This window comes from Arthrobacter sp. AG258, assembly GCF_004364695.1.
In the GTDB taxonomy this organism is placed as follows: Bacteria; Actinomycetota; Actinomycetes; order Actinomycetales; family Micrococcaceae; genus Arthrobacter.
In genome coordinates this window covers 111,748-223,553 of record NZ_SOBI01000003.1, presented here as the reverse complement: position 1 = coordinate 223,553, position 111,806 = coordinate 111,748, and the positions used below count along the sequence as shown (strand labels likewise).

Genomic DNA, 111,806 nt, shown 5'->3' with positions numbered 1-111,806 from the left:
GGGCACCCCCTTGTCCTGGTGGCCCGCAACGCCTCCCGTCTGGAGGAAACCGCGGCGGACCTGCACCGGCGGTACGGAATCACGGCTGAGGTCCTGCCCGCTGACCTCACGGTGGACGCCGACGTCGCCGCCGTCGTCGAACGTCTCAAGGACCCCGCGCGGCCGGTGGGCATCCTGGTGAACAATGCCGGTATCGGGCTGCTGCACAACTTCGAGGACAACCCGATCGGGGCGGAAAAAGACCACCTGAAGCTGCACGTGGAAACGGCCATGGTGCTCACCCACGCGGCGCTCGGCGGAATGCTCGAACGCGGGGAGGGCAGGATCATCAATGTGGCCAGCGTGGCCGCCTTCCTACCCCGCGGCACCTACTCGGCAGCGAAAGCATGGCTGGTCAGTTTCAGCCGGTGGGCCAACCTGGCGTACCGCCGGCGCGGGATCAAGGTCACCGCGGTATGTCCGGGGTTTACGCATACCGAGTTCCACGACCGGATGGGCATGGACAAGTCCGTGGCCCCGTCCTGGACGTGGCTGCGTGCGGAGCGGGTGGTGCGGGAAGGCCTGGCGGACAACGAGCGCGGCAAGGCGGTGTCCGTACCTTCCAGGGGCTATAAGGTGGTGGCCGCCGTGGCCAAGCTGGCGCCGGCGCGGCTAATGGCGGGACCGGCGCGCAAACCCAAGCCGGAGCGCAACCCCGGGTAGCTGTAGCGGGCCTTCGAAGCCGGTGCCTGCTTGCGGCCCGGAGCGGCGGACGGCCACCACTACCAGGATGCCCAGCAGCGCGCCCACCAACGTTTCCACGGCCCGCTCCAGGATCAGGACCCCTGGTTCGGCCGGCGAGGCCAGTTGGGTCATGAGCAGGATCACCGGGGTGAACCAGACCATCGCCAAGCCGTAGTGCCTGGTCATGAACAGCTCGGTGGCGAACTGGAACAGGATCACCAGGAGGGCCAGCACCTGGGCATGGCGCGCAGGCTCCTGGAACGCGGGGTACAGCCCGGCCAGTGTCCAGGGTGCCGGAAGGAGGACGACGGCGGTCACGGCCAGGCCCAGGAAGGTCCCCACGATGCGGTGGATGCCGCGCCGGACACGGCTGGGAAGGTCCGCCCCGGCGAGCGGCACTGCCGCGGCGGCCATGGCCCAGTGCGGGTGGCCGCTGCCGCTGAGGACGCCCACTGTTCCGGCGGCGCCCACGGCCAGCACATACCGTGCGGCGTGGACCAGCAGCTCACGCCGGCCCGCCGGGGTGGGGGAGGGCACGGCCCTGGTGGCGCCGGGTTCCCAGGACCTGCGCCGTATCCAGCCGCTGAAGCCCACCGCCATGGAGAACACAGCCGATCCGCCGGCGATGAGCATCGCCACATACCAAGGGACCGCGACAGGAACGGAAGCGCAGGCTCCGAGGGCCAGGATGCCGAAGAAGGGTCCGTTGGGTTTCAGCCGCACCCGGTCCGAGTAGGCGGAGCCCACCCCGGCAAGGGTGGCTTCCACGGCCACCAGCCACCAGGAATGGAGGTGGTTGATGGACAGCGTGATCCCCACGGCCACTCCGCAGAGCAGTACCAAGGCGGCCTGGCCTTGGTGCCGAAGCCGCAACTGGTGGGGCTCCGAGCGGCCGTACATCCCGGTAAGGGCACCGAACACGGCGTAGATGATCAGGTCAGTCCTGCCCAAGGCCAACAGGATCAGGGAGGGGGCTGCGACGCTCAGGGCAACCCGGAGCGCCGCAAGATGGTCGTTGGTGGCCGGTTCCAGCCGGTGCAGCGCGCGCACCTGGTCCACTACGCGCTTCATATCCCGAATCCATTCCCTGTTACTGCGGTGCCGGCGCCTGATAGGGCCTTTGGGAACGTATCACCAGGCATCCCGCAGAGTCATATGTTGCCGGCTGGGCTCCTGACACACCAGGACATCCGGCGGGCACGCGAAGGCCCGCTTCCGTACTTCCCGCAGGAAGCACAGGAGCGGGCCTGTGAGCGTGGGCTACAAGAATGCCCGGGCGGCAGGCGGGAGCTTACGCTCCTGCCGGAACACCGCGGTGTGCATGCGGATCCGTGCCGTCCTGGGTGTCGAACGGCAGTTCGTCCAGGTTGATCAGCGGGTTCTGGTCCTGGGTCTCCACCAGTTCCTTGGCTTCCGCCTGGGTATCAACGCTGGGCATCGATCCCGGGAGGGGGCGGTTGGCGGATTCCTTCAGGAAGTAAATGGCCACGGCGCCAACCAAAGAGGTTGCCATCAGGTAGTACGCCGGCATCATGTCGTTGCCGGTCGATTTGATCAGCAGTTCCACGATGAAGGGTGTGGTTCCGCCGAAGATCGCCACCGCGAAGTTGTAGGCAATGCCCATGGCTCCGTAGCGGCTCGACGTGGGGAACTGGGCCGGCAGGGCCGAGGCGAGGTTGGCCACGTAGAAGGTCACGGGGAAGGCAACCAGGGCCAGGCCTGCCAGGGTGGACCAAACGGCACCGATACCGATCAACAGGAACGCCGGAACGGCCAGGACGATGGTGCTCACCGCACCGATCCACAGCACGGGGCGGCGGCCGATCCGGTCAGACAGCCTGCCGGTCAGTGGGATGCAAAGGCTCATGACTACCAGCACCGGGATGGTCAACAGCGTGCCGTGGAGCTCGTCGTAACCCTTGGCGTCGGTCAGGTAGGTGGGCATGTAGGAGGTCAGGGCGTAACCAGCCGTGTTGGCGGCCGCAACCACAACCATGGCCACGATGATCGGACGCCAGTAGGCCTTGACGATACCGACAGGTCCCTTGGCCGTAGGGGTGCCTTCGGAGGCGTTCTTGGCGTTTGCCTCCTGGGCGTCCAGGGTGGCCTGGAACTGTGGCGACTCCTCGATCTTGCTCCGGAAGTACACTGCGATCAGGCCCAGCGGGCCCGCAATCAGGAACGGGATACGCCAGCCCCAGTCCTCCATGGTGGCCTGGCCCAGGGTCAACTGCAGGACCGAGACCAAGGCCGCGCCGATAGCGAAGCCCATGTAGCTGCCCAGGTCCAGGAAGCTGGCAAAGAAGCCACGGCGCTTGTCGGCGGCATACTCGCTGACGAAGGTGGTGGCACCGGCATATTCACCGCCGGTGGAGAAACCCTGGATGACTTTAAGGAGCACCAGCAATGCTGCCGCCCACAATCCAATCTGGGCGTATCCGGGCAGCAGGCCGACGGCGAACGTGCTGGCCGCCATGATCATCAGCGTGGTTGCCAGGATCTTTTGCCGGCCCACTTTGTCGCCGAGCCAGCCGAAGATGACGCCACCGAGGGGGCGGGCGATAAAGGTCGCCGCAAACGTGCCCAGCAGGAAGAGGTTCTGCGTCGTGGGATCGGATTCCGGCAGGAACACGGGCCCCATGGTGGTGATGAGGTAGCCGAAAACGCCGACGTCGTACCATTCCATCGTGTTTCCAACGATGGTGCCGCCCAGTGCTTTTTTGAGCATGGGCTGGTCAACTACGTTGACGTCGGATTCCTTGAGCCGGCGGCGTGGCAGGAGCCTGGGCTTCTTGGCAGCCGTGGGGGCCGCAGGGTCGGTTCCGCGGGCGCTCTTGGCGCCTGCTGGAGAGTGGTTACTGCTTCGGTCTGTGGGCATTTGGGCAACTCCTGTGGAGGTCATTTGCTTGCGACTTGTAGCTGCCCCGCTCCGGGCAGGCCTTCAATTTTACGGGATGTCTATGGCGTTTGCTCGGCTCAATGGCGTAGCATGCTCCCTTTTCTACCCCTGAAGCGCCGCATTTGGTACCTTTTTTCGCCGTGGATTCCCGCGCTACTACTGGGAAGCAGGCTGATCAACGGCGCCGTTACCAAAAATTTTTCTCGGGAACCGTTTCAAGCCGTTTATTTGGGTAATTGCGGGCGCGGAAGTGAGCACGGTCACGGCCTCAGGAGGGGTTCACAGGAGCCTTCGGGGTGCCTATGGTAGAGCGATGAACACACTTCTTTTCGGCTGACTGCCCGCGCACGCCCGGGCGCCCGGCCGGCGCCTCGTTTCAACGAAGAACGATGGAAGGAAGGGAAAAAGACATGGGTGAAGAGTCCAACCAGTTCCACATCAGGCCAGAGGTGGCGGACCATCTTGCCGCAGCCATGGACGCCCCGGTCACACCCGGGCCCGCAGTAAGCGGGGCTGTCCCCCTGGCCCGGCAGAATGCATGGCCGGATGGCGGCGGCAAACGCCGGCATCCGAAGGACCGGGCTGCCGGATACGGCCGCATGGGCCACGAGGCGGCAGTAACCGCCGTCCACCGGACCGGCCGGCCGCAGATGCCGCACTCCTCCTAGCCGCCTGGCAAAGGCCACTGCACCGATCGAAACGCAAATTACCTGGCACCCCGGAAATGTCGCGGGCGCCGGGTAATTTCCGTCTTGCCGCGCGCACTGTACGCCGCAAACCGGGGCCTCATTCCCGGACCACCTCCGCCGGGTCCTTGTCAACGCGCCAGCCCCGCCACCGCGGGTGCCGCAGCCTGCCCGGACCGGTCCATTCGCTGTAGGTCACCTCTCCCACCAGTTCCGGGGCCACCCAATGGGCGTCCGCTGCGTCCAAACGGGGGACATCGTGGAACGGGGATGCCTTCCGGCCCAGCCGTTCCACGGTTTGCCGCAGTTCCGTGAGCTCGCGCATGCTGAAACCACTGCCCACCCGGCCCACGTACTGCAGCTTGTCGCCATCGGGAATCCCCACCAGCAGTGAGCCCACCGTCTCTTCCCGGCCGCCCTTCCCCGGCCGCCAACCGCCCACCACCACTTCCTGGGTTTGCTCAAGCTTGAGTTTGATCCAGGTCCGGGTCCGTTGGCCGCTGACGTACCGGCTGTCCGTCCGTTTGGCCATGATTCCTTCCAGGCCCAGCTCCCTGGCGCTGTCCAGCAGGAGCCCCACCGGTTCCTCGAGCACCATGGACAGGTCCACCGGACAGGCCGACGGCCTGAAGAACTCCTCGAGCCTCCGCCGCCGGGTGCTGAGCGGCTGGCGCCGCAGGTCTTTCCCGTCGTCGAAAAGCAGGTCGAACAGCATCAGTTGCACCGGGATGGCGGTGCGGGCTTTGGCGACGTCGGCGGCCCGGGTGAGTTTCATCCTGCCCTGAAGGAGCCCAAAGTCGGGCCTGCCGCCGGGGCCGACGGCGATGATCTCGCCATCGGCCACGAACGGCTGCTCCGGCCAGCAGGCGCGGTCCGTAAGCTCCGGGTAGGTCTTGGTCACGTCGTTGCCGTTGCGGCTCAATATCCGGATCTTTTCCCTGTCGGCCACCAGGATTGCCCGGACCCCGTCCCATTTGAGTTCGAATTGCCACGTGCTGCCGCGCAGGTCGGCTTCGGTGCCCGCCGTGGCCATCATGGGCCGGTATTCGGCAGGGTCCGGGGACGGATCCGGTGCGGTGGGCGCGGTCCGGGCAGGCTCCGCAGCAGGCGCCGTGCCACCTGCGCTGGCTTCGCCCCGTTGCGGCGACGGCTCTGCTGCTCCCGTCGGCGCGTGCCGTGGTCTCCCGCCCGCGTGTTCCGGGTCCATGAGGTGGATGAGCCACTGCTTCTCCCCGTCCTTGTCCCGGCCGCGGCCGGTGTGGATGAGCGCCAGTTTCGTGGGCCCTCCCAGGCCACCACCCTCCGATCCGGTCAGGGTGACGATGACTTCCTTGCCATTGATCCACTTGTGCAGTTCGTAGGTGCCGGTGTCCCAAATGGTCATCTCACCCGCCCCGTATTGTCCCTTGGGGATGGTCCCGTGGAAGGTGAGGTAGTCCATGGGATGGTCCTCGGTCTGGACGGCCAGGTGGTTCTTGCCGCCGGATTGGGGGAGCCCCTTGGGCAACGCCCAGGACACCATGACGCCCTCGTGCTCCAGGCGCAGGTCCCAGTGCAGCCGGCTGGCGTGGTGTTCCTGGATGACGAACGCGTTCCCGCTCGTCGGGATGCCCGCGAAAGGCTCGGGCGTTGCCTTGGGGTCACGCATGGAGCGGTACGCGCCCAGGCGGGGGTCGCCGTCGTGCCCGTCCTCCGGTTCCTCCGCGCGGGCCGCAGCATTGACGACGACGGCGAACGGGTCTTTGCCGTCCCGCACCCGGCGCAGCACTTCCCGGTAGTCCAGGTGCTTCAGGCGGGGAGACCCGATTTCCCGCCACGTCCGCGGGGCTGCCACCATAGGCGTGGGCCGGCCGCGCAGCGAGTAGGGGACCACCGTGGTTTTCGCCGCGTTGTTCTGGCTCCAGTCCACCAGCACCTTGCCCCTGCGGAGCGTCTTCTTCATATCGCTGACGGCGAGGTCCGGGTGGTCCGCCTCGAGCGCCCGGGCCAGTTCGCGGGCGAAAGCGGAGATCTGCTCGGACGTCTGGCTCCCGTCCAGCGCGGCGTAGAGATGGATGCCCTTGCTGCCGCTGGTCACCGGCACCGGTTCCAGGCCCACGTCCTCCAGGATGGACCGCGCGAGCAGTGCCACCTCGCGGCATTCCGGCAGGCCCGCGCCCTCACCCGGGTCAAGGTCCAGTACCAGCCGGTCCGGGTTCAACTGGTTGCCGTGTGCATCCACCCGCCACTGCGGCACGTGGATTTCGAGTGAGTTGATCTGCCCGAACCAGGCCAGCGTGGCGGCGTCATTGACCAGGGGGTAGTGGATGGTCCGGTCCTTGTGGGTGATCGCGGCCCGGGGCAGCCAGCCGGGGGCCGAGTCCTCCAGGTCCTTTTGGAAGAACACCTCACCGGGCTTGCCTGCCGTGCCCACGCCGTTGACCCACCGCTTGCGGGTGGCCGGCCGGTTGGCCGCGGCGGGGATCAGGACGTGGGCCACTGCGGCGTAGTAAGCCAGCACGTCAGCCTTGGTGGTGCCGGTCTCCGGATAGATGATTTTGTCCAGGTTGGTGAGCGTCAATTCGCGTCCCGCCACCCGGACACGTTCCCTAGTGCCGGCCACAGGTCTTCACCTCCGGCCCGCTCTGATGTTGACTGTATGAATGAGAGCCATCTGGAAGGGTGCCATCGCGTTCGGGCTGGTCAACGTGCCCGTGAAGGTCTACAGCGCCACTGAGGATCATGACATCAGTCTGCACCAGGTGCACAACGCCGACGGCGGAAGGATCCGCTACCAGCGCCGGTGCGAGGTCTGCGGCGAGGTGGTGGACTACTCGGACATTGAGAAGGCGTTCGAGGAGGACGGCCGGACCGTGGTGCTGTCCAAGGAGGAACTCAAGTCCATTCCGGCCGAGAACAGCCACGAGATCGAAGTGGTGCAGTTCGTGCCGTCCGAGCAGCTTGAACCCATGATGTTCGAGAAGAGCTACTACCTGGAACCGGATTCCAAGTCGCCCAAGGCGTACGTCCTGCTGCGGCGGGCCCTGGAGGACACGGACCGGGTGGCGGTGGTCCAATTCGCGCTGCGGGAGAAGACCCGGCTGGGGGCCCTGCGGATCAAGGACGACGTGCTGGTGCTGCAGTCCCTCCTCTGGCCGGACGAGGTGCGGGAGGCCAGCTTCCCCTCCCTCGAAGCAGACATCCGGATTTCGGCGCAGGAACGGGACATGTCCGCGGCCCTGGTGGAGTCCATGGCAGCTGATTTCGACCCCACCTCCTTTACCGACGAGTACCAGGTGCAACTCCGCCAGCTCATTGAGGCGAAACTCGAACAGGGTGAATCGCTGGATACGGAGGAGACTTTCGGCGTCGAGTCCGGTGAGGGCGGCAAGGGCGAGGTCATCGACCTGATGGAAGCCCTGAAGCGGAGCCTGGACCGGAAGCGCGGAGGTGCCGCCTCGGGCGGGGATTCCGACGGCGGCGAGGACGCGGCGGACGGGGAACCTGCCAAGCCAGCACGCAAGGCCGCCGGCACCAAAGCGTCCGGCGCCAGGACAGCCGCTGCCAAGACAGGTGCCGATGAGGCAAAGCCGGCCACCACGAGGCAGGCAGGCAAGGCCACTGCCACGAAGGCTGCCGCGAAGCCGGCGGCCAAAACCGCCGCCAAGACCTCGGGCACTAAGTCCGCCGGCACCAAGTCCACCGGCGCAGCTGATGGCAAACCGGCCGCGAAGACCAGCACCAGGACCCGCAAGCCTGCCTGATCCTGTCCGGCCGGGACAGTTGCTGCGCCTTTACAGGGGCTGCCATCGCGTCCACAATGAGTCGCATCGCAGCCTCCGCTGTGCCAACAGCGTGCTGTCACCCATTCGGAAACGGACCCGTGGGAACGGGCACGTAAAGGGGCGCGGACATGAACGACCAGGCAGCAGCGGAGGCGGACCGGCAACTCAAGGCAAAGCACCGGGCCATGTGGGCGTCGGGGGACTACCCGGCGCTCGCGGACGAACTGCTCCTGGAACTGGGTGCCGTGCTGGTGGAGGCGTGCGGCATCAAACCGCGGCAGCGTGTCCTCGACGTTGCGGCAGGGACCGGCAACGCAGCCATCCCCGCTGCCATGATGGGCGCCAAAGTAGTGGCCAGCGACCTCACCCCAGAGCTGTTCGACGCAGGCCGGAAAGAGGCGGCCAACCGGGGCGTCACCCTCGACTGGAAGGAGGCTGACGCCGAAGCCCTGCCCTTTGGCGATGAGGAGTTCGACGCCGTCATGAGCTGCATCGGGGTGATGTTCGCGCCGCGCCACCAGGCCGCCGCCGATGAACTGCTCCGCGTCTGCAAACGGGGTGGCACCATCGGGCTGCTCTGCTGGACGCCGGAAGGCTTCATCGGGGAATTGTTTGCCGCCCTGGGACCGTTCGCGCCCCCACCCCCGGCGGGTGCCCAGCCCGCCACGCTGTGGGGGAGCGAGGAACACCTCCGCGAACTCCTGGGGGACAGGGCGGCCGGGATCCGCACCCGGAAGCAGAACCTGGCCGTCCGGAGCTTCCACCAGCCGGCGGACTTCGTCAGGTACTTCAAATCGCATTATGGCCCGATGATCTCCGTGTACAAATCACTGGCCGATGACCCGGACAAGGTCAAAGCCCTGGACCGGGCGCTCACGGACCTGGCGGACTCCTACGGGGACGCGCACGGCGACATCCCGTTCCAGATGGAATGGGAATACCTGGTCTTCACCGCGAGGAAGGATTGAGCATGACCGGAAACCACGTGGCAACGTCAGTCACCACCATCGATGCCCCGCCGGACCGTGTGTGGGAGGTGATCACCGACCCCGCGGCGGTGAAGGAGTTCATGTTCGGAGCCACCCTGCAGACGGACTGGAAGGTTGGCAGCCCCATCATCTGGCTGGGCGAATGGGAAGGGAAACCGTACCAGGACAAGGGCGAGATCCTGGCCGTGGAACCTGGACGAAAATTGGTCCACACCCACTTCAGTCCGCTCTCCGGCCAGCCTGACGAGCCCGGAAACTACCACACGCTCGAATGGACCCTGGAGGACCAGGACGGCACCACCCGGCTGTCCCTGGCCCAGGACAACAACCCCAGCGAGGAAGCCGCCGCCCACTCCCAGGCGATGTGGGACAAGCTGGTGGCGGACGTAAAGGCCATCGCCGAACGCGGCTGATCCCCGCCTCCCAACTGGGTCGCACATGTTGTCGTTTTGGGCGTTCAAAACGACAACAACTGCGAGTTGCTTGGGTGGCGTGGCGCTTAAAGCCAAGCGGCCGCCGTCGGGCACCCCTCCTTGAGGGAAGCCCGACGGCGGCCGCCGGCTGTGTGCTGCCAGGCAGCGTGGCTGCTACTCGGCGTCGTGATCCGTTTCCAGGATCTGCACCAGGCGTTCCAAGGCGTCGTCCGCACCCGCGCCCTCGGCGCGGAGGACCACCACGTCGCCGTGCGAGGCGCCCAGGCTCATGAGGGACAGGATGCTGGCGGCATCCATTGCCTCGTCTGCCGGCTCCCCTTCGCGGGCGATGGTGATCTCCAGGTCGAACTCGCCTGCCGCCTCAGCGAAGATGGCGGCGGGGCGTGCGTGCAGGCCCACTCGGCTGGCGACGGTTGCGGTGCGTTCTGGCATTGTTGCTCCTTAGTCGTTCGGCGTGCTGATGGTTCAGCGCCGGGAGGATAGGTGGGTCGGGGCCGGCTTAGACGGTTACGGGAACCGGTTCAACCGTATCAACGGTCTTCTTGACTGCCCAGCGTTTGAGGGCGATCACGGACAGGGCCGTAACTACCGTACCGACCACGATCGAGACGACGAACATCAGGAAGTTGTCGATGGCGAAGAAGACGAAGATGCCGCCGTGCGGTGCCTTGGATCCGACGCCCGCCGCCATCGAGATGGCGCCGGTCACCGCGCCGCCGAGCATGCTGGCGGGGATGACGCGCAGGGGGTCTGCAGCGGCGAACGGGATGGCGCCTTCGGAGATGAAGGACGCCCCCAGCAGCCAGGCGGCCTTGCCGTTTTCCTGCTCTGCGAGGCTGAACAGCTTCTTGTTCAGGACGGTGGAGGCCAACGCCATGGCCAGCGGGGGAACCATGCCGGAGGCCATGACCGCGGCCATGATCTGCCAGGGTGCCTGGTTGTCGATGGTTGCTGCCCCCAGGCCGGCGACGGCGAAGGAGTAGGCAACCTTGTTGACGGGACCGCCGAGGTCGAAGCACATCATCAGGCCCAGGATCACGCCGAGCGCGATGGCGCCGGCACCGGTCAGGCCGGACAGCCAGGCATTCAGGCCCTTGGTGATGGCCACGATCGGGCCGCCCAGGATCAGGAACATCAGGCCGGACGCCACCAGCGATGCAAGCAGCGGGATGATCACCACGGGCATCAGGCCACGCAGCCAGCGGGCTACCTGCAGGCGGCCCACCACGTGGGCGATGTAACCGGCGAGCAGGCCGCCGACGATGCCGCCGAGGAAGCCGGCTCCCATGAATCCGGCCACGGCACCGGCGACGAAGCCGGGGGCGATGCCCGGACGGTCGGCGATCGCGTAGGCGATGTAGCCGGCCAGCGCCGGGACCAGGAAGCCCAGCGAGAGCGCGCCGATCTTGAAGAGCACCGCACCCAGGTAGGCGCCCAGCGGACCCCACGCGTTGTCAGGGAACTCGGTGGGCAGGTTGAACAGGCTGTTCTGGACAACGATGTTGTCCGCGTACTTGGTGATCAGGTAGCCGCCCATGAGGAAGCCGAGGGCGATCAGGAGGCCGCCACCTGCCACGAACGGAATCATGTAGCTGACACCGGTGAGCAGGGCCTTCTTCAGCTTCTGCCCGATGTGTTCGCCCTTCTCCTCAGCCTCGTGCTCGGCCTGCTCCTCGGCACCGAAGTGCGGGACGCGGCGGGCGTGGGGGTTGTCGGCTGCGGCGAGTGCTTCCTGGACCATCTTGTCCGGCTCGTCGATGCCGCGCTTCACGGGGGCGTTGATCACGGGCTTGCCGGCAAAGCGCTCCTTGCCGCGCACATCCACGTCCACCGCGAAGATGACGGCGTCCGCGGCGGCGATGACGGCGGGGTCCAGTGCCTTGGCACCGGACGAGCCTTGGGTTTCCACCTGGAGGTCCACGCCCATTTCCCGGGCGGCTGCCACGAGGGAATCGGCCGCCATGTAGGTGTGCGCGATCCCGGTGGGGCAGGCCGTGACGGCTACCAGGCGCTTGGGGCCGCGCCCGCCGGACCCGGCCGCGCCGGCGGCGGGGGCACCGGCGGCGGGGGCACCGGCGGCGGAGCCGGCGGCACCTGCGCCAACGCTGGCACCAACCGGTACCGCGTCCGCGGGGGCGGTGGCAGCGTGCGCGGCGGGCTTGTCCGCCAGGGCCCCTTCAACGAGTTCCACGATCTCGGCCTCGGAGGAGGCGTTGCGCAGCGCTGCGGTGAAGTCCTTCTTGATCAGGGAGCGGGCCAGTTTGGAGAGCAGCTTCAGGTGTTCCTGGTCCGCGCCGTCCGGGGCGGCGATGAAGAAGACCAGGTCCGCCGGGCCGTCCTTGGCGCCGAAGTCCACCTTGGGGTTCAGGCGGGCCATGGCCAGGGTGGGTACCGTGACGGCGGCCGAGCGGCAGTGCGGGATGGCGATGCCGCCGGGGATGCCGGTGGCGGTCTTCTGCTCGCGGGCAAAGGCGTCGGCGAAGAGGCCCTCGACTTCTGAGGCACGTCCGGTGGCAGCTACCTTGCTTGCCAGATGCCGGATCACCGCTTCGGGCGCGTTACCCAGGTTCTGGTCGAGCTCGACCAGTTCCGTGGTGATGAGCTGAGTCACTGTCAATCCTTTCGAAGGGCCGTGATGGTTACGGCATCCGGGGTTGTTTGGTGTACTGCCGGAACAGTGGAACCCGGCAGGGAGGCGGCGGCGGCACCGTGGGCCACCGCCTGACGAAGGCAGTCGGCCGGGGCGGATCCCCGGCCGTGGGCGAGCAGGTAGCCGGCCAGCGCGGAGTCGCCCGCACCCACCGTGCTCACTGCGGCGACCGGCGGGTGCGTGGCCAGCCACGCGCCGTCGGCCGTTACAAGGACAGCTCCCTTGGAACCGAGAGTTGCCAGCACAGCACCCACACCGGAACGAACGACGGCGGCCGCGGCGGCTGCGGCTGCAGCCGGGTCCGCTTCCAGCTCGTCTCCGGTGGCCGGGGCAAAACCGGCGGCTGCGGCCAGCTCAGCCAGTTCTTCGGCGTTGGGTTTGAGGAGGTCCGGTTTCCCGGAACCTGGGGTTGTTGCGCCGCTGCCCGTACCGTCGTCGGAGCTTCCGGCGTCGGTCAGGGAAGCGGCCAGGGGCGCCCCGGAGGAGTCGACGGCGATCAGCGGCGCTGTGCCATTGCCCGCCTCCCGGATCCGCCGGGCCACCATGGCGTAAAAGTTGTCCGGGAACCCGGGTGGCAGCGAGCCGGCCAGGACCACCCAGTTGGCGCCGCGTGAGCTTTCCAGCAGCAACTTGATGAGCGCTTCCTGCTGGTCTGCGGCCAGGACCGGCCCGGGTTCGTTGATCTTCGTGGTGACGCCGCCGGGTTCGGTGAGCGCCACATTGGTCCGCAGCGGCTCGTCGATGGGCAGGGAGACGAAAGGCACCCCCTGCTCGCGCAGTCCGGCCAGGACGGGATCGCCGTCCGCTCCGGGCAGGACCGCCAGGGAATCGAGGCCGGACGCCACCAGGGCGCGGGAGACGTTGACTCCCTTGCCGCCGGACTCCTGGCGGACGGAGACGGCACGCTGCACCTCACCGCGGGCCAGCGGGCCGGGCAGGGCAACGGTCCGGTCAAGGCTGGGGTTGGCCGTGAAGGTGACGATCATGCGATCACCACGTCGACGCCGGCGTCTTCCAGGGCGGCCGCGAGTTCGGGCCCGGGTTCACTGTCTGTGATCAAGGTGTCCAGGTCTTTCAGGGAGGCGAACTGGACCAGGGTTTCCGTGTCCAGCTTGGAGGAGTCGGCCAACACCACAATGCGGCGTGCCGACTGGACGAAGGCTGCCTTGACGGCCGCTTCTTCAGGATCGGGAGTGCTGACGCCGAAGGTGGCGTGGATGCCGTTGGTGCCGATGAACGCTATGTCCGGGCGGATGCGGGCGGCGGCGTCCACCGTCGCCTGCCCCACGGCCACCTGGGTAATGCCGCGGACGCGCCCGCCCAGGATCTGCAGGGCTACGCCGGGAACGTTGGAGAGCTTGCTGGCGATAGGGACGGCGTGGGTAATGACCACCAGTTCGTGGTGCGGCCCGGTTCCGTCGGTCGGTTCGATGGCGGTACGGCGCGCCAGCAGGTCCGCCAGGACCTCGGTGGTGGTGCCGCCGTCCATGAGGACGCTGGCCGGCGAGTTCCGTGGAATGAGCGCGAGTGCGGCCTCCGCGATGCGGATCTTCTGGTCCGGCCGCTGGATGGCACGCTCGGTGACGCTTTCTTCGGTGGTGCTGAAGCGGTCGGGAGCCACGGCGCCGCCGTGGACCCGGCGGACGGTACCCGCGTTCTCCAGGGCGGCAAGGTCCCTGCGCACGGTTTCGGTGGTGATGCGGAAGCGCTCTGCCAGCAGGGTCACGCTGACCCGGCCGTTGCCGGCGACAAGCTCGGCAATCTTTTGCTGGCGCTCTTCGGCGAACACGTACCCTCCGTTGCGTAGGTTCCTGCGTGACTGGCATCACATTGATGTTGAGTTACTTGACTTTATCTTTGCTTATGTTGGTTTGTCAATGGAAACCCACACGAAACAAAATCGGTTGGGGAGGGGCCCTTGTTGACGCAGGAAAGCCGGGCCGGACCTGGGATGGTCCAGCCCGGCTCTCCGGGTTCATGGCTTACTCCGGACTCTCGTTCCGGGATTCGCTGTGGCTAGATGCCGCCGTCGCGGGTTTCGTGCCGGGTGATGCGCTCGCCCGTGTTGGGATCGATGACCGAACGGGACTCGCTGACGCGGCGGCTCCGGCCGGGGGAGGCCAGGATCAGCGAGGCGATCAACCCAATCACGCCCACGGCGATCAGGATGTAGCCCACCAGCTGCTGGTCCACGAACGGGATCAGCCCTGGAGCCACGGCCCAGGCAAGGATGGCGCCGAGGGCGATGAGGAAGATAGACGAGCCAATTCTCATGACGTGCTCCTTATAGCCGCGTCCTGCGCGGCGCTGGTAGGGCATTGCGGTGATGGTGGTGCGTATGGTGCCACTGCTAAGCATGCTGTCTGTCAGGCGACACGCTACCTCCCGGCGATTCCGGATTCAATCACCGCGCCGGGGCGGCGTGCACGCCTCGCTAGGCTGGTCCGGTGGAAACAGTTGTGTGGTCCAAGCCGGAAGAGTTGCGCGCCGGCACCCCCTTGCTGGTGATGATGCACGGCTACGGCACGGACGAGTCCCGGATGGTGCGCCTCTTCGAGTACCTGCCCCAGGAGTTCACGTTCGCCGCGCTGCGTGCTCCCATGCCCGTCGGGGACCACTGGGGATGGTTCCTGCTGGACTACTTCCTGGCCAACGACTTTGCGGACGTTATCTCCGCGGCCACCTCCGTGCGGGCCTGGATCGGATCGGTCAAGGACCAGCACAGCAGCGTCACCCTGATGGGGTACTCCCAGGGGATGGCGATGGCAAGCACCCTCATGCGGCTGCACCCCGATGACTACAAGGCCGTGGTGGGACTGTCCGGCTTCGTGCTCAACAACGAACTCCTGTCCACGATGGACTCCTTCGACACCAAACCGCCGTTCTTCTGGGGGCGGGACAAGGCGGACCTGGTGATCAATGAGGACGCCACTGCCTACACCGCCGAGTGGCTGGCTGCCAACACGTTGCTGACGGCCCGGACCTACCCGGGCATGGGGCACGCCATGTCCAAAGCCGAGATGGTGGACATCAGCGCATTCCTGCGCCACTACGTGCTGCGCTGAACTCCGCCCGGTGCTGCCGGGCCGGGAAAAAACAGTTGCCAGTCAAATTTGCAAGCGCTTACACTCGTCTGTGGCCATGATCGGTCCTGCAGTGGGCGGACACGGAGATGCTGCTGTGCGCGTGCGCACGGGAGCCTCCTGTGGCCGCACCGGCGGGGCCGGCTGTCCGCAGACTGAAAGGACACCGCACCGCTGATGACACACCTCACGTCACCCGGGACTACCGACTGGACCGGCGCCGCCGCAATCCTGTTCGACCTCGACGGAGTACTGACGCCCACAGCCACAGTGCATGAGCGCGCGTGGCAGGAACTCTTCGACGGCTACCTGGCCTCGCATCCGGACGTTCCCGGGTACCGCGAAAGCGACTACTTCGACCATATTGACGGCAAACCCCGCTTCGACGGGGTGCGGGACTTCCTTTCGTCCCGCGGTATCACCCTGCCCGAAGGCCCGCTCGACGACGACCCCGCCCACGAAACGGTCCAGGGCCTGGGCAACCGGAAGAACGGGATCTTCAACGACATCGTCAGCGCCGGCGTCGAACCTTTCGACGGCTCGGTGCGGTTCCTCGAAGCGGTGCTGGCGCAGGGACTCAAAGTCGCCGTCGTCTCGTCCTCCCGGAACGCGCCCGCCGTCCTGCAGGCGGCCGGGCTCAGCCACCACTTCCCGGTCGTGGTGGACGGGGTGGTTGCCGCGGAACAGGGCCTGCCCGGCAAGCCGAGCCCTGCCACCTACGAATACGCCGCGAAACTGCTGGACCTCTCCAGCGCCGAGTGCGTGGTGGTTGAAGACGCCGTGTCCGGGGTGCAGGCCGGACGGGCCGGGTCGTTCCACTCCGTCATTGGGGTGGACCGGGGCGCCGGCCGGCAGACGCTCCTGGACGCCGGTGCCACCTTGGTGGTCAATGACCTTCAGGAACTCATCCCCTAAGCCGGTGATGCCCGTTCCCCCCGGGCTACCGGTGCCGCTACCCCCCAAGTGGCACCCATCCGAGCAGCGCATTCTCCCCGAATACCTCGTGCCCGCCCCCCGGCGGCACCCAGCAAGGCCAAAAGGATCCCCACCATGGCAGTCATTACCGCGGACCGCGAACGGTTCCCCGACACCCCCTGGCAACTCGTCGAAACCCGCCACGAGGCTGGTGGCGCAGGCACCCTCGAAACACTCTTTGCCCTGGGAAACGGGCACCTGGGTATCCGCGGCGCCCACTGGGCGGCGGCGGATGGCGGCCTGCCCGGCAGCTTCATCAACGGGCTGCATGAAATTTGGGACATCAAGCACGCGGAAAACGCCTTTGGCTTTGCCCGGACCGGGCAACGCATCATCTACGTTCCGGATGCCAACAACTTCGCGGTGGTGGTGGACGGCGAAAGCCTCAGCCTCGCCGAGTCCGAGGTCCTGGAATACCGGCGCGCCGTGGACTTTTCCACCGGAATCTACGAATGCCGCATCACCTGGCAGTGCCGGTCCGGGGCCGCCGTGACCACCACTGAACGGCGCGCCGTCGGCTTCGAGTCCCGCGGCTGCCTCGGCATCTCGCTGGAAGTGGCCACGGACCGGCTGGTTTCGCTGGACGTCACCTCCCAGGTGATCAACCGCCAGGACCAGCCGGTGGAGGACCACTCCGTGCACGATCCGCGCCGGTCCGGCCGCCACGCCGGACGGGTACTGCTGCCCGTAAACCTTGACGGCGGCGACGGTTCGCTGCGCCTCTCGTGGGAGGCCGCAGAATCAAAGCAACGGGTGGGCCTGGCCGTGGACCACTGGACCTCTGCGGGGCACCAGCCTTTCGAAACCCTGGTGGACCAGGATGACAGCAGCGTCCGGTATGTCCTGGCAGTGGAGCCGGACGAACCCTTCCGGCTGGAAAAGAGCGTCAGCTACGCCGCCGGCCGCCGCGTCCAGGACCCGAACGTCGATGCAGCCGCGGTGGCCGAGGAAGCCCTTCGCCCGGTGAACGAAATCTTCGCCGAGAGCATGGCCCACTACCGCGGCTACTGGGCCACGTCCGACATTGTGGTGGGCGGCGGCAGCCCGGGGCTTCAGCAGGCCATCCGGTGGAACCTCTTCCAGCTGGCCCAGGCGACGGCCCGCGCCGATGTTGCCGGCATTCCCGCCAAGGGAGTAACCGGCTCCGGCTACGAGGGGCACTACTTCTGGGACCAGGAGGTATACCTGCTGCCCTACCTCACCTACACCAACCCCGACGGCGCGCGGCAGGTCCTGGAGTTCCGCCACGGCATGCTGCCAGAGGCCAAGATCCGCGCCAAGGAACTGAGCGTTGACGGTGCACTCTTCCCGTGGCGCACCATCAACGGACTCGAAGCAAGTGCCTATTACGCTGCCGGAACGGCCCAGTTCCACATCGCGGCCGCGATCGCCTTCGCCACCAACAGGTACCTCTGGGCCACCGGCGATGCCGCCTTCCGGGACGGAATGGGTGCCCAACTGCTCATCGAGACGGCCCGGATGTGGATCTCCCTGGGCTTCTTCGGCAAGGACGGCCTTTTCCACATCCATGGCGTCACCGGGCCCGACGAATACACGGCCGTGGTGAACGACAACCTCTATACGAACGTGATGGCCCGTTTCAACCTGCGGGTCGCCGCGGCGCTGGACCACCCCGGGATCGACGACGCCGAGCGGGAGCTCTGGGAGCAGGCCGCCAACCGGATGCAGCTGCCCTTCGATGAGGACCTGCAGGTGCACTCCCAGGACAACGACTTCATGACCCTGGAAGCCTGGGACTGGACCACCCCGCGGTCCAAGTACCCCCTGCTGCTGCACTTCCACCCGCTGGTGATCTACCGCCACCAGGTCCTCAAGCAGGCGGACACGGTCCTGGCCATGTTCCTCCAGTGGCAGGACTTCACGGCACGGGAGAAGCAGCGGGCCTTCGACTTCTACGATCCCATCACCACCGGCGACTCCACCCTGTCCGCCTGCGTGCAGGGGATCATGGCGGCCGAGGTGGGGTATTCAAAGGAAGCCCTGGACCACTTCACCAGTGCCGCGTTCATCGACCTGGACGACACCCACGGCAATACGATCGACGGCGTCCACATCGCCTCCACGGGCGGCGTGTGGTCCTCCCTGGTGTGCGGCTTCGCAGGCTTGCGGGACCAAGGGCCGGTCCCGTTCTTCGATCCGCGCCTGCCCGCGGAGTGGGATTCGCTGGCCTTCCACCTGAAGGTCAGAGGCCGGCTGTTGCTGGTCCAGCTCGCGTCCGGTTCCATCACTCTCACCGTGCAGGAAGGTGAACCCCTGGAAATTGACGTCCGGGGCCAGCGGGTCCTCGCAGCGGCGCAGGGCGTGCAGGTCCCGCTGGAGCCGGTGGCCATTCCTGAACCGACGGTCTTCCCCAGCGGCCTTCCGACGGCGAGCATCCCGGTGGTCCGCGGCCACAGCTAGGCCCCTGCCGGGCACCCGGGTGGGTCCGACGGCGGGAGGAGACGGTGGTGCGCCCGCCGCCCTAGTCTCCTGCCGTCGTCGCCCCTTCCACCTGGAGTGCCGCGTCCAGCGGGTGCGCGCGTTCATCGCGGGACATGTCGGCGGCTGCCATGGCCACCACCGCCACGACGGGGCACACGCCGCCGGCCACGAGGAAGATCAGCCAGATGGGCAGTACCTCCGCCGCCGGTCCTGCCAGCGCCATGGAGACCGGCATCAGGGCCAGCGACACAAAAAAGTCCAGGCTGGAAATCCTTCCCAGCAGGTGCGGCGGCACGCGTCTCTGGAGCAGGGTGCCCCAGATGACCATGCCGACGCTGCCGGTGGCACCGAACACGAAGAGGGCCGCGCCGACCGCCCAGAAGTTGTCCATCACGCCGATCGCGGCCAGGGGAAGGCTGCCGGCACCCCAGGACACCATCATGACCGTGAGGTACCGCCGCGGCAGCCGGAAGGACGCGGTGAGCAGCGAGCCCAAGGCAGCGCCGACGCCCATGATGGCGAGCAGGAACCCGAACGCGCTTGAATCCCCGCCGAGCTGGTCGCGGACCACAAACGGGAGCAGCACCTCGATGGGGCCGATCAGGAACAGCACCGAGATGCAGGCCCACAGGAGTGTCCACAGGAGCCAAGGGGTGCGCACGGTGTAGCTGACGCCCTCACGCAAGTCCCGGATGAAGGATTGCCGACGGCGTTCCGCGCCTTCCGCCGCTTCCCCGCCTTCGCCGCGGGTGTCCGGGCGTTCCTGGGGGCGCAGGAAGTTCAGGATGACGAAAGCCGCGAAGTGGCAACCGGCAACCGCGGTTACTGCGTGCGACGGCGAGAGCGCTGCCACCAGGACGCCGGCCGCCGCGGGCCCGGCCGCCTGTTGCAAAACCGGCCGCATGGACCCTTCCATGCCGTTGGCCGCCAGCAGGTCCTCCGGTGGCAGGATGCGCGGCAGGATGGCTGAGTACGCCGGGAAGAAGAACGCCGCACCCACCCCCAGCACGAACGCGCCCACCGCCACGTGCCACAATTCCAGCCAACCGGCGATCGCCAGCCCGCTGATGGCGGCGATCACTGCAAGGTTGGCGCCTTCCACGGCGATGATGAGGCGGCGCTGGGGGACCCGGTCGGCCGCGATCCCGCCGGCCAGGACGAAGGCCACCAGGCCAACGCTGCCCGCCGCTGCCACCAGGGAGAGGTCCAATGGGCCGCCACCCAGGTGGATCACCTGGTAGACCATGGCCACGGCCCACATCCCGGACCCGAAAATCGAGATGGCCAGGGCCGCAATCAGCACACGGTACTCGCGATGGGCAAACGGCCGCAAAGCTTTGGGCGTGGGCATAGGCCAAGTCTAGGGGCGTTCCGGCCGGGACAACCACCCTGGGCAGGGCCGGCCGGAACCCCGTCCTGGATTACCCGGCCAGGAGGGTGCTGGCTTCCTGGCGGGTGGTGCCGGAGTCTTGGATGCCGTCGGCGATGTGGGCGAGTTCGGCGGGGATGTCGCGGCCTTTTTTGCGCATGGCGGTGGCCCAGAGGCGGCCGGCGCGGTAGGAGGAGCGGACCAGGGGGCCGGACATGACGCCGAGGAAGCCGATGTCCTGGGCTTCGTGCTGGAGGTCCACGAATTCCTGGGGTTTGACCCAGCGGTCCACGGGGAGGTGGCGTTCGGAGGGGCGGAGGTATTGGGTGATGGTGATCAGGTCGCAGCCGGCTTCGTGGAGGTCGCGGAGGGCTTCGGAGATTTCCTCGCGGGTTTCGCCCATGCCCAGGATGAGGTTGGATTTGGTGACCATGCCCATGTTGCGGCCTTGGGTGATGACGTCCAGGGAGCGGTCGTAGCGGAACGCGGGGCGGATGCGTTTGAAGATCCGGGGCACGGTTTCGACGTTGTGGGCGAAGACTTCGGGGGCGGAGTCGCAGATCGCTTTGATGTGGTCGGGGTTGCCGGAGAAGTCGGGGATGAGCAGTTCCACGCCGGTGCCGGGGTTCAGTTCGTGGATCTTGCGGACGGTTTCGGCGTAGAGCCAGACGCCTTCGTCTTCGAGGTCGTCGCGGGCCACACCGGTGACGGTGGCGTAGCGCAGTTGCATGGACTGGACGGAGCGGGCCACCTTGGTGGGTTCGAACATGTCCACGGGGGAGGGTTTGCCGGTGTCGATCTGGCAGAAGTCGCAGCGGCGGGTGCATTCGGACCCGCCGATCAGGAAGGTCGCTTCCTTGTCTTCCCAGCATTCGAAGATGTTCGGGCAGCCGGCCTCTTCACAGACGGTGTGCAGGCCTTCCTTTTTGACCAGGTTCTTCAGCCCGACGAACTCCGGGCCCATCTGGACCTTGGCTTTGATCCATTCCGGCTTCCGCTCCACCGGAACGGCAGCATTGCGCTGCTCGATCCGCAGCATCTTCCGGCCTTCAGGTGCCAATGTCATGGTAGTTTCCTTTGTTTGCTCGAAAGGCGCTCCGACAGGCTCAACGACTGTACGTTGAGCCTGTCGGAACCAGGGTCAGGACAGGGGCGCGATGCCTGGGTAAAGCGGGTGGGCTGTGGCGAGGGCCTCGACGCGGTGACGGAGCCCGGAAAGGTCCGCGCCGGCGTCGGCCGTCAATGCCTCGGCGATGATGTCCGCAACCTCCCGGAAGGCGTCCTCGCCGAAGCCGCGGGTGGCCAGCGCCGGGGTGCCGATGCGCAGGCCTGAGGTGACCATGGGCGGGCGCGGGTCGAAGGGCACGGCATTGCGGTTGACGGTGATGTCGATCGCGGCGAGCCGGTCCTCGGCCTGCTGTCCGTCAAGTTCGCAGTTGCGCAGGTCGACAAGGACCAGGTGCACGTCGGTGCCGCCGGAGACCACACTGATGCCCTTTGCCACAACGTCCGGCTGGACCAGGCGTTCTGCCAGCAGGCGCGCGCCGGCGAGCACACGTTCCTGGCGTTCGCGGAACTCTTCGGTGGCGGCGATCTTGAAGGCCACCGCCTTGCCGGCGATGACGTGTTCCAGCGGGCCGCCCTGCTGTCCCGGGAACACTGCCGAGTTGATCTTCTTGGCGATGTCGGCGTCGTTGCTCAGGATGATCCCGCCGCGCGGACCGGCGAGGGTCTTGTGCGTGGTGGAGGTGGTGACGTGCGCGTGCGGCACCGGGCTCGGGTGCAGGCCTGCTGCGACCAGCCCGGCGAAGTGCGCCATGTCCACCATCAGGTACGCGCCCACGGAATCGGCGATCCGGCGGAACTCGGCGAAATCCAGCTGGCGGGCGTAGGCGGACCAGCCGGCCACGATGAGCTGCGGCTTGTGCTCCTGGGCCAGGCGTTCCACCTCGGCCATGTCGATGGTGTGGGTGTCCTCCCGGACCTGGTACGGCACCACGTTGTAGAGCTTGCCGGAGAAGTTGATGCGCATGCCGTGCGTGAGGTGGCCGCCGTGCGCCAGGTTCAGGCCCATGATGGTGTCGCCGGGCTTGATCAGGGCGTGCATCACGGAGGCGTTGGCCTGCGCTCCGGAGTGCGGCTGGACGTTGGCGTACTCCGCGCCGAACAGGGCCTTCACCCGGTCGATCGCCAGTTGCTCGATCACGTCGACGTGTTCGCAGCCGCCGTAGTAGCGCTTGCCCGGGTAGCCCTCGGCGTACTTGTTGGTCAGGACTGAGCCTTGGGCCTGCATGACGGCGGCGGCCGTGTGGTTCTCGGAGGCGATCATTTCCAGGCCGTCGCGCTGGCGGCCAAGCTCGTCGTCGATCCTGGCGGCAACCTCAGGGTCCAGGACGGACAGGTCGGCGTTCAGGCTGGGGGAGGCCACCTGATCGAAGGCGCCCACTTCTGCCGGGGCGCTCACAGCTCGCCGCCGTTTGCTGCGGCGTATTCCTCGGCGGACATGAGCGGGCCTTCCTCGGTGACGGACACCTTGAAGAGCCAGCCTGCACCGTAGGGATCGCTGTTGATCAGGGCGGGGTCCGAGACCACGCCGTCGTTGATCTCGGTGACCTCGCCGGTGACCGGGGCGTAGAGGTCGGAGACGGACTTGGTGGATTCCACCTCGCCGCAGGTTTCGCCGGCCGTGACGATGGAGCCGACCTCGGGCAGATCCACGTAGACGATGTCGCCCAACGCGTCGGCAGCCACGGCGGAAATCCCGATCCCCGCAGGCCCGGATCCGTCCACAGCAACCCATTCGTGCTCGGCAGAGTATTTCAGTTCAGCTACAACTTTTGCCATGTGTGTTTCCTTGGGTTCGTGTTGAGAAAGTGAGAAAGCGTTGGGTTGATTCCCGCAACAAGTGAGCGGGCGTTGGGTTGATTCCCGCAAGAAGTGAGCGGGCGTTGGGTTGATGCCCGCAAGAAGTGAGCGGGCGTTGGGTCCTGCGGGTGCGGCCCCCTGGCCGAACCCAGCCCCGGAAGCTACTTCTGGCGCCTGTAAAACGGGAGGGGGACCACTTCGAAGCGCTCGGGCTTTCCGCGGAGGTCAATGTCAAGGACGGTGCCGACTTCAGCAAATTCGACCTCGACGTAGGCCATGGCGATGGGGTATCCGAGGGTGGGGGAGGGCTGGCCGGAGGTTACTTCGCCCACCAGGGTTCCGTCCTTAAGGACGGGGTAATGGGCGCGGCCGGCGCGGCGTCCGGCACCCCTGAGGCCCACCAGCTTCTGCCCGATGGTTGATCCGACTCCGGCGGCCTTGATGGCTGCCAGGGCGTCCTTGCCCACGAAGTCGCCTTCCTTGGCCAGCGACACCACGGGGCCCAGGCCTGCCGCGTAAGCGTTGACGTAGCGGGAGAGTTCGTTGCCGTAGAGCGGCATCCCGGCTTCGAGGCGGAGCGAGTCGCGGGCGGCGAGGCCGGCGGGCACCAGGCCGGAGCCTTCGCCGGCCTGGAGCAGTGCCTCCCACAGCGCGGGCGCGTCCAGGTTGGGAACATAGATCTCGAACCCGTCCTCGCCGGTGTAGCCGGTCCGGGCCACGAGCAGGTCTTGGACCGTGCCGTTGACGGCGATGCCCACCTCCACGGCGGCGTAGTACTTGAGCCCGGTGAGCAGTGCGTGCTGTTCGGCCGGGACCAGCGTCAGGAGGATCGCTTCGGAATTCGGTCCCTGGACGGCGATCAGCGAGGTGTTGGCGGAGGCGTCCTCCACAGTGACGTCGAAGGCGGCGGAGCGTTCCAGGAGTTCCTTGGCCACCACTGCGGCGTTGCCCGCGTTGGGCACCACCAGGTACCTGTCAACGCCCTCTTCGGGGGATGGCCGGCGGTAGGTGATGAGGTCGTCGATGATGCCGCCGTCTTCGTTGCAGATCAGCGAGTACTTTGCCTTGCCGATGGCGACCGCGGAGATCTTGCCCACCAGGGCGTAGTCCAGGAACGCGGCGGCGTCGGGGCCGGTGACCCAGACTTCTCCCATGTGGGAGAGGTCGAACAGCCCGGCGGCCTTGCGGACGGCGTGGTGTTCCGCGAGTTCAGACTCGTACTTGAGCGGCATCTGCCAGCCGCCGAAGTCCGTGAACGAGGCCCCGGCCTTCTTGTGCTGCTCGAAAAGAGCGGTGTAGTTCTCGGTCATGGGAATCAGTCTTCCAATCCGGTGATTGAGCTTGTCGAAGTCTCGAACGCTTCGAGGGGCGGGCAGGAGCAGACCAGGTTCCGGTCGCCGGCGGCGCCGTCGATCCGGCCGACGGGCGGGAAATACTTGTCCTGGCGGAGCGAGGCAACGGGGAAGGCCGCCTGCTCCCGCGGGTAGGCGCGGTCCCAGTCAGAGCTGACGACGGCGGCCGCAGTGTGGGGTGCGTTGCGCACCGGGGATGCCTCCAGGGTGATGTCGCCGTTGGCCACCTGGTCGATTTCCTGGCGGATGGTGATCATGGCCTCGATGAAGCGGTCGATCTCGGCGAGGTCCTCGGACTCGGTGGGTTCCACCATGAGGGTGCCCGCGACGGGGAAGGACAGGGTGGGGGCGTGGAACCCGAAGTCGATCAGCCGCTTGGCCACGTCCTCGGCCGTCACGCCGGTCTTCGCGGTGAGTTCGCGCAGGTCCAGGATGCACTCGTGCGCCACCAGGCCGCCTTCGCCGGTGTAGAGGACCGGGAAGTACTCGTTCAGGCGGGACGCGACATAGTTCGCGGCCAGCAGCGCGGACTTGGTGGCCTCGGTCAGGCCCTGCCCGCCCATCAGCTTCACGTACGCCCACGAGATCGGCAGCACACCGGCCGAACCGAACCGGGACGCCGAGATCGCCACCCCGTGCCCGGGTTCGTGCGCGGCCTTGTTCGCATCGCCCGGCATGAACGGTGCCAGGTGCGCCTTGGCGGCAACGGGCCCGACGCCGGGTCCCCCGCCGCCGTGCGGGATGCAGAAGGTCTTGTGCAGGTTCAGGTGGGACACGTCCCCGCCGAACCGGCCCGGCTGGGCCAGCCCCACCAGGGCGTTCAGGTTGGCCCCGTCGATGTAGACCTGGCCGCCGGCGGCGTGGACGGCTTCGCAGACTTCGCGGACGTCCCCGTCGAAGACGCCGTGGGTGGAGGGGTAGGTGATCATGATGGCCGACAGGACGTCCTTGTTGGCCTCGATCTTGGCCGTCAGGTCCTCGTGGTCGATCGTGCCGTCAGCGGCGGTGGCCACGACGACGACCTTCATGCCGGCGAGGACGGCGGAGGCGGCGTTGGTGCCGTGCGCCGAGGCCGGGATCAGGCAGACGGTGCGCTGCTGCTCGCCGCGGGAGTGGTGGTAGCCGCGAATCGCGAGCAACCCTGCGAGCTCGCCCTGGGAGCCCGCGTTGGGCTGGATGGAGACCTGGTCATACCCGGTGATCGTGGCCAGGTCCGCTTCCAGGCCGGTGATGAGTTCGCGCCAGCCCTCGGTCTGGGAGTCCGGGGCGAACGGGTGGATCGAGGCGAACTCCGGCCAGGAGATGGCCTCCATCTCGGCCGTCGCGTTCAACTTCATGGTGCACGAACCCAACGGAATCATCGTCCGGTCCAGCGCCAGGTCACGGTCCGAGAGCTTCCGGATGTAACGCAGCAACTGGGTTTCAGACCGGTGCGTATTGAACACCGGGTGCTGCAGATAGGCCGAGGTGCGCAAAATAGTGTCGGGCAGTTCGAATCCCTGAGCGTCACCCACCGGACCGGCGCCAAAGGCGACGGCGACGGCGGAAAGTGTTGCCGCCGTCGTCGTCTCATCAACGGAGACGCCTACCGTGTCCGGATCGATGAAGCGCAGGTTGATGCCGCGGGCTTCAGCGGCGGTGACCACCTTGGCGGCCTTGCCCGGAACGCGGACGGTGAGGGTGTCGAAGAAGGAGTCCGTGACCAGTTCGCGGCCCAGTGACGTGAGTGCTGTTGCCAGGACCCTGGCCTTGTTGTGGACGGTCTCTGCGATCGCCTTCAGGCCGTCGGGGCCGTGGTAAACGGCGTAGAAGGAGGACACGATGGCCAGCAGCGCCTGGGCGGTGCAGATGTTGGACGTGGCCTTCTCGCGGCGGATGTGCTGCTCGCGGGTCTGCAGGGCCAACCGGTAGGCAGGCGTGCCGGCGTTGTCCTTGGAGACGCCGACGATCCTGCCCGGGACGGTACGTTCCATCCCCTTTTGGACGGCCATGTAGGCGGCGTGCGGCCCCCCAAAGAACAGCGGCACGCCAAAACGCTGGGTGGAGCCGACGGCAATGTCCGCGCCCTGCTCGCCCGGAGGTGTGATCAGTGTCAGGGCCAGCAGGTCCGCAGCCACGGTGACCAGCGCGCCGCGGTCCTTGGCAGCGGTGATGACGGCGGACTGGTCCCATACGCGGCCGGAGGCGCCGGGCTGCTGCAGCACGATGCCGTTGATGGCACCCTCGGGCAGGCCCTTGGACAGGTCCGCGACCTCCACCTCGAAGCCCAGCGCCTCCGCACGGCCCCTGACAATAGCGATGGTCTGCGGAAGTACGTCGATGTCCAGGACAGTCTTGCCGTCCTTGGCTGCCGCGGACTTGTTGGCGCGGCGCATCAGCAGCACGGCCTCGGCCACGGCGGTGGCTTCATCCAGCAAGGAAGCGTTGGCTATCGGGAGCGCCGTCAGGTCCTGCACCATGGTCTGGAAGTTCAGCAGCGCCTCAAGCCGGCCCTGCGAGATTTCCGGCTGGTAGGGCGTGTAGGCGGTGTACCAGGCCGGGGATTCCAGGATGTTGCGGCGGATCACCGGCGGCGTCACGGTGTCGTAGTAACCCTGGCCGATCATCTGGACTGCCGTCTTGTTCTTGGCGGCAAGCTTCCGCAGTTCCGTGAGGACTTCAACCTCGCTGAGGGCGCCGGTCAGCTTGAGCGCAGTTTCCTGGCGGATGGGCGCGGGGACGGCCACGTCAACCAGGCCATCCAGGCTGTCGTAGCCGATGGCCTTGAGCATGGTGTCGATGTCGGCCTGGCGGCGCGCGCCGATATGGCGGTCCACGAAGGATGTTGGATGCGAATGAATCGTCATGAGGAACTCCAGGTCTGGCCGGCCAGGGTGGCACGGCGTGGGATGGGTTCCTCCCCGCTCTGTATTGGACCTGAGAGATTCCGCGTTGCCTGCTGTTGGCAGGGGACCGCTTGCACCGTCGGTGAACCAGGCCGGAGCCTGGTTGCTTTCCAGAGTCGCCTCGCCGTGACGGTACGGGGGCCTGAGAGATTCCTGGGGAGGATTTGCTCCTACGGCGCCTGACCGGTGTTTCGCCGGGAGGACTCTCCCGTCACAGCTCGAAAGGCTTATTCAAATGTGGGTGATTCGGCTCACAAGGTACCGGGATAGACCCGTCCGTGGCAAATCGGGCAGGTTCGGTGAGGGGCTTGACTGGGCGCGTGATGCCTTCGTTCCCCGCTTGTGTCGAAAGGGGTTTGACATTCGATCGTGACGGACACCACACTGAACCCGGGATTGGCGCCGCCGGTGGCTGGCTCAGCGTATCCGGAGCGGCCTACCAGTCGGCGCCTGTCCCGTGCATGCCCGGCGGCGGCCCAAAAAGCCGCCGACCTCCAACTGAATACGCCTTCGACCTGCGGCGGGAGAGTCCTGCCGGGTACACCCAGCAGGCGCCGTAGGAGCAAACCCTCCCCAGGAAACTCCCAGGCCCACGTACCGCCGCGGACAGGCAACTCTGGAAAGCAGCCGGGCATGACCTTGGCTCACCGACGGTGCAAGCGGCTTTGGCTGCGGAAACTCTCAGGTCCACAACAGAGCGGGGAGGAACCAAATCTTTGCGGCTCCAAAAGCCGCTTTATCGATGGAGTTCCTCATGGCGATTCATCCCCCCACGTCCAACAGCGAACCAGCCCGCGGCCAGGGTGCTGCCACGGCGGCCCGCAGCGGGCCTCCCCACCTGGAACGGCAACTCACCAACCGGCATATCCAGCTCATCGCCATTGGTGGCGCGATCGGCACAGGCCTGTTCATGGGTTCCGGCAAGACCATTTCCGCCGCCGGACCTTCCGTGATCTTCGTGTACATGATCATCGGCTTCATGCTTTTCTTCGTCATGCGGGCCATGGGCGAGTTGCTGCTGAGCAACCTGAACTACAAGTCCTTCAGTGATTTCGCCGCCGACCTCCTGGGTCCGTGGGCAGGCTTCTTCACCGGGTGGACGTACTGGTTCTGCTGGGTGATCACCGGAATCGCGGACGTCATCGCCATCGCCGGGTACTCAAAAGAACTTTGGCCGGCGCTGCCGCTTTGGATCCCGGGCCTGGCCACGGTGGGCATCCTGCTGCTGCTGAACCTCGCCACGGTCAAGGCGTTCGGCGAGACAGAGTTCTGGTTCGCCCTCATCAAGATCGTCGCCATCGCGGCCCTGATCATCGTGGGACTTTTCATGATCTTCACCGGTTTCCAGAGCGACGCAGGCACGGCTAGCTTCACCAACCTGTGGAGCCATGGCGGGTTCTTCCCCAATGAGTTCATGGGCTTCGTGGCCGGATTCCAGATTGCAGTATTCGCCTTCGTGGGCATCGAACTGGTGGGCACCACCGCCGCCGAGGCCAAGAATCCCGAGCGCACGCTGCCCAGGGCCATCAACGCCATCCCCGTCCGCGTGCTGCTCTTCTATGTCGGCGCGCTGGTCATCCTCATGGCAGTCACCCCGTGGACCCAGTTCGCCGCCGGCCACAGCCCCTTCATCGGGATGTTCTCCCTGGCCGGCCTCGGCGCCGCGGCCACGGTGGTCAACCTGGTGGTCCTCACTTCGGCGATGTCCTCTGCGAACTCCGGCATCTACTCCACGTCCCGCATGGTCTTCGGCCTGGCCCAGGAAGGCGACGCCCCCGGTGTCTTCAGCCGGCTCTCCACGAGGAAGGTGCCCAGCAACGCGCTGTTCCTGTCCTGCGTCCTGCTGCTGTCCGGCGTCGTACTCATGTATGCGGGCCAGGATGTTGGCATGGCCTTTGAAATGGTGACCACCGTGTCGGCCGTCTGCTTCGTCTTTGTCTGGTCGATCATCCTCGCGAGCTACATCTCTTTCCGGCGTCGCCGCCCGCACCTGCACGCGGCCTCGAAGTTCAAGATGCCCGGTGGCATCCCCGCCGTGTGGGTGGTGTACGCGTTCTTCGCCTTCGTTCTCTGGGCCCTGACCACCCAGCCCGACACGCTCGCTGCCCTGCTGGTGACTCCCGTCTGGTTCGTCATCCTCGGCGTGGCGTGGGCCATTCTCCGGCGCCGTCCCGCGCACCTGGCCCGCTTCGAGGTCTTCCGGGCCGAGCTTCGGGCCGACGAGGCCGCCGGTCGCCGCGGCGAACGCGCGGACGCAGAAGAGCCGGCCCAAAAAGTGTAAGCATGCTTAGTGTTTATCCACTTAGGATGGGATGACACGGCAGCCACGCGCTGCAGGTCGATTTGAATGAAGGTGACCATGGCCCGGCGCAGCAACCCCGCACTCCGTATCGCACAGGAAACCGCCCATAACGCGATGTTTGACGCCCAGGGCAAGCCCAAGCCCGGCGTTCACAACATGCTCCTGAAGGCCGTGCAGATCCAGCGGCCATTGGTGGTGGGCTACATCCGGAGGCTCCAGAAGAAGCATCCGCGGGCAACAGCCGCGCAGTTGGCAGACATCGCGGAACGCGACTACCTCCGGGCTGTAGCCGGAGGAGGCGCCCTGGTGGGTGCCACCGCCGTCGTCCCCGGCGTTGGAACCGTGGCGTCGCTGGGACTTTCCGCGGCCGCCACCGTTGGCTTCCTGGAAGCCACGGCCCTTTACGCAACGTCGCTGGCTGAACTGCACGGCATCAGGCTGACCAACCCGGAGAAAGCCGGCACCATGGTCATGGCCATCATGCTCGGCGAAGAGGGCACTGCGCTGCTGGGGACCCTCAGCGGCCAGGCAGCCGGCAACAGCGCAGGCAATGCCTGGGGGAGCGTTCTGTCCAAGTCGATGGTGGTGCCGGGATTCGGGAGCGTCCGTAAGCGGATCCAGTCGGCCTTCCTGAAGAACCTCCTGAAGCGGCAGGGCACTGCGTTATTTGGCCGCGCCCTTCCCTTCGGGATAGGGGCTGTTGTGGGTGGAGCCGGTAACCTCATGATGGGCCGCGCAGTGGCCAGGAACGCCCGCGAGGCTTTTGGGCCGATGCCGGACACCATTCCCGGCGAGCTGACCGCCGCTGCCGCGCCGGACAACCTGACGCTGGAAGGCAACACACTTGGATCTCAACGCTGACGTAGGGCAATCATTCGGCTCCTGGACGGCAGGAGGCGATCCGGCGATGTTCCAGGTGGCCACCAGCGTAAACGTGGCGTGCGGCCTCCACGCCGGTGACCCCATCACCATGCTGGACAGCTGCAGGGCCGCCTACGAACTGGATGTCACCGTCGGGGCCCACCTCGGCTACCGCGATCTGGCCGGCTACGGCCGCCGCGCGCTGGACATGAGTTTTGATGAGCTCTTCGGTGACGTGCTGTACCAACTGGGGGCGCTCGACGGCGTAGCGCATGCGGTGGGTGCCTCTGTGGACTACGTCAAGCCGCACGGAGCCCTGTATGAAGCGGTGATCCATGACGCCGAGCAAGCCTCCGCCGTGGTGGCGGCCGTCAACGCCTACGATCCCGGCCTGCCCATCCTGGGCTTCCCCGGCTCGGAGCTGCTCAAGCAGGCCAAGGAAGCGGGGCACCCGGTGTTCGTCGAGGCCTTCGCCGACCGTGCCTACCGCGCCGATGGCAGCCTGGTGCCGCTTTCCGAGGACGATGCCGTCCTGTACGACGTTGATGCGGTTGTCGAACGGGCTGTTCGCCTGGCTACGCGAGGCGAAGTGGCGGCCGCGGACGGAACTGTCATTGCGGTCCGGCCGGACTCCCTGTGCATTCACGGTGGGACTCCTGACGCCGTAGAGATGGCGGTCCGGATCAGGGCAGGGCTTGAGGCAGCCGGCGTCGGGCTGGAGTCCTTCGCCTAGGAGCCTGCAGCCGTAGGGCATGCCGGCTTAGCTGCTCCAGCGGCACCGCAGCTGACCGGAATCGCCTCAGCGTCACGTCCGGCTGTACCGGAGTCACTCTGACCGGGCCTGGGTTACTTCGGCTGAACCGGGGTCGCCCCAGCGTCACATCCGGCTGAACCGAAGTCGCCCCAGCTTCACCTCCGGCTGATCCGGAGTCACTCCGACAGGGCGAACGGCGTCTCGAAGAACTCTACCCACAGGGGGTCTTCCGGTGACAGGTCGTTGAGGTCTATGAGGTTGGCGTCGTCCGGTTCCCATGGCGGGAGGTCTTCAATGCCTGCCTGTTCGCCGTGGAATTGGACGGGCATTGCTTTAGTTCTGGCCGGCAGGGTTCCTGGTGGCCAGTGGGTTGGTTGGGGGTCGTGTTGTTCGGGTTTGTAGTGTCGGCCGGTGGGTGAGGTCCAGCCGGGTGGTTCGTTTTTGGTGGCTGGGTCGGGGGTCCAGGTGGTGTGGTGTTTGAGGCGGTGGTGTCGGGGGCAGAGTTGGGCCAGGTTGTGGGTTCCGGTGGTGCCGCCGTGGTGCCAGGGGTTGAGGTGGTCGGTGTCGTTGTCGGGGGTGTGGTTGGTGCAGCCGGGGAAGGTGCATGTGCGGTCCCGTAGCCGGATCCATTGTTTGATGGTCTCGGGGAGCCGGTAGCGGGTGCGGCCTATTTCCAGGGGTGCCCCGTCGCGGGGGTCGACCAGGACCCGGTAGAACGATTCCGCGCCGCCGGCGACGAGCTTTCGTGCCATGGATGCCGGGATCGGCCCGATCCCGTCCAGCACGGCCGGCTCATCGGTGAGGCCCAGCAGCGAGAACACCGGGACCGTGACCAGGACATCAGCCCGCGGCGTGGGGATCTTGCCGATAGCACCGGCATCTGCGGCAGCTTCGCCCGGGGCTGTCGCGTTTCCGGCGCCGAGGAGCAGGGACGCGGTGACGTCGGCGCGGAGCTGGGTGAGGGTGCGGGGCTCGTCGGGGGTTTGGAGGCCGCGGGCGGTGGCGGTGCTGCGGTTCCAGATCGCGCACGCGGTGTCCCCGGGCAGGTAGAGCGAGAGCCAGGCCATCCCGTCGTGGTCCGGGGCGTAATCCATCCGCCGGTCCGCCACCCCCTTGGCATGGCGTTTTTCCAGGGTTTCGGGGTGGTGGCGTTCCCGCCAGGCCCGGACCTTCGCCCGGAACCGGGACGGGACAAGGTCACCGGGCGCCGCGCCCCGGGCCGGGTTGGGCGCGTCAGGGTCGAAGAAGTGCGCCACCAGGCCGGCGGCAGAGTCGGGGGTGAGTCCTTCGGTTTCGTCGGCAACGATCCGGGCGTGCTGCCACGACACCGCACCCGTGGACAGGGCCTCGACCACAGGCGGCAGGGAGCAGACCCGGCGGGACTGCTCCACCAGCGCCCCGGAAACCCCCGAACTGATGGTCAGGACCCCAGCGATCTCCTCCACCACCGACATCTCCGCGAACGTGCGCTCCTCCACCGGAGCGTCCGGCGGACGCAGAGCATGCTGGATCTCAACCGCATCCGCCACATCCCGCGCCTTCACCGCCGCCAGCTGCGCCTCCAACCGGGCCACCACCTCCAGCCGCCCCAGACATAACTCATACCGCCGCTGCAACACATCCACATCAGCGCCAGTGCCGGTACCTGAAGCGAAGGAACCATCCACCCGAACCAGCCCGCTGAGCGCAGCAACAGAGGCAGAAACACCCTCCATCACCACCGCCAAATCAGAACCGATTCCCATAAACACATGATCCAACGAGGCACTGACATTTAGGCCTGCCGCCCAGTCCCTCCCCAGCAGCTGCCGGTGCCCCAACGTCGTGGCGCAACCAAGGTGCCGTGAGCGTGCGAGCCTCATCCCGCCGTCGTACGCGCCAAACGCACCCGGGACCTGCGGGAGCGAAAGCTACCCGAAGATGAGCTGCGCCACTGTGAAGATCGCAAGCCCCGCCAGGGAGCCCACCACCGTGCCGTTGATGCGGATGAACTGCAGGTCCTTGCCCACCTGCAGTTCGATCTTCTGCGAGGTCTCCTCGGCATCCCAACGGGCCACCGTGTCCGTGATGACCCCGGCGATGTCCGAGCGGTAAGTCTTCACCAGGTAGGCCGCGGCGTCTCCGATCCAGGCGTTGACCTTTCCCGCCAGTTCGGGGTCGCCCACCAGCCTGGTCCCGAAATCCCGCACGGCTGCCTTGAATTTGATGGTGAGTTCGCTGTCGGGATCGTCCACGGCACCGAGCAGCGCATTCTTGACGGTGCCCCACGTGCGGGACGCGAGTTCGCGCACCTCGGGATCACCCAGGACCTGGGCCTTGATGTCCTCGGCCCGGGCGATCATGGCCGGGTCGTGCTGAAGGTCCTGCGCGAGGTCGTTCAGGTACTTGTCGATCGACTGCCGCACCTGGTGGTTGGGGTCGGCCTGGACGGCCCGGACGAACTTCAGAATCTCTACGTACACCTTGTCGCCCACCAGCCCGTCCACGAACTGCGGCACCCAGGTGGGGGAGCGGTCGGACACCAGGCGGCTGACGGTCTCGTGGTTGTCGTCCACCCAGTCCGCGGCGCGGTCCACCATCAGGTCCACCAGGGTGTGGTGGTGACCGTCATGGAAGATCCGCTCGGCGAGCCTGCCCACCGGCGGGCCCCACGGCGGGGTGAGCAGGTGCTTGCGCACCATGCCCTCGATGACGGCTTGGACGTCGTCGTCATTCAAAACCTTAAAGGCGCCGCGGATCACGGCGGCACCTTCCTTGGCCACCCGCTCCGCACCACCCGGCGCGGCCAGCCACTGGCCGGCACGGCCGGCGATGTTGACGCTTGCCAGCTTGTCCTGGACCACCTGTTCGGAGAGAAAATTCGTCTCCACGAATTCGCCCAGGGAAGCGCCGATCTGGTCTTTCCGGCGGGGGATGATCGCGGTGTGCGGAATCTTGATGCCCATGGGGTATTTGAACAGGGCAGTGACGGCAAACCAGTCGGCGAGCGCGCCCACCATGCCCCCCTCGGCGGCTGCGCGCACGTACTGCAACCACGGGTAGTCCTTCTGGAGGGCAAACGCGAAGACAAAGATCACGGCCATGGCAATGAGCAGGCTCAGCGCCAGCAGCTTCATTTTCCGCAGCGCTGCCGCCTTTTCGGCGTCACCGGCGCCAGGATCGCGGGCGACGACGGCACCTGCCGCCAAGGTGCCCTGCCGCACCTGCCGCGTCGCCTCCGCTGGTGCATCCTGCGCGGCGTGCCCGGTAGTTGCCTCAGAGTTCACCTGCATGTGCCAAGCCTAGCCCCGAAGGCGGAAGCCGGTCCGCTACCGTGTGAGCATGACAACTGACGAGTCTGTGCCGCAACGGCCGTTGGTCTACGCCCACCGGGGCTCCAGCGGCACCTACGCTGAACATACCCGCGCCGCCTACCTGCAGGCCTTGGCTGACGGGGCCGACGGGGTGGAGTGCGATGTCCACCTGACCCGGGACCAGCACGTGGTACTGCTCCACGACGCCAACCTGGACCGTACCTCGGACGGCACGGGGCCGGTGGCGGACCGGACCCTGCACGAACTGCGGCAGCTGGACTTTTCGTCCTGGAAGGGGGCGCGGATTCCCGAAGCCTACGGCGCCCGTTCCGAGCAGTTCCTCACCCTTCCGGAGCTCCTGGACATCCTTCGCGGTGCGGGGCGGCCCGTGGGCCTGGCCATCGAGCTCAAGCATCCAAGCCCTTACCAGCTCAAGCTGGAGGACCGGGTACTGGAAGTGCTCCGCAGCGAAGGCTGGGATCCGGAAAGCTCCACGCTGGACAACGTGGCCGTGACCTTCATGAGTTTCAGCCCCGATTCAGTCCGCCACCTCCTGGAATCCGTCCCGCCCCGCTACATTTGCCAGCTCGTGGACGATCTCACCGTCCACGAGATACGCGGCGGACTGGGCGTGGGCCCGATTACCGGCGGAGCGATCGCCAACCTGATGAAGGCCACCCAACTTGAGGGCGAACAAATCCTGGACGACTGCCTGGTGGGCATGGCGGGTCCCGGCATCGACTATGTCCGCGAACGCCGGGACACCGTCCGCCGCTGGCTGGACTCCGGCCGGCGCTTCAGGGTCTGGACGGTCGACGCGCCGGAGGACGTTGACCTGTGCCAGGACCTGGGCATCCAGGAGATCACCACCAATGTGCCGGCCCGGGTCCTGGGCCAGCTCCGCGTGGCGTCACCGCAGGCGAAGTAGGACGGCCGTGGCGGAGGGCGGCGTCGGCGGATCCTTCCCGCGCAGGTGGTGGGCCGGTCCGCTGGACGTGGAGGGTCTGGCCCTGCAGTCGGTGGGGGCAGCGGCGGAGGCGCTGAACCGGTACACGGGTGACGCGGGCCGGTTCAGCACCTCCGCTGCCTTGACGGCGGCAGCCTTCGACTCCTTCGGGCACCTGCGGATCGAGGGGCGCCAGCTGCAGGGCTTTGCGCCGCTGTCGGGCTTCCGGCGCACCGCGGACGGCTGGATCCGGCTGCACGCCAACTACCCGCACCATGAGCAGCGGCTGCTGCAGGCGCTGGGGGCGTCCTCCGCCGATGACGCGGACCAGGCACTCCGCGCCATGCCGTCGCTGCAGGCGGAAGCTGCCATCCAAGGCAACGGCGGGATCGCTGCGGCCGTAAGGACCCGCACCGAATGGCTGGCGACGGACATGGGCCGGGCCGCCGGCCAAGGACCCTGGGCCGCTGTGGAGTTTGCCGATGGTGCGACGGCGGGCCTGGGCCTGGCTGACGTCGCCGCAACAACCCCGGGTCGTCGGCACACTGTTGGCCGGCCCCTGGGTGGCGTCCGCGTCCTGGACCTGACCCGGGTTATCGCAGGGCCCGTCGCCACCCGTTTGCTGGCCGCGCTCGGAGCGGATGTCCTCCGGATCGACCCGCCGGCTTTCCCCGAGATCGCGGACCAGTTCGTGGACACGGCATTCGGCAAGCGCAGCGCGGAAGCCGATCTTGGCCTCCCGGCAAACCAGCACAGCCTGCGGCAGCTCCTGGCCGGCGCGGATGTAGTGGTCACCGGCTACCGGCACGCCGCCCTGGACCGTTTTGGGCTCAACCCCCGGGAATTGCTGGCCGCACACCCGGGCCTGGTGGTGGTTACCCTCAACAGTTGGGGCACGACCGGGCACTGGAGCGGCCTGCGCGGCTTCGACAGCATTGTCCAGGCCGCCTGCGGGATTGCCCGCGCGTACGGGAGGAACGACGACGACGGCTGGCGCCCGGGTGCCCTCCCGGTCCAGGCGCTGGACCACGCCACAGGGTACGGCGTGGCGGCGGCGGTGATCCACCTGCTGGACAGCCGCAGGCAGGCGGGGGTGGGCGCCGCTGCGCACCTGTCTCTGGCCCGGACGGCGGAGGAACTGTTTGCGTTGCCGGACACCGAGGCAGGCCGCGGGGAGCTGGCAGCACCGGAGTGCCGCACCATGGACAGCCCCTACGGCGTGCTCCGCTACGTTGGGCCGCCGCTGCTTTCCGGCGGCCGGCCCCTGGACTATCCGTCTCCGCCCCCGGGCTACGGCAGTTCCACGCTGACCTGGGCCTGAAGGAAAGGCCCCGCGTCGCCTCTTTTCCGCCCCGCCGCGGCCGGGCCAGCCGGGTTTCGAGCGCCGGCTCCTGCTGTGGTTGAGTGGTTCCATGTCTTTTCCCCGGTCCGGCCCCGCTGTCCAGGGCCTGCCCTTGCACGTCCTGCCCTTGCACGTCCTGCCCTTGCACTGCCTTCCACTCCAAGGCTTGTCCGCCGCTGCCATGGGTGCCCTCCTGCTGGCCAGTGCCGGCAAGCATTTCCGGGACCCTGGTTTCTTCCGTGACGTTGTTCCGGAATACCTCTGCCGCGTGGATCCGCAACCCGGTCTGCCTCAGGTGCCCCAGCACCCGCTGGCGCTCCTTTCCCGGGACGAATGGATCGCGGTGAGCGGGCTGCTGGAACTGGCTGCCGCCGTCGGCGTCCTCCTCCCGCCTACCCGGAAGCTGACTGCCACCGCCCTCACCGGAATGTTAACCGCATTCCTGGCAGGGCACGTCGACGCCCTGGTGCGGGCGTACGGTCCGGAGGGTTCGCCCCGCCGCCGGAAGATCCACTCGCTGCGGCTCCCGCTGCAGGCGCCACTGATCCTGTGGGCCTGGAGCCTGCGGAAGCCGGCCTCGCCAGGGTGCCCGCCGGGACGCCGGCCGTGAAACTGACGGGCTCGCCCGCGGTGAAGGTGGGAATCTCCATCAGCATCGCTACCGGCCTGTATGGAATCTCCTTTGGGGCGTTGTCAGTGACGTCCGGCCTCAACCTGTGGCAGACCATGGCGCTGAGCCTGCTCCTGTTCAGCGGCGGCTCGCAGTTCGCGTTCATCGGTGTCGTTGCCGGAGGAGGCTCGGGTATCGCGGCCATGAGCGCCGCCACCTTGTTGGGCATGCGCAACGGCATCTACGGCATGCAGTTGAACGCGCTGCTGAGGCCCAGCGGCTGGCGCAAGTACGTGGGTGCGCAGCTGACCATCGACGAGTCCACCGCCACCAGCACCGGACAGACGGATCCGGCCGAGCAGCGCCGCGGATTCTGGACCGCCGGGATTGGCATTTATGTGCTGTGGAACATCTTCACGCTCGTAGGCGCCCTGGCCGGGAGCGGCCTGGGCGATCCCAAGAAGTGGGGACTCGATGGCGCCGCCGTGGCAGCGTTCCTCGCACTGCTCTGGCCGCGGCTAAAGGGCCGGGAGCCCGTTGCGATCGCGGTGGCGTGCGCCGTAGCCACCGTGATTGCCGTGCCGTTCGTGCCGCCGGGGGTCCCTATCCTGGTGGCAGCTGTGGTGGCGGCGCTGGCGGGATGGCTAGGCCACGGCCGGCGTGACGAAGGCCTCGAACCGGACATCGAGCCATACGGGCACCCGGCCGGCCGCCACGCTCGCGGGAGTGCACCGCAGGCAGGCGCGGAGCGCGGCGACACCACTGGCCGGGCGGCCGCCCCATGAGCCTGTGGATCTGGCTGCTGATCGCGTGTGCCCTTGCCTACGCGTGGAAACTCGTGGGGTATTTCGTTCCTGCCAAGCTCCTGGCGGACCCTCGTGCCTCGCGTATTGCCGGCACCATGACCATCGGGCTGCTCGCCTCGCTGACCGTGGTCAACGCCGTGGCCTCCGGACAGGCGCTGGCCGCCGACGCGCGGCTGGGTGCGCTGGCCGCGGCCGCGGTGGCCCTGGCGTTCCGGGCGCCTTTCCTGGTGGTGGTTATCGCCGGGGCAGGAACCGCGGCGCTGCTGAGGCTGCTGGGCTGGAACTGACCACCAGCATCACAGAGTGATATAGATCACGCCCTGCGTGGTTTGCCGGTTGTATCATGAAATCGGCTTATGCAGCTGGCCACGGCATTCGCGATGAACGGCACCCATGGAAAACAAGCTGCAGGTGGCAAGGGACTTGGCGGGCGGTCCCCGGCAAAAAAATGCTCGACGCCGGGCGGGACTTCCCGCCAAACGTTTCTTCAAGCGCTTTGCAGGCCTGTCGGACGTGCCGCCGGAGGACCTGGAAATCCTGTCGCAGAGGCTGCAGGCGGCACTCGACCTGGACCCGTCGTCGTCCGCCCCTGCCTTGCAAGCCCTGGTGCGCCGGGAGGTCCGCAAGCGGGCTGAGGGCGGCAGGGCCTAACGCCCCCAGCCTTCCGGGTGCCGCGTATGGTGCACTGGAACAGAGGCGGCCCTCACGGGCGCTGCCACAAAGGAGGAACCGAAATGGACGAACAGTCACGGCCCGCCGGGCCGGAAGACGGCCAGGGCACCGAGGACGCCGGGAAAGACAGGCCGGAAGATTACTCCGCCGGGAGTTCGCCAGCGGAGCAGCCTGCGAAGCAGCGGTCCGCCTATCTTGATCCCCGCGGCTCGGAAGGAACCCGGGAACTGCGGGACACTGCCAGGCGACGCCGGGATGCGGAAGAAAAGCTGCAGCAGCACCTGATGGAAGCGAAAGAACACGTCCCCAACGAGTTCCACGAACACCACCCGCACGCCCACGACGCCGAACCGGGCCGGCCCGAGGGCAAAGGCGATGCTGCAGAAAAGGCCCCGGAAGAATCCTGACTGCCGTGCCCGGCATCGAGCAGGGGCGGGTTGCATTTCCGTGCTGTCCGGGATGAGCCCCGGGCGGGGGCTCGCTGGCTAAGCCAGTCTTTGGCTGGCTCCATCTGGCGAAGCGGCCCTGCGGCAGCTTTCCTCGACTGCCATCTCGTACCACGCCTCGGCGCCAAACTCGGGCTCTGGCGTATCAAGGTTCTGGTAGAGGGCGTCCAGCAGCTCCGCGAGTTCCGCAGGCTCCAGCACCGGGAGAACTTCCTCGGGGCCACGGGGGTCCGTGAGGTAGCGGACAAGGTGTGAACTGTTCATTGCAGTGCTGCCATTGCGCGGCGGAAGGGCGCAAAATTGCTCATGGGTCGCCTCCAGCTGAAATTCCCGCGGCTGGCTGCTTAACCTCTCCAGATTCTATGGCACTGGACAAGGCCCCCACAATGTAGCCGCCCCCACAATGTAGCCGCCCCCACAATGTATCCCGCCCGGCAATGGACCCCACCCGGCAATGGACCTGGCGCGGCGGCTCCGCGGCGGATGGCCAGTGGGCCAGGGCCGGTTCAGGCCGTGGGGGCCGGGACAGGCACGTGCGCGGGAAGCGGACGCGCCGGCCGGTCGGCGCGGATGGCATCCTCCACCAGCGCCAGGGGCCGCCGCCACGCATCGGAGCCGGGCTCCATGGTGTCCACCACGCCGATCAGCATGGCAAGCAGCCGGAACATGTCGGTCATGGAAATGTCGGCACGCAGCGTGCCCTGTCCTTGTCCCCGGACCAGCAGCACACTGATGGACTCCATGAGCGAACCGGTGATCCCGGTGAGGAGTTCCCGCCGTCCGGCGACGGCGCACAGCAGGTTGGCGTCGGCGCTGGCGGCCGCCATCAGTGCTTCGAGTACGCGCAGCAACCCCGCTGTGGCGTCGATATCGGCCAGGGCGCCGTCCATGACGGGGTCCACGGTAAGGCGGAGTTGCCGGTTGAGCGCAGCGAGGACCAGTTCTTCCTTGTCCGCGAAGTTCCGGAACAGGGTAGCCGGGCCCACTCCGGCCGTTGTTGCGATGGTTTGGAGCGGCACTTCGGGACCGAATTCCCGGAAACACTGGCGCGCCGCCGTGATGATCTTGTCCACGTTCCGCGCTGCGTCCGCACGGAGGGGCTTTCGGGCGACTGCGAGGCTCATGGCCAACAGGTTAGCAACGGAGGCTCCGGCCGGCATGGTTACCGCAGGGTAGGCGCTTATGTGACGGCCGCTGCCGGTGGTCCAGCCTGCGGCGGGCGGGATCCGCGTGGGACACTGGGGGCATGTTGCTTGCATTTTCCGTGGCTCCCTCAGGTGTTCCCAGCGAGGGCGCCAGGCCCGACGACGCTTCAGTGCACGACGCCGTTGCCGCCGCGGTGAAGATCGTCCGGGAGTCGGGTCTGCCCAACCGGACGGATTCGATGTTCACCACCATCGAGGGTGAATGGGACGAGGTGTTCGACGTCGTCAAGCGTGCCACCGAGGCTGTGGGACGTTACGGCAGCCGGGTGTCGTTGGTGATCAAGGCTGATATCCGGCCGGGTTACTCGGGCGAACTCACCGCGAAAGTGGACCGCCTGGAAGGCGCACTGGCCCAGGAATCCTGAGCCCGCGGGAGGACCGGACGCATCTGGACCCCCACGGCGCCCCGTGCCAAACTGTGCCCATGTTCGAGCACAAGCCCCGTCCGGAGTGGATAGCCACCGAAGAGTTCCTGTCCCGAACCGTGGTGCATCCGGATGCGGCCCTCCAGCAGGCCATCCGGGCGGCGGCGGATGCCGGGATGCCCGCCATCGAGGTGGCACCCAACGCCGGGAAGCTGCTGAAGCTGCTGGTCCAGATGTCCGGGGCCCGCCGCATCCTGGAAATCGGGACACTGGCCGGCTACAGCACCATCTGGCTGGGCCGGGGCCTTCCGCCCAGTGGCACGCTGGTCACGTGCGAATACCTGCCCCAGCACGCCGAGGTGGCGTGGGCGAACATTGACGGCGCCGGCCTGGGGGAGAAAGTGGAGATCCGGCTGGGGCCGGCGCTCGACACCCTTGCCGCCCTTGAGGAAGAGGACCGGGAACCGTTCGACTTCATCTTCATTGACGCCGACAAGCAGAACAACAGCCACTACCTTGAGTGGGCCGTCAGGCTGGGCAGGCCGGGTGCCACCGTGGTGGTGGACAACACCATCTGGGAGGGGGCAGTCCTGGACCCGGGCATGGATCCGGTCAATGCGCCCGGAATCATTGACGCACTCACGCTCCTGGGCAACCACCCGCGCCTGGACGCCACCGTAATCCAGACCGTGGGCTCCAAAGGCTGGGACGGATTCGCCGTTGCCCGCATCCTCCCGCCAAATAGTAAGTAAGCTGTGTAGATGCGTCCCGGGGGCCGGGCGCCCCCAGCGTCGATGGAGGAACGTTTGCAAGCGGTAACCACTTCTGTCTTCTTTGATTCCACCGACGCCGGCATCTCCCCGTGGAGCTCATTCCTGCGCGCAGTTCCGGACGCTGCAGGCGACGTCACTGCCCTGCTGGCCCTGGCCGTGGAAGCGGGCGAAACCTGGCCGCGTCCCGGAGAAGGCCGGACGCAGCTGTTATGGGAGCTCCTGGCCTCTGTCGCCGCCATTGACGTGGCGGCAGCCCGGGTATTAGAGCCGCATATGGACGCCATTGCCATTCTTTCCCAAGCTGCCGGCACGGATACCGCTGACCAGCCGCCCGGGGAAGGCGTCGGAGCGTCATGGGGCGTCTTCGCGGCAGAGGCCCCCGGCGTCAGCCTGCGGGCCAGCCGCGACGGCGGCACGGTGGTCCTGGACGGGGCCAAACCGTGGTGCTCCTTGGCTGCAAGCCTGGACCGTGCCGTCATCACCGCCCATACGGACGACGGCGGCAGGGCGGCTTTCGCCGTCGACCTCCGCCACCCCGGGGTACGGTGCGAAGAGCCCGCCTGGGTGGCGCGCGGCCTCCGGGAGATCCCCAGTGGAACCGTGCACTTCGACCACGTTCCGGCAGTGGCCCTGGGTGGAACCGGCTGGTATCACAGCCGCCCCGGCTTCGCCTGGGGAGGCGTGGGCGTTGCCGCCTGTTGGCTGGGCGGCGCGGTGGGAGTGGCCCGCGATTTCCGCGCCGGCCTGCTAGCCGGCGCCGACGCCGGGAGGGAACCGGACCAAGTGGCGCTCGCCGCCCTCGGCGAGGTGGACCGCACCCTCACTGCCGCCATGCAATACCTCGTCCGAACCGCGGCACGCATCGATGACGGCAGCCTGGGCGCCCACGGCCAAAGTTCCTGGAGCGAAGCCCAGCGTGTCCGCGGAACCGTTGCTTCCGCCGTCGAACGCGTCCTGCACCTGGTGCTTTCCAACCGGGGCCCCGCCCCACTTGCCTTCGACGAACGCTATGCCAAACGGACGGCGGACCTGGGACTGTACGTGCGCCAGCATCACGGGTCACGGGACGACGCCCAGCTGGGCCGCCTCACGCTCAAGGGTGACTGCCCGTGGTGACCTTCTCGCACGCGGACCAAGGCACCGCCGAAGCAGCCTGGGCCGGAAGCGAACTGTCGGTCGCGCCGGAACTGCCGCTCGGCCCCGATGAACTCGCTGCGCTGCGCTTCGTGGTCCTGGCCGCCCATCCTGACGATGAAACCCTCGGCGCTGGCGGACTCATGGCGCGGCTGGCCGCGCTGGGCGCGCAAGTGGAAGTCCTCCTGTGCACGGCGGGGGAGGGATCCCACCCGGATTCCCCCACCACATCACCCGAGGAGTTGGCGCAGGCCCGGTTGGCGGAATTCGCCGCGGCACTGACCGTCCTGGGACTGGGGGACCGGTGGCGCTTCCTCGGTTTTCCGGACCGCGGCCTCGGCTCCCACGCGGACGCCATCGCCGCTGCCGTCAGGGATGCAGCGGCGCGGCTGCCCGGGCGGGCCGACCAGCTGGTCCTGGTTGCGCCCTACCGTTCCGACGGCCACTCCGACCACGACGCACTCGGTGCCGTGGCAGCGGAAACCGCCCGGAAGGAAGGCCACGCACTGCTGGAGTACCCCATCTGGTACTGGCATTGGGCCACGCCCGGTGACCAGCAATGGCGGGCGTGGCTCCGGTTCCCGCTGGACGGCGAGTCCGGCGCGGCCAAAGAACGTGCCATGGCTGCCCACGCCACCCAAGTCATGCCGCTGTCCCCGGCCCAGGGGGACGAAACCCTGCTGAGCCGGGACTTCCTTGGCCATTTCGCCCGCGGCTACGAAGTGTTTGCCTGGACACCGCCCCGGGACGCGTCCGGCCCGGCACACTCCAGTCAGGACGCCGAGGAGGTCTTCGACGTCGTCCATAACGGCTCCGCCGACCCCTGGAACTACGCCTCGAGCTGGTATGAGCGGCGCAAGCGGGCGATCACCCTCGCGGCCCTCCCGGATGAGACCTATGAGCGCGGCCTGGAAGTGGGCTGCTCCATCGGTACCCTCACGGAGGACCTCGCGGGCCGCTGCCGCAGCCTGCTGGCCGTTGATGCCAGTGGGGCCGCGGTTCGCCGAGCCACGCGACGGCTCGACGGCAACCACGGAGTCCGCGTCGAGCAGCGCGTGGTCCCCGGCTCCTGGCCCCGCGGAACATTCGACCTGCTGGTGGTGTCCGAGGTCGGCTACTACCTGGCCCCCGGCGAGCTCGCTGACCTGTGGGACCGGGTGGAGGCCTCACTGGAACCGGGCGGGGTCTTGGTCCTGTGCCACTGGCGGCACCCGATCGACGGCTGGCAGCTCGACGGCGACACCGTCCACGCGCTCGCCCGCCAACGGTTGCGCTGGCCAACCACGGGGCTGTACCGGGAGCGCGACTTCGTCCTGGAAATCCTGGTGTGCCCGGCCCGCGGGACGGGCGTGGCATGACGTTGGCGGCTCCGGGGGGACCAGCCGCAGGGTTTCGGCACGGCATGGGAGCAACGCAGATCGACAAAGTGGCCGTCGTGATCCCGGCGCACAACGAGGAACAGGCCCTGGAGCGGGCGCTCACTTCAGCCGGAACCGCCGCGGACCGGCTGGCCGTGGACAGTCCCGGAACTGAGGCGGAGGTTGTTATTGTCCTCGACGCCTGCACGGACCGGTCGCTGGAGGTAGCCGCCGGCTTCGCAGCCCGTGACCTCCGCTTCCGCGTCCTGCCCGTCGGTTTCCACAGTGTGGGAAAGAGCCGCCGGGCAGGTTGCGGGGCGGTGCTGGAAAGCCTGGGCGGGTCCGGAGCGGCGGGTATTCCGGCACGTCGCCTGTGGTTGGCCAACACCGACGCCGATTCACAGGTACCGGAAGACTGGCTGCTCCGTCAGCTGGAACTGGCAACAGCCGGAGCCGACCTTGTCCTTGGCTCCGTGGAGCCCGATGCCCATGGGACACACCACGAGCTGCTGGCCCGCTGGCACGCCCGGCATGCCTTGGCCGAGGACCACCCGCACGTCCATGGGGCCAACCTGGGTGTCCGCGCTTCGGCCTATCTCGCGGCCGGGGGCTTCCCTGGGATTGACCGCGACGAAGACAGGATCCTGGTGGAGCGGCTTCGCGCGGGCGGGGCAGCAATCGTTTCCACTGACACCACGCGCGTCCTTACCTCGGGGCGGACCAGCGGCCGCGCGCCCGGCGGGTTCGCCGCTTACCTCTTGGCGCTGGCACAACCCTGACGGCGCGTGCGTCCGGCGGTCACACGAGGTCCGGAGCGCTCGCCACGATGTAGTCCGCCGCCGCCGGTCCGGTCATGGAAAGGTTGTTGCTGTCGGGATCGATGCCTGCCTGCTGCAACGCCTCCCACAGGGAGGACGGGGTGTGGGGCTCGGCCTTATTCAGGAGGCACCAGCTGGTGTAAAGGCCATAGAGCTCGTCCCGTCCAAGGCCCAGTCCGGGCTCCCTGTCCGGGACAACTGCCTCGGCTAGGAACTGGTCAAAATGTGTAGCAGTCATGTTCGCTCATTTGTTTGGAGCTTGTATCCGCCGTCTGCTTCAGCGGCCACGCCGGTTCCCAAACGGCCCCGGCAAGGTATTCACGAAACTATTGCAGGAGGCGCGGCTTGTCCAGTCACGCCGAAAGGGGGCAGGCCCCTGGGGGGCCGACGGCGACTGGGGGGACTGGCCTCGGTCTCAGAAGAGGCCATCTCACCGCCGGCCCCGCTTCACCCCGGACCCCACAGCCCGGGAAACTTCGACAGGACCTCCACCATGAATTTTCCTCTTTCTCGAAGGTCCTGCCTAGTCCCTTCCTCCCTGGCCGGCCCGGACCGTTACATGTTGCTGCCCGGCCGGCCCCCGCCGTCGGACTCTCCCTCTTCGGCGCGGGCCCGGACCTTCTCGCGAACCTTGTCCCGGTGCCGTTCGCCCTGGTTCTGCACGCCGTTGCCCTCCTGGCCGTGCTTCTCCCGGAGTTCCCTGCCGTGCCTGACGTCTTCCTCGATCTGCTGCTGAAGTTTCTCGCTCTTTTTGGTGTCCCGGGGCGGTAGCTGAATGGTTTCCTCCGCCTTGATGCCGGCTTGAAGTTCGCGGCCGCGCTCCACTTCGGCGTCGAACTCTGCGCCGAACAACAGGGACATGTTCAGGATCCACAGCCAGAGCAGCGCGACGATGACACCGCCAATGGCGCCGTAGGTCTTGTTGTAGCTGTTGGAGTACGCCACGTAGAAGCCGAAGGCCAGCGAAGCCAGCAGGAACACCACCAGGGCGATGGCCGAACCCATGCTCATCCACCGGAATTTCGGCTGTTTCACGTTTGGTGTGGCGTAGTAGAGGATGGCGATCGCCACGGTGATCAGCACCAGCATGACCGGCCACTTGGCGATGTTCCACACCGTCAGGAAGGCTCCTCCAAGCCCGATCAGGTTCCCGACGGATTCTGCCACGGGGCCGCTCAGCACGAGCATCGCCGCGATGACGACGACGATCAGCAGGTTCACGACGGTGACGCCGAGCATGGTGCCCCGCAGCTTCATGAAGGCACGGCCTTCATCGACTTCGTAGACACGGTTCATGGCCCTGCCGAAGGCCCCGACGTAGCCGGACGCGGACCAGAGTGCCGTGATGAGGCCCAGGACAAGGGTGAATCCGGCGGCGGAGGAACTCGCGAGGTCCTGGACCACCGGCCGGATCGTCTCCACGGTCTGCCCGGGGGCGAAACCTTGGACGATGTCCAGCAGGGCGGAGGTGGTCTTCTGCGGGTCGCCGAAGATTCCCAGGAGGGATACCAGCGCCAGCAGCGCCGGAAAGATCGAAAGTACGGAGTAGTAGGTCAGGGCCGCTGCCAGGTCCGGGCACTGGTCTTTGCTGAATTCCCGCAACGTCTTCCTGGCGATGTACTTCCAGGAGGGCTTCTCCAGGTCCCGGGGGCTCCCGGGTTTTCGCGAATCGTTCGGATCGGGGGCCTGGCCCGCCTTCGCGGTACTGGTCTCGGACGTGTTGTGAGTGGCCATTGGGGGAGTCCTCTCGATCTTGGGGCCAAGAGGACAGGCCGACCCCGCGGGTGGCGGTGCCGGCCTGTCGTCTTAGGTGTTGCCTTTAGGGAGCCGCGGTAAGCGGAGCGTCAGCTGCTTTGGACGGTGTCCTTCGCATCTGCGGCACGGTCTTTGACGTCGTCGGCTGCGTGCTGGCCCTCAGCTTTGACGTTCTGGGCGGCGTCGGTTGCCGTGGCCTTGACGTTTTCCATGGCTTCCTGTGCCGGCTCCTTGAGGTCCTGGGCCATGTTTTTAGCGGCGTCAGTAAGTTCGGCGGCCAGTGGCTGGGCTGCCGTCTTGAGCTGATCGGCCGCTTCCCGCTCTTTCTGGCTTGGCGCAATCAGCGACGAGACCAGGAGTCCGGCCCCGAACGCGATGAGGCCTGCAGCCAGCGGGTTGCCAGCGGTCTTTGACTTCATCTGGCCCGGGGTTTGGGAGACAGCGTGGCCGGCATCGGAAAGCTTCGCCGAGACGGCGTCGCCAGCCTGGTGCAGGCTGTCCGCCGCTGAGTGCGCACCTGCGCCCGTGGTGTTGTGGACGTTGGTGGTGGCGGTGTCTGCTGCACCCATGATTTTCTCCTTCATCCCGGTGGCCGCATCCTTGAGCTTGTCGGTCTGCCGGTGGACGATGTTGGACGGCGTGACTTTGTCGGCCACGGCGTCCACGTTTGTTCCCAGGCGTGCCCGGGTGGCTTCGATGTCTGCGCGGATGACGTCAGGGTTTTCGCTCATCGGTTTACCTCACCTGGTTTAAGGGTTGGGGGTATCTCAGAAAGGGTTTCGCCGGTCTGGGGCATGCCCTTGATTTGCTTCAGTTCCTTGCGGCCCATGGAGGCCAGGACAGCTGCAATGATGGCCCAGACCACGGCAGTGATCAGGGCGGACCAGCCCAGCGGCATGACGGCGCCGAGGGCGAACATCAGGGCCAAGGACAGGAACAGCAGGACGAAGTGTCCGCCAACCCCAGCGCCGGCCAGCATGCCGGATCCTTTGCCTGCGCGGGTGGCGGTCTGCTTCAGTTCAGCCTTGGCCAGATCGACTTCCTGGCGCATGAGGGTGGACAAGTCCCGCGTTACGTCGCCGAGCAACTCCCCCAGTGAGGCGTTGTCCGCTTTCACGTGCGCCGCGCTTGGCGGCGGCTCAGGTATGTGGCTGCTCATCAGAGTCCGCCAGCCTGGCCGCCCCTGACGCGGTCCCGGGTGAAGGGGTCAGCCGCCATTGGGTCATCGGCCAACTCGCGGTCGCGCAGGGGGTCGTCGGAAACCTGGTTTCCGGACCACGGTTCCTCCACCAATTGCGGGCTGTCGAGGCCGCTGGCAGTCGACGTGGACTCGGGGTAGCTGCTGCCCGGCGCGCCGCCGTCGTATCCGGCCGTGGTGGTGGCCGGACCGGGCAGCTGGACGGGCGGCGGAGGCACTACACCACCGGCGGCCGGCGGCTGGCCGTATTGGTCCGGGTATGCCGTGCCTGCGTGCTGGCCGGAAAGGCCTGCGGCAGCTGGTGCGGTTGAGCCGGTAGACTCCGGGGCGCCTGCCGTAAGGCCACGGGTCAAGCGTCCGGCGAGGACACCGGCTCCGGCGGCGAGGAGCAGGAACGTTCCGGGCCGGTTGCGGGCAAACCGCTGGACCTCGTTCAGGAGGTCTCCGGGTTCCCGGTTCTCCAACCAGGTGGCGATCGAGGATGTCCGCTCGGCCGCCTGCCGGACCAGGTCGCTGGCCATGCCGTGCTGGTCCGGGGCGCTGGCCATGCTGTGCAGTTGGCCGGAAATGTTGCGGATGCCTTCTGCAGCCTTCTGCTGCTGCGTTGCGGCCTCGCTCGTGAGGCCTGACTTGGCCTGGTGCAGCAGGTCCTGCGCGTTGGACTTTGCCTCCGAGGCTACGTTGGCTGCCTCTTCCTTGGCCGTCTGTGCCACGTTCTGTGCGGAACCCGCTGCTGTCCTGGCTACGCCTGCTGCCTCGTCCTTGGCAGCTTCGGTGCGTGAGGACGCAGAACCGGTGCCGGCACTCTCCGGCATGGTTTGGGTTTGTTCGTAATCGGCGGGTGCGTACCCGTTTCCGCTCTCAGCGCCATAGCTGGCTGCCGGAGACGGAAAGTTTGCGGGCCGGCGCTCGCCGGGGATTCCTGTATGTGCCTGAGGGGCCGTGTTTGCGGTGTCCTCGGGCCATTGGTTCTCTGTCATCTTCGCTCTTCCTTTCAGAAAGAAGGCTGGTTGCTGATCAAGAACCAGCGGTACTGGCCGTAAAATAGTAAGCATGTTTACTAATGAAAGGTAAGTACCCTTGCTAATTGGGTTCTAACCGTTCGAGTAAAAATGTCAGCCGGAATGGCTCTGGCCTGCCCGGTCACAACGAAGTGGGAAGTGGTGGGAAACATGGATACAGCTCCATGGGTATGGGTAGTGGTTGCGGTTGTCGTCGTGGCACTGATTGTTGTGCTGCTCCTCTCCGGCGGACGGCGCCGCAAGGCGATGCAGGAGAAGCGGGACCAGGAGAATCGGGAAAAAGCGGCCGAGATCCGCCGCAAGGCTGAAAACATGGAACTCGACGCCCGCGAACGGGAAGCCAAGGCCATCCGTGCACGCGCCGACGCCGAGCAGGCCCAAGTGGACGCGGCCCGGCTGCGGCAGGAAGCCGAGGAACGCAGCCGGGAAGCGCAGTCCCTCCGCAGCGACGTTGCCGGCCATGCCCGCGAGGCGGACGAGTTGGATCCCGACGTCGGTCGTGACGGCACCCGCCGCGACGTACACGGGGCGGCCCGGGACGGGCAGTCGCAGGCCGAGGCTTCCAACCATGGCGGCAATGCGGCCGACGTCGGGCACGACCCGGCTGTGCATCACCCGGCTGTGCAACGCGAAACCGGGCGCCATGGCATCGCGGGCAACGATCTGCCGCAGGCTGAGGCTGGGCACCGTGACGCTGTGGGCACCGACCTGCCGCACTCTGATACTCGGCACCATGACTCTGTGGGCAGCGACGCTGCGGGCGGTGACGCGGAGTCCAGTGATGCGCGGCCCATCGACGCAGAGCGCCCTGATTCTCCGGCTGCGGATCCGCGGACTGAGGCCGGTCGGCGGATCAATATCAGCGACGCGGAGCGCGATGTGCGCGACGTGAAGAACCCGCACGCGGGCCTCTAGGCTGGATTGCTCCGGGTGGGGGCGGAGGGCGGTTCCTTCTTCCGTTCCCACGCCCGCGCGGGCGGACAAGGATTGTTTTATAAGCAGCCTTATGATTTCCTGCTTCTAAGTCTTGCCGCAGGCTTTCGGAACCAGACCGAGGGAAAACAGCACCCATGCCCGAATCCTTTGCCGCCTTGGCCGCTAACACCGTCCCGGCCCATCAACAGGCCGAAACATCTGATCCGCCATCTCCGCGGGCCGCCTCGGAGCGTTCGCAGGGGGCATTCGAAAATGACATGGTTTTGAGGTACCTGGATCTTGCCGAGGCCTTGGCCGCACGGTTTGAAGCACGCGGCAGGGAACGGGCGGACCTGAACCAGGTCGCCTACCTGGGACTGGTGAAAGCCGCCCGCGGATTCAACGAGGCCAAGGGTGACAGTTTCCCTGCCTATGCCGCGCCTACCATCACCGGTGAGCTCAAGAGGTACCTCCGCGACCGGACATGGGTGGTCCGCCCGCCACGCCAGGTCCAGGACTTGAGGACCCGCCTGTTCAGGGCGGAACCGGAACTCACCCAGTCCTTGGGCCGGATCCCCAGTGTGGCCGAATTGGCCGGAGAGCTGGGTGCGGATCCCGTGGACGTGTTGGAAGCCATGTCGGCCTCCAGCAGCATGCACCCCGATTCCCTCGACGCAGTGAGTCCCCACTCGGATGCCCCCTCCATTGGTGAGATGCTGGCCAGTCCTGAAACACCTCTGGAGAGGCTTGAGGAGCTCGCTGGCCTGCGGGCCGCCATGAAGGACCTGGCTGACGTGGATCGGGAACTGCTGTACCGCCGCTATTTCTGCGAGGAAACGCAGGTGCAGTTAGGCAAGCGGCTCGGTATGTCCCAAATGCAGGTTTCCCGACGCCTGGCGAAGGTGCTGACGGAATTGCAGCGCCGGCTGGAAGAAGGCGCCGGCGTGGACGGTCCGGTCGGGGACCCGCAAGGCGAGGACGGAACGGGAAGCGCGGACGGCCCAGCCGGCCAACCAGGTGGTGCCGTTCCGGCGGCCCAGGAAGACCGGCCGTCCAGGCGTCGCGGGCAGGGGCCGCCTCGACTGCACAGGCACCAGTTGAACGGATCCGGCGTGGCCACGGGACAGCGTTCACGCCATGAGGCCCGCTGACCGGGGGTTCGATGGCTTCAACTAGGGTTGAACCATGAGTGAAGGCGGGCCCCAATAATGGCCAAACGCGGAAAGTCGGGAGGCCGGGGCCGGTCCGCAGGCGTGGTGGAGGTGCCCAAGGGCACGGCGCCGGACGGTCCGGTGGAGGGTGTCTACTACATTGACACCGGCGACTGCGAGCTGGTGGCGGACCAGGACAACTCCACGGGCTGGCTCCTGAAGATCAACGGCGTCATGAGCTCGCATATCGACCTCGCCGACCCCTTGTTCCTGGACTTTGAGTACATGCGGTGGATGGCGGCGCTCATTGAGTCCCGCTGGCCGCCGTCGGACGCATCGTCGGCTAAGCTCCGCGGCCTGCACCTGGGCGGCGGTGCGTGCTCCATGGCACGCTACTTCGCCGCCGCCTACCCCGATGCACGGCAAGTGGTGGTGGAACTGGACGGCAAGCTCGCTGAATACGTGCGCGGCTGGTTCGACCTCCCGAAGGCGCCGCTGCTCCGCATCCGCGTGGGGGAGGCCCGGGCGGTGACCGAAACCCTCACGGAGCACACCAGGGACTTCATTATCCGCGATGTCTTTGCCGGGGCCTTCACCCCGCGGCCGCTTACCACCGCCGAATTCACCACCCACGCCAAGCGGGTCCTGGCGCCGGGCGGCTTGTTCGTGGCCAACTCGGGGGACGCCCCGGACCTCAAGAACGCGCGTGAGGACGCCGCCACCATCGCCGCTGCCTTCAAGCACACGGTGATCATCGCCGACCCCGCCATGCTGAAGGGCAGGCGCTACGGCAACATGGTGATGGCCGGCAGCGACGTCCCGTTCGGCGACGATCCCCAACTTCGGCGCCGGCTCCTTGGCGGCGCCGTCCCCGCCCATCTTTGGGACGATGCCCAGGTCCGGGCCTTCGCGGCCGGTGCGCTGGTCCGGCATGACGAGCCGGTTGAGCCAATCATCCGGTGACTTACCCGCGGCCCAGGAGCGCGCCGCGGTGCTCGGCCATCCGTTCCCGCAGGGCCTGCACGACGGCGGCCACCGCGGGGCGGCGGAGCGAGTCCGGGCGCAGCACCATCCAGTAGGGGAGCAGCTCACCGATTTCGCCGGGCAGCAACCGGACCAGGTCGTCATGGAGATCGCCCATGAAGCATGGCAGGAAGCCGACCCCGGCACCTGCCCGGGTGGCCTCCACATGGACGAACACATTGGTTGACGTCAGGCCCTCGCGCATGGCCGGCACCAGCCGCCGCGGCGCATCGAGATCGTCCACCTGGAGCATCGAATCCACGAAGTAGACCAAGGGATGCTCATTGAGTTCGGCCACGGTGGCCGGAGTTCCGTGCTCGGCGAGGTAGGTGCGGGAGGCGTACATTCCCAGCCGGTATTCGCCCAGCCGGATGGCCTCCGCACGGTGCACCTGCGGCTCGCCCACCACCACCTCGATGTCCAGCCCGGAGCGCTGCTGCAGTGCCCGCCGGGTCATGGTCACCACCTCAACACTCAGGCCGGGATGGTGCCGGCGCAGCCGCGCCACGGCGGGGGCTGCGATGTAGGCGCTGAAGCCGTCGGTCGCCGTCATGCGTACGACGCCGGTAATCGGGTCGGGTGCCTGGCCGGCCGGTCCCAGCGTGCCCAGCACCGCTTCGACCTGTTCGGCCACCTGCACGGCACGCTCGCCCAGCTCCGTGAGTTCCCAGCCGCCGGCGGCCCGGGACAGTACCCGGCCACCAAGCGCCTTCTCGAGCGCGGCGATCCTGCGCGAGACGGTGGTGTGGTTCAAGCCCAGGGCTTGGGCCGCCGTCGTGAATTTTGCCGAGCGGGACACCGCCAGGAGGACCAGCAGGTCGTCAGGATTGGCGTTCATATCTGCAATTGTGCACATGCCAGGTGCCTCTTTGGGCATTGAACTGCAAAGTTTGTGCAGCAATACTCATCTGAGTCACTTGTGCTGGAGATCACAGCACGTGTCAATGTGGACACTGAGGAGAACCATGAGCGTTGAGCACAGCCAGGCAAACGAAGCCAGGTATGCACCCAAAGGAACCGGACTGAAGAAGATCGTTGCCGCCTCCATGGTGGGCACGGTGGTGGAATGGTACGAGTTCTTCTTGTACGCCACCGCCGCCACCCTGGTCTTTGGCAAGTACTTCTTTCCGTCCACCGGCAATGACCTGGACGGAATCATCCAAGCCTTCCTGACCTACGCGGTGGGCTTCATTGCCCGGCCGTTGGGTGGCATCGTCTTCGGCCAGATCGGCGACAAGCTCGGCCGCAAGCCCACGCTGCAGTTGACCATCGTCATCATCGGCGTGTCCACCTTCCTGATGGGCTGCCTCCCCGGCTTCGCCGACATCGGATATTTGGCTCCAGCCCTGCTGGTGGCGCTGCGGTTCATCCAGGGCTTCGCGCTCGGCGGTGAATGGGGCGGCGCCGTCCTGCTGGTGGCTGAACACAGCCCGAACAACACCCGCGCCTTCTGGTCCAGCTGGCCCCAGGCGGCCGTCCCCGTGGGCAACCTGCTGGCCACCCTGGTCCTCTACATCATGTCCACCACCCTCAGCAGCGAGGCATTCCTCGGCTGGGGCTGGCGCGTGGCCTTCTGGCTCTCCGCGGTGATCGTGTTCGTGGGCTACTACATCCGCACCAACGTCAGCGAATCACCCATCTTCCTCGAAGCCAAGGAACTGGTGGAGAAGGAACAGGCCGTCAGCTACGGCGTGTTCGAGGTTGTCCGCAAGTACCCCAAGGGCATCTTCCAGGCCATGGGCCTGCGGTTCGCCGAAAACATCATGTACTACCTGGTGGTCAGCTTCGCGATCGTCTACCTCAAGAGCGTGCACAAGTACGACACCTCTTCGCTGCTGCTGGCACTGCTGATCGCACACGTCATCCACTTCGCGATCATCCCGCAGTACGGCCGCCTGGCGGACCGGATCGGACGCAAACCCGTGTACCTGGCCGGCGCCATCCTCGGTGCCACCTGGCCGTTCTTCGCTTTCCCCATGTTCGATACCCGCAACGCCGTGGTCATCGTCCTCGCCGTCACCATCGGCCTGTGCCTGCACGGCCTGATGTACGCCGGACAGCCTGCCATCATGGCCGAAATGTTCCCCACCCGCATGCGGTACTCCGGTGCATCCCTCGGCTCGCAGGTAACGTCGATCTTCGCCGGCTCGCTGGCGCCGCTCCTGGCCACCCAGTGGCTGAAGGACACCGGCTCGTGGGTGCCGACGGCCATCTACCTGCTCGTCGCCTGTGCCATTACCGCGGTGGCCGTGCTGAGCCTGAAGGAAACCAAGGGCATCGCCCTGGAGGACGTGGACAAGGAAGACGCCACCCGCGAAGGACTGCTCCCAGCCGGCCAACGCTAGGCTGCCGGAGCCGTTGGACCGTTTGGGCGCATGAAGGAGAACTGCAATGGATAACACGTTGAATGGACGCAAGGCACTGGTCACCGGCGGTGCCAGCGGAATCGGTGCCGCCTGCGTGCGCGCACTCGCGGCCCAGGGCGCGAAAGTGGTGGTGGCCGACGTCGACTCCGCCGCGGCTGCCAAGCTCGCCGACGAGGTGGGCGGCACCGCCTGGGCCGTGGACCTCCTGGACGTGGACGCCCTGGCCACCCTCAGCCTGGATGTGGACATCCTGGTGAACAACGCGGGAATCCAGCGCATCAGCCCCATTGAGGACTTTGATCCGGCGGACTTCCGCAGGATCATCAGCCTGATGCTGGAGGCGCCGTTCCTGCTGGTCCGGGCCGCCCTGCCGCACATGTACGCCAACCGCTTTGGCCGCATCATCAACGTGTCGTCGGTGCACGGTATCCGTGCTTCCCCGTTCAAGAGCGCGTACGTATCCGCCAAGCACGGCCTCGAGGGCTTGAGCAAGGTGACGGCGCTGGAGGGCGGGGAGCACGGTGTTACCTCCAACTGCGTGAACCCGGGCTACGTCCGCACGCCCCTGGTGGAGAAGCAGATCGCGGACCAGGCCCAGGTGCACGGGATCGACGAGTCTGAGGTCCTGGCCAAGGTGATGCTCACCGAATCGGCCATCAAACGCTTGGTGGAACCGGAGGAAGTGGCGTCCCTGGTTGCGTGGCTGGCCTCCGACAGTGCCGCTATGGTCACGGGGGCCAGCTACACCATGGACGGCGGCTGGTCTGCCCGGTAGGTTACCCCGCTAGTCCATCGGTTTGACCACGCGGTGATCGTAGAAGAAGACGCCATGGGTGGTCTTCAGCCCCACTGACCGGCGATCATGCCATACGACGACCCCTTCGCGCCTGCCGCTGAAGGGGTCGTCGCCAATCACGGTGTCGCCCACCCGGTAGGGGCATCGTGGGCTGACGGCCCCCTTGGCCCGGCGCCATACTGTCACCAGGGCATCGCGCAGGCTGACGGGCCGGCCCATGCCGGAAAGGTCCTGTACGTAGCCCTTGGCCATGTGGGCCTCCCCTTCAGGCGGCAGCCGGCCGCCTGCTAACGGTGTTGGTCGGCGGAACGCTCCCAGCGGAGGATGGTCCTCCCATTCCGGCCGGCACCGTACGCCTACGCTATGCGCTATTCACATCAGCAACACCAGTAACAAGTACTTGTTTTGTCCAGTGGAACTACTTGCCTGTTGGGCGCGGTACATCCCCCAGCGGTCCGGCGGAGCATCAGCGGCTGCTGTTAATGATGTCCTCCGCGTTCTCGAAGGCCCACGCCACCAGGGGCACCAGCAGCCCGCTCAGCTCGTAGCCACGCTGGGTGAGGCTGTAGTCCACCCGGGGTGGAATGACCGGTTGGGCATTCCTGCTGACAAGGCCGTCCCGCTCGAGGGTCTTCAGGGTCTGGGCCAGCATCTTCTCGCTGATGCCCTCGGCCCGGCGCCGCAAATCACTCCATCGCTGCTCGCCTTCGGACAGGGCGATCAGGATCAGGACTCCCCACTTGCTGGTGATGTGGTCCAGCAGGGTCCTGCTGGGGCATCCGGCGGGGAACACGCCGTCGGCGAAGGCGAGGGGCAGCGGTGCGGCCTGCGGAACAGCTTCCATGTCACTAGCTTACCTAAAGGTCAGTACCTTACTTCAAAGTGCGTACTCTCTTTGAGGAAGTATTCTCGATGGCTCGCGGTTGTGCCCTTCGACAGATCAAATTCCTCGAAAGGATCCATCGTGAGCATTGTTGTTACAGGCGCCACCGGACAGCTGGGCCAGCACGTCATCGAAGCCCTTCTTGAACGTGGGGTGCCCGCAGCCGGAATTGTGGCCGCCGGACGTTCCGTGGAAAAGCTGGCCGGCTTCGCCGCGCGCGGAGTCAACGTCAAGGCCATGGACTACGCCGACGCAGGCTCAGTTGTCGCCGCGCTCAAGGGGGCAACCCGGGTGCTGCTCATCTCCGGCAGCGAAGTGGGCCAGCGCGTCGAACAGCACCGCACCGTCATCGAAGCAGCCCGGGCCGAAGGCGTGGAACTGCTGGCCTACACCAGCATCGCCAACGCGGACACCACCGGCATGCTGCTGGCCGGGGAGCACAAGGCCACGGAGGCCCTGCTGCGGGAGTCAGGTGTTCCCTTCGCCTTGCTCCGCAATGGCTGGTACCTGGAAAACTACACGGAGCAGTTGCCCGGTACCCTCGCCCAGGGTGCGGTCGCAGGCAGCGCCGGGGACGGCAAAGTCAGTGGCGCTGCACGGGTGGACTACGCCCACGCCGCCGCCGCGGTCCTGGTGGCCGAGGACCAGACCGGCAAGGTGTACGAGCTGGGCGGCGATGAAGCCTTCAGCATGGCGGACCTCGCTGCTGAGATCAGCGCCGCCACTGGCAAGGCCATCACCTACAACGACCTCCCCGCCAAGGACTACGCCGGCCTGCTCACCTCCGTGGGGGTGCCGGAGGCATTCGCCGAGGTCCTGGCGGACTCGGATCTCGGCATCGCCCGCGGTGACCTCCTGGTCAGCACCGGAGACCTCCGGCGCCTCATTGGACGCCCGACGACGTCCCTCGCCCAGGCCGTCCGGTCCGCCGCGGCTGCGGCGTAAGGCAGCGGAAGACAGTACGGCGCCGGACGACGACAGGTGCCCGGCCCCGGCGGGGCCGGGCACCTGTCGCCGATAACGGGCCTACCCGCTGTGGCGGGCGGTCCCGACCACGGGCAGCGGCGAGGTTTCGTCCTCAAGGTGGGCTCGGCGTCGTCCGTCACCTCTCACCCACAGCCGGTATGCCAGGACCAGCAGGCCCAGCCAGGCGGCGCCCACGTAGAGGGCCACCCGAGTGTCCTCGAAAGCGCCCAGGATGGCGATCACCAGCGCCATGAAGGCAATGGTGAGGACTGACGCGGCCGGCCACCACGGTGAGGGGAATTCCGACGCCGGCAGGCCCTTCCGGGCGATTTCCCGCTTCATTGCCACGTGGGAGGCCAGGATCATCACCCACACCCACACCGTGGCGAAGGTGGCGATCGAGGCGATGACCAGGAACACGTCCTCCGGGATGACCGCGTTGAGGGCCACGCCCACCAGCAGGATCCCGGCCATCATGACCACCGTCATCCAAGGGACGCCGTGGCGGGAGACTTTGCCGAACGCCGCCGGTGCGTGGCCCTGATTGGAGAGTCCGAAGAGGATGCGCCCGGCGCCAAAGATATCGCTGTTGATCGCGGAGAGCGCGGCGGTGATCACCACGGCGTTGAGGATGTGGGGCGCCGCGGGAATACCCAGGCCGCTGAAGATCTGGACGAAGGGGCTGCCGTCACTGCCCACCTGGTCCCACGGGAAAAGGCTCATCAGGACGCCCAGCGTCAGGACGTAGAAGAGCAGTACGCGGACCGGGACGGTGTTGACGGCCTTGGGGATGACCTTCTTGGGGTCGGCCGCTTCACCGGCGGTGATGCCAAGGGTCTCGATCCCGCCGAAGGCGAACATCACCACGGCAAAGGATGCCAGCAGGCCTTCGAAGCCGTTCGGGAACAGTCCGCCGTGGTCAACGAGGTTGCCAAGGCCCGGTGCCACGGTTGAACCGGCGGCCTGGAACCCGAACGTGATGATCGCGGCACCGCCTGCAATCATGGAGATGATGGCGGCGACCTTGATCAGCGAGAACCAGAATTCGAGTTCGCCGAAGACCTTGACGCTGAGCAGGTTCAACGCCGCCAGGAAGCAGATGACGGCAAGGACCCAGATCCAGCGGTCCACCTGCGGGAACCAGAACCCCATGTAGATACTGAAGGCAGTGACGTCGGCGATGGCCACGATGGCCATCTCGAACACGTACGTCCAGCCGGTCACGAAGCCGGCCAGTGGGCCAAGGTACCGTCCGGCGTACTGGCTGAAGGAACCGGACACAGGGTGCCTCACCGCCATCTCACCGAGGGCGCGCATCACCATGAACACCGCGGCGCCGCCGATGATGTAGGCGAGCAGGACGGCTGGTCCGGCTTTCTGGATGGCGGAAGCGGAGCCGTAGAAGAGGCCCGTGCCGATCGCCGATCCCAGGGCCATGAAGCGGATGTGCCGCACGTTCAAGCCGCGGTTGAGGACGTGTCCGACGACGGCAGCCGGCTTGTGCGTTTCCGCCGCGGTTTCGGTCCGGGTTGGGGTTGAAGCTGGTTGCATGCAAATACCTTCTCGTCATTGGGAGGGGAGCCGTTAACCAGCAGACCATTTTCGCAGGCATCGTGATGAGGCTCACGGCTGGTTGCTGTCTTCGGTTCCAGACTGTCCGGGAGGTGATCAGTCGAAACCTGGCCGGGTTTGAATGTCGTACCCCCTTGCCATAGTTGGGTCATGGGGAAAGCGGCGGCGGTGAGGGCATTCGAGGAGATCAAGGCTGCCCTTGCCGCGCTGGACACCGAGGTGGACAGAGCTGGACGCGGATCGGTTGCCGCCACGAAGGAGTGTGCTGACCCGTTGGCCACCCTTGTTGATGGGTGCCTCGACATCCTGGCGGGCGTCAGGGCCGTGGAGGCCATGATCGCAGGACTGAAAGCGAAGGCCGCGGTCGCTTATGCGGAAAGTGCTTCTGCTGTTGCGGGGCCCGACGTGCCGGTGCAGGCCCATGAGATGGCGGTCGCGGCGGAAGTTGGCTGCGTCCTGGCGGTTGGACCGAGGGCGGCATCGACATTCCTGGCTACCTCGCACGCCGTTGTTACCTCGTTGCCGCGGACCCTTGCGGGGCTGCAGGCAGGGACCCTGTCCTGGGGCCACGCGGTGGTGATGGCGGATGAGACGGCGAGCCTGGATGTGAACGGGGCTGCGGCGTTGGAGGCGCATTTCCTGGACCCGGATGCCCCCGATCCGGCGCGGGGCTGTCCCCCCGGGGAGATGCCGGCGCACCGGTTCAGGGTGAAGGCCCGCACGTGGCGGGAGCGTCACCATGCCGGGAGTATCGAAGCCCGTCACTCCAAGGGAGCGGCAGAACGGCGGGTGGAGTACAGGCCGGACCGGGACGGCATGGCCTGGCTGTCCGCATACCTGCCCGCCGGCCAAGCCTCGGCAGTCTGGGACCGGCTCACCTCCGAGGCTCGCAGCATGCAGGGTACTGAGGAAGGTCGCACGCTATCCCAGTTGCGGGCTGACAACTACGCCTCGTCGCTGCTGGCTACCTTCCCCGCAGGCAGCGGGGGATGCCAGGCCGCTGAGCGCCCTTTCTCCGGGATCCGCGCTCAGGTGCTGGTCACTGTCCCGGTGTTCTCGCTGATGGGCTTCACCGATGAACCGGCGGTCCTGGACGGGTACGGTCCCATTCCACCGTCAATGGCACGGGCCCTGGTGGCCGAGGGGGCGGGGTCGTTCTACCGGGTGCTGGTGGATCCGAGGGACGGTGCACCGCTGGAAATCGGGCGGACCAGCTATCGGCTGACCAAGGCCATGCGGGCTTGGCTGCGGATGCGGGACGGAAAATGCCCGTTTCCCGGGTGCAGCAACCATTCCCTCGACAACGACGCCGACCATCTCCTCAGCTGGGCCAAGGGTGGTGCCACCGGGATCAGCAACCTCGGTCAGCCCTGCCCCAAACACCACAGGCTCCGGCATACCACGGCCTGGAAACCCACGACTGCCGGCAAAAACAAACCACCCGGCTGGATTTCACCCTCCGGTCGCCGCTACAGCAGCGAGCACCAGGACTGGGAACCACCCCACTGGCCAACCCATTGTCCGCCCTCACAGGGAACGTCGTTGGCGCGGGCGGGAACCATCGATATAGTGCGCCACCACGGATCTCCCTGGGAAAACGCGTTGTCCCGCTACCTCGAGGCTCCACCCTGACCAGGCTGGAACCGGCCCCGTGCCTTGCCTCCTCCGAGATCAGTGCGCTCCTCCGTGACCGCAGATTCGGGACCCGTTGCGGTCAGACCCTCCACTTTTCGGGCGCTTCCTCTTCAATACCCTGTGCTCTTCACGCTGGCATCAATTCCGCCAGGTACCGGCTGCGTCCCGCGCTGCACCTTCGATTTCGGCGCGGTGCGCCGCCCACTCTTCGGGTGTCCTGGACGTCAGGTTCGGGTCCCCTGGACGCTGGCCGACGGTCGCGTCAATCAGTTCACGGAGTATGTCCGCGTGGCCCAGATGGTGGGCACGTTCAGCAACCATATGGACGAGAATCTGCTGCAGGGTAACCTGGCGGCGCTCCTCCGGCCACCACGGCACGGAGCCTGGAGCGTCGAGCGGCAGAGCCTCGATGGTCGCGTCGCTGTGCGTTCCTGCGAAGCGGTGGAGTTCGACGATGTCTTCGAATGACTCGCCAGCCGTTACCCACATGTCTGCGTCCGGGCGGCCGCCGTCCTCGAGCCACGGCAGGTGGCGCCCACTGGGCCGGCCGAAGACCACGCCGAAGTAGTCCAACTCCACGCTGGCAACGTGTTTGACCAGTCCCAACAGGTTGGTGCCCGTTGGCGTGAGGGGCCGGCGCATGTCGTAATCGCCCAGTCCGTCCAGCTTGCCCAACAGGTTGTCCCGCCGGATCCGGAGGTACGTGTGCAGGGTTTCTTTCCCGTCCATGGTCCGGACTCTACCGAAACGTGGATGATCCGGCACCGTAAGCTGCGCTGGGCAGGCCAGCGTCTGGTATACCGGACACATTGAATTGCGGGGGTGCCATAAGCGGAAAGGGCAGCCGTCACACTGAAGTACGGGATACCGGACAGAGCTAGCCAGAAGGGCCCCTCCACCCAATGAGCACTCCACCAAGCACCAACCCCCAGGTAAGCACCGGCCCCCAGGCGCCCCGCGTGGCGGTCAAAGCATCCTCGAAAGTTCCTGCTGCAGAAAATACCCTCCGCATTCTGAAGCTGCTGGCCTCCCGGCGCGGGCCGATGGCAGCCTCCCAGATCGCCTCCAGCCTGAATTTGCCCCGGTCCAGTGTTTACCACTTGCTGGGTGTCATGGAGGCGAATGGCTTCGTCCTCCACCTGCATGAGGAGCAACGCTACGGGTTGGGGATCAGCGCCTTCGAACTGAGTTCCGCCTATTCACGGCAGGAACCGTTGTCCCGGCTGGGCCGCCCCCTGCTCGCGAGCCTCGTGGATGCCATCGGTGAGAGCGCCCACCTGGCAGTGCTGCACGGCCGTGATGTCCTGTACATCGTGGAGGAACGGGCGAAGAACCGCCCGTCGCTGGTGACCGACGTCGGCGTCCGCCTTCCCAGCCACCTCACCGCCAGCGGACGCGCCATCCTTGCCGCGCTGCCCAAATCGCAAGTACGCGCGCTCTACCCGAACGCCGCCGCCTTCACCGCCCGGCATGAGGTGGTGGGGGCCATCATGAAATACTCCGCGTTGTCCTCGCACCTGGACCAGGTCCGCCAGCGGGGGTACGCCACCGAACACGGAGAGGTTACGCCGGGTTTCGGCTCCATTGCCGCTGCCGTGACAGACCACCTGGGATGGCCAACTGCGGCCGTGGCAGTGACCTTCCTCGAGGACAAGCTGCCCGCGGCGGAATGGCCCGTCCTTGCGGCGCGCGTCCAGAAGGTGGCCGATGAACTTTCCCTCCGCCTCCACGGCCGGCCCGGCAAGTAGTCCAGCCAGCTGCCGCCCGGCAGGCCGGCCAGGCAGCCGCCGCCCGGCAATCCCCAGGCGTTCCCGGGGCCCCGGAGCGCCCCTGTTTGTTCCGCTCCGCAAACCCTTGCAACTGGATGCCGCGCATGTCTGGAATACCGGACAGCGCCCCGTCAAAACCCCTGTGAAGCCCGTCCGCCAAGGGCTTTAGTTGAAACAGAACTTCTTTCCTCCAACAGACACCACCCGAAGGAGCCCACCATGGCACCCGCCGATTTCACCACCGGTGCCCGCCCGGTCAAAGCAGCCCGCGGCACCGAGCTCACCGCAAAGTCATGGCAGACCGAAGCGCCGCTGCGCATGCTCATGAACAACCTGGACCCCGAGGTCGCCGAGCGCCCGGACGACCTGGTGGTCTACGGCGGCACCGGCCGCGCCGTCCGCTCTTGGGCCGCGTTCGACGCCATCACCCGCACGCTGGAAACCATGGAAAAGGATGAGACCCTCCTGGTCCAGTCCGGCAAGCCGGTCGGCGTCTTCCGCACCCACGAATGGGCCCCGCGAGTGCTGCTGGCCAACTCCAACCTCGTCGGCGACTGGGCCAACTGGCCCGAGTTCCGCCGGCTCGAGGCCGAGGGCCTGATGATGTACGGCCAGATGACCGCCGGGTCCTGGATCTACATCGGCACCCAAGGCATCCTGCAGGGCACGTTCGAAACGTTCGCCGCGATTGCCCGCAAGCTCACTGGCGATGAGAATGGCACCCTGGCGGGCACGCTGACCCTCACCGGCGGCTGCGGTGGCATGGGTGGCGCCCAGCCGCTCGCCGTCACCCTGAACGACGGCGCCTGCCTGATTGTCGACGTCGACGAAACCCGCCTGCGCCGGCGGGCCGGCAAGCGCTACCTCGACGAGGTCGAAACCGACCTCGATATCGCCATCGCCAAGGTCCTCAAGGCCAAGGAGGAACGCCGCGGCTGGTCCGTGGGCTATGTCGGCAACGCCGCCGAGGTTTTCCCCGAGATCCTGCGCCGCCACAAGGCCGGCGAGCTCACCGTCGATATCGTCACCGACCAGACCTCCGCGCACGATCCCCTGAGCTACCTGCCCGAAGGAATCACGGTCGAGGAATGGCACCGCGAGGCAGCCGCGGACCCGGAAGGCTTCACCAAGAAGGCCCAGGCCTCCATGGCCCGCCACGTCCAGGCCATGGTCGAATTCCAGGACGCCGGCGCCGAGGTCTTTGACTACGGCAACTCCATCCGTGATGAGGCCCGCAAGGGCGGCTACGCGCGGGCCTTCGAGTTCCCCGGCTTCGTTCCGGCCTATATCCGGCCCCTGTTCTGCGAGGGCCTGGGCCCGTTCCGCTGGGTGGCCCTCTCGGGCGACCCTGAGGACATCCGCGTTACGGACGAGGCCATCAAGGAACTCTTCCCCGAGAACAAGCACCTGCACCGCTGGATCGACGCCGCCCAGGAGCGGGTGGAATTCGAGGGCCTCCCCGCCCGCATCTGCTGGCTCGGCTACGGCGAACGCGCCAAGGCCGGCCTGCTGTTCAACCAGCTGGTCAAGGAGGGCAAGGTCAAGGCGCCCATCGTGATCGGCCGCGACCACCTGGATTCCGGCTCCGTTGCCTCCCCGTACCGCGAGACCGAGGCCATGGCTGACGGCTCGGACGCGATCGCGGACTGGCCGCTGTTGAACGCCCTGCTCAACACTGCCTCCGGAGCCACCTGGGTGTCACTGCACCACGGCGGCGGAGTGGGCATCGGCCGCTCCATCCACGCCGGGCAGGTGTCCGTTGCCGACGGCACCGACCTCGCAGCCGAAAAGCTTGAGCGCCTCCTCACCAACGATCCCGGCATGGGCGTGATCCGCCACGCCGACGCCGGCTACGAACGAGCCCTTGACGTCGCCAAGGAACGCGGCGTCCGAATCCCCATGCAAGAGTCCGCCGACTCCGCAGCAGCAACGAACTAGGACTATCCGATGACCCTAACGACCCACTCACCGCTGACCGTCACCCTCGGCTCCAACGGCGTCACTGCCCAGGACGTGCTCGCCGTCGCCCGCCATGACGCCAAAGTGGCCATCGCTCCGGATGCCCTGGAGGCCGTGGCCCAGGTCCGCGCCCACATCGACAGCCTCGCGTCCAGCGACATCCCGGCTTACGGGATCTCCACAGGCTTCGGTGCCCTGGCCAACCGCCACATCCCCAATGACCTGCGCACCCAACTGCAGAAGTCCCTGATCCGCAGCCACGCCGCCGGCATGGGCCCGGCCGTGGAACGCGAAGTGGTCCGCGGCATCATGTTCCTGCGCGCCAAGACGCTCGCCTCCGGCCGAACCGGCGTCCGCCCCGTGGTGCTGCAAACCATGGTGGACGTGCTGAACGCCGGGATCACCCCGGTGGTCCGCGAGTTCGGCTCGCTCGGCTGCTCCGGCGACCTCGCTCCGCTGTCCCACTGCGCCCTGGTGCTGATGGGTGAAGGCGAAGCGGAAGGGCCCGACGGCGTCACATACGGCGGGCGGGGAGAGCGGACTGTCGCCGAGCTGCTTGCAGACCACGGCATCGAGCCGGTCACCCTGGCCGAGAAGGAAGGGCTGGCGCTGGTCAACGGCACCGAGGGCATGCTGGGCATGCTCCTGATGGCCATTGCCGACCTCCGCCAGCTGCTGGCGACGGCGGACATTACCGCCGCGCTCAGCGTTGAGGCGCTGCTGGGCACCGACCAGGTGTTCGTTCCCGAACTGCACGCCGCGCTGCGCCCGCATCCCGGCCAGGCTGCCAGTGCCGACAACATGCTGCGCGTGCTCTCGGACTCGCCGATTGTCGCGTCCCACAAGGAGGGTGACTCCCGTGTGCAGGATGCCTACTCGCTGCGCTGCGCCCCGCAGGTTGCCGGTGCCGTCCGTGACACCGTCGACCATGCGGAACTCGTGGCAACCCGCGAACTGGCCGCGGCTATCGACAACCCGGTGGTCCTGCCCGACGGCCGCGTGAGCTCAAACGGCAATTTCCACGGCGCCCCGGTGGCTTATGTCCTGGACTACCTTGCCATTGCCGTCGCGGACCTCAGCTCCATCGCCGAACGCCGGACCGACCGGATGCTTGATCCCGCCCGTTCGCACGGCCTTCCCGCGTTCCTGGCCTCCGATCCCGGCGTGGACTCGGGGCTGATGATTGCCCAGTACACCCAGGCAGGCCTGGTGTCGGACAACAAGCGGCTGGCTGTGCCGGCGTCGGTGGATTCCATTCCAAGCTCCGCCATGCAGGAGGACCACGTCTCCATGGGCTGGCACGCGGCGCGGAAGCTGCGCAAGGCAGTGGAGAACCTCCGGCGGGTCCTGGCCATCGAGCTGGTGACGTCTGCGCGGGCCTTGGATATCCGCACGCAGCTTTCCGGTGGGGAGCTCACGCCGGGCCCGGCGGGCACCGCCGTCGTGGCCGCCCTTCGCGCCGTGGTGGAGGGCCCGGGGACGGACCGTTTCCTGTCTCCGGAACTGGAGGCGGCGGACCGGCTGGTTGCCTCCGGGGAAGTGCGACGGGCGGCCGAATCCGCCGTCGGCTTCCTGGCCTGAAAACCGAAGGATCTTCAGTACCTGCTGCACTCCGGTCCGAACTGCGGAATATCCGGCGACACTGCCAGTGGCGGGGTCCGGAGTGTAGTAGAACTGATGGTGTAGTGAAAGTCACATCAACGACGCTGTGGCAGCAGAACAATACAAAGGGGTAGAAGTTCACATGAAAGCACGTGGGGCAGTCCTGTCCAGGCGCAACGCCCATTCCGCCGCGGTATCCAACTGGAAGGCCCTCAAAGCCGGGGACCGCGTCGAAATCATCAAGCATGCGCATGTGGTGGCAGCCGGGGAAGTGGAAGAGGTGTCGCAGAGCGGCAACGTCCTCTGGCTGGTGCCGGCCGGACCGTCAGGCCTGTCGGAAAAGCAGCTCTTCCTGAAGTCCGACGGCGTCCAGGTCCGCCTCGCCTGAAGGCCGCACCCGCTAGACAAAAGAATCCCCGCAGCGCCTTACGGCCCTGCGGGGATTCTTTCTTTGGCTCCAAGCGTTCGTCCGGTGGCCCGTGGGCCGCGCAGCCGGGAAATCAGGCCGCGACGGATTCGTAAGTCTCGCCAAAGGGGACGGATTCGTCCAGGGCCACCGTGTAGCGTCCCGGGTGCAGCCTGGTCACCAGGATGCCGCAGGCGGCGTCCTTCGCTGCCACCTCAATCAACTCGGCTACCGCCTCTTCCAGCCCGGAGTGGACCTCGCTGGCGCTGGAGAACTCGAGGCTGATGGACCGGAGTTCCGGGCCTTCGGCGGTTTTGGCAGCGGCGGGGACGCGCTCCAAAGTGCTTGTGATCATGTACTGAACTTTCTGTGTTTCGTGCCGGGTGGCTCCGCTATTCTAACGATCAGTATCCATATATGTCAGATGACTGCCCTCCTAAACCACTGGAGAGGCGGTCACAAAGCGTTCGTTCGCGGCGCCGGACGGAATCAACGACCATGGAAGCGGGCGCCGCCAGGGCCCCATCCAGCAGTCCCGCCCCCACACCTTGAGGAGATTCGGTATGAAGATCATGCGCCTGGGCAACAGCGGCAGCGAACAGCCCGCAGTGCTCGTTCCCTCAGCGGACGGCACCGGCCGGTACTTCAGCCTGCTGCCCCTGACGGATGACGTCGACGGCGGGTTCCTCGCTGCCGGCGGCCTGGACAAGGTCCGGAAAGCCTTGGCGGCAGGTGACCTCCCGGTCCTTGAAGGCGCGCAAGCGCTGCGGGTCGGACCGCCAGTGGCCAGGTCCGGCTCAGTGGTGGGCATCGGGATGAACTATGCCGCCCACGCGGCCGAGTCGGGAGCCGAACCGCCCACGGTTCCGGTGGTCTTCCTCAAGCCAAGCAATACGGTCGCCGGCCCCTTCGACCCGGCCCCGATCCCTCCGCATTCCACAAAGTACGACTGGGAGGTGGAGCTGGGCATCGTGATCGGCAGGGAGGCCTGCTACCTGGGCTCCCCGGAAGAAGCAGCCGCGTGTATCGCCGGCTACGTCACGGCCAACGACCTCTCCGAACGCGAATACCAGTTGCCGGGAGCCGCGGGCCAGTGGACCAAAGGCAAGTCGCTTCCCGGGTCAACGCCCCTTGGCCCGTGGCTGGTTCCGGCCGAGGATATCGACGGCGGCAACCTCCCGCTGCGCAGTTGGGTCAATGGTGAACCACGCCAGGACTCCTCGACCTCAGAGCTCATCTTTGACGCAGCCACCCTGGTCCATCATTGCAGCCAGTACATGCGGCTGGAACCAGGCGACGTGATCCTCACCGGGACGCCGCAGGGTGTTGCCCTCAGCGGCCGTTTCCCCTACCTCCAGCCGGGCGACGTGGTGGAGGTGGAAGTGGCAGGCCTGGGCCGCCAGCGCCAGGAGTTGTTCCGGGCCCCGGCGGCCGCAACGGCCTAGGGTTACCGGCCCGCTTTTACGGCCAGCACCGGGCAGTCCGCCTCCAGCAGGATGCGCTGGGACGTGCTGCCCATGATCAGCTTGCCCACCGGCGTTCGGCGGCGCAGGCCGATCACGATCAGGTCGGCGTTGTGCTCCTCCGCGGCGTCCAGCACCTCGGCTGCGGCATCATGGCCGCGGACGGGCCGTTTGATCAGGTACTCGATGCCCTGGCCGGCCAGCCGCTGCTCGATGTCCTGGATGTCGCCTTCTTGCGCAAACCGGCTGTCCACTGCCGCTTCACCCTTGGAGGAGTTGATCAGCACCAAGGTGCTGTTGGCCTTTCGGGCCTCGGTGATGGCCTGCGTCAGGGCAGCTTCGCCCTCCGGGGTCGGGACGTATCCCACAACGACGGTCATGTTGTTTCCTGTTCTGCTGGGCGTGGGTGGGGGAGCTGTTCAGTCACTGTAGTCCGCTGCGCCCGAATTGGCTGGAACCAGGGGCTTGTGCGCCGGACGATTCCGGCGGAACAGCTTGTAGGCAAACGGCCAGAGCAGGATGATGCCGATAATCACGTAGATGCCGACCGCGATCGGCTCGCTGAGGAGACCCGCGGGGTCGCCCGCACTCAGCTGCAGGGTCTTGCGGAGCTGCCCTTCAATGCGAGGGCCCAGGATCACGCCAAGGATCAGCGGCAGGACGGGAAGCCCGAAGCGCCGCATCATGAAGCCGAGTGCGCCCAGGACCAGCAGGATCACCAGGTCGAACGCCTGCAGGTTCACCGAGTAAGCGCCCAGCGTGGCGAAGAACAGAATGCCGGCATACAGGTAGGGGCGGGGCAGCTGCAGGAGTTTCGCCCACATCGGTGCCAGCGGCAGGTTGATCAGCAGGAGCAGCAGGTTGCCAATGAAGAGGCTGGCGATCAGCGCCCACACAAGGGGCCCTTGGCTTTCGAAGAGCTGCGGGCCCGGCTGGATGCCATAGGACGTGAAGGCGGCGAGCATGACGGCAGCGGTGGCGTTGGTGGGCAGGCCCAGGGCCAGCATGGGGGTCAGGGTGCCGGCGGCCGCCGCGTTGTTGGCTGCCTCCGGGCCGGCAACGCCCTCGATAGCACCCTTGCCGAACTCTTCGGGGTGTTTACTGAGGCGCTTTTCGGTGACGTAGGAGAGGAAGGTCGGGATCTCGGCGCCGCCTGCCGGCAGCGCGCCGAACGGGAAGCCAAAGGCAGTCCCGCGCAGCCAGGGCTTCCATGAGCGCTTCCAGTCGGACTTGCCCATCCAGGGCTGGCCCACGGGAATGGCATGCAGGGGGGTGCGGCGCAGGTGCGCGGCCACCCAGAGGGCCTCTCCCACGGCGAAGATGGCCACGGCCACCACCACGATGTCCAGGCCGTCGGCCAGGAGCGGCTGGCCGAATGTGAGTCGCCGCTGGCCGGTCACGGAGTCCATGCCCACCAGGCCAATGGCCAGGCCGAGGCCCAGGGAAGCAAAACCGCGCAGGCGGGACGAACCGAGTACGGCCGTGACCGCCAACAGCGCCAAGACCATGATGGCGAAGTAGCTGGGTGCACCAAGGCTTACGGCGAACTTCACCACGATCGGCGCGCAGACGGCCAGCAGCGCCGTGCCGATGGTGCCGGCGACGAACGAGCCGATGGCCGCCGTCGCAAGCGCCTGCGCCGCCCTGCCCGCCTTGGCCATCTTGTTGCCCTCGATGGCGGTGACCACGGAGGACGATTCGCCGGGGGTGTTGAGGAGGATCGAGGTGGTGGAACCGCCGTACATGCCGCCGTAGTAGATGCCGGCGAACATGATGAAGGCGCTGGTGGGTTCCAGGGCGTACGTGACGGGAAGCAGCAGGGCAACGGTCATGGCCGGGCCCAGGCCGGGGAGGACACCGACGGCGGTGCCCAGGACGACGCCGATGACGGCGTACAGGAAATTCATGGGGGTCAGGGCGGTGGCGAAGCCGTCCATCAGGGAGGACCAGACGTCCATTTAGAGGATTCCTTCCAGGAGGCCGGCCGGCAGCGCGATGCCCAGGCCGAGGTAGAAGCCGTAGAAGGTCAACAGGGACAGGGCCACGGAGATCAGGCCGTCCCGGACGTAGCGGCGGCTGCCGAGGGCCAGCACGCTGCCCCAGAACAGGACCGTTCCGGAGATCACCCAGCCGGCCCAGTCGATCAGCAGGATGTTCAGGATGAAGGCGCCGGCCAGCGGCAGGACGGTCTTCCAGTCGGCGGGGTGCGTGAGGTCGACATCCTCGCCGCCCTCAGCCTCGCCCTTGCCGCCGCGCAGGACGTTGACGGCCAGCAGCACGGCGCAGACCACCAGCATTCCGGCCACGATGAACGGAACGGTCTTGGGGCCTACCGGGTCGGACTTCGAATATGGGGTGACCAGGCCGTTGGCATCCAGGAAGACCAGGACGCCGGCCGCCCCGAGCAGGAGTGCAACTCCCAGCTCGGAGCGGCCTTTGAGGCCTGTGATCAGGGAGGTCACGCCAACCCAAGCTTGGTGAGGACGTCCGCCACCCGCTTGTCCTGCTCGGTGAGGAAGGTCTTGAACTGGTCACCGGTGATGAAGGCATCGGTCCAGCTGTGGGTCTTCAGCGCTTCCTTCCAACCGGCCGTGCCGTGCATCTTTTCGAGGGCTGCGATCAGCGATGCCTTGTCCTTGTCGCTGATGCCCGGAGGGGCCACCACGCCGCGCCAGTTGGTGAACACCAGGTCGATGTTGGATTCCTTGAGCGTGGGTGAGTCCACGCCGTCCAGGCGCTTCTCGCCGCTGGTGGCCAGGACCCGGACCTCGCCGGATTCGATCTGCTTGAGGTACTCGCCGGCACCGGAGGCGGCGAAGCCGAGCTTGTTGCCGAGGATTGCGGGCAGGAGGTCGCCGCCGCCGTCGTAGGCAACGTAGTTGACCTTGGTGGCGTCGATGCCCACGGCCCCTGCCAGCTGCATGGGCAGCAGGTGGTCGGGGCCGCCGGGCGAGGAGCCGCCGCCCACGGCGATGGAGCCGGGATCGGCTTTCCAGGCCTTCACCAGGTCATCGATGGTCTTGTACGGGGAGTCCTTGCTGACCATGATGGCGCCGGGCTCTTCGATCAGCCGGGCCAGCGGGGTGGTGTCGGTCAGCTTGGACTCTGACTTGTTGGTGTAGCTGGCGCCCACCACACCCAGGCCCATGAGCATGGCAAGATCGCCGTTGCCCTTCTCGTTGACCACGCGGGCCAGGCCCACCGTGCCGCCGGCCCCGGCGAGGTTGAAGACTTCGGTGTTGGTGGAGATCTTCTCGTCGTCGAGGACCTTCGCGGCGGCGCGGGCGGTGGTGTCGTAACCGCCGCCGGGGGTGTTGGGGACCATGATCTGCAGGCCGGTGATGGGTCCGGCGGCGGCGCCGGAGCTTTCCGAACCGGTGGAGCTCTTGCTGGTGGCACCGCAACCGGTGGCCATCAGGGCGATGCCGGCGGCAACGGCGGCAATTCGCAATGCGCGGATCTGGCGCATGTGTTCCTCTTCTCTCGAACAAATCTTGATCGGCGCCGGCTGCGTTGCAGTTCCGGTGCCTTGTGGTTCCGATGCTAGGGGCGGTCGTGACGCGGATCACTCTTGTGTACGCAGAGAAAGTTGTGTTCATTGCGTTCACGTTTCCAAACCCCCACGACGGCCCGGCCGCGGGCTTTGGGATATAGTTCCCGGGTATCGCCCCCGGAACACCAGGAAGACCATTGTGACTCGACGACGAGGAATGTCCCTTGCGGGGCAGTACCTTCTGCTGCAGTTGCTCATTGTCCTGGCGGTGCTGGTGGGCGTGGTGGCCATTTCCCTGGCCCAGTCCGCGGCGGCCTTCGAACGGACCGAGGGCAGGCGTGCCCTGTCGGCAGCGGAAGCGCTCGGCGGCAACCCGGTGGTGCGTGAGCTGCTTCCGGACACAGAGCCGCGTGGCGGTGCCGTGCTTCCCGCTGTGGCGGAGTCCGTGCGCATTGTCTCGGGCTCATCCCGGGTGGCGCTGGCGAAACTGGACCGTACCGTGGTGGCATCCTCGGATCCCAGCCTGCTGGGCCGGCCGCTGGAGCTCGGCGCGAGCCGGGTGATGGAAGGCCGGGCCTGGACCGGAGTGGTGGGCGGCACGCCCGCACCGCTCCTGTCCGCCCATGTGCCGGTCCTGGACGATTCCGGCCGCATGATCGGGATCGCCTCCATCAGCCGCAACTATCCCACCGTCCTGGAACGGCTGGGCGACGCCGTCCCCAATCTCCTTACCTACCTTGGGGTTGCCAGTGTCCTGGGCATCGCCGGGTCCCTCCTGCTTTCGCGCAGGGTCAAGCGGCAGACCCTCGGCATGGAACCCAGCGAAATCACCAGCCTGGTGGAAAACCGGGAAGCCATGCTGCACGGCCTCAAGGAGGGCGTGGTGGCTCTCGACCTGCACGAACGGATCACGGTGGCCAACCACAGTGCACGGGCGCTGCTGGGCCTCCCTCCGGATTGCGTGGGCAAGCGGGTGTCCGGCCTGGCTGTCGAGCCGGCCCTCAAGCAAGTCCTCACCCAGGACCAGCCCGGACCGGACCAGCTGGTGCTCGTCGGGGACCGCCTGGTGGTGATGAACCGGGTGCCCATCCGGTCCCGCGGCAAGGTGATCGGATCGGTGGCCACGCTCCGCGACCGGACGGAACTCTCTGAACTTGAGCAGGAGCTGGGCGCCACCCGCACCGCCACGGACACCCTTCGGGCCCAGGCCCATGAGTTCGCCAACCAGCTCCATGTCATTTCCGGCCTGATCCAGATCGGCGAGTACGAGTCCGTGGTCCAGTTCGTCAACGGCGCCACGGTGGACCGGACCCGGCTCAACGACGAGGTGACCGGCCGGATCGCCGATCCCGCGCTCGCCGCCCTGCTGATCGCCAAATCCAGCCTGGCCGCCGAGCGTGGCGTGGCACTGCAGCTGGACCCGGGTTCAGGGCTGGACAAGGTGGATGACGCGCTGTCCCGGGACCTCACCACGGTGGTGGGGAACCTCGTCGACAACGCGTTCGACGCCGTCACCGGGCTTCCACAGGCAGCCGTCACGGTGCTGGTGGAAGGCAGAGCCGGGGAGGACGTGGTGGTCACAGTCCGGGATAACGGGCCCGGCGTCCCGGGCGGCTCGGCCGACCACATTTTCCGCCAGGGCTTCACCACCAAAGAACCAGGACCGGCGGGCAGCCGCGGCTTTGGCCTGGCGATGTCCCGGGTTGTCTGCCGCCGCGGCGGCGGGGACCTGACGGTGGCCAATGACCACGGGGCGGTCTTTAGGGCCGTGCTGAAACGAGGGAGTACCCAGGCATGATCAAAGTCCTGATCGTCGACGACGACTTCATGGTGGCCAAAGTGCATGCCGGATTCATCCAGCGCACGCCCGGCTTCACCGTGGTGGGGGCGGCCCACACCGGGGCACAGGCAGTTGCCGAGACCCAACGGCTCCGGCCCGACCTGGTGTTGCTGGACATCCACCTGCCCGACGTCAACGGCCTGGACCTCATGCACCGGCTGCGCAGCGTGGCCCCCGAACTGGACGTCCTCGTGATCAGTGCCGCCCGCGAGGTCGAAACGGTACGGAAGGCGCTCCGGGGCGGCATCGTGCATTACCTGATCAAGCCGTTTTCCCAGTCGGACCTGCAGGAGCGGCTGGAACATTACCGCAGCGCGTACCAGGGCCTGGATGCCGCCAAGGACGTGGCCGAGCAATCGGACGTCAACCGGGTATTCGGCCTGGACCGCGGCGAACGGCCGCTGCCCAAGGGGTGCAGCATCGAGACCCTGAAACTGGTGGAGGCCGCCCTCAACGCTGCCGCCGGCGACGTGTCCGCCGCGGAGGTTGCCCAGGAGCTCGGAACGTCCCGCGTCAGCGCCCGCCGCTACCTGGAATACCTCCATGACGCAGGCGCCCTGGACGTACGGCTCAAGTACGGCGTGGGGCGGCCGGAACGGCGTTATGTCTTGAAGGCGTGACCCGGCCTGACCCGGCCGGCCGGCCGCCAAGGACTGTCAGCGCAGCAGCGTGTCAACCAATCGGGCGGCCGTTCGCGCGGTCCGTCCGTCAATGTCGAATGCGGGGTTCAGTTCCGCCACGTCCAGGTGCAGCAGCTTCCCGCTCGCGGCCACCTGCCGGCACACGGCCGTGATCACGGGAAGTGGCACGCCGTAGGCTGCGGGGGCGCTGACGCCCGGGGCCACCGAGGCGGGAAGTACGTCCAGGTCGATCGTCAGGTACAGGATGTCGGTTTCCGCCAGGAAGTCCGCCACGAACGCCTGGACGCGTTCTGCCTCGCAGTCTTCGTCCAGCAGGTAACGGACGCCGAGTTTTCCCGCGGTGTCGAACAGGGCCCGGGTGTTGTTTGGCTCCGAAATGCCGACGACGGCGTAACGGAAGTCGCGTCCGGCGTCCGTTTCCGCACGGGCCATTTGCAGGAACGGCGTACCCGAACTTGGAACCGCTGCGTCGCGGAGGTCGAAGTGGGCGTCGAGGTTCAGCACGCCCAGCCGCTGCCCGCTCCGGACCGCGGCCGACGCACTGACGCCAAGGTAGCTGGCGTAGGCGGTTTCGTGGCCGCCGCCCAGGACGACAGTCTGGTGGCCGGCGTCGAGCAGGGCTGCCAGGGCATGGCCCAGCCGTTCCTGGCCGGCCTCAAGCCGGTCTCCGGACACCACCACGTCACCGCAATCGGAAACGGTGCGGTCCAGATGGAAGGCCAGGGGTCCGAGCGCCGTCCGCAGCGCTGCGGGGGCGGCGGCAGCCCCGGTCCGGCCCTTGTTTCGGCGTACTCCCTCGTCGCTGGCGAAACCCAGCAAGGCCACCGGCTTCCGGCCCGAGGCCACTGGGTGCCCGGCACCCTGGCCGCCCTCCGCGTCCGACGGACCGGGCTCAAGCACCTGGTTCACTGCCTGCCACCAGCGGCGGTGGGCCGGGCCGTCGCCGTCGTACCTCCCTGTCCAGGGCTGCGGCGGGACGTCGACGGCTGGGGACTGGAAAGGCATGCATCAAGCTCACCGTACGCCGGGCAGAAAAACCAGCAACGCCGCCGTCGTCCTGTCCGGGATCCAAGAACCAACCCCGCGGGGTGGGGCAGGGGTAGGGTGGGATCGGTCGGCCAGATCCAAGCGTGACGTGCCTGTGCCGGAACCACGCATCTTTCCAAGCCGGAGGCCGCCCATGTTCGACGCCGCTAACATCATCTTTGCGGCCGCCGGCGCGGCCGTCTTCGTCGCCGCCGTCTTGCCAAAACTGCTGCGCAACATGCCCTTGTCCATGCCCATGGTCTTCCTCGGTGCAGGCATGGGGGCCTTTGCGCTGATTCCCTCGCTCCCGGATCCCAACCCGGTGGAGCACAGTGGTTTCGTGATGCACCTGGCGGAAATCTGCGTCATCATTTCGCTGATGGGCGCCGGGCTTGCCTTGGACCGGCCGGTAGGGCGCAAGCGGTGGTCCACCACCTGGCGGCTGCTGGGCATCGCCATGCCGCTGTGCATCGCCGCCCTGACGCTGCTGGGCATGTGGTTCCTGGGCCTGGGCCTTGGCGCGGCACTGCTGGTGGCCGCCAGCCTGGCCCCCACGGATCCGGTCCTTGCCTCGGAAGTGCAGGTGGGCGAACCGGCGGACGAGGAAGAAGGTGTCGAAAAGGAAGATGAGGTGCGTTTTGGCCTTACCTCGGAGGCCGGCCTCAACGACGGGCTGGCCTTCCCGTTCGTCTACCTGGCCATCGCCATCAGCGTGGCAGGCGCCTCGCCGTCGGCCTGGTTTCCCGAATGGTTCGGGGTGGACGTGCTGTGGCGGCTGGCGTTGGGCCTGCTGGTGGGTTTCCTCACCGGAAAACTCCTGGCGAAGCTGTTCTTTTCAGCGCGCCGCGACAGCCTGCGGCTTTCCAACCACTCGGAGGGCTTCGTGGCGCTGGCAGCCACCTTCCTGGCGTACGGGCTGACGCAGTTGGCGGAGGGCTACGGGTTCATCGCGGTCTTCGTGTGTGCCGTGACCATCCGCGCGGCCGAGCGCAGCCATGGCTACCACCGGGTGCTGCACTCATACGTGGAGCAGCTCGAACGGCTCCTGACCGTGGTGATCCTGGTCCTGCTCGGCGGCGCCATAGCCCGTGGACTCCTCGCCGGCATCGGGCCGGCGGAGGTGCTGGTCGCTTTGGCGTTCCTGCTGGTGGTCAGGCCCGTGGCGGGTTGGCTGGGGCTGTTGGGCGGCAAGACCGGGCCGCGCGAACGGGTGGCGCTGTCCTTCTTCGGCATCCGCGGTATCGGGTCGCTGTACTACTTGGCCTTTGCCCTGGGGGAGGACCATTTCGCGGACCAGGCGCACTGGCTCTGGTCGTTTGTGGGGCTGGTGGTGGCGTTGTCCATTGTGATCCATGGGGCCACCACCTCGCCGCTGATGAACCGGCTGGACCGGCTGCGCGAGAAACGGGCGCTGGCCGTCTCCGGGGACGAAGGACTCGCGCCCAACACGCCGGTATAGCCGGCCGTAAAGACAAAGGGCTGGTACGGCAGGCGCCGCACCAGCCCTTCCCGTCCAGCGGGTGGCTACATGCTGAGGGCGGCCTCGATCGGGCCGATGGCGAAGAACAGCAGGAATGCCGCGGCCACGGCCCACATCAGCGGGTGGATGTCCTTGACCTTGCCCTGGACCGTGCGGATCAGGACGTAGGCGATAAAGCCGGCGCCCAGGCCGTTGGCGATCGAGTAGGTGAACGGCATGAGGGTGAAGGTCAGGAACGCCGGGATGGCAATGCCCCAGTCCTGCCAGTCAATCTTGCCCACCTGGGACACCATCATGAAGCCCACCACCACCAGGGCCGGGGCTACGGCCTCGAACGGGACCAGGTTGATCAGCGGGGTGAAGAACATGGCCACCAGGAACAGCAGTCCGGTGACGATCGAGGCGATGCCGGTCCGGGCGCCTTCGCCAATGCCGGCACCGGCTTCGACGTAGATCTGGTTGGAGGAGACGGACGCGCCGCCGCCGATGATGGCACCGAGGGCGTCCACCTGGAGCACGCGGTCCACGTCGGGAATGTTGCCGTGTTCGTCGACCGTGCCGGCTTCGTTGGCCAGGCCCACCATGGTGCCCATGGCGTCGAAGAAGATGCTGAGCAGGATCACGAAGGCCAGCAGGGTGGCGGCCACGAAGCCGAGGTCGGAGAAGGCGCCGAACGGGTTGGCCTTGCCGATCAGGGAGAGGTCCGGGGCGGCCCAGCCGCTGAATGTGGGGGCCACCAGGGACCAGCCCTGCGGGTTGGAGGTCTTGCCGTCAAAGCTGGGGCCGATGTGGAGGGTCATCTCAAGGATGACGGACAGTACGGTCGAGGTGATGATGCCGATCAGGATGGCGCCCTTGACCTTCCGGACCACCAAGGCGATGGTGAGGATCAGGCCGAAGACGAACACGGCGGTGGGCCAGCCCAGCAGTTTGCCGTCGAAGCCCAGGCCCACGGGCACGGTGGTTCCTGCCACGTCCGGGATTCGCCGCACGAACCCGGCGTTGACCAGGCCGATCAGGGCGATAAACAGGCCGATGCCCACCACGATTGCTGTCTTGAGCCCCTCGGGCACGGCCTTGAAGACGGCGGTCCGGAAACCGGTGAGGACCAGGATCAGCATGGTGATGCCGGAAAGGACCACCAGGCCCATCATGTCCGGCCAGGTGAGGCCCGGGTTCCTGGCGACCGTCACGGCCACGAAGGCGTTGACGCCCAGGCCGGTGGCCAGTGCGAAGGGGTGCCGTCCCCATGCGCCCATGAGGATGGTCAGCACCCCGGCCACGAGCGCGGTTACCGCGGCAACGGCGGTGAAACCGAGCGTTGCGCCGGTGGAGTCGGGACCGGACAGGATCAGGGGGTTCAGCACCACGATGTAGCTCATGGCGAAGAAGGTGGCGAACCCGCCGCGGATCTCGCGGGAAAAGTTGGAGCCTCGCTCCGTGACCATGAAGTACCGGTCCAGGGCAGAGCCTTGCTTAAGCATTAGTCCTCCGGGGGAATGTGTGGGGATACCTGCATCCTAAGGGTGCTGCACGGTGGGGGCGGCCAAATTCGCCTAGTCTGTAAGGAAGCCAACATGAGGAGCAGCCCATGCGCCCGGTCCGCCGGCAGTTGCCGAGCGTGATGCTCGGTTTGTTCGTCCTTGCAGTCGCCACCCTTGGCCTGGTGGGGCCGGCCTGTGCGCATGATGCCGCCGAATCCACCAGCCCGGCACAGGGAGCGTCGGTGGCGGCCCCGCCCGAAGAAGTGTCGGTGACCTTCAGCAACCCGCCGCTGGGTATTGGCTCCTCGTTCTCGGTCAAGGACGCGTCCGGGACGGAGTGGGCTGACGGTTCCGTCCGCATCGTTGACAACGTTGCCACCCAAAAGCTTCGTTCGGGCGGCCCGGCGGGGGCGTATAAGGTGGCGTGGCGCGTGGTCAGCTCAGATTCACACCCGATCGAGGGGACGTTCACGTTTACCGCGGCGGGAGCCGCCCCAGCCGGCGCTGCGGCCTCAGTCGCTGCCCCGTCGGGAAGTTCGACGGCGGCCGGCGCCGTCCCCGGCATGGGCACGGCGAGGCCGGGGGTGACGGAGGAACCGTCAGCACCTGCCGGCGCAACCGAGCCCTTCCAGTGGAGCATCGTGCTGTTTGCGGCGGTGGCCGTTGGACTGCTCGCCGCCTTGGGCGTCCTGGCCCGCCGCCGGCTTTCCGGTGACGGGGACACGCTTGACGACGGGCACCAGCCCGACGAGGAGGACCGGCCCGACGACGGGGACACAGTTGGAGAGGGCCGGCGGTAGCGGCCGCTTGGCCGAACAGGCGGATCAAGGCCGGCGGTCAAGAGGATTGCCGTCAGCAGGTCAGCGCCGCAAAGCTGCCCGTTGCGGGGAAGGCGCCGGCCGATGGCTGGACGTTGCCAAGGTTGACCTTGGCGGAGATCGCCTGGCCTACGGTCTTGGCCTGGCGCAGCACCTCCTTGGGTGACGGCGTGATCAGTTCACCCACCCCCACCAGGTAGATGCCGATCGCCCGCATGGCTGCTGCCACGTTCTTGCCTACGGCAATGCCGAAGTCGCTGAGCATGCGCCGCAGTTGGCTGTGGGCGCAGCGCGTCAGGACAATGTGGTCTGCCACCAGGATGCCCGTGGGCGTGTGGACCTGCCACTGGGGGGCTGCGGTGTCCTCGGGCCCCTCAAGCATGGTCAGCTGCACAGCCCGGGTGGTATTCCGTACGTCGACGCTGTGGCTCGCGGCGTAGTTGCGCAGGTGCCGCAGGATCTCGTTCCGCTCCCTCAGGGTGTCACTGTCAGCGGCGTCGCAGCGCTGCAGCGACGACGTGTTCGCCGGCTGCGCCGCGCCCAGGATATCCAGGCCGTCCACCACGATGGACTCCACTCCGTGCCGCCGCAGTTCAGCGGCCACGGCCAGCCCGGACAGGCCGGTGCCAATGATCACAGTGGTGGTCTGTTCGGTCCCGGCATTCCCAGGCATGCTTGACACTACAGTTTCCCTCCTTCGAAGCTTCGGCAGGTTGCCGGCGACCTCGCCGGCTCGCGTCCCGATGCCCCCAAGCACGGTCGCAGCGCATGGCCGGGCCGCCCCCACAGGAAGTTGCAGCTGGCGTCCCGGACCAACAATGTCCTGAAGACTACAGAACAATTGCGGCCGTGAATAGCCCATGGGAGAAAACATTCGCGCGGTGGTGAAGGCGCTTTCCGGGAGCGCCGGGAAAGCCTGTGGATAACCCTCGTTCGCGCCCCTGAACAGGCTTGCTAAGCCGCGGGGGACGGAGAATAGTGGGAAATGGAAGCGGCCTGTTCCCTGCCGTTGCAGCAGCGGGACGGGGTGCACGGACCCGGGGCCGTTTTCTGGCAGAATAGCCGCAACATCAGGCAGTATCGCGAGGAGGCGGCCCCCATGGGCTCACAAGAGTTGCATCCGGACCCCGCTCGGGACGGCGGTGGTTCTCCGGCCGCTCCCGAAGGCATCGTGGTGGGGGTCGATGGCTCCGAGCACGGCCAGTGCGCCCTGGTGTGGGCCGCGCGGGAGGCCCAGCGCCGTCGTCGTCCCCTTCATATCGTCACCGCCTACTCGGTGCCGATCTTCGCCGCGTCCGGCCTGGACGGCGGCTACGCCACCGTGGACGACTCGGTCATCCGGGAGGGGGCCGAGGCCATCGCCAAACAGGCCCTCGAGAAGGTTTCAACGTACGACGTCGAGGCCAGCTCCTCGGTGGAGAACGGTGACGCCGCCGGTGTGCTGCTGGAGATCTCCGAAACCGCCGAGCTCCTGGTGGTGGGAACCCGCGGCCGCGGCGGCTTCGTGGGCCGGCTCCTGGGTTCGGTCAGCAGCGCGCTGCCCGCCCACGCGAAATGCCCCACGGTGACCGTGCCGCTGTTCTGCTCGGAGCGGCTCGGTGAGACCACCGAAGACCGGCGCATCAAGGCAGAGCAGGCCAAATCCGGCCACCGGCCGGTGGAGAACGTGGTGGTGGTCGGCGTCGACGGTTCCGAGCAGGCCAGGGTGGCCGTGCTGGAAGCAGCTGACCAGGCCGAACGGCTCGGCGCCGCGCTCCGTGTGGTCTGTGCCGTGCCGCAGTACAGCGGTTCCTTGGCGTGGGTTCCCGCCCCGATGGACCGGAAGGCCTTGTTTGAGGACATCCGCGTCACCCTGGACGCGGGCATGGCCTGGCTTCGCAGCCACTATCCCCACTTGCGGGCCGATTACGAGCTCAAGGACGGTTCGCCTGTCGACGTCCTCGTGGAGGAGAGCAGGCACGTGGAACTGGTGGTGGTGGGCACCCGCGGCCGCGGTGGCTTCACCGGCATGCTCCTCGGCTCAACATCGGACGGCGTACTCCATCATGCCAGGGGACCGGTCATGGTGGTGCCGGACCGGGAAGACCCGCGCCTGGCAGACCGGGCACGGTTCGGGCCCATCCTGGGCGACGCAGCGTAGGCACACCAGGTCCGCCGGCAGGCCAGCCACGCCATGGGGCAGCAGGGGATACCGTCATCGGGCACCAGCGCAGGCGCCGGTCCCGTCCTGCCGCTGGAGGCCCTCGACGCCGGAATGCTGGCCCTCGTGGGCGGCAAGGCGGCGAACCTCGGCGAGTTGATGTCCGCCGGGCTGCCCGTCCCGGAAGGTTTCTGCCTGACAACAGAGGCATATTGGCAGGTGGTCGGCACCCCTGAGCCCGTCCTTCCCGGACTTGCCGATGCCTTTGCGGCCCTGCAGGGAGCAGCACGGGCCACAAGCCATGATTTTGCCGCCAGCGGGTCAATCGACCTGGCCGGACCGGCCGGAACCGCGCGTGCCGCAATCCTGGCGGCGCCGCTTCCGGCAGCAGTATCCGACGCCGTCCGGCAGGCGTACGCCGCGATGGGACCGGACGTTCCGGTGGCGGTACGGTCCTCCGCTACCGCCGAGGACCTGCCGTTTGCGAGTTTCGCCGGCCAGCAGGACACCTACCTCAACGTCATCGGAGGGGACGCGGTCCTTGAGGCAGTGCGCAATTGCTGGGCATCGCTCTGGACCGACCGTGCAACTGCCTACCGGGCAAGCCTGGGCATCGACCCTGCCGGAGTGGCCATCGCCGTAGTGGTGCAGCGGATGGTGGATGCAGACACGGCGGGAGTCATGTTCACGGCGAACCCACTCACCGGGCGGCGCCGGCAGCTCGTCATCGATGCCGGCCGGGGCCTCGGCGAAGCAGTGGTCTCCGGCGCGGTCAACCCGGACCACTTTGTGGTGGATGGCCTGACCGGCAGGGCAGTGGAGCAGCGGCTTGGCGGGGAAGGCGTCGAGGTCAGGTCCCTTCCCGGCGGCGGCACGGAGACGAGGAAGTTGCCGGGCAGCACCGGAACGCCCTGCCTGACGGAACCCCAGCTGGCCGCCCTGGCGAGGCTTGGGCTGCAGGCCGAAGACCACTTCGGCGCCCCGCAGGACACCGAGTGGGCCATCGACAACGCCGGGGCCTTGTGGCTGACCCAATCCCGGCCCATCACCACCCTCTACCCGGTCCCGGAAAGCAACGGGGCCGCCCACGTCCGCCACGGCGGGCCCGGCGCCGGCGGCACCAGGGCGTACCTGTGCTTCAGCCTGGCGCAGGGACTCACCCGGCCGCTTACCCCCATGGGGCTGGCCGCCTTGCGCCTTGTCGCCTCGTCCGTGGCCACGGCCGCACGGTTCCCTGTTCCCGAACCCCGGCGGGGGCCGTCCCCGTACGCCGAGGCAGGGCAGCGGATATACATCGACTTCACCACGCCCCTTCGCAGCGCCGTGGGCCGCCGCATCGTTCCCCGGGTCTTTGACGTCATGGAGGCACGGACCGCAGCGGTCATGCGTCACCTGTTCGAGGACCCTGCCTTTTCGGTGACCGGCAGGACGCCCCTCGGGCTCCTCCGGCACGCAGGCCCGGCAGCAGTGCACGCCAAGGTTCCGCAGGCAGTACTTCGGGCCCTGCTCCGGCCCGGGGCGGCGCTCCGCCGGCTGGACCGCTTTACCCGGGACTTCGAGGGATCCTTGGCCCCCACCGATGGTCCCGGGGCCCTGGCCAGGCTGGACCATGTCGAGGCCCTCCTGGGAGCCCGCCTTTTTCCGATTGTTCCGGCCATACTTCCCCTCCCCTTGGTGGGCTTTGCGATGCTGGGCCTCGCCGGAAAGCTCCTTGGCGACGACGCGTGGGACGAACTCCAGCCCGTGATCCGGGGCCTGCCGAACAACGTCACCACCGAGATGGACCTTGATTTGTGGCGCCTCGCCTCGGCCATCAAGGATGATGGCGAATCGGCAGCCGCCCTGATGGGATCGGATCCAGCGGCGCTGGCGGAAGACTTCAGGGCCGGGCGGCTGCCCGCGCGCCTGGACGCCGGGCTGGGGCGGTTCCTGGAGCGGTACGGGCACCGGGCGGTGGCTGAGATCGACATCGGGCTGCCGCGGTGGTCGGAAGAGCCCGCACATATCCTGGGCATCCTGGCCAATTACCTCCGGTTGGAAGATCCCGCCCTAGCGCCGGACCGGCAGTTCAGCACAGCAGCCGAGGACGCTGAAGCCCAGGTCGAGCGGCTCGTAGCCCGCGCAGCCGGGCGCGGCAGGACCAGGGGAGTGTTGGTGCGGGCCGCCCTGCGCAGGGCACGGCTCTTCGCCGGCCTGCGTGAACTGCCCAAGTACCAGCTTGTGCTTGGCCTTGGAGAAGTCCGCAGGCAACTGCTCCTGGTGGGCGCCGAACTCGCGGAGGCAGGAGCCCTCGACCGCCCGGACGACGTCTTCTTCCTGGACTTCGCCGAGGTGCGGCAGGCCCTTTCCGGTGTAACAGCGGACCCGGGAGCAACGTTGCCGGACGTCCGGCAGCTTGTCGCCGGCCGGCGGGCGGACTACCGCCGGGAGCTTGATCGCCGGCATATACCCCGGGTGCTCCTCTCGGACGGCACCGAACCCGAAGCGGTCCGTACCGCCACCGGCATGGCGGACGGAACGCTGGCTGGAAGTCCTGCCTCGGCAGGGACGGTGACGGCAGCGGCACGGGTGGTCCTGGACCCCGTCGGCGCCCGCCTCGAACCGGGCGAGATCCTGGTTGCCCCGTCAACTGACCCCGGGTGGACGCCGTTGTTCCTTACTGCCGGAGGGCTCGTGATGGAAATGGGCGGCGCCAACTCCCACGGCGCTGTGGTGGCCAGGGAATACGGGATCCCCGCGGTCGTCGGGGTGGCGGATGCCACCAGGCTGATAACCACCGGCCAAAGAGTAACGGTCGACGGCGGTCAGGGAACCGTCGTGCCCGAACGTCCTGCCGGTACCGAAGTTTTAGGGACCCATGCCGGCACGGACCCGGCCGCGCGGGCGTAACCTTGATCTATGGGTTCCAACACGCTGGATTCCAGCGGAGAGTTGCAGCAGAGCAGCACATTGCAACAGCGCAGCACATTGCGCCGACGGACATGGCTTCGATGGATGCCGGCCGCCGCAGCCCCGGTGGTGATCGCTGTGGGCGCGCTCACCGGGTCCCTGCCCGCCAGCGCCGGAGACCCGCTGCCCGCGAAAACCCCCGCACAAGTCCTGGAACTGGTGGGCACCCATCAGGTGCACTCTTTCTCGGGAACCTTGGAGCAGGTGTCGGAGTTGGGCCTGCCCGAGCTTCCGGCCGCCGGCAAGACCTCCGCCCCTGCATCAGCCGGGAGCGCAGCCGCCGTGATCGAGCTCCTGTCCGGCCGGCACAGCGCCCGCATCTACGTTGACGGCAAGGACAACGCCCGCGTGCAGGTCGTGGACCAGTTGGCAGAACGGGACGTGGTCCGGCACGGCAATGATGTCTGGTTCTACTCGTCGAAGGACAACACCGCTGAGCACCTGACGCTGCCCGCAAAAACCCAGGATTTGATGCCCTCGAGGGACATGCAGGGCACACCCGGCGTCCCCGCGCCGGGCGACCTGGCACAGCAGCTCCTGTCCAAGGTCGATCCCACCACCGCCGTCACCGTGGGACCGGACGTCGTTGTTGCCGGCCGCAGCGCTTACAACCTGGTGATTGAGCCCCGCACCGATGCAACGCTGGTGGGCAAGGTGGCCATCGCGGTCGATGGCCAAACGGGCATGCCGCTGTCCGTCCAGGTGACCGCACGCGGAGCCGACAAACCGGCATTTCGTTCCGGTTTCACCGCCTTTTCCCTGGACACGCCGGATCAGTCCCTGTTCAGCTTCACGCCACCGCCGGGCAGCACGGTGAAGGACGTTCCGGTTCCGGACAAGTCCCATGAGCCGGCAGATGCTCCACATCCGGGGCCCATGGCCAACCCGGACCAGCTGCTTCCCCAGCTCGAAGCGAAGGCGCACCTCTCCGTGGCCGGAACCGGCTGGGAAACGGTAGTGGGCACGGCAGCGGGCGCTTCCGGTTCAGCTGCAGCGTCCCTGCTGGCCGATCCGCTGCTGGCACAGGCCGCAGTCCCCGTCCCGGGCGGCCGGCTTCTCTCCACAGCCCTGGTGAACGTACTGGTCACTGACGACGGCCGGATGTTCGCTGGCATGGTGCCGCCGGAGGCACTGCAGGCCGCAGCGGCAGCGGCTCGGTGAGTACGGGCCTGGCGGGCGCTGGTCCGGCGGCTGCCGGGCTTGCGATCGAGACCCATGGCCTGAGTAAGCGGTTCGGCCAGCAGACCGCCGTCGATGCTGTGGACCTCGCCGTCCCGCACGGGGCGGTGTTCGGTTTCCTTGGGCCCAACGGGTCCGGCAAGACCACCACCATCCGCATGCTGCTTGGCCTGGCGGCCGCGTCCGCCGGAACCGTGAACCTGCTCGGCAGGCAGATGCCGGATGAGTTCCACGACGTGCTTCCGCGGGTCGGTGCCTTGGTGGAAGGACCGGCGTTCTATCCCTTTCTCTCCGGGGCCGCCAACCTCCACCGGCTTGATGCCGCCGGCCGGCACACCGTGCCGGCCACCCGCAAGGCCAGGGTGGAACGGGCCCTGGAGCGCGTGGGATTGGAACACGCGGCCCGGAAGCGGGTCCACGCGTACTCACTGGGGATGAAGCAGCGGCTGGGCATTGCCAACGCGCTGCTGTCTCCCCGGGACCTGCTGGTGCTGGATGAGCCCACCAATGGATTGGATCCTCAAGGTACGCGTGAGGTGCGCAACCTGGTCCGGTCCCTGGCCCACGAGGGCACCACCGTGTTCGTCTCCAGCCACCTGCTGGCCGAGGTGGACCAGATGTGTACCCACGCCGCAGTAATGAGCGCCGGCAAGCTCGTGGCGCAAGGGCCGCTGGCTGAACTCCGGCAAGCCGGCAGCACCCGCCTCCGGCTGGTCACCCCGGACGGCGGCGCGGCGCGGCGGGTCCTCGCGCGGCTGGGGCTGCCACCCGCACCTGTGGACGGGGAATCCGGCAAGCCGTCGCCGGACGGCGAGACCATCGTGGCGGCCTTGGTTACCTCAGTGCAGCCACCCGCCCCGCTCCCGGAAGAAGTCGTTGCGCACCTGGTCCAGGCCGGGGTGCGTGTCCGGGGCTTCGCCGTCGAACGCGAAAGCCTCGAAGACCGCTTCGTTGCCCTTACCGGGGAAGGATTCGACGTTGCCCAGTAGCGTGCCTGCCGACATCCCACAGCCTGCGGGAACCGCCCGGGCCGCGACCCCGCAGAGCACGTCCAGGCGGTCCGGTTCCAGGACGCCGGGTTCCGGGTTTTCCTTGCTGGCCTCTGAACTGAGGGTCCTGTTCACCCGGCGGCGCACCTGGGCGCTGTTGCTGGCCCTGGCCGCCATTCCGGTGCTCATCGCCGTCGCGGTCAAGGTCTCGTCCGCCGTCCCGCCCGGTCGCGGCCCTGCCTTCCTGGACCGGATTACCCAAAACGGACTGTTCGTGGCCTTCACCGCCATGCTGGTGTCCGTCCCGCTGTTCATGCCGCTCGCCGTGGGCGTGGTGGCCGGCGACACCATCGCCGGGGAAGCGAGCCTGGGAACCCTCCGCTATTTGCTGGTGGCCCCGGCGGGCAGGGTGCGGCTGCTCCTGGTCAAATATGCGGGCGCCGTGGCCTTCTGCATCGTGGCACCGTTGACCATCGGCCTGGTGGGGGCGGCCATCGGCGCGGCGCTCTTTCCAGTAGGGCCGGTGACCCTGCTGTCCGGCGGGGTCATCCAGCCTGCTGAGGCCGCCGTGCGGATAGTGCTCATCGCCGCCTACATTGCCGTATCCCTGGCGGGCCTCTCAGCGATTGGGCTGTTCCTGTCAACCATGACCGTGGTCCCCGTCGGTGCGATGGCGGCCACCGTGGTGGTCTCGGTTGTTTCCGAGGTCCTGGACCAGCTTCCCCAGCTGGAATGGCTGCATCCATGGTTGTTCAGCCATTACTGGCTTGGTTTCGGTGACATGTTGCGCCAGCCGGTGCTGTGGGACTCGTTCGCCGCTAATGGACTGCTCCAAGCAGGCTATGTGGCGGTGTTCGGGGCGCTGGCGTATGGCCGTTTCGTCACCAAGGACGTCTTGAGCTGACTGGTGGGCGGCCCCGAAGTGCGGCTCAGTAGCGGGCGGCGTAAGGGTAGAGGTCCATCCCCACCATGGAACTGATGCTGGACACGGTGATCCCTTCCTGCGGATTCAGCGCCTGCACCACCTGGCCGTTTCCGAGGTAGATGGCCACGTGGTAGAAGTTCGGAGCCGAGCCCCACACCAGGAGATCGCCGCGGCGCGCCTGGGAGATCGGGACGTGGACAGGGGCGGCAGCGTACTGCTGGGACGCGGTGCGCGGGAGGTACTTTCCAGCGGCGGCGAACGCGTTCTGCACCAGGCCGGAGCAGTCAAAGCCGTACACGCCGGTACCGCCCCACTGGTAGTAGTACGGCGCGCCAACCTTCCCCAAAGCGACGGAGATCGCCGTCTCGTAGGTCCCAGCGCCGGTTGACGGGGGCGCGGGAGCGGGCGCCGGCGCGGGGTTGGCAGGAGCAGGGGCCGGGGCAGGAGCCGCGGGAGCGGGTGCGGCGGGTGCCGGAGCTGCAGGCGGCTGGGCTGGAACCGGGGCCGGGGCCGCCGGTGCCGGAGCGGCGGGAGCAGGTGCCGTGTCCCGGGCCGGGGCGTTCTGCGCCGCGGCTTGGTCCTGTGTCGCTTGGTCCTGGGCTGCCTTGTCCTGTGCCGCTTTGTCGGCAGCGGCAGACAAAGCCGCAAGCCGCGCTTCTTCACGCTGCTTGTCCAGGGCATCAACCCGGGCCGATTCCAGCGCAACGGTAGTGTTCCGGAGCTGCGCCAGCTGGTCCACCAGGATGGTCCGCTGCGCCTTCGCGTCGGACACGGCCTTGGCCTGCGCGGCGTTGGCCTCTTCGGCCTGGGACTTCCGCTGCTCGGCGGTTTTCGCAGCATCGTCAGCGGCCTTGGTGGCATCGTCGGCGGATGCCGTCAGGGAGCGGTACGCGGTGGCCGCGGCATCCGCAGCTTCAAAAGCGCGGCTCCGGCTGGCGGACAGGGCTTCAAGCGTGGCGGCCTGCTGCAGGCTGTCCCCACCGCTGGCCAGGGTTCCGAGCGTGGGGTTCAATCCGCCGTTGCGGTAAAGGTCTCCGGCGAGTTGCCCCACCTGTTTCCGGGATTTGTCCAGCTGCCCCTTCGCGGACGAGGCACGGGCGGAGGCCGCGGACGCAGCCTGGGTCCGTTGCTGCAGCTCAACCAGCGCTTCGCTGTAGGAGTTGTTTGCCTGCATCGCCACGGCGAAGGCCGCCTGCTGGGCCGTGGATGCGTCGGCGAGGATGCGTTCGATCGCGGTGACCTGGTCCGCCGTCGCGGTTTCGCTGGCTTTTGCCGCGGCAATATCTTCCGGGGACGGGATGTCCGGCGATGCCGGAACGGACAGCGGCGCGGAAGGCGCCGGTACGGCTGCTGCGGGTGTGGCAACGGAGGCAAAGAGTACGACGGCGGCGCACAGCACGGCCGTTGTACGGCCGGATCCGGGTAAAGCCATGTGCAGAGACCTCGCAACAATTGGGCTGGGAGTGAGGTTCTGGATGCGGCACGACGGTGCCCCTCAGCTGCTCGCCAGCAGTCCGAGGTTACGTGACTCGATGCACATTGGCAACAGCAGTCACAGCAATAACATAAACCACAAGAATGTCATTCGTGGTGCTGGCCGATAGGGCGTGTCGCGGAATCGGTCGCAGGCCGGAGCCTGCTCAGCCCCAACCCAGCTCGTGCAGCCGGGCATCGGAGATGCCGAAGTGATGGGCGATTTCATGGACGACGGTCACGGCCACTTCGTGGATCACATCATCCCGGGAGCCGCAGATCTCCAGGATGGGTTCGCGGAAGATGGTGATGCGGTCCGGCAGGGAACCGGCATCCCACCACGAGTCGCGTTCCGTCAGCGGCACCCCTTCATAGAGGCCCAGCAGGACGGCGTCCGGATCTTCTCCGGGGCCGGGAACATAATCGTCTTCGATGAAGACGGCCACGTTGTCCATGGCGCGGGCCAGGCGGTCGGGAATACTGTCCAGGGCATCCTGGACGGCGGTCTCGAACTCGTCCGGGGACATGGCGAATCCGGAGGGCGCGCCCGCAACCGGTTCGTTAGGGGCTGCTCCGTCCGGACTCGAGGGGACAATCGGCAGGCCCGGTGGCAGGCTGGCTGGCATAGTTCGACTCTAGCCCCGATGCGGGCGGCGCCGCCCGCCGGGCGCCCGGGTCCTGCGCCGGGTCAGGCCGACGCCCACGAGGCACACCAAGCCACCTGCCAGTCCCCAGGCGGCAGGAATCTCGCCCAGCAACAGCCAGGAGATAAGGACGGTGGTTCCTGGTACCAGGTACGTGGTGGCGGCCAGCTTGCCGGCATCCACCAAAGACAACGCGTAGGCCCATGTGGTGAAGGCGATAGCGGTGGGGAAGACCCCCAGGTACACCAGCCCCCAGGTGGCCTGCGGCGGAGCTGCCTGTACTTCGGCCGCGAGCTGCCCGGCGAAGGGCAGGCAGCACAGGGCACCCACCACGATTCCGAACCAGGTGGCCTGGGCCGCGGGAAACTTCCGCACCACCGGCTTCTGGATGATGACGCTGACTGCGGCGAGCACCGCGGCAAGGAGGCACAGCGCCACGCCGGCGAGGTCCGCCGTCGTACTCCCGCCCGGGGTGCGCGGCTGCCCGGAACCGATGGCAATCATCGCGACACCGGCAAAGGCCACCGTACTGCCGATCAGCAGCCAGCGTGGAAAACCTTCCTTGAGGAAGATGCCGGCCATGATTGCCACCAGGATGGGATTGACGTTGATCAGCAGGGCGCTGGTGCCTGCGTCCAGGATGTGCTCGGCAGCGTTCAGCGCCACGTTGTAGCCACCGAACCACATCACTCCGTAGGCAAGGATGGGCAGCCACTCCCGCCCCCGGGGCACCACGCGGCTCCTGAGGAGTTGCGGCAGCACCAGGATGGCCAGGACGACGGCGGCAACCGCCAGCCTGCCCAACGTCAGGGAGCCGGGGGAGAAATGCGGGCCGATCGCGCGGATTCCCACGAATGCCGAAGCCCACAGCAGCACGGTGACCGCCATGGCCGCCACGCCGAGGGCCCTCACCGGGACAGCTGCGGGAGCTGGGGGAGTGAGTGCTTGAGGTCCGGGGCTGGATGAGGGCATGAACCAAATGTAGCGGCGGCGGAGGCGCCCGGCTGGCGGGAATCGGACAACGAGGTACGGCGGTTGGGGGACTCCCCGGTGCCCGGCGGGGCCGGCCCTACGGGGCTGCGGCCCAGGCCAGCAGCTTGTCCGCCGGCCAGGTGGTGATGATCCGCTCAACGGGTACGTTGTTTCGGGCCGCCCGTTCGGCGCCGTACTGCAGGAAATCCAGCTGCCCGGGTGCGTGGGCATCGCTGTCGATCGAGAACAGGCAGCCGGCCTCCAAAGCCAGCTGGATCAGGGCGTCAGGCGGGTCCTGCCGCTCCGGCCGGGAGTTGATCTCCACGGCGACGTTGTGCTCTGCGCAGGCGGCAAAAACTCCCTTGGCATCGAATTCCGACGGCGGCCTGGTCCCTCGCGAGCCCTCCACCAGCCGGCCGGTGCAGTGGCCCAGGATGTTGGTCCGCGGGTCGGTGATTCCGCCGAGCATCCGCGTGGTCATGGTCTTGCGGTCAGCACGCAGCTTGGAATGGACGCTGGCCACCACGATGTCCAACCTGTCCAGCAGTTCCGGTTCCTGGTCCAGCTCTCCCGATTCCAGGATGTCCACCTCGATGCCTGCCAGGAGCCGGGTGGGTCCGCCCTTGCCGTTGATGCCCGCCACCACGTCCAGCTGGTCGCGCAGGCGTTCGGGCGAGAGGCCGTTGGCGATCGTGAGGTTGGGGGAGTGGTCTGTCAGGGCCACGTACTCCCTGCCCAGCACCTGCGCGGCGGCAAGCATCAACTCGATGGGGGAGCCGCCGTCGGACCATTCGCTGTGGCTGTGGAGGTCGCCGCGCAGCGCCTCCTGGATGTCCCTGCCGCCGGGCGCCAGCGGCTGCGCTCCCTTCTCCCGGAGGTCCGCCAGGTACTCGGGAACTTGTCCGTCCACGGCCTCCCGGATCACGGCGTAGGTCCGGTCGCCGATCCCCTTCATGGACTTCAGCCGCCCGGACCGTGCGCGGGACGCCAGTTCGTCCGGGTCCAGGGCGCCGATGGTGGCGGCGGCCTTGCGGAAGGCCTGCACCTTGAAGGTGGCAGCGCGCCCGCGCTCCAGCCAGAAAGCAATCTCGTTGAGGGCTGCGACGGCATCCATCCGTCCATCTTGGCCCCTGCAATGGCGGAATGGCGGTGTTTTTGGCCGATTTTGGATAATTCCTGCGAAGGCCCTATAGTTGTTGAGTCCAGTTCGGAGAAACGCAAAGGGCAAAGACGGAAAGCATCGCTTGACGCCTTTTATTTTGTGCCGAACGGGTTCTGGCCCCCATCGTCTAGCGGCCTAGGACACCGCCCTTTCACGGCGGCGGCACGGGTTCGAATCCCGTTGGGGGTACGCAAGGATCTGGTCAGGCAGGCAGAAAAAGTCTGGTAGGCTGGAAGCCTTGAAAAAAGCGGTAGAGATACTGTGAAAGCAAGAAACGCAAGGCCCTGTAGCGCAGTTGGTTAGCGCGCCGCCCTGTCACGGCGGAGGTCGCGGGTTCAAGTCCCGTCAGGGTCGCTCTGATTGTTGGAAGAAATTCCGGCTCTCATGGTGACTAGTCACCTAGGCTCTGTAGCTCAGTTGGTAGAGCGTTCGACTGAAAATCGAAAGGTCACCGGATCGACGCCGGTCGGAGCCACCACTGGGAAGCATCAGTTCTTCGGAACTGGTGCTTTTCTTCGTTTAAGGCGTGGCATCGTGCGCCATCCACGGGCATCAGTGCGACCCGCACTTTCGCGTCGCCAAGGGCATAGGTGGCGTGCAGATAAAGATCCGCGGCCCGTATGGGGCCGCGGACATTTGGGCGCAGCGTTCGGCATTGCCCCCATTGGCTGCCCGGCCTCGAACCCGGCACGCGATTCTCCCCCAAAGGGCCTGCCGCAGAGGCGCTCTGGCCTCGGCTCAGCCAGTGGCCTGCGCAACATCCGGGCAGGTTGAAACAAAAAAATCGACCATGCCACGAAACATTTGACCTGCGCCAAACCGTTGTGGCACGCGCGCGCATTGGATTGCGTAAGCGCTTGCACCCTACCCGCCGGTAGGTCATTCGGAGCGCTGAAACAGGGTTTGAAATGGCTGCGGGATGCCCCATAGCGTGGATCGCGGCAAGGGGAAGCATGCTTCCCATCTGCCCGGGGCCCTACCCAGGCCCTGCTGATTCCCGACACACAAAGGCGTCTCCGACGGCACCTGAGGTGTTGCCGGGGCCGCGGATGTTCTCGGGGCAATGGGCATATGCCCGTCTTCCACGAACAGTTACAACTCCGCGAGAAGAGCAACAATGCACAAGCACCCCCAAAACCGGATGCTGCGGTGGCGCCCCGCCGCCGCAGCATTGGCCGCGGCCGTCGCCGCCTCGGCCTTCCTGGCCGTCCCCTCGGCGCAGGCGAACGAGCCGTCCGATCCGCCCGCCGTGCAGCAGATGCCGGCACCCGCTCCGGGCTTCCCCCTCCCGACCGGACATACGCAGCAGGCGTTCGATCCGGCGTCGGACTTCACGTCCAAGTGGACCCGTGCCGACGCCAAGCAGATCATGGCCCAGAGCGACTCGACGGTCACTCCGGGTGAAAACTCCATGAGCCCCGACGTCACCATGCCGGAGATTCCCCAGGATTTCCCCACCATGAACGACGACGTCTGGGTCTGGGACACGTGGTCCCTGACCGACGAGAATGCCAACCAGATCAGCTACAAGGGCTGGGATGTCATCTTCTCCCTGGTGGCTGACCGCCACGCCGGCTACGGCTTCGACCAGCGCCACTGGAATGCCCGGATCGGTTACTTCTTCCGCAAGACCAACGCTGACCCGGCCAAGGACAAGTGGAACTACGGCGGCCACCTGTTCCTGGACAACACCTCCATCGGCAACACCGAGTGGTCCGGCTCCACCCGCCTGATGCAGGGTGACCACGTCAACGTGTTCTACACGGCCACCACGTTCTACGACATCGCCCAGCGCAATGCCGGCGGCGGCGGCATTGCCCCCGATGCTGCGATCGCGAAGGCCCTGGGCAACATCCATGCTGACAAGAACGGCGTCACGTTCGATGGGTTCCAGCACACCAAGCTGCTGGAACCGGACGGCAAGATGTACCAGACCAAGGCGCAGAACCCCGGTTTCGCGTTCCGCGACCCCTACACGTTCGTTGACCCGGCCCACCCCGGCAAGACCTATATGGTCTTCGAAGGCAACACCGGCGGCACCCGCGGCGATTACAAATGCAAGGACGAGGACCTCGGCTACAAGCCGGGCGATCCCCACGCCGAAAACGTCAGCGACGTCCAGAACAGCGGCGCCTACTACCAGACCGCAAACGTTGGCCTCGCTGTGGCCGACAACAAGGACCTGACCAAGTGGTCCTTCCTCCCGCCGATCCTTTCGGCGAACTGTGTGAACGACCAGACTGAACGGCCGCAGATCTTCATCCAGAATGAGGGTGGGAAGAACAAGTACTACCTCTTCACCATCAGCCACCAGTTCACCTATGCAGCCGGTATGCGCGGTCCCGACGGCGTTTACGGCTTCGCGGGCGACGGCATCCGTTCCGACTTCCAGCCGATGAACAACAGCGGCCTTGCCCTGGGATCCCCGACGGACCTCAACCTGGCAGCCAACGCACCGGAGAGCCCCTCCGCGAAGCAGAACGGGCGGCAGTTCCAGGCCTATTCGCACTACGTGCAGCCCGGCGGCCTGGTGCAGTCGTTCATCGACAACGTCAACGGCGTCCGCGGCGGCTCGCTGTCGCCGACCGTGAAGATCAACTTCCGCAACGGCGTCTCGCAGGTTGACCGCAGCTTCGGCCGGAACGGCCTTGGCCCGTTCGGTTACCTGCCTACCAACGTGCGGGTAGGCGGCGAGGGCCTCTACAAGTAGGCCTTTCTTGATCCACCGCCGGTAAATTCCGGCCGTATACCGCCCAGGCGGGGATGTCCTTGGGGGCTTCCCCGCCTGGGCCTTTTCCGTCGGGCAGAAGCTTGGGCGCGGCGCCCCGCAGTGTTTCCGGCGCATCTGTCGCAGGCTGGGGATAGGGTGGAATCAACAGAAGGGGGAGTGCCTGATGGAAGACCAGAACCCACAACCCGTGGTGCCAAGCCGTCCTGCCGCCAGCCCGGTGACGAGTCCGGGGCCCGGGCGCACCGTAATCTCCGAAACCGCCGTAGCCAAGGTGGCGGGAATCGCGGCACGGTCCGTTCCCGGCGTCTATTCCCTTGGCTCGGCTCCGTCCCGTGCGCTGGGTGCCATCCGTGATGCCGTCGGCAGTTCGGACCATGCAGCCGGAGTCCACGCGGAAGTGGGCGAAACGCAGGTAGCCGTGGATATCACCCTGGTGGCAAGTTACGGGACCCCCTTGCACTCGCTGGCCAATGACGTCCGCGCCGCCGTTTACCGCGCCGTCGAAGAACTGGTCGGCCTGCAGGTCATTGAAGTGAATGTCGAGATCACGGACGTGTACGTGCCACCGCCGGTCAAGCCGGCGACGCCGGCGGCTGTGGACCGGGAGGCGTTGCTGTGAACCTCACCGTTGCGGGTACGGCCATGGGCGCCTTCGTGGCCTTCATGTCATTGCAGTTCGGCTTGTGGGGATTCATCGTGTCCCTGCTCTTCATGGCTATCGGTGCAATCCTGGGCCGCGCCGCCGAGGGGAAGCTGGATCTGCGCGGCGTGATTGATGCCATCATCGGCCGGCGTTCGTCCTCATGAGTTCACCAGCGCCCGTTGCGAGTGGGCAGGCGCTCAGCGGCCACAACCGGATCAGTACACAGGCATTGACCAGCCTCGCCAAGGCGGCCGCCGCACAGGCCCTGGGCGTCGAGGCGCAGGACGTGCGGGCGGATTGGACGGACGACGACGGCCTGCTGGCCTTGTCCCTCGTGGCGCCCATCAGCATCCCGCCTTTGGAATCGGTTGTGCTTGATCCCGCGCGGGTCCAGGGTTCCGGTGGATCCATCTGGGATCGCACGGTCAAGGCGAAGGCGGCCATTCTGCAGACGGTCTCGGAGCTCAGCGGTTCCAGGCTGAGCCGGGTGGATATCCGCATCAGCGGGGCAAAGATCAGCACAGGAGGGCGGGTGCAATGAGCGGCAGCGTGGAAAACCGCCGTGCAAGGGCTGGTGCCCGGGGGAACGACGGGCCGGACATGCGCCGGATCACCTACCGCGAGACGCATTCGACGCGCGCCGCGGTCTCGATCGCAGCTGCCGCCCTGGTCCTGGTGCTGGCCGGTTACGGCGTCCTCGAATCCGGTGTCCATGCCGTCGGGCAGCCTGCCTGGCTGATTGAGCCGCAGGTGGCGGCCCAACGGATCGTGGATCTGCCGTCCGGCGTACCGCCACTGCTGCTGGGAGCGATCGGCGGGGTGCTGGGCATGCTGGGTGTGATTTTCTTGCTCAACGGGATACTTCCGGGACGGCGGGCGCGCCACCAGCTGGCCGGCGTCCGTCGTGGCGGGTCCTCGGCCGCGGTGGTGGACGATGAAGTCGTGGCGTCCTCGATCGCACGCCGTGCCCGGCTGGCGGCGAACGTCACGCCGGAGCAAGTCATGGTGGTGGTCTCCCAGCGCCAGGTCATGGTGAACGTCCGGCCCACCTCCGGTGTTGCGGTGGACCAGGGCCGCGTCCTTGCCGCAGTCAGCGATGAACTGGACCAGATGCAGCTGGAACCTGCCCCCGTTGCCCGCGTCAACGTGGCCCCGTCCGGGGTGATCGGCGCATGACCAGTACCCCTGCCCTGCTGAACCGGATCCTCCTCACCCTGCTGGGCGTTGTCCTGCTGACGGCGGGCCTGCTGCTGGTCTTGCTGGCAGTTGTGCCCGCAATCGGTCCGTGGTGGCACGCCTGGGCCTCCGGGGCGTGGGAAGGCATTACCCAGGCCTTCAATTCCACCCGTTTTCCCGGACAGCAGGAGAGCTGGCTGTGGATCGCGGTGGCCTTGGCGCTGCTGGTCCTCATGGGACTCATGGTGGGCTGGATTGCGCAACAGGGAAAGGGCCGGGCCAACGTCCTCGCGGCCGAGTACGACCCCGGTGATGTTCCCGGCGATGTCCGGATCGGAGGCGGCGTCGCCGAACAGGCGCTCAAGCAGGCCCTTGAGGGGCGTCCAGACCTTGCCGGTTCCACCGTCACCACCTATGACGTGAAGGGCTCGCCCGCGCTCAAGGTCCGGCTCTTGCCCCGCCAGGGTGTGGCACCACACCTGTTGGCTGCCGAGGTATCGGGGCTCCTGGACGCCTTGGACGCCGTGGTGGGCAAGGAGATTCCGGTCCTCATCCACATCGGTGCCGGGGCGCGGACGCGCTTCAGCCGGGCTGAGCGGGTCCGCTGAACTGCATGCGGGCCCGACTGTCAGTCCTCCTGCGGGTCAGTCCTCAAGGAGGTAGACGGTGCAGTCCACGGGAACTTCCCGCATCGCTGCCCGGTCGCTGGCCGGTTCAGGCCCGCTGGACAGCGCTACGGTGTAACCGTTGGGCACAGGTGCCGAGGCGAAGCCCAGGTTGGACAGGACTATGACATCTCCGTTCCGGAATGCCAGCAGCCCACTGTCCGGCGCGTGCTCATCTGTCCATTCAACGGTTCCCCTGCCAAGGTGGCGCGCCGACCTGAACGCAAGAGCGGCCCGGTAGAGCTCAAGGGTTGAACCTTCCTCGCCGTCCTGCTGGTCCGCAGCCAGGGGGCCGAAGCTGTCCGGCTGCGGGAGCCAGGGCGCCTGGCCGGAGTCCCCGCCGGAGAACCCGAACCCCGGTTCGCCCTGGGCCCATGGCAGCGGGACGCGGCACCCGTCGCGGCCGATCTCGGCGCCCTGGGTCCTGAAGAATGTCGGATCCTGCCTGGCCGCGTCGGGAAGGGTGGTGTGCTCCGGAAGCCCCAACTCCTCCCCCTGGTAGAGGTAGGCCGAACCCGGCAATGCCAGCGCAACCAACGTGGCGGCGCGGGCACGGGCAAGGCCCAGGGCAGCGTCCGGTTGTTCGTCACCGGCGCCTATGCCCTTCGGGAACGTGGTCGGATCCTTGAGTCCAAACCTTGTGCTGTGCCGCACGGTGTCGTGGTTGCTGAGCACCCACGTGCACGGAGCGCCCACGGACGCGGCCGCTGCCAAGGACGCATTGATGGCGTCAGCCATCCGCCCGGCATCCCAGCCGGCCAGCAGGAAATCAAAATTGAAGGCCTGTTGCATCTCATCCGGCCTGACGTACCTGGCCAGGCGTTCGGCGGGTTCAACCCAGGCTTCCGCCACCATCATCCGGTCCCCTCCGTATTCGGCCAGGACCCGATTCCAGTCGCGGTAGATCTCATGCACGCCATCCTGGTCGAAGAAGGGCGATGGCGGGTACATCGGCGAGACGGCCCGGTGCGGCTCCTCGGCATCGGTGTGGGCGTGGGGAGCGTCCCCGGGCACGTGGCTTTCCCTGCGCGGACCCGTTGTTCCTTCCACCATGGCCGCGGCTCCGTCCCAGTCAGGAAGGCCTGCCTCTTTGACCAGTCCATGGGCCACGTCCACCCTGAAGCCGTCCGCTCCGCGGTCCAGCCAGAAGCGCAGCACGGAGCGCATCTCCTCCTGTACTTCCGGGTTTTCCCAGTTCAGGTCGGGTTGCCTGGTGTCGAACAGGTGCAGGTACCACTGGCCGGGTGAGCCGTCAGCGTTGGTAAGGCGGGTCCATGCCGGTCCGCCGAAGATGGATTTCCAATTGTTGGGCGCCAGCCGGCCATCCCCCGATCCCGGCACTTCGTCCTTGCCGTCACGGAAGATGTACCGTTCCCGTTCCGGGCTTCCCGGGGTTGCCCGCAGCGCCGCCTGGAACCAGGTGTGTTCGTCGGAAGTGTGGTTTGGGACCAGGTCCACGATGACCTTCAGGCCGCGGTGGTGAGCTTCCTGCAACATCGCGTCGAAGTCCGCCAAGGTGCCGAAGAGCGGATCCACCTGGCGGTAGTCGGCGACGTCGTAACCGCCGTCGGCCTGGGGCGACTTGTAGAAGGGGGAGAGCCAGACAGCGTCCACGCCCAGCTTTTCCAGGTAGGGGAGCCGCTGCAGGACGCCCCGCAAATCGCCCATTCCATCGCCATTCCCATCGGCGAAGGACCGGGGGTAAATCTGGTAGACCACCGCGTCCGCCCACCATGCGGAGGGTACGGGACGGGGTACCGGAACGGATGGGTTGGGCATTTGGTTCCCCTAAGATAACTTTTTGATGTAAACGCTTGCATTCGCGACAGCAACCTTACTAGTGTGATGGTCACCACATCAACCTCACCTACAAGCGCACTGTCGACTTACTTGTCACTCAGCGAGGAGCTTCAAGCTAATGAAAACCCCGAGATTCCTGCTTCCGGCCGCCACGGCCGGCATTCTGGCCCTGACGTTGTCCGCCTGCGGCGGCGGCGGAGGGGGCACCACCGGCGGGGGAGGCAGCGATGCTGATGCCAACCTCGACGGCCGCGGCCCCATCACGTATGTCCAGGGCAAGGACAACAGCAACGTCGTCCGTCCGCTCATTGACAAGTGGAATGCCGCGCACCCGAATGAAAAGGTCACCTTCAAGGAGCAGACCGACCAGGCCGACCAGCAGCACGATGACCTGGTCCAGCACTTCCAGGCCAAGCAGTCCGACTACGACGTTGTTGACGTCGACGTTGTCTGGACCGCGGAGTTCGCGGCCAAGGGCTGGTTGCAGCCGTTGAAGGACAAGATGGCGATCGACACCAGCGCCATGCTGAAGCCCACCGTGGACAGCGCCACCTACAAGGGCACCCTTTACGCGGCCCCGCAAACCTCTGACGGCGGCATCCTGTACTACCGCAAGGACCTGGTTCCCACGCCTCCCAAGACCTGGGACGAGATGATGAGCATGTGCTCCATCGCCAAGCAGAACAACATTGGTTGCTACGCCGGCCAGTTCAGCAAGTATGAAGGCCTGACCGTCAACGCATCCGAGGCCATCAACTCCGTCGGCGGCTCAGTCCTGGACAAGGACGGCAAGCCCAGCGTAAACACGGCGGAAGCGAAGGCCGGCCTGGGCAACCTGGCCAAGGCCTACGCTGACGGGAACATCCCCAAGGAAGCCATCACCTACAAGGAAGAGGACAGCCGCCAGGCGTTCCAGAGCGGAAAGCTCCTGTTCCTGCGCAACTGGCCCTACGCCTTCAACCTGATCACCACCGAAGGATCTTCGGCTGTGAAGGACAAGACCGGCCTTGCGGCACTGCCCGGCAAGAGTGGCCCTGGTGCGTCCTCGCTGGGCGGCCACAACCTCGCCACCAGCGTGTACTCCAAGAACAAAGCCACCGCACTGGACTTCATGAAGTTCATGACCTCCGCGGAGACCGAGAAGTTCTACGCCACCCAGGGTTCCCTGGCTCCGGTCCTCGGCTCGCTGTATGAAGACCAGGAACTGGTTGCCAAGCTGCCCTACCTGCCGGTCCTGAAGACGTCCATCGAGAACGCCGTACCGCGTCCCGTAACGCCTTTCTACCCGGCTGTCACCAAGGCAATCCAAGATAATGCCTACTCCGCTATCAAGGGAGAAAAGACAGTGGAAGCTGCACTTTCCGACATGCAGAACGCCATTCAATCCGCCGGTGCAGGATCGTAGTCCTGCCATGGCAACCGAACTAGGCCCGACGCCGGTTAAGTCACCGGCGTCGGGCGCTGCCCCTGTCCATCACGCGCCCAAGGGCGTAGGGGAAGACAACAGGATCGCAAGCCAGGGTCGCTGGGCGTCCTGGCTGCTCGCCCCGACCATCGTGGCCTTGGGCATTGTGATCGTGTACCCCATCATCAGCGCGATCGTGATGTCCTTCCAGAAGGACGCCGGCCTCGATCCCGCCACCGGCCTGTTCACGGCAGGCGGCTCGGCCGGCATCCAAAACTACGTCAACTGGCTGGCGCAACAGTGTTCCGCGCCCGCCGGCGGTACCGTCGCCTGCCCGCCGGGAACCTTGGGCGGCCAATTCTGGTCCGCCACTGCCACCACGTTCTTCTTCACAATCGTGACGGTGACGCTGGAAACGGTGCTGGGTTTCTGGATGGCTGTGATCATGGCCCGCACCTTCCGGGGCCGGAGCCTCGTCCGCGCGGCCGTTCTGGTGCCGTGGGCGATCCCCACGGCTGTGACGGCAAAGCTCTGGTTCTTCATCTTCGCTTTCGAGGGCATCGCCAACAAGCTGTTCAACACCACCATCCTGTGGACCGGCAGCGAGTGGCCGGCCAAGTGGGCCGTCATCATTGCCGACGTCTGGAAGACGACGCCGTTCATGGCACTGCTGATCCTTGCGGGCCTGCAGATGATTCCGGCCGAAGTCTATGAGGCGGCCAAGGTGGACGGTGCGTCCGCGTGGCAGCGGTTCCGGCTCATCACCTTGCCGCTGGTCAAACCGGCGCTGATGGTGGCGATCCTGTTCCGTACCTTGGATGCACTGCGGATGTTCGACCTGCCGTACATCCTTACCGGCGGCGCGAACAACACCACCACGCTGTCCATCCTGGTCATCAACCAGATCAGGCAGGGCTTCAATTCCGCGGCGGCGTTGTCCACCATCACGTTCATCATCATCTTCCTGGTCGCTTTCATCTTTGTCCGCTTCCTCGGGGCAAATGTGGTTGAGCAGAGCGGCGCAACCGGAAAGGGGAAGAAATGACCACGGCAACAGCAGACGCCACCGCCCTGCGGGCACGCCAGGACAAGGGTCGCAAAACTGCCCAGAACCGGGAGAAGTGGGCCCAGGGCAGGACCTACATCAGTGCCGTCGTCGTCCTGATCTGGTGCCTCGCACCGGCCTACTGGATGGTGGTCACCGCCTTCCGCGAGGTCGGGTTCACGTACGACACCTCGATCCTGCCCACCCATGTCACCATGGACAACTTCATCACCGCCTTCGATACGTCCTTCGGCAACAGGTTCGGACAGGCACTGCTGAACAGCGTGTTCATTGGCGGCGTGGTGACGGTCGTATCGCTGGTGATCGGCGTGTTTGCTGCCTACGCCCTGGCCCGGTTGAATTTCCGGTTCAAGTACCTGGTGCTCGGTTTCATCCTGGGTGCTTCCATGTTCCCGGGCGTTGCCCTGATCACCCCGCTTTTCCAGCTGTTCACCAACATTGGCTGGATGGGCACCTACCAGGCGCTGATTATCCCCAACATCTCCTTCGTGCTCCCGCTGACGGTCTACACCATGACCTCGTTCTTCCGGGAAATGCCGTGGGAGCTGGAGGAATCGGCCCGCGTTGACGGCTGCACCCAGGGGCAGGCATTCCGCAAGGTCATCATGCCCCTGGCGGCGCCGGCAATCTTCACCACGGCAATCCTGGCGTTCATTTCATCCTGGAATGAGTTCCTGATTGCCAGCCAGCTGTCCAGCGACGCAACCCAGCCGGTCACGGTGGCAATCGCCAACTTCGCCGGTGCGCAGCCCAACCAGATCCCGTACACGGCCATCATGGCCGCCGGCACCATTGTCACCATTCCGCTGGTGATCCTGGTCCTGGTCTTCCAGCGCAAGATCGTCGCCGGCCTCACGGCAGGTGCGGTCAAGTGACGGATCACGGTGCCCGCCCCCGCACACCAGCGGGGGCGGGCAACCGCAGCCGGCTGGTCAGGTCGGGCGAGGATTTCGACATCATCATCGGTTTCCTTGGTTTTTGGGCGGTGGTCCTCCTGGTGGTCACTGTGTGGATGGAAATTACCGCGCAGCCGGCCATTGGCTGGGCCTTGGGCCTGCTGGCAACCCTGCTGGCCCTGTACGGAATGGTGCGCCTGCGGCGTAGGCTGCCGGCCCGCAAGTAGGCGCACTTAAAAACAGCGGTCCCCGCCACAGTTACCACTGCCCGGCCGCGGAATGGAAAAATACGAGGCTTGGGGTAGACGCAGGGCCAGCCGGCCCTGCGCCGCGAAGGAGTTATGAGGGGACACGGTGGCACGGACAACGGAAAGGTCCCAACGGGGCGGCCATAATGGCGTCAGCATCGAGGACGTGGCAGCGGCCGCCGGAGTCTCAACCGCAACCGTCTCCCGCGCCGTCCGTGGTTTGCCCCGCGTCTCGCCGGCCACCCGGGAGAAAATCCTCGAAGTCGCGGGAACCCTGGGCTACGTGGCATCGTCCTCTGCTTCCGGCCTGGCCACGGGACGCACCAAGACCATTGGCGTCCTGGCGCCGTTCGTGAGCCGCTGGTTCTTCTCCAAGGCCATTGAGGGTGCGGACCGCGAGCTGCACGCCCGGCATTACAACCTTTCCCTGTTCAACCTCGGCGGCCACGGCAGCAACCGCGAGCGGCTCTTCAGCAAGACCATGGTCTACAAGCAGATCGATGCCCTGCTGGTGCTCTGCATGGCGCTCAGCCACGAAGAAATCGAACACCTGCAAAAAATCGACATCCCGCTGGTGGTGGTGGGCGGCCACGTCGAAGAGTGCCCCTACATCGGCATTGACGACTACGCGGCAGCCTCAACGGCGGTCCAGCACTTGATCGACCTGGGCCACCGGGACATCGCGTTGCTGCACGGCGACGACGAGACCGACCTCAACTTCGACGTCCCGAGGGTCCGCATCCTGGCGTTCAAGGACGTCATGGCCGCCGCAGGCCTTGCCACCCGGCCGGAGTGGGACGAATGGGGCGACTTCACGGTGCGCAGCGGCCAGGAAGCCTTCCGCCGCCTTTGGTCCGGTTCCGGGCCGAAGCCCACAGCAATCTTCTGCGCCTCTGACGAAATGGCCATGGGGGTCATCTTCGAAGCCAACCGCCTCGGCGTTAACATCCCCGGCGAACTGTCAGTGGTGGGGATCGACAACCACGACTTCGCGGAGGCCATGGGCCTCACCACCGTTGGGCAACGCCCGGATGAGCAGGCCGAACTGGCCACCAAGATGCTCCTGGACGAACTGGACGGGGACATCGGGTCCGTCCGGTCCGCCGTTGCTCCGCATGAACTGATTATCCGGCGCACCACAGCGCCGCCCAAGGCGTGAAACGGCCTCAGGAAGCGCGGGCAAGCTGCCGGATAGGGATCCAGCGCGAGGCGAGCCTGCGATAGGCGGCCGCGGCGCCGGTCATGTCACCCTCAGCCAGGCACTCGATGCCCAGCCTGATGTCCATGGGTGATTCGTCCGGGTACACCTTGTCTGCGACGGCACCATAGTCCAGCTCCACCATGGAGTTCACGTGGAACAGCTCCAGCCATTCGGTCAGCTGTGCCAGGTCGTCAAGCATGTCAAGGTCCGGGGCGGCCAGCGCCAGGTTGGCCACGGCGTAGCGGGCCCGCTCCAAGGCGTCTGTGATCGGCGCCCAGACGCGGACCGTAAGGATGCGGCCGGCGGCTTCCACGACGTCCTTGCGGTCGGACTCCATGAACAGCGAGAACCAACTGAACGGGATGCCCCAGGTGGAGGCCCGCGTGTGCACGCGGACGGACCCGTCCCGTGCCTTCACCAGGTCGATCCGCTCCTGGTGCCGGTCGCGCTGTTCCTCAGGGATCAGCAGCTCCGCCAGCGGGCCGTGGATCCCTTCCATCAGGGCGTTGGCGGCCAGCCCGGCGCGCAGGACGAGCTGGCTGGGGCAGTACAGCAACACTGGCGCGGTGCCGGCGGCAGCGCCGTCGTCGGCCGTTCCGCCGTCCGGTGCCGGCGCGGTGGTGACGCGCACCAGATCGGTGCGCCCGGTGGGAAACGGATCACCGCCGGAGCGGGTGATCCGTCCCAGCGAGGCCAGCAGTTCAGCGTTTTCGACGGCGGCACGGGACGCGGCGCGCTCGCCGGCGGCCTGGAGGGCGGGTCGTTGTTCCCCCGGAAAGGCGTCCAAGGGTTCGTAGACGCGCAGTGTGGAGGAAAATGGCAGGCCTGCCTGGCCCCGGTAGAGGTTTCCCGTCATGACGGTCTCCTTGGATGGGCGCAGGGGGCTGTCATCAGTCCGCCAGCTCCACCAGCACGGGGGCGTGGTCCGAGGCGCCTTTGCCTTTGCGTTCCTCGCGGTCGATCGAGGCGCCGGTGACCCGGGCTGCCAAGGCGGGGGAGGCCAGGATGAAGTCGATCCGCATGCCTTCCTTCTTGGGAAACCGGAGCTGGGTGTAGTCCCAGTACGTGTAGACGCCCGGGCCGGGGGTATAGGGGCGCACAACGTCGGTGAAGCCGGCGGACTCGAAGGCATGGAACGCCGCACGCTCCGGCGGACTGACATGGGTGTAGCGGTTGTTGACGAACAAGTCGATGTCCCAGACGTCGTCGTCGAACGGGGCGATGTTCCAGTCGCCCATCAATGCGACCTGCGCCTGCGGGTTGTCCGTAACCAGGCCCTGGGCGTGCGTTTTCAGGCTTTCCAGCCACTTGAGCTTGTAAGGCATGTGTTCGTCGTCCAGGGAACGCCCGTTGGGGACATACAGGCTCCAGACCCTGACGCCGCCGCACGTGGCAGCCATGGCGCGGGCCTCCTGGACGGGGTCCTTGCCGGCCTTGCCGAACGAGGGCTGGTCCAGGAACGTCCGCTCCACGTCCTCAAGTCCAACACGGGAGGCGATGGCCACGCCGTTCCACTGGTTTACGCCGAAGTGGGCAACCTCGTAGCCCATCCGTTCAAAGAGCTCCCACGGAAAGTTCTCGTCCTTGCACTTGGTCTCCTGGATGGCCAGGACGTCGCAGTCGCTGCGCTGGAGCCAGGCTTCAACACGGTCGGCGCGGGCACGGAGCGAATTCACATTCCAGGTAGCTATCTTCACGGTTCCTAACTTACCTTGGCAGCTGCGCGCCGGGTAAAGCCTCCCGCCAGTCCGGGCGGCACCGCACGCGGTTGGTCCCCAGCATGACGCGGCGGGTATATTCGCAACCAGAATGACCTGGATCACTCGTCCGGCCACCATGCGAAGGAGCAGCCAGCCGATGACCGCAGCCAAGGGAATGGATGGTGCCGCCGGCAACGGGCACCCGGAAGTACTGTTTGAGCGCCGCGGCCGGCTGGGCCTGGTCACGCTCAACAGGCCTAAAGCCGTGAACGCACTCACCGCCGGAATGGTGGACCTGATGCTCCGGCAGCTCACCGGGTGGGCCGGGGACGACGACGTCGCCACCGTCCTGGTGCAGGGCGCCGGGGAACGCGGCCTCTGCGCCGGCGGCGACATTGTGGCCATCTACGAGGACATGTTGCACGGCGGACACCGGACGGCAGGTTTCTGGCAGGCAGAATACCGGCTGAACTCCCTGATCGCCCGGTATCCCAAGCCGTACGTGGCCCTCATGGATGGCCTGGTCCTCGGCGGCGGGGTGGGGATCTCCGCGCACGGGAGTGTCCGGGTGGTCACGGAGCGGACCAGGACGGGCATGCCGGAAACCACCATCGGATTCGCCCCGGACGTTGGTGGCACCTACCTGCTCTCGCACGCACCCGGCGAGGCCGGAACGCACGCTGCCCTGACCGGCGCGCATCTTGGCGCCGGCGACGCGGTGTTCCTTGGCCTTGCGGACCACTACGTACCGTCAGGATCGCTGACGGACCTGGCGGCCGCCCTTGTGGACCATGACGCGGAAGACGTCGTCGAACGGTATACCCAGCCGGCCCCGGACTCGCTGCTCGCCGGGCACCGTGACTGGATCGACGCCTGCTACGCCTCGGATGACGCAGCCGGGATCGTCCGGCGCCTCCGGGAGTGGGCGGGGCCCGGGAGGGAGGCTGCGGTGGAGGCGGCCGACACGATCGAAGCCAAGTCACCCACCTCTGTCAAGGTCACCCTGGCGTCGCTGCGCCGGGCCGCTGGACTGACCCTGGATGAAGCGCTTGCCCAGGAGTACCGTGCCGGAATCCGGTTCCTGGCCGGTCCCGACTTCCGCGAAGGCATCCGCGCCCAAGTTGTGGACAAGGACAGGAATCCGCAGTGGAAACCGGCAACACTGGCTGACGTGCTTCCAGGACAGGTGGACAGGTTCTTCGAACCGCTGGACGGCCGGGAGTTGGACCTGCACCCGGAACGCGCACCCGAGGAGGCGGACCATGCCTGAGACGGGAACCGTGGCTTTCCTCGGCCTGGGGCACATGGGCGGTCCCATGGCCGTGAACTTGGTCCGGGCCGGCTATGCGGTGGTTGCTTTCGATGTGGTGCCTGTCGCCGTCCAAGCGGCACGGGAACATGGTGTGCCGGTCGCGGCCAGCGCGGCTGGCGCCGTAGCGGAGGCCGACGTCGTGCTGACCATGTTCCCCAGCGGTGGACACGTCCTGGACGCCTACCGCGGCAACGCCGGACAACCCGGATTGCTGGCTGCGGCTCCGCCGGGCACCATGTTCCTTGACTGCTCCACCATCAACGTCGATGAGGCACGGGAGGCCGCGCGCCTGGCCGGTGAAGCAGGCCACCGTTCGGTCGACGCGCCCGTTTCGGGCGGCGTGGTGGGCGCCGAAGCAGCGACGTTGACATTCATGGCCGGCGGCGAAGCGCAGGACTTCGAGTCGGTGCGGCCGCTCCTGGAGGTGATGGGCAAACGCGTGGTCCATTGCGGCGGCCACGGTGCGGGCCAGGCTGCCAAGATCTGCAACAACCTCATCCTGGGCGTTTCCATGATCGCGGTAAGCGAGGCGTTTGTCCTCGGCGAAAAGCTGGGCCTGAGCCACCAGGCCCTGTTCGACGTCGCCTCCGCGGCCTCGGGCCAATGCTGGGCGCTCACCACCAACTGCCCGGTACCGGGACCTGTCCCCGCCAGTCCGGCCAACAGGGACTACCAGCCGGGTTTTGCGGCGGCGCTGATGGCCAAGGACCTCAACCTGGCGGTCAATGCCCTCAACAGCACGGGAGTGGCGGGACAGATGGGCGCGCTCGCCGCCCGCATCTACGATACGTTTGCCGCGGAGGGCGGCGCCGGCCGCGACTTCTCCGCCATCATTACGGATATCCGCGGCAGCGCGGAACCGGCTGCCGCGGACACCACGGCGGCGGCAACAGGAACGGACGCAACGGGCCGGAGCCGGACCACGGCAGCACACGACGACGGGAGCCCCGAATGACTGAATACGCCAACATCCTGGTGGAGCGACAAGGCAGGGTTGGGCTGGTGACCCTCAACCGGCCATCGGCGTTGAATGCGCTCAACAAGGCCACCATGGAGGAACTGGTCGCCGCCGTGACCGCGATGGACTCCGATCCGAACGTAGGCGCCGTGGTGATCACCGGCTCGGCCAAGGCGTTCGCGGCGGGCGCCGACATCAAGGAAATGGCCGATCAGGGCTACATGGACATGTACACCGCGGACTGGTTCCGCGGCTGGGAGGACTTCACCCGGCTGCGGATCCCCACCATCGCGGCGGTGTCCGGGTTTGCCCTGGGCGGCGGCTGCGAGCTCGCGATGATGTGCGACCTCATTATTGCGGGGGACAACGCCAAGTTCGGCCAGCCGGAAATCAACCTTGCCGTACTTCCCGGGATGGGGGGTTCGCAACGGCTCACCCGCGCGATCGGCAAGGCCAAGGCCATGGACCTGATCCTCACCGGCAGGTTCATCGGTGCCGAGGAAGCGGACCGGTGCGGACTTGTCTCCCGGGTCGTACCGGCGGAGGAAGTGGTGTCCGAGGCCCTCAAGGCAGCCGGGCTGATCGCCGCCAAGTCGAAGCCCGCTGCCATGGCGGCAAAGGAAGCCGTGAATGCAGCCTTCGAAACCGGGCTGGCCCAAGGGGTCCTGTTTGAACGGAGGCTTTTCCACTCGCTGTTCGCCACCGAGGACCAAAAGGAAGGGATGGCGGCGTTCGCAGAAAAGCGTGAGCCGCAGTTCAAGCACCGGTGACCCCGGGACGCGCTTCCGGGGACCTTGGGGCTCGACGAATTCCGCGGCCCGTATTGTGGACATGACGGGTAACGGACGGCCATGCCAGCGAACGGGGACAGACGTATGTGGACAACCATGACCGGTGCAGCCAGCCCCACCGACGGACTCACGGGCATCGTGGGCTTCGCGGCGAGGGCTATCGACACCCTGGGCGAGTGGGGCGTGGGTGCCTTCACGCTCGCGGAGACGGTGGTGCCTCCCATCCCCAGCGAGGTGATCCTTCCCCTGGCGGGCTACCTTGCCAAGCAAGGTTCCCTCAACCTGCTCCTTGTCTTCGCCACCAGCACCCTGGGCGCCTACCTGGGTGCCCTGCTGCTCTATTGGCTCGGCGCAAAACTGGGCCTGGAACGTTCAATCCGCTGGCTGTCCAAACTGCCCTTGGTGGACCGGGAGGACTTTGAACAGGCTGCCGCCTGGTTCCGCCGCCACGGAAGATCGTCTATTTTCTTCGGCCGCCTCCTCCCAGGCATCCGCAGCCTGATCTCGTTGCCGGCCGGGGCCGCGGCGATGCCACCGGCCACCTTCAGCCTCTTCACCCTCGCCGGCAGCGGGCTGTGGAATGGAGCCCTCATTGGCCTCGGCTACCTGCTGGGCACCCAGTATCAGCTCATCGAGAAGTATTCACATGTCCTGAACTACGCTGTCTACGCTGCGCTCGCCGTGGCCGTGGTCCTGCTCATCGTCCGGCGGGTCAAGAGGGCCAGGCGGGTCAACGCCAACCGCTGACAGGTGCCCCTAGAGGTGCTTCTCCGCAAAAATGCGCAGGGCGCTCCGCACGAAGGCGGCCCCGTCCATGCCCCCGTAGTTGGCGGCAAAACGCGGATCCGCAACATATATGTCAGCGAGTCCGGTGACATATCCCTTGATGTCGCCGCCGGCGGCCGCAGCGGGGGTTCCGGGAATGGACTGGAGCCAGGCCACGTGCCTGCGTGCCAGGTCCTGGGCCTCCGGTCCATCCGCCGTCACCCCTGAAGCGCCGGCCGCGATCCAGTCCCTGCCCAGCTCCTCCACCTTGGACTTCCACGCCCGCTTTTCCGCGGCGTCCATCCCCCGCCACCACGCATCAGATGCGGCGTAGGCGTCCTTGCCCCAGCGTTCCTCGACCTCCTCCCGGTACTGGGTATGGTCGAAGCCGTCAAACATGTTCTCAGCCATCAGTTGGCCTCCTGCCTTCACTGTTTCGATGGTTTGCTGCACGGACTGCGCCTGCCGGGCCAGCCGTTGTTGCTCCTGCGCCAGCCACTCAAGGTGGCGGGAGAGCTCCGCGACGGGGTCGGCCTGGCGCTGGAAGACTTCGGCGATGGCCTGCAGCCCCAGGCCCAGCTCCCGCAGCAAAAGGATCCGCTGCAGCTGAAGGAGGGCGGCACCGTCGTAATAGCGGTAGCCGTTCCCGCCCACCCGGCTGGGCTTCAAGAGCCCGATGTCGTCGTAATGCCTGAGCGTGCGGCTGGTGGTGCCGGCCATCCTGGCCACATCCTGGATGGGCCAATCCCTCAAGCCGTTGCCACGGATTTCTTCCATGACCTTGAGCCTAGGGGTTGACGCTGCGTCAAGGTCAAGGGTGCTTGTCGGGTTACTTGGCCTGACCGTTTCGCGGTGTCCGGTGCCGCGCCTGGGCGACGAGCCGCGTGAAGGCAAAGACAAAGATGGACTCGAACATCAGCATGAGTCCCACCAGCAGCCACTGCTGCCGGGCCATGAACACGATGCAACCCGTCAGGGCCAGGAGGGTGCCCAGGGCCAGGGCGTAGACGGCAAAGCCGACGGCGACCCGGGCGCTGCGTACGCCGGTGCGGAATCCGAAGCCGTGGGGTTCGCCGCCGGGCTGGCCCGGGACGCGGTCGGGTGCGGCGGGCCCGAGTGCGTCGAACTCGACCCACGGATCCTGGTCCTGGTCCTTTCCGGTCATGGGTCAATTATCCCCAACCCGCAATGCCGTGAAACACAGCGCCGACGAAAACAAGCGCCGGCGAAAACAAGCGCCGACGAAACAACGCCGGCAAAAAACAGCGGCCCCTCCAACGTTCGTTGGAGGGGCCGCTGGACGGGGGGGCCGGCAGTTGCCGGAGCCGCCGAAGACTTAGAGCGGGCGGATGTTCTCTGCCTGCGGACCCTTGGGGCCCTGGGTCACATCGAATTCGACCTTCTGGTTTTCGTCCAGTGAGCGGTAGCCGCTGGTGGCGATTGCCGAGTAGTGGGCGAATACGTCAGCGGACCCGTCATCGGGGGCAATGAAGCCAAAACCCTTTTCGGCGTTGAACCATTTAACTGTGCCTGTTGCCATGGCTGCATTCCTTCATGTGACTCTGATTCTCTCCCCGGAACCGTCCCGGGGTGCGCGGGAGTTAGTCCCCCACAGTCCCCAACGTACGGGGCGCGGGCCCCGGGTGCAAGGGTAGCGGCCATAATGTGCGGTTAACGCATGCCTTCCCGGCGGATGGCGGTGGCAATAGCGGCCGCCCGGGTATCCACTCCGAGCTTGGCATAGATGTGTGCCAGGTGGGTTTTCACCGTGGCTTCGGAAATGAACAGCCGCCGGCCGAGCTCGCGGTTGCTGAGGCCCTCAGTGAGCAGGCTGAGCAGCTCCGCCTCGCGGGGAGTGAGGACCTCGTCGGGGTTGCGCATCTGCTGGAACAACCTGGAGGCCACCGGCGGGCTCATCACGCTCCTGCCCTGCACCGCGCCCCGGATGGCGGCGAAGATCTCCTCCGGTGCCGCATCTTTCAACAGGTAGCCCATGGCCCCGGAATCAACAGCGCGGACAATATCCGCGTCGGAGTCGTACGTGGTGAAAACCAGGACCGCTTGCCCGGTGCCGAGGTTTCGAATCTGCCTGATGGCTTCAATACCATCCATGCCCGGGCCCATGGCAAGGTCCATCACCACCACCGCCGGGGCGTGCGAACGGGCCAGCTGCAACGCCTCTTCACCCGACGACGCCTCCGCGACGACATCCATATCAGGCTGGGTCGCAAGCAACGCACGCAGGCCGCTGCGAACCACCAGGTGGTCGTCCACCAGAAGGACCGTAATGCCGCCCATCTATGGCCCCTCCAAAGGAAGTTGCGCGGCCACGATGGTGCCCTCGCCCGGGGTGCTCTGCACCGAGAAGCTCCCGCCCAGCTGCTCCACCCGTTGCCGCATTGCTCGCAGGCCGTACCCACCCGAGGCCGACGGCGGGGCTGCCGCCGCCGGGTCAAAGCCCGCACCGTCGTCGTAAATGTCCAAGGTGACGGTGTCCTGCAGGAAACCCAACGTCAGCGCGGCCATCGAAGCCGAAGCATGCAGCGCGATGTTGGAGGAGGCACTCTGCACAACCCGCAGCAGGGCGTGCCGCACCTCCGGGGGAACGGGGCCCGGTTCGCCCGTCACCGCCAGGGTGGCCGCCGGCATGTACCGCCGGGCGGCAAGCAGCAGCGAGTCCGGCAACGGCGTCGATTCCAACCCGGGGGAGGCGAGCTCGTGGACCAGGCTCCGGGTGTCCGCCAGGTTCGCGCGGAGCAGGTCGGTGGCCTGGCGCAGACCGTCCCGGGCTGTCGCATCCGGCCACCCGCGGCCCGCTGCTTCGAGCAGGAGCAGACTGCTGGCGAGCCCTTGGGTGACGGTGTCGTGGATTTCCCGGGATACCCGGTCCCGTTCGGCGATGGTGCCGGCCCGGCGCTCACTGGCCGCGAGCTGCCCTTGGGCCAGGGAAACCTGCGCGTTCAGGCGGCGCTGCTCTGCGGCGTCGTTCTGGATCCTGTCATAGATGAGCGTCAGCATGGTCCCGACAGCCAGTGGACCCAGCAGCATGGCGATGTCGGTGCCGTTACCGAGCCGGAACAGGCCGGCGGCTGTTGCCAGGGTGATGACGGCCGCCAGGATGTAGGCGGCAGCGCCCCGCAAAGCACTCCTGCACAGGAAGAACAGGGCAAAGGAACACCACGCGAAGCTTGGCGCCGCCACCACAAGGACCGCCCACACGCCAACCAGCGCCACCACCCAGGCGACGCTGTGCCGGTCCCGAGCCGACAGCAGGGCTACGACGGCGTACAGCAGGCTGGCGGCGGCAGCGAGTCCCAGCACCAGCATGTTGTCGGCCGGTGAGTGCCGCAGAACGTACCGCACCACGGAGGCCACCAGGAGCACCGCGAAGCCAAGATGGACCGCGGCCTCGATGCCGCCCAGGCGGCCGTTCGCCGCCGGCGCACGAAGCGACCGGCGGGCGTCGGGGCCCTGGGCGGCGCCGGCCGCCGGACCTGTGGCTGGTAGGGCATCTCTGGTAGGCATGCGGGATCCGGTTCTGATGGGTGGCTCTGCACTCCATGCTAGGCGTCCCTGCCCTGGCTGCCCTCAGCCTTTTGGCTGATATGGCCGGCCTTTCGGGGTAGCCAGGAACAGCCCATCAACCGATGCCGCCGCAGGACGCGGCCGGAAGGATGGAACCCGGAAGCAGCACCCCCAACCGAAGGAAGCATTATGAAGACGTCGCACAAAGCACTCACCGCCGCAGCAGCCGCAGCGATCCTGGCCACGGCCGGAGCGACGGTGGCCGCGAACGCCGGTACCGGCGGGGCGAACGGCGCGGAAGCTCCCGCCGTCGTACCGGCCGTTGATGTCCGGCCGGCTCCGGAAACAGTGGTGCAGCAGAACCGGATCACTGCCGGAGCGTCGGCCCAGGCCGTGACTGCGGCGCTCGCCAAATGCCAGGCAGACA

At 66.9% G+C, this 111,806-nt stretch carries 108 protein-coding genes, 3 tRNA genes and 2 riboswitches (2 of these 113 only partly in view); of the genes, 63 read left to right on the top strand and 48 right to left on the bottom strand.

The features are described 5' to 3' along the window. On the top strand, positions 1-702 hold the 3' portion of the coding sequence (locus tag DFO47_RS07395) for an SDR family NAD(P)-dependent oxidoreductase (RefSeq protein ID WP_133831199.1). 78 nt of this gene lie to the left of the window's left edge; the window shows 702 of its 780 coding nt (coding positions 79-780); its start codon lies off the left edge, out of view; it ends in the stop codon at positions 700-702. On the opposite strand, the gene DFO47_RS07390 is transcribed toward DFO47_RS07395, so the two are convergent. Both DFO47_RS07390 and DFO47_RS07385 read right to left on the bottom strand, forming a co-directional pair. Further along, entirely contained in the window at positions 652-1,794 is a 1,143-nt protein-coding gene (locus DFO47_RS07390) for an FUSC family protein (RefSeq protein ID WP_133831198.1), read from the bottom strand. The genes DFO47_RS07395 and DFO47_RS07390 overlap by 51 nt on opposite strands. Positions 1,795-2,014: 220 nt before the next feature. Beyond that, complete coding sequence (locus tag DFO47_RS07385) at positions 2,015-3,601, bottom strand: MFS transporter (protein WP_018763722.1); 1,587 nt, start codon at positions 3,599-3,601, stop codon at positions 2,015-2,017. Between the two features lie 431 nt (positions 3,602-4,032). On the opposite strand from DFO47_RS07385, the gene DFO47_RS07380 reads away from it, so the two are divergent. Further along, complete coding sequence (locus DFO47_RS07380; protein ID WP_133831197.1) at positions 4,033-4,290, top strand: hypothetical protein; 258 nt, start codon at positions 4,033-4,035, stop codon at positions 4,288-4,290. A gap of 118 nt (positions 4,291-4,408) precedes the next feature. Here the strand turns inward: DFO47_RS07380 and DFO47_RS07375 are convergent, their stop codons facing one another. Beyond that, complete coding sequence (locus DFO47_RS07375; RefSeq protein ID WP_133831196.1) at positions 4,409-6,910, bottom strand: ATP-dependent DNA ligase; 2,502 nt, start codon at positions 6,908-6,910, stop codon at positions 4,409-4,411. Positions 6,911-6,950: 40 nt separating this feature from the next. On the opposite strand from DFO47_RS07375, the gene DFO47_RS07370 reads away from it, so the two are divergent. From DFO47_RS07370 to DFO47_RS07360, 3 genes are all read left to right on the top strand, one after another. Continuing rightward, a complete protein-coding gene (locus DFO47_RS07370) occupies positions 6,951-8,051 on the top strand; it encodes a Ku protein (protein WP_133831195.1) in 1,101 nt (366 codons plus the stop codon). Positions 8,052-8,200: 149 nt separating this feature from the next. Further along, entirely contained in the window at positions 8,201-9,040 is an 840-nt protein-coding gene (locus DFO47_RS07365) for a class I SAM-dependent methyltransferase (RefSeq protein WP_018763718.1), read from the top strand. 2 nt (positions 9,041-9,042) lie between these two features. After that, entirely contained in the window at positions 9,043-9,474 is a 432-nt protein-coding gene (locus DFO47_RS07360; RefSeq protein WP_018763717.1) for an SRPBCC family protein, read from the top strand. 174 nt (positions 9,475-9,648) lie between these two features. Here the strand turns inward: DFO47_RS07360 and DFO47_RS07355 are convergent, their stop codons facing one another. From DFO47_RS07355 to DFO47_RS07335, 5 genes are all read right to left on the bottom strand, one after another. Further along, positions 9,649-9,927, bottom strand: a complete 279-nt coding sequence (locus DFO47_RS07355) for an HPr family phosphocarrier protein (RefSeq protein WP_018763716.1) — start codon at positions 9,925-9,927, stop codon at positions 9,649-9,651. Between the two features lie 67 nt (positions 9,928-9,994). Beyond that, positions 9,995-12,106, bottom strand: coding sequence for a fructose-specific PTS transporter subunit EIIC (locus tag DFO47_RS07350; RefSeq protein ID WP_133831194.1), 2,112 nt, complete (start codon positions 12,104-12,106; stop codon positions 9,995-9,997). A gap of 2 nt (positions 12,107-12,108) precedes the next feature. Then, entirely contained in the window at positions 12,109-13,131 is a 1,023-nt protein-coding gene (locus tag DFO47_RS07345) for a 1-phosphofructokinase family hexose kinase (RefSeq protein WP_109863628.1), read from the bottom strand. Beyond that, entirely contained in the window at positions 13,128-13,934 is an 807-nt protein-coding gene (locus DFO47_RS07340) for a DeoR/GlpR family DNA-binding transcription regulator (protein ID WP_133831193.1), read from the bottom strand. Before DFO47_RS07340 ends, DFO47_RS07345 begins: the two co-directional genes overlap by 4 nt. Before the next feature lie 227 nt (positions 13,935-14,161). Next, positions 14,162-14,419, bottom strand: coding sequence for a DUF6458 family protein (locus DFO47_RS07335; RefSeq protein ID WP_018763712.1), 258 nt, complete (start codon positions 14,417-14,419; stop codon positions 14,162-14,164). A 173-nt stretch (positions 14,420-14,592) separates the two neighbouring features. On the opposite strand from DFO47_RS07335, the gene DFO47_RS07330 reads away from it, so the two are divergent. The 3 genes from DFO47_RS07330 (at position 14,593) to DFO47_RS07320 (ending at position 18,624) form a co-directional block, all read left to right on the top strand. Continuing rightward, positions 14,593-15,210 carry a phospholipase gene (locus DFO47_RS07330; RefSeq protein ID WP_133831192.1) on the top strand — a complete coding sequence of 206 codons (618 nt, stop codon included), beginning with the start codon at positions 14,593-14,595 and terminating at the stop codon, positions 15,208-15,210. A gap of 195 nt (positions 15,211-15,405) precedes the next feature. Then, on the top strand, positions 15,406-16,143 hold the full coding sequence (locus tag DFO47_RS07325; RefSeq protein ID WP_133831191.1) for an HAD-IA family hydrolase: 738 nt from the start codon (positions 15,406-15,408) through the stop codon (positions 16,141-16,143). Positions 16,144-16,278: 135 nt separating this feature from the next. Further along, the gene (locus tag DFO47_RS07320) at positions 16,279-18,624 is read left to right on the top strand and encodes a glycosyl hydrolase family 65 protein (RefSeq protein ID WP_018763709.1); all 2,346 of its coding nucleotides are present in this window, start codon (positions 16,279-16,281) and stop codon (positions 18,622-18,624) included. A gap of 61 nt (positions 18,625-18,685) precedes the next feature. Here the strand turns inward: DFO47_RS07320 and DFO47_RS07315 are convergent, their stop codons facing one another. From DFO47_RS07315 to gcvP, 6 genes are all read right to left on the bottom strand, one after another. After that, positions 18,686-19,996 carry an MFS transporter gene (locus tag DFO47_RS07315; RefSeq protein ID WP_133831190.1) on the bottom strand — a complete coding sequence of 437 codons (1,311 nt, stop codon included), beginning with the start codon at positions 19,994-19,996 and terminating at the stop codon, positions 18,686-18,688. Positions 19,997-20,066: 70 nt separating this feature from the next. Continuing rightward, the gene (lipA, locus tag DFO47_RS07310; RefSeq protein WP_133831189.1) at positions 20,067-21,080 is read right to left on the bottom strand and encodes a lipoyl synthase; all 1,014 of its coding nucleotides are present in this window, start codon (positions 21,078-21,080) and stop codon (positions 20,067-20,069) included. Between the two features lie 75 nt (positions 21,081-21,155). Then, positions 21,156-22,478 carry a serine hydroxymethyltransferase gene (gene glyA, locus DFO47_RS07305; RefSeq protein ID WP_133831188.1) on the bottom strand — a complete coding sequence of 441 codons (1,323 nt, stop codon included), beginning with the start codon at positions 22,476-22,478 and terminating at the stop codon, positions 21,156-21,158. Continuing rightward, on the bottom strand, positions 22,475-22,858 hold the full coding sequence (gene gcvH / locus DFO47_RS07300) for a glycine cleavage system protein GcvH (RefSeq protein WP_018763959.1): 384 nt from the start codon (positions 22,856-22,858) through the stop codon (positions 22,475-22,477). Before gcvH ends, glyA begins: the two co-directional genes overlap by 4 nt. A gap of 182 nt (positions 22,859-23,040) precedes the next feature. Beyond that, on the bottom strand, positions 23,041-24,189 hold the full coding sequence (gene gcvT / locus DFO47_RS07295) for a glycine cleavage system aminomethyltransferase GcvT (RefSeq protein WP_133831187.1): 1,149 nt from the start codon (positions 24,187-24,189) through the stop codon (positions 23,041-23,043). A 5-nt stretch (positions 24,190-24,194) separates the two neighbouring features. Then, positions 24,195-27,077, bottom strand: coding sequence for an aminomethyl-transferring glycine dehydrogenase (gene gcvP, locus DFO47_RS07290; protein WP_133831186.1), 2,883 nt, complete (start codon positions 27,075-27,077; stop codon positions 24,195-24,197). A 159-nt stretch (positions 27,078-27,236) separates the two neighbouring features. Continuing rightward, positions 27,237-27,337, bottom strand: a riboswitch (glycine riboswitch). A 290-nt stretch (positions 27,338-27,627) separates the two neighbouring features. Continuing rightward, positions 27,628-27,726: riboswitch (glycine riboswitch) on the top strand. Between the two features lie 144 nt (positions 27,727-27,870). Here gcvP and cycA point away from each other — a divergent pair. From cycA to DFO47_RS07275, 3 genes are all read left to right on the top strand, one after another. Then, positions 27,871-29,397 (top strand): D-serine/D-alanine/glycine transporter, encoded by a 1,527-nt coding sequence (cycA, locus tag DFO47_RS07285; protein ID WP_133831185.1) that lies wholly within the window; start codon positions 27,871-27,873, stop codon positions 29,395-29,397. A 78-nt stretch (positions 29,398-29,475) separates the two neighbouring features. Continuing rightward, positions 29,476-30,279, top strand: coding sequence for a hypothetical protein (locus DFO47_RS07280; RefSeq protein ID WP_018763955.1), 804 nt, complete (start codon positions 29,476-29,478; stop codon positions 30,277-30,279). After that, positions 30,263-31,012, top strand: coding sequence for a 5-oxoprolinase subunit PxpA (locus DFO47_RS07275; RefSeq protein ID WP_133831184.1), 750 nt, complete (start codon positions 30,263-30,265; stop codon positions 31,010-31,012). Before DFO47_RS07280 ends, DFO47_RS07275 begins: the two co-directional genes overlap by 17 nt. A 197-nt stretch (positions 31,013-31,209) precedes the next feature. On the opposite strand, the gene DFO47_RS07270 is transcribed toward DFO47_RS07275, so the two are convergent. Further along, the gene (locus tag DFO47_RS07270) at positions 31,210-32,778 is read right to left on the bottom strand and encodes an HNH endonuclease signature motif containing protein (protein ID WP_243835377.1); all 1,569 of its coding nucleotides are present in this window, start codon (positions 32,776-32,778) and stop codon (positions 31,210-31,212) included. Positions 32,779-32,943: 165 nt separating this feature from the next. Continuing rightward, positions 32,944-34,305, bottom strand: a complete 1,362-nt coding sequence (locus tag DFO47_RS07265) for a DUF445 domain-containing protein (protein ID WP_133831183.1) — start codon at positions 34,303-34,305, stop codon at positions 32,944-32,946. A gap of 49 nt (positions 34,306-34,354) precedes the next feature. On the opposite strand from DFO47_RS07265, the gene DFO47_RS07260 reads away from it, so the two are divergent. From DFO47_RS07260 to DFO47_RS07230, 7 genes are all read left to right on the top strand, one after another. Next, the gene (locus tag DFO47_RS07260) at positions 34,355-35,254 is read left to right on the top strand and encodes a glycerophosphodiester phosphodiesterase family protein (RefSeq protein ID WP_133831182.1); all 900 of its coding nucleotides are present in this window, start codon (positions 34,355-34,357) and stop codon (positions 35,252-35,254) included. Between the two features lie 7 nt (positions 35,255-35,261). After that, the gene (locus DFO47_RS07255) at positions 35,262-36,593 is read left to right on the top strand and encodes a CoA transferase (protein ID WP_133831181.1); all 1,332 of its coding nucleotides are present in this window, start codon (positions 35,262-35,264) and stop codon (positions 36,591-36,593) included. A 202-nt stretch (positions 36,594-36,795) separates the two neighbouring features. Then, positions 36,796-37,224 (top strand): hypothetical protein, encoded by a 429-nt coding sequence (locus tag DFO47_RS07250; RefSeq protein WP_133831441.1) that lies wholly within the window; start codon positions 36,796-36,798, stop codon positions 37,222-37,224. Further along, positions 37,221-38,009 carry an AzlC family ABC transporter permease gene (locus DFO47_RS07245; protein ID WP_133831180.1) on the top strand — a complete coding sequence of 263 codons (789 nt, stop codon included), beginning with the start codon at positions 37,221-37,223 and terminating at the stop codon, positions 38,007-38,009. Before DFO47_RS07250 ends, DFO47_RS07245 begins: the two co-directional genes overlap by 4 nt. Beyond that, complete coding sequence (locus DFO47_RS07240; protein ID WP_018763036.1) at positions 38,006-38,317, top strand: AzlD domain-containing protein; 312 nt, start codon at positions 38,006-38,008, stop codon at positions 38,315-38,317. Before DFO47_RS07245 ends, DFO47_RS07240 begins: the two co-directional genes overlap by 4 nt. 106 nt (positions 38,318-38,423) lie before the next feature. After that, on the top strand, positions 38,424-38,681 hold the full coding sequence (locus DFO47_RS07235) for a hypothetical protein (RefSeq protein ID WP_018763037.1): 258 nt from the start codon (positions 38,424-38,426) through the stop codon (positions 38,679-38,681). Between the two features lie 83 nt (positions 38,682-38,764). Further along, the gene (locus DFO47_RS07230) at positions 38,765-39,109 is read left to right on the top strand and encodes a hypothetical protein (protein WP_133831179.1); all 345 of its coding nucleotides are present in this window, start codon (positions 38,765-38,767) and stop codon (positions 39,107-39,109) included. A 78-nt stretch (positions 39,110-39,187) separates the two neighbouring features. Here DFO47_RS07230 and DFO47_RS07225 read toward each other — a convergent pair whose 3' ends face one another. Both DFO47_RS07225 and DFO47_RS07220 read right to left on the bottom strand, forming a co-directional pair. Further along, positions 39,188-39,412, bottom strand: coding sequence for a hypothetical protein (locus DFO47_RS07225; protein WP_133831178.1), 225 nt, complete (start codon positions 39,410-39,412; stop codon positions 39,188-39,190). A gap of 242 nt (positions 39,413-39,654) precedes the next feature. Further along, on the bottom strand, positions 39,655-40,272 hold the full coding sequence (locus tag DFO47_RS07220) for a TetR/AcrR family transcriptional regulator (RefSeq protein ID WP_026264947.1): 618 nt from the start codon (positions 40,270-40,272) through the stop codon (positions 39,655-39,657). Positions 40,273-40,394: 122 nt separating this feature from the next. Between DFO47_RS07220 and DFO47_RS07215 the strand changes: the two genes are divergently transcribed. The 5 genes from DFO47_RS07215 to DFO47_RS07195 all read left to right on the top strand — a co-directional run bounded on the left by DFO47_RS07215 (position 40,395) and on the right by DFO47_RS07195 (position 44,762). Then, positions 40,395-40,718 (top strand): thiamine-binding protein, encoded by a 324-nt coding sequence (locus tag DFO47_RS07215; RefSeq protein WP_133831177.1) that lies wholly within the window; start codon positions 40,395-40,397, stop codon positions 40,716-40,718. Between the two features lie 59 nt (positions 40,719-40,777). Then, positions 40,778-41,470, top strand: coding sequence for an O-methyltransferase (locus DFO47_RS07210; RefSeq protein ID WP_133831176.1), 693 nt, complete (start codon positions 40,778-40,780; stop codon positions 41,468-41,470). A gap of 102 nt (positions 41,471-41,572) precedes the next feature. Beyond that, positions 41,573-42,607, top strand: a complete 1,035-nt coding sequence (locus DFO47_RS07205) for an acyl-CoA dehydrogenase family protein (protein ID WP_133831440.1) — start codon at positions 41,573-41,575, stop codon at positions 42,605-42,607. Continuing rightward, the gene (locus DFO47_RS07200) at positions 42,601-43,983 is read left to right on the top strand and encodes a bifunctional PIG-L family deacetylase/class I SAM-dependent methyltransferase (protein WP_133831175.1); all 1,383 of its coding nucleotides are present in this window, start codon (positions 42,601-42,603) and stop codon (positions 43,981-43,983) included. Before DFO47_RS07205 ends, DFO47_RS07200 begins: the two co-directional genes overlap by 7 nt. A 44-nt stretch (positions 43,984-44,027) precedes the next feature. Continuing rightward, positions 44,028-44,762 carry a glycosyltransferase gene (locus DFO47_RS07195; RefSeq protein WP_243835376.1) on the top strand — a complete coding sequence of 245 codons (735 nt, stop codon included), beginning with the start codon at positions 44,028-44,030 and terminating at the stop codon, positions 44,760-44,762. Between the two features lie 19 nt (positions 44,763-44,781). Here the strand turns inward: DFO47_RS07195 and DFO47_RS07190 are convergent, their stop codons facing one another. The 5 genes from DFO47_RS07190 to DFO47_RS07170 form a co-directional block, all read right to left on the bottom strand. Next, complete coding sequence (locus DFO47_RS07190) at positions 44,782-45,039, bottom strand: hypothetical protein (protein ID WP_018763046.1); 258 nt, start codon at positions 45,037-45,039, stop codon at positions 44,782-44,784. Between the two features lie 317 nt (positions 45,040-45,356). After that, positions 45,357-46,535 (bottom strand): YihY/virulence factor BrkB family protein, encoded by a 1,179-nt coding sequence (locus tag DFO47_RS07185; RefSeq protein WP_133831173.1) that lies wholly within the window; start codon positions 46,533-46,535, stop codon positions 45,357-45,359. A 110-nt stretch (positions 46,536-46,645) separates the two neighbouring features. Further along, on the bottom strand, positions 46,646-47,287 hold the full coding sequence (locus DFO47_RS07180) for a DUF3618 domain-containing protein (protein WP_133831172.1): 642 nt from the start codon (positions 47,285-47,287) through the stop codon (positions 46,646-46,648). Further along, complete coding sequence (locus DFO47_RS07175; RefSeq protein WP_026264948.1) at positions 47,284-47,715, bottom strand: phage holin family protein; 432 nt, start codon at positions 47,713-47,715, stop codon at positions 47,284-47,286. Before DFO47_RS07175 ends, DFO47_RS07180 begins: the two co-directional genes overlap by 4 nt. Then, the gene (locus DFO47_RS07170) at positions 47,715-48,734 is read right to left on the bottom strand and encodes a hypothetical protein (protein WP_133831171.1); all 1,020 of its coding nucleotides are present in this window, start codon (positions 48,732-48,734) and stop codon (positions 47,715-47,717) included. The genes DFO47_RS07175 and DFO47_RS07170 overlap by 1 nt, the downstream gene beginning before the upstream one ends. A 192-nt stretch (positions 48,735-48,926) precedes the next feature. Between DFO47_RS07170 and ccmD the strand changes: the two genes are divergently transcribed. The 3 genes from ccmD to DFO47_RS07155 all read left to right on the top strand — a co-directional run bounded on the left by ccmD (position 48,927) and on the right by DFO47_RS07155 (position 51,805). Then, entirely contained in the window at positions 48,927-49,691 is a 765-nt protein-coding gene (gene ccmD, locus DFO47_RS07165) for a heme exporter protein CcmD (RefSeq protein WP_166651683.1), read from the top strand. A 155-nt stretch (positions 49,692-49,846) separates the two neighbouring features. Continuing rightward, complete coding sequence (locus DFO47_RS07160; RefSeq protein WP_133831169.1) at positions 49,847-50,842, top strand: sigma-70 family RNA polymerase sigma factor; 996 nt, start codon at positions 49,847-49,849, stop codon at positions 50,840-50,842. A gap of 57 nt (positions 50,843-50,899) precedes the next feature. Further along, entirely contained in the window at positions 50,900-51,805 is a 906-nt protein-coding gene (locus DFO47_RS07155) for a fused MFS/spermidine synthase (protein WP_018763053.1), read from the top strand. Position 51,806: 1 nt separating this feature from the next. Here DFO47_RS07155 and DFO47_RS07150 read toward each other — a convergent pair whose 3' ends face one another. Then, positions 51,807-52,703 carry a LysR family transcriptional regulator gene (locus DFO47_RS07150; protein ID WP_109045809.1) on the bottom strand — a complete coding sequence of 299 codons (897 nt, stop codon included), beginning with the start codon at positions 52,701-52,703 and terminating at the stop codon, positions 51,807-51,809. Between the two features lie 127 nt (positions 52,704-52,830). Between DFO47_RS07150 and DFO47_RS07145 the strand changes: the two genes are divergently transcribed. Beyond that, the gene (locus DFO47_RS07145) at positions 52,831-54,210 is read left to right on the top strand and encodes an MFS transporter (protein WP_133831168.1); all 1,380 of its coding nucleotides are present in this window, start codon (positions 52,831-52,833) and stop codon (positions 54,208-54,210) included. A 46-nt stretch (positions 54,211-54,256) separates the two neighbouring features. After that, a complete protein-coding gene (locus tag DFO47_RS07140; RefSeq protein ID WP_133831167.1) occupies positions 54,257-55,006 on the top strand; it encodes a 3-hydroxybutyrate dehydrogenase in 750 nt (249 codons plus the stop codon). Positions 55,007-55,015: 9 nt separating this feature from the next. Here DFO47_RS07140 and DFO47_RS07135 read toward each other — a convergent pair whose 3' ends face one another. Next, a complete protein-coding gene (locus DFO47_RS07135; RefSeq protein WP_133831166.1) occupies positions 55,016-55,279 on the bottom strand; it encodes a hypothetical protein in 264 nt (87 codons plus the stop codon). Between the two features lie 214 nt (positions 55,280-55,493). Further along, on the bottom strand, positions 55,494-55,871 hold the full coding sequence (locus tag DFO47_RS07130; RefSeq protein ID WP_133831165.1) for a helix-turn-helix domain-containing protein: 378 nt from the start codon (positions 55,869-55,871) through the stop codon (positions 55,494-55,496). Between the two features lie 120 nt (positions 55,872-55,991). On the opposite strand from DFO47_RS07130, the gene DFO47_RS07125 reads away from it, so the two are divergent. Further along, positions 55,992-56,855 (top strand): SDR family oxidoreductase, encoded by an 864-nt coding sequence (locus tag DFO47_RS07125; protein ID WP_133831164.1) that lies wholly within the window; start codon positions 55,992-55,994, stop codon positions 56,853-56,855. An 81-nt stretch (positions 56,856-56,936) separates the two neighbouring features. On the opposite strand, the gene DFO47_RS07120 is transcribed toward DFO47_RS07125, so the two are convergent. Continuing rightward, positions 56,937-58,427, bottom strand: coding sequence for an amino acid permease (locus DFO47_RS07120; protein ID WP_133831163.1), 1,491 nt, complete (start codon positions 58,425-58,427; stop codon positions 56,937-56,939). 171 nt (positions 58,428-58,598) lie between these two features. Between DFO47_RS07120 and DFO47_RS07115 the strand changes: the two genes are divergently transcribed. Continuing rightward, the gene (locus DFO47_RS07115) at positions 58,599-60,080 is read left to right on the top strand and encodes an HNH endonuclease signature motif containing protein (RefSeq protein WP_133831162.1); all 1,482 of its coding nucleotides are present in this window, start codon (positions 58,599-58,601) and stop codon (positions 60,078-60,080) included. A gap of 141 nt (positions 60,081-60,221) precedes the next feature. Here DFO47_RS07115 and DFO47_RS07110 read toward each other — a convergent pair whose 3' ends face one another. Continuing rightward, positions 60,222-60,812, bottom strand: a complete 591-nt coding sequence (locus DFO47_RS07110) for a DinB family protein (RefSeq protein ID WP_018763062.1) — start codon at positions 60,810-60,812, stop codon at positions 60,222-60,224. A gap of 173 nt (positions 60,813-60,985) precedes the next feature. On the opposite strand from DFO47_RS07110, the gene DFO47_RS07105 reads away from it, so the two are divergent. The 4 genes from DFO47_RS07105 (at position 60,986) to DFO47_RS07090 (ending at position 65,801) form a co-directional block, all read left to right on the top strand. Continuing rightward, positions 60,986-61,831 carry an IclR family transcriptional regulator gene (locus DFO47_RS07105; protein ID WP_133831161.1) on the top strand — a complete coding sequence of 282 codons (846 nt, stop codon included), beginning with the start codon at positions 60,986-60,988 and terminating at the stop codon, positions 61,829-61,831. Between the two features lie 240 nt (positions 61,832-62,071). Then, a complete protein-coding gene (hutU, locus tag DFO47_RS07100; protein WP_133831160.1) occupies positions 62,072-63,790 on the top strand; it encodes a urocanate hydratase in 1,719 nt (572 codons plus the stop codon). A 9-nt stretch (positions 63,791-63,799) separates the two neighbouring features. Further along, complete coding sequence (hutH, locus tag DFO47_RS07095) at positions 63,800-65,392, top strand: histidine ammonia-lyase (RefSeq protein ID WP_109045824.1); 1,593 nt, start codon at positions 63,800-63,802, stop codon at positions 65,390-65,392. Positions 65,393-65,555: 163 nt separating this feature from the next. Beyond that, positions 65,556-65,801, top strand: coding sequence for a hypothetical protein (locus tag DFO47_RS07090; protein ID WP_133831159.1), 246 nt, complete (start codon positions 65,556-65,558; stop codon positions 65,799-65,801). Between the two features lie 112 nt (positions 65,802-65,913). Here DFO47_RS07090 and DFO47_RS07085 read toward each other — a convergent pair whose 3' ends face one another. After that, a complete protein-coding gene (locus tag DFO47_RS07085; protein WP_018763067.1) occupies positions 65,914-66,174 on the bottom strand; it encodes a hypothetical protein in 261 nt (86 codons plus the stop codon). Between the two features lie 208 nt (positions 66,175-66,382). Here DFO47_RS07085 and DFO47_RS07080 point away from each other — a divergent pair, with 208 nt between their 5' ends. Continuing rightward, entirely contained in the window at positions 66,383-67,264 is an 882-nt protein-coding gene (locus DFO47_RS07080; protein ID WP_133831158.1) for a fumarylacetoacetate hydrolase family protein, read from the top strand. 2 nt (positions 67,265-67,266) lie between these two features. Here DFO47_RS07080 and DFO47_RS07075 read toward each other — a convergent pair whose 3' ends face one another. From DFO47_RS07075 to DFO47_RS07060, 4 genes are read right to left on the bottom strand one after another with little or no spacing between them, the layout of a single operon-like run. After that, positions 67,267-67,662: a universal stress protein gene (locus DFO47_RS07075; RefSeq protein WP_018763069.1), complete on the bottom strand. Its 396-nt coding sequence runs from the start codon at positions 67,660-67,662 to the stop codon at positions 67,267-67,269. A gap of 39 nt (positions 67,663-67,701) precedes the next feature. Beyond that, entirely contained in the window at positions 67,702-69,240 is a 1,539-nt protein-coding gene (locus DFO47_RS07070; protein ID WP_109045826.1) for a tripartite tricarboxylate transporter permease, read from the bottom strand. Continuing rightward, on the bottom strand, positions 69,241-69,744 hold the full coding sequence (locus DFO47_RS07065) for a tripartite tricarboxylate transporter TctB family protein (RefSeq protein ID WP_133831157.1): 504 nt from the start codon (positions 69,742-69,744) through the stop codon (positions 69,241-69,243). It abuts the gene before it with no gap. Further along, the gene (locus DFO47_RS07060) at positions 69,741-70,751 is read right to left on the bottom strand and encodes a tripartite tricarboxylate transporter substrate-binding protein (protein ID WP_018763072.1); all 1,011 of its coding nucleotides are present in this window, start codon (positions 70,749-70,751) and stop codon (positions 69,741-69,743) included. Before DFO47_RS07060 ends, DFO47_RS07065 begins: the two co-directional genes overlap by 4 nt. A gap of 241 nt (positions 70,752-70,992) precedes the next feature. Between DFO47_RS07060 and DFO47_RS07055 the strand changes: the two genes are divergently transcribed. Both DFO47_RS07055 and DFO47_RS07050 read left to right on the top strand, forming a co-directional pair. Next, complete coding sequence (locus tag DFO47_RS07055; RefSeq protein ID WP_018763074.1) at positions 70,993-72,573, top strand: sensor histidine kinase; 1,581 nt, start codon at positions 70,993-70,995, stop codon at positions 72,571-72,573. Further along, positions 72,570-73,235: a response regulator gene (locus tag DFO47_RS07050; RefSeq protein ID WP_018763075.1), complete on the top strand. Its 666-nt coding sequence runs from the start codon at positions 72,570-72,572 to the stop codon at positions 73,233-73,235. Before DFO47_RS07055 ends, DFO47_RS07050 begins: the two co-directional genes overlap by 4 nt. Before the next feature lie 36 nt (positions 73,236-73,271). Here the strand turns inward: DFO47_RS07050 and hutG are convergent, their stop codons facing one another. Next, positions 73,272-74,261 carry a formimidoylglutamase gene (hutG, locus tag DFO47_RS07045; protein WP_133831156.1) on the bottom strand — a complete coding sequence of 330 codons (990 nt, stop codon included), beginning with the start codon at positions 74,259-74,261 and terminating at the stop codon, positions 73,272-73,274. Positions 74,262-74,436: 175 nt separating this feature from the next. On the opposite strand from hutG, the gene DFO47_RS07040 reads away from it, so the two are divergent. After that, positions 74,437-75,741 carry a cation:proton antiporter gene (locus tag DFO47_RS07040; RefSeq protein ID WP_018763077.1) on the top strand — a complete coding sequence of 435 codons (1,305 nt, stop codon included), beginning with the start codon at positions 74,437-74,439 and terminating at the stop codon, positions 75,739-75,741. Between the two features lie 65 nt (positions 75,742-75,806). Here DFO47_RS07040 and DFO47_RS07035 read toward each other — a convergent pair whose 3' ends face one another. Then, complete coding sequence (locus DFO47_RS07035) at positions 75,807-77,246, bottom strand: solute carrier family 23 protein (RefSeq protein WP_018763078.1); 1,440 nt, start codon at positions 77,244-77,246, stop codon at positions 75,807-75,809. 107 nt (positions 77,247-77,353) lie between these two features. Here DFO47_RS07035 and DFO47_RS07030 point away from each other — a divergent pair, with 107 nt between their 5' ends. Continuing rightward, the gene (locus DFO47_RS07030) at positions 77,354-78,046 is read left to right on the top strand and encodes a copper resistance CopC family protein (RefSeq protein ID WP_133831155.1); all 693 of its coding nucleotides are present in this window, start codon (positions 77,354-77,356) and stop codon (positions 78,044-78,046) included. Positions 78,047-78,098: 52 nt separating this feature from the next. On the opposite strand, the gene DFO47_RS07025 is transcribed toward DFO47_RS07030, so the two are convergent. Next, positions 78,099-78,737: an NAD(P)-binding protein gene (locus tag DFO47_RS07025; RefSeq protein ID WP_133831439.1), complete on the bottom strand. Its 639-nt coding sequence runs from the start codon at positions 78,735-78,737 to the stop codon at positions 78,099-78,101. Between the two features lie 426 nt (positions 78,738-79,163). Between DFO47_RS07025 and DFO47_RS07020 the strand changes: the two genes are divergently transcribed. The 5 genes from DFO47_RS07020 (at position 79,164) to DFO47_RS07000 (ending at position 86,225) form a co-directional block, all read left to right on the top strand. Next, positions 79,164-80,204 (top strand): universal stress protein, encoded by a 1,041-nt coding sequence (locus tag DFO47_RS07020; protein WP_026264955.1) that lies wholly within the window; start codon positions 79,164-79,166, stop codon positions 80,202-80,204. A gap of 33 nt (positions 80,205-80,237) precedes the next feature. Further along, a complete protein-coding gene (locus DFO47_RS07015; RefSeq protein WP_133831154.1) occupies positions 80,238-83,093 on the top strand; it encodes a PEP/pyruvate-binding domain-containing protein in 2,856 nt (951 codons plus the stop codon). Between the two features lie 105 nt (positions 83,094-83,198). Further along, positions 83,199-84,314 (top strand): hypothetical protein, encoded by a 1,116-nt coding sequence (locus DFO47_RS07010; protein WP_133831438.1) that lies wholly within the window; start codon positions 83,199-83,201, stop codon positions 84,312-84,314. After that, positions 84,311-85,321: an ATP-binding cassette domain-containing protein gene (locus tag DFO47_RS07005; protein WP_018763084.1), complete on the top strand. Its 1,011-nt coding sequence runs from the start codon at positions 84,311-84,313 to the stop codon at positions 85,319-85,321. The genes DFO47_RS07010 and DFO47_RS07005 overlap by 4 nt, the downstream gene beginning before the upstream one ends. After that, complete coding sequence (locus DFO47_RS07000) at positions 85,311-86,225, top strand: ABC transporter permease (RefSeq protein ID WP_208294377.1); 915 nt, start codon at positions 85,311-85,313, stop codon at positions 86,223-86,225. Before DFO47_RS07005 ends, DFO47_RS07000 begins: the two co-directional genes overlap by 11 nt. Positions 86,226-86,250: 25 nt before the next feature. Here DFO47_RS07000 and DFO47_RS06995 read toward each other — a convergent pair whose 3' ends face one another. The 4 genes from DFO47_RS06995 to DFO47_RS06980 form a co-directional block, all read right to left on the bottom strand. Beyond that, positions 86,251-87,678 (bottom strand): C40 family peptidase, encoded by a 1,428-nt coding sequence (locus DFO47_RS06995; RefSeq protein ID WP_166651682.1) that lies wholly within the window; start codon positions 87,676-87,678, stop codon positions 86,251-86,253. A gap of 208 nt (positions 87,679-87,886) precedes the next feature. Then, a complete protein-coding gene (locus DFO47_RS06990; protein ID WP_109045835.1) occupies positions 87,887-88,345 on the bottom strand; it encodes a metallopeptidase family protein in 459 nt (152 codons plus the stop codon). A gap of 9 nt (positions 88,346-88,354) precedes the next feature. Continuing rightward, positions 88,355-89,335 (bottom strand): DMT family transporter, encoded by a 981-nt coding sequence (locus DFO47_RS06985; protein WP_109045836.1) that lies wholly within the window; start codon positions 89,333-89,335, stop codon positions 88,355-88,357. 97 nt (positions 89,336-89,432) lie between these two features. Then, positions 89,433-90,449 (bottom strand): PHP domain-containing protein, encoded by a 1,017-nt coding sequence (locus tag DFO47_RS06980; RefSeq protein WP_133831153.1) that lies wholly within the window; start codon positions 90,447-90,449, stop codon positions 89,433-89,435. A 164-nt stretch (positions 90,450-90,613) separates the two neighbouring features. Between DFO47_RS06980 and DFO47_RS06975 the strand changes: the two genes are divergently transcribed. The 9 genes from DFO47_RS06975 to DFO47_RS06935 all read left to right on the top strand — a co-directional run bounded on the left by DFO47_RS06975 (position 90,614) and on the right by DFO47_RS06935 (position 95,655). Then, a tRNA-Glu gene (locus DFO47_RS06975) sits at positions 90,614-90,686 on the top strand. Between the two features lie 91 nt (positions 90,687-90,777). After that, a tRNA-Asp gene (locus DFO47_RS06970) sits at positions 90,778-90,851 on the top strand. Between the two features lie 48 nt (positions 90,852-90,899). Next, positions 90,900-90,975 (top strand) — tRNA-Phe (locus DFO47_RS06965). A 639-nt stretch (positions 90,976-91,614) separates the two neighbouring features. Then, positions 91,615-93,207: a glycoside hydrolase family 68 protein gene (locus DFO47_RS06960; protein WP_018763090.1), complete on the top strand. Its 1,593-nt coding sequence runs from the start codon at positions 91,615-91,617 to the stop codon at positions 93,205-93,207. A 184-nt stretch (positions 93,208-93,391) separates the two neighbouring features. After that, positions 93,392-93,847 carry an Asp23/Gls24 family envelope stress response protein gene (locus DFO47_RS06955; RefSeq protein WP_109045838.1) on the top strand — a complete coding sequence of 152 codons (456 nt, stop codon included), beginning with the start codon at positions 93,392-93,394 and terminating at the stop codon, positions 93,845-93,847. Beyond that, a complete protein-coding gene (locus DFO47_RS06950) occupies positions 93,844-94,035 on the top strand; it encodes a hypothetical protein (RefSeq protein ID WP_133831152.1) in 192 nt (63 codons plus the stop codon). Before DFO47_RS06955 ends, DFO47_RS06950 begins: the two co-directional genes overlap by 4 nt. Further along, on the top strand, positions 94,032-94,412 hold the full coding sequence (locus DFO47_RS06945) for a hypothetical protein (RefSeq protein ID WP_133831151.1): 381 nt from the start codon (positions 94,032-94,034) through the stop codon (positions 94,410-94,412). Before DFO47_RS06950 ends, DFO47_RS06945 begins: the two co-directional genes overlap by 4 nt. Further along, positions 94,409-95,047, top strand: coding sequence for a hypothetical protein (locus tag DFO47_RS06940; protein ID WP_133831150.1), 639 nt, complete (start codon positions 94,409-94,411; stop codon positions 95,045-95,047). Before DFO47_RS06945 ends, DFO47_RS06940 begins: the two co-directional genes overlap by 4 nt. After that, positions 95,044-95,655 carry a hypothetical protein gene (locus tag DFO47_RS06935; protein ID WP_018763095.1) on the top strand — a complete coding sequence of 204 codons (612 nt, stop codon included), beginning with the start codon at positions 95,044-95,046 and terminating at the stop codon, positions 95,653-95,655. Before DFO47_RS06940 ends, DFO47_RS06935 begins: the two co-directional genes overlap by 4 nt. Before the next feature lie 36 nt (positions 95,656-95,691). Here DFO47_RS06935 and DFO47_RS06930 read toward each other — a convergent pair whose 3' ends face one another. Beyond that, positions 95,692-97,491, bottom strand: coding sequence for a glycoside hydrolase family 13 protein (locus DFO47_RS06930; protein WP_133831149.1), 1,800 nt, complete (start codon positions 97,489-97,491; stop codon positions 95,692-95,694). A 139-nt stretch (positions 97,492-97,630) separates the two neighbouring features. On the opposite strand from DFO47_RS06930, the gene DFO47_RS06925 reads away from it, so the two are divergent. The 5 genes from DFO47_RS06925 (at position 97,631) to DFO47_RS06905 (ending at position 102,286) form a co-directional block, all read left to right on the top strand. Beyond that, a complete protein-coding gene (locus DFO47_RS06925) occupies positions 97,631-98,917 on the top strand; it encodes an ABC transporter substrate-binding protein (RefSeq protein WP_133831148.1) in 1,287 nt (428 codons plus the stop codon). A gap of 7 nt (positions 98,918-98,924) precedes the next feature. Beyond that, positions 98,925-99,962, top strand: a complete 1,038-nt coding sequence (locus DFO47_RS06920) for a sugar ABC transporter permease (RefSeq protein WP_018763098.1) — start codon at positions 98,925-98,927, stop codon at positions 99,960-99,962. After that, positions 99,959-100,858: a carbohydrate ABC transporter permease gene (locus DFO47_RS06915; protein WP_018763099.1), complete on the top strand. Its 900-nt coding sequence runs from the start codon at positions 99,959-99,961 to the stop codon at positions 100,856-100,858. The genes DFO47_RS06920 and DFO47_RS06915 overlap by 4 nt, the downstream gene beginning before the upstream one ends. Further along, positions 100,855-101,106: a hypothetical protein gene (locus tag DFO47_RS06910; protein ID WP_018763100.1), complete on the top strand. Its 252-nt coding sequence runs from the start codon at positions 100,855-100,857 to the stop codon at positions 101,104-101,106. The genes DFO47_RS06915 and DFO47_RS06910 overlap by 4 nt, the downstream gene beginning before the upstream one ends. 127 nt (positions 101,107-101,233) lie before the next feature. Continuing rightward, positions 101,234-102,286 carry a LacI family DNA-binding transcriptional regulator gene (locus tag DFO47_RS06905; protein ID WP_133831147.1) on the top strand — a complete coding sequence of 351 codons (1,053 nt, stop codon included), beginning with the start codon at positions 101,234-101,236 and terminating at the stop codon, positions 102,284-102,286. Positions 102,287-102,293: 7 nt separating this feature from the next. On the opposite strand, the gene DFO47_RS06900 is transcribed toward DFO47_RS06905, so the two are convergent. Both DFO47_RS06900 and DFO47_RS06895 read right to left on the bottom strand, forming a co-directional pair. Continuing rightward, positions 102,294-103,184 (bottom strand): hypothetical protein, encoded by an 891-nt coding sequence (locus DFO47_RS06900; RefSeq protein ID WP_133831146.1) that lies wholly within the window; start codon positions 103,182-103,184, stop codon positions 102,294-102,296. 34 nt (positions 103,185-103,218) lie between these two features. Beyond that, the gene (locus DFO47_RS06895) at positions 103,219-104,025 is read right to left on the bottom strand and encodes an exodeoxyribonuclease III (RefSeq protein WP_026264965.1); all 807 of its coding nucleotides are present in this window, start codon (positions 104,023-104,025) and stop codon (positions 103,219-103,221) included. 160 nt (positions 104,026-104,185) lie between these two features. On the opposite strand from DFO47_RS06895, the gene DFO47_RS06890 reads away from it, so the two are divergent. The 4 genes from DFO47_RS06890 (at position 104,186) to DFO47_RS06875 (ending at position 107,836) form a co-directional block, all read left to right on the top strand. Further along, positions 104,186-105,298, top strand: a complete 1,113-nt coding sequence (locus tag DFO47_RS06890) for an enoyl-CoA hydratase/isomerase family protein (protein ID WP_133831145.1) — start codon at positions 104,186-104,188, stop codon at positions 105,296-105,298. Further along, entirely contained in the window at positions 105,291-106,295 is a 1,005-nt protein-coding gene (gene mmsB, locus DFO47_RS06885; protein WP_018763105.1) for a 3-hydroxyisobutyrate dehydrogenase, read from the top strand. Before DFO47_RS06890 ends, mmsB begins: the two co-directional genes overlap by 8 nt. Continuing rightward, a complete protein-coding gene (locus DFO47_RS06880) occupies positions 106,292-107,068 on the top strand; it encodes an enoyl-CoA hydratase (RefSeq protein ID WP_133831144.1) in 777 nt (258 codons plus the stop codon). Before mmsB ends, DFO47_RS06880 begins: the two co-directional genes overlap by 4 nt. Positions 107,069-107,173: 105 nt before the next feature. After that, entirely contained in the window at positions 107,174-107,836 is a 663-nt protein-coding gene (locus DFO47_RS06875) for a DedA family protein (RefSeq protein WP_133831143.1), read from the top strand. A 9-nt stretch (positions 107,837-107,845) separates the two neighbouring features. On the opposite strand, the gene DFO47_RS06870 is transcribed toward DFO47_RS06875, so the two are convergent. The 5 genes from DFO47_RS06870 to DFO47_RS06850 all read right to left on the bottom strand — a co-directional run bounded on the left by DFO47_RS06870 (position 107,846) and on the right by DFO47_RS06850 (position 111,379). Further along, positions 107,846-108,631, bottom strand: coding sequence for a TipAS antibiotic-recognition domain-containing protein (locus DFO47_RS06870; RefSeq protein ID WP_133831142.1), 786 nt, complete (start codon positions 108,629-108,631; stop codon positions 107,846-107,848). 52 nt (positions 108,632-108,683) lie between these two features. Further along, the gene (locus DFO47_RS06865) at positions 108,684-109,019 is read right to left on the bottom strand and encodes a hypothetical protein (protein ID WP_133831141.1); all 336 of its coding nucleotides are present in this window, start codon (positions 109,017-109,019) and stop codon (positions 108,684-108,686) included. Positions 109,020-109,190: 171 nt separating this feature from the next. Further along, on the bottom strand, positions 109,191-109,394 hold the full coding sequence (locus DFO47_RS06860) for a cold-shock protein (RefSeq protein WP_009357211.1): 204 nt from the start codon (positions 109,392-109,394) through the stop codon (positions 109,191-109,193). Positions 109,395-109,525: 131 nt separating this feature from the next. Further along, complete coding sequence (locus DFO47_RS06855; protein WP_133831140.1) at positions 109,526-110,152, bottom strand: response regulator transcription factor; 627 nt, start codon at positions 110,150-110,152, stop codon at positions 109,526-109,528. Next, the gene (locus tag DFO47_RS06850) at positions 110,153-111,379 is read right to left on the bottom strand and encodes a histidine kinase (RefSeq protein ID WP_018763111.1); all 1,227 of its coding nucleotides are present in this window, start codon (positions 111,377-111,379) and stop codon (positions 110,153-110,155) included. 189 nt (positions 111,380-111,568) lie between these two features. Between DFO47_RS06850 and DFO47_RS06845 the strand changes: the two genes are divergently transcribed. Continuing rightward, a protein-coding gene (locus tag DFO47_RS06845; RefSeq protein WP_018763112.1) for a heme-binding protein crosses the window boundary here: on the top strand, positions 111,569-111,806 show its beginning. It continues 341 nt past the right edge of the window; the window shows 238 of its 579 coding nt (coding positions 1-238); it begins with the start codon at positions 111,569-111,571; the stop codon falls past the right edge of the window.

Bases quoted from the DNA above. Each gene is read 5' to 3' on its own strand.
- DFO47_RS07360 (WP_018763717.1), top strand. From the start codon at position 9,043: ATGACCGGAAACCACGTGGCAACGTCAGTCACCACCATCGATGCCCCG.
- hutU (WP_133831160.1), top strand. From the start codon at position 62,072: ATGGCACCCGCCGATTTCACCACCGGTGCCCGCCCGGTCAAAGCAGCC.
- DFO47_RS07355 (WP_018763716.1), bottom strand. From the start codon at position 9,927: ATGCCAGAACGCACCGCAACCGTCGCCAGCCGAGTGGGCCTGCACGCA.
- DFO47_RS07135 (WP_133831166.1), bottom strand. From the start codon at position 55,279: ATGGCCAAGGGCTACGTACAGGACCTTTCCGGCATGGGCCGGCCCGTC.
- DFO47_RS07055 (WP_018763074.1), top strand. From the start codon at position 70,993: ATGTCCCTTGCGGGGCAGTACCTTCTGCTGCAGTTGCTCATTGTCCTG.
- DFO47_RS07335 (WP_018763712.1), bottom strand. From the start codon at position 14,419: ATGAGAATTGGCTCGTCTATCTTCCTCATCGCCCTCGGCGCCATCCTT.
- DFO47_RS07120 (WP_133831163.1), bottom strand. From the start codon at position 58,427: ATGCAACCAGCTTCAACCCCAACCCGGACCGAAACCGCGGCGGAAACG.
- DFO47_RS07105 (WP_133831161.1), top strand. From the start codon at position 60,986: ATGAGCACTCCACCAAGCACCAACCCCCAGGTAAGCACCGGCCCCCAG.
- gcvT (WP_133831187.1), bottom strand. From the start codon at position 24,189: ATGACCGAGAACTACACCGCTCTTTTCGAGCAGCACAAGAAGGCCGGG.
- DFO47_RS07380 (WP_133831197.1), top strand. From the start codon at position 4,033: ATGGGTGAAGAGTCCAACCAGTTCCACATCAGGCCAGAGGTGGCGGAC.
- DFO47_RS06875 (WP_133831143.1), top strand. From the start codon at position 107,174: ATGTGGACAACCATGACCGGTGCAGCCAGCCCCACCGACGGACTCACG.
- DFO47_RS06900 (WP_133831146.1), bottom strand. From the start codon at position 103,184: ATGACGGGAAACCTCTACCGGGGCCAGGCAGGCCTGCCATTTTCCTCC.
- DFO47_RS07240 (WP_018763036.1), top strand. From the start codon at position 38,006: ATGAGCCTGTGGATCTGGCTGCTGATCGCGTGTGCCCTTGCCTACGCG.
- DFO47_RS07015 (WP_133831154.1), top strand. From the start codon at position 80,238: ATGGGGCAGCAGGGGATACCGTCATCGGGCACCAGCGCAGGCGCCGGT.
- DFO47_RS07040 (WP_018763077.1), top strand. From the start codon at position 74,437: ATGTTCGACGCCGCTAACATCATCTTTGCGGCCGCCGGCGCGGCCGTC.
- DFO47_RS07230 (WP_133831179.1), top strand. From the start codon at position 38,765: ATGGACGAACAGTCACGGCCCGCCGGGCCGGAAGACGGCCAGGGCACC.
- DFO47_RS07345 (WP_109863628.1), bottom strand. From the start codon at position 13,131: ATGATCGTCACCTTCACGGCCAACCCCAGCCTTGACCGGACCGTTGCC.
- DFO47_RS06990 (WP_109045835.1), bottom strand. From the start codon at position 88,345: ATGCCAGCCAGCCTGCCACCGGGCCTGCCGATTGTCCCCTCGAGTCCG.
- DFO47_RS07075 (WP_018763069.1), bottom strand. From the start codon at position 67,662: ATGACCGTCGTTGTGGGATACGTCCCGACCCCGGAGGGCGAAGCTGCC.
- DFO47_RS07050 (WP_018763075.1), top strand. From the start codon at position 72,570: ATGATCAAAGTCCTGATCGTCGACGACGACTTCATGGTGGCCAAAGTG.
- DFO47_RS06980 (WP_133831153.1), bottom strand. From the start codon at position 90,449: ATGGATGCCGTCGCAGCCCTCAACGAGATTGCTTTCTGGCTGGAGCGC.
- DFO47_RS07025 (WP_133831439.1), bottom strand. From the start codon at position 78,737: ATGCCTGGGAATGCCGGGACCGAACAGACCACCACTGTGATCATTGGC.
- DFO47_RS06870 (WP_133831142.1), bottom strand. From the start codon at position 108,631: ATGGAAGAAATCCGTGGCAACGGCTTGAGGGATTGGCCCATCCAGGAT.
- hutG (WP_133831156.1), bottom strand. From the start codon at position 74,261: ATGCCTTTCCAGTCCCCAGCCGTCGACGTCCCGCCGCAGCCCTGGACA.
- DFO47_RS07315 (WP_133831190.1), bottom strand. From the start codon at position 19,996: ATGCCCACGCCCAAAGCTTTGCGGCCGTTTGCCCATCGCGAGTACCGT.
- DFO47_RS07280 (WP_018763955.1), top strand. From the start codon at position 29,476: ATGGCCCGGCGCAGCAACCCCGCACTCCGTATCGCACAGGAAACCGCC.
- DFO47_RS07130 (WP_133831165.1), bottom strand. From the start codon at position 55,871: ATGGAAGCTGTTCCGCAGGCCGCACCGCTGCCCCTCGCCTTCGCCGAC.
- cycA (WP_133831185.1), top strand. From the start codon at position 27,871: ATGGCGATTCATCCCCCCACGTCCAACAGCGAACCAGCCCGCGGCCAG.
- DFO47_RS07260 (WP_133831182.1), top strand. From the start codon at position 34,355: ATGACAACTGACGAGTCTGTGCCGCAACGGCCGTTGGTCTACGCCCAC.
- DFO47_RS06860 (WP_009357211.1), bottom strand. From the start codon at position 109,394: ATGGCAACAGGCACAGTTAAATGGTTCAACGCCGAAAAGGGTTTTGGC.
- DFO47_RS07370 (WP_133831195.1), top strand. From the start codon at position 6,951: ATGAGAGCCATCTGGAAGGGTGCCATCGCGTTCGGGCTGGTCAACGTG.
- DFO47_RS06955 (WP_109045838.1), top strand. From the start codon at position 93,392: ATGGAAGACCAGAACCCACAACCCGTGGTGCCAAGCCGTCCTGCCGCC.
- DFO47_RS07235 (WP_018763037.1), top strand. From the start codon at position 38,424: ATGGAAAACAAGCTGCAGGTGGCAAGGGACTTGGCGGGCGGTCCCCGG.
- DFO47_RS06855 (WP_133831140.1), bottom strand. From the start codon at position 110,152: ATGGGCGGCATTACGGTCCTTCTGGTGGACGACCACCTGGTGGTTCGC.
- DFO47_RS07225 (WP_133831178.1), bottom strand. From the start codon at position 39,412: ATGAACAGTTCACACCTTGTCCGCTACCTCACGGACCCCCGTGGCCCC.
- DFO47_RS06930 (WP_133831149.1), bottom strand. From the start codon at position 97,491: ATGCCCAACCCATCCGTTCCGGTACCCCGTCCCGTACCCTCCGCATGG.
- DFO47_RS07175 (WP_026264948.1), bottom strand. From the start codon at position 47,715: ATGAGCAGCCACATACCTGAGCCGCCGCCAAGCGCGGCGCACGTGAAA.
- DFO47_RS07070 (WP_109045826.1), bottom strand. From the start codon at position 69,240: ATGGACGTCTGGTCCTCCCTGATGGACGGCTTCGCCACCGCCCTGACC.
- DFO47_RS06945 (WP_133831151.1), top strand. From the start codon at position 94,032: ATGAGTTCACCAGCGCCCGTTGCGAGTGGGCAGGCGCTCAGCGGCCAC.
- DFO47_RS07030 (WP_133831155.1), top strand. From the start codon at position 77,354: ATGCGCCCGGTCCGCCGGCAGTTGCCGAGCGTGATGCTCGGTTTGTTC.
- DFO47_RS06935 (WP_018763095.1), top strand. From the start codon at position 95,044: ATGACCAGTACCCCTGCCCTGCTGAACCGGATCCTCCTCACCCTGCTG.
- DFO47_RS07270 (WP_243835377.1), bottom strand. From the start codon at position 32,778: ATGGGAATCGGTTCTGATTTGGCGGTGGTGATGGAGGGTGTTTCTGCC.
- DFO47_RS06915 (WP_018763099.1), top strand. From the start codon at position 99,959: ATGACCACGGCAACAGCAGACGCCACCGCCCTGCGGGCACGCCAGGAC.
- gcvH (WP_018763959.1), bottom strand. From the start codon at position 22,858: ATGGCAAAAGTTGTAGCTGAACTGAAATACTCTGCCGAGCACGAATGG.
- DFO47_RS07195 (WP_243835376.1), top strand. From the start codon at position 44,028: ATGGGAGCAACGCAGATCGACAAAGTGGCCGTCGTGATCCCGGCGCAC.
- DFO47_RS07020 (WP_026264955.1), top strand. From the start codon at position 79,164: ATGGGCTCACAAGAGTTGCATCCGGACCCCGCTCGGGACGGCGGTGGT.
- DFO47_RS07110 (WP_018763062.1), bottom strand. From the start codon at position 60,812: ATGGACGGGAAAGAAACCCTGCACACGTACCTCCGGATCCGGCGGGAC.
- DFO47_RS07060 (WP_018763072.1), bottom strand. From the start codon at position 70,751: ATGCGCCAGATCCGCGCATTGCGAATTGCCGCCGTTGCCGCCGGCATC.
- DFO47_RS07320 (WP_018763709.1), top strand. From the start codon at position 16,279: ATGGCAGTCATTACCGCGGACCGCGAACGGTTCCCCGACACCCCCTGG.
- DFO47_RS07160 (WP_133831169.1), top strand. From the start codon at position 49,847: ATGCCCGAATCCTTTGCCGCCTTGGCCGCTAACACCGTCCCGGCCCAT.
- DFO47_RS07180 (WP_133831172.1), bottom strand. From the start codon at position 47,287: ATGAGCGAAAACCCTGACGTCATCCGCGCAGACATCGAAGCCACCCGG.
- lipA (WP_133831189.1), bottom strand. From the start codon at position 21,080: ATGACATTGGCACCTGAAGGCCGGAAGATGCTGCGGATCGAGCAGCGC.
- DFO47_RS07365 (WP_018763718.1), top strand. From the start codon at position 8,201: ATGAACGACCAGGCAGCAGCGGAGGCGGACCGGCAACTCAAGGCAAAG.
- DFO47_RS06985 (WP_109045836.1), bottom strand. From the start codon at position 89,335: ATGCCCTCATCCAGCCCCGGACCTCAAGCACTCACTCCCCCAGCTCCC.
- mmsB (WP_018763105.1), top strand. From the start codon at position 105,291: ATGCCTGAGACGGGAACCGTGGCTTTCCTCGGCCTGGGGCACATGGGC.
- DFO47_RS07170 (WP_133831171.1), bottom strand. From the start codon at position 48,734: ATGACAGAGAACCAATGGCCCGAGGACACCGCAAACACGGCCCCTCAG.
- DFO47_RS06925 (WP_133831148.1), top strand. From the start codon at position 97,631: ATGAAAACCCCGAGATTCCTGCTTCCGGCCGCCACGGCCGGCATTCTG.
- DFO47_RS07080 (WP_133831158.1), top strand. From the start codon at position 66,383: ATGAAGATCATGCGCCTGGGCAACAGCGGCAGCGAACAGCCCGCAGTG.
- DFO47_RS07210 (WP_133831176.1), top strand. From the start codon at position 40,778: ATGTTCGAGCACAAGCCCCGTCCGGAGTGGATAGCCACCGAAGAGTTC.
- DFO47_RS07140 (WP_133831167.1), top strand. From the start codon at position 54,257: ATGGATAACACGTTGAATGGACGCAAGGCACTGGTCACCGGCGGTGCC.
- hutH (WP_109045824.1), top strand. From the start codon at position 63,800: ATGACCCTAACGACCCACTCACCGCTGACCGTCACCCTCGGCTCCAAC.
- DFO47_RS06865 (WP_133831141.1), bottom strand. From the start codon at position 109,019: ATGACCGGAAAGGACCAGGACCAGGATCCGTGGGTCGAGTTCGACGCA.
- DFO47_RS07035 (WP_018763078.1), bottom strand. From the start codon at position 77,246: ATGCTTAAGCAAGGCTCTGCCCTGGACCGGTACTTCATGGTCACGGAG.
- DFO47_RS07090 (WP_133831159.1), top strand. From the start codon at position 65,556: ATGAAAGCACGTGGGGCAGTCCTGTCCAGGCGCAACGCCCATTCCGCC.
- DFO47_RS06890 (WP_133831145.1), top strand. From the start codon at position 104,186: ATGACCGCAGCCAAGGGAATGGATGGTGCCGCCGGCAACGGGCACCCG.
- DFO47_RS07250 (WP_133831441.1), top strand. From the start codon at position 36,796: ATGGGTGCCCTCCTGCTGGCCAGTGCCGGCAAGCATTTCCGGGACCCT.
- DFO47_RS07220 (WP_026264947.1), bottom strand. From the start codon at position 40,272: ATGAGCCTCGCAGTCGCCCGAAAGCCCCTCCGTGCGGACGCAGCGCGG.
- DFO47_RS07185 (WP_133831173.1), bottom strand. From the start codon at position 46,535: ATGGCCACTCACAACACGTCCGAGACCAGTACCGCGAAGGCGGGCCAG.
- ccmD (WP_166651683.1), top strand. From the start codon at position 48,927: ATGGATACAGCTCCATGGGTATGGGTAGTGGTTGCGGTTGTCGTCGTG.
- DFO47_RS06940 (WP_133831150.1), top strand. From the start codon at position 94,409: ATGAGCGGCAGCGTGGAAAACCGCCGTGCAAGGGCTGGTGCCCGGGGG.
- DFO47_RS07390 (WP_133831198.1), bottom strand. From the start codon at position 1,794: ATGAAGCGCGTAGTGGACCAGGTGCGCGCGCTGCACCGGCTGGAACCG.
- DFO47_RS06995 (WP_166651682.1), bottom strand. From the start codon at position 87,678: ATGGCTTTACCCGGATCCGGCCGTACAACGGCCGTGCTGTGCGCCGCC.
- DFO47_RS07010 (WP_133831438.1), top strand. From the start codon at position 83,199: ATGCCGGCCGCCGCAGCCCCGGTGGTGATCGCTGTGGGCGCGCTCACC.
- DFO47_RS06850 (WP_018763111.1), bottom strand. From the start codon at position 111,379: ATGCCTACCAGAGATGCCCTACCAGCCACAGGTCCGGCGGCCGGCGCC.
- DFO47_RS07150 (WP_109045809.1), bottom strand. From the start codon at position 52,703: ATGAACGCCAATCCTGACGACCTGCTGGTCCTCCTGGCGGTGTCCCGC.
- DFO47_RS06880 (WP_133831144.1), top strand. From the start codon at position 106,292: ATGACTGAATACGCCAACATCCTGGTGGAGCGACAAGGCAGGGTTGGG.
- gcvP (WP_133831186.1), bottom strand. From the start codon at position 27,077: ATGACGATTCATTCGCATCCAACATCCTTCGTGGACCGCCATATCGGC.
- DFO47_RS06920 (WP_018763098.1), top strand. From the start codon at position 98,925: ATGGCAACCGAACTAGGCCCGACGCCGGTTAAGTCACCGGCGTCGGGC.
- DFO47_RS07215 (WP_133831177.1), top strand. From the start codon at position 40,395: ATGTTGCTTGCATTTTCCGTGGCTCCCTCAGGTGTTCCCAGCGAGGGC.
- DFO47_RS07155 (WP_018763053.1), top strand. From the start codon at position 50,900: ATGGCCAAACGCGGAAAGTCGGGAGGCCGGGGCCGGTCCGCAGGCGTG.
- DFO47_RS07265 (WP_133831183.1), bottom strand. From the start codon at position 34,305: ATGCAGGTGAACTCTGAGGCAACTACCGGGCACGCCGCGCAGGATGCA.
- DFO47_RS07190 (WP_018763046.1), bottom strand. From the start codon at position 45,039: ATGACTGCTACACATTTTGACCAGTTCCTAGCCGAGGCAGTTGTCCCG.
- DFO47_RS06960 (WP_018763090.1), top strand. From the start codon at position 91,615: ATGCACAAGCACCCCCAAAACCGGATGCTGCGGTGGCGCCCCGCCGCC.
- DFO47_RS07325 (WP_133831191.1), top strand. From the start codon at position 15,406: ATGACACACCTCACGTCACCCGGGACTACCGACTGGACCGGCGCCGCC.
- DFO47_RS07145 (WP_133831168.1), top strand. From the start codon at position 52,831: ATGAGCGTTGAGCACAGCCAGGCAAACGAAGCCAGGTATGCACCCAAA.
- DFO47_RS07085 (WP_018763067.1), bottom strand. From the start codon at position 66,174: ATGATCACAAGCACTTTGGAGCGCGTCCCCGCCGCTGCCAAAACCGCC.
- DFO47_RS07115 (WP_133831162.1), top strand. From the start codon at position 58,599: ATGGGGAAAGCGGCGGCGGTGAGGGCATTCGAGGAGATCAAGGCTGCC.
- DFO47_RS07385 (WP_018763722.1), bottom strand. From the start codon at position 3,601: ATGCCCACAGACCGAAGCAGTAACCACTCTCCAGCAGGCGCCAAGAGC.